93 protein-coding genes, 2 tRNA genes and 4 pseudogenes (2 of these 99 running past the window's edge) are annotated in these 114709 nt (G+C 72.9%); 59 read left to right on the top strand and 40 right to left on the bottom strand.

What is annotated here, in order from left to right:
• Together L6E17_RS17520 and L6E17_RS17515 are read left to right on the top strand one after the other, a co-directional pair.
• Positions 1–347, top strand: partial view of a class E sortase gene (locus L6E17_RS17520; RefSeq protein ID WP_236241677.1) — the 3' portion only. The gene continues 580 nt to the left of window position 1, outside the view; the window shows 347 of its 927 coding nt (coding positions 581–927); the start codon falls outside the window, past its left edge; it ends in the stop codon at positions 345–347.
• Positions 348–394: 47 nt separating this feature from the next.
• Positions 395–1081, top strand: coding sequence for a class E sortase (locus L6E17_RS17515; RefSeq protein WP_236241676.1), 687 nt, complete (start codon positions 395–397; stop codon positions 1079–1081).
• A gap of 404 nt (positions 1082–1485) precedes the next feature.
• Here L6E17_RS17515 and pknB read toward each other — a convergent pair whose 3' ends face one another.
• The 6 genes and pseudogenes from pknB to L6E17_RS17485 all read right to left on the bottom strand — a co-directional run bounded on the left by pknB (position 1486) and on the right by L6E17_RS17485 (position 9663).
• Positions 1486–3543, bottom strand: coding sequence for a Stk1 family PASTA domain-containing Ser/Thr kinase (gene pknB / locus L6E17_RS17510; protein WP_236241675.1), 2058 nt, complete (start codon positions 3541–3543; stop codon positions 1486–1488).
• 166 nt (positions 3544–3709) lie between these two features.
• Positions 3710–5167 carry a penicillin-binding protein 2 gene (locus L6E17_RS17505; protein WP_236241674.1) on the bottom strand — a complete coding sequence of 486 codons (1458 nt, stop codon included), beginning with the start codon at positions 5165–5167 and terminating at the stop codon, positions 3710–3712.
• Entirely contained in the window at positions 5164–6594 is a 1431-nt protein-coding gene (locus L6E17_RS17500) for an FtsW/RodA/SpoVE family cell cycle protein (RefSeq protein ID WP_236241673.1), read from the bottom strand. The genes L6E17_RS17505 and L6E17_RS17500 overlap by 4 nt, the downstream gene beginning before the upstream one ends.
• Positions 6595–6622: 28 nt before the next feature.
• Entirely contained in the window at positions 6623–8152 is a 1530-nt protein-coding gene (locus L6E17_RS17495; RefSeq protein ID WP_236241672.1) for a Stp1/IreP family PP2C-type Ser/Thr phosphatase, read from the bottom strand.
• A 137-nt stretch (positions 8153–8289) separates the two neighbouring features.
• Positions 8290–8781, bottom strand: coding sequence for an FHA domain-containing protein (locus tag L6E17_RS17490; protein ID WP_236241671.1), 492 nt, complete (start codon positions 8779–8781; stop codon positions 8290–8292).
• Between the two features lie 10 nt (positions 8782–8791).
• Positions 8792–9663 (bottom strand): annotated as a pseudogene (locus L6E17_RS17485) (FhaA domain-containing protein).
• Positions 9664–10900: 1237 nt separating this feature from the next.
• Between L6E17_RS17485 and L6E17_RS17480 the strand changes: the two are divergent.
• From L6E17_RS17480 to L6E17_RS17435, 10 genes and pseudogenes are all read left to right on the top strand, one after another.
• Positions 10901–10984 (top strand) — tRNA-Leu (locus L6E17_RS17480).
• A gap of 305 nt (positions 10985–11289) precedes the next feature.
• The gene (locus L6E17_RS17475) at positions 11290–12660 is read left to right on the top strand and encodes a DUF2252 domain-containing protein (protein ID WP_236241670.1); all 1371 of its coding nucleotides are present in this window, start codon (positions 11290–11292) and stop codon (positions 12658–12660) included.
• The gene (locus L6E17_RS17470) at positions 12582–14288 is read left to right on the top strand and encodes a recombinase family protein (RefSeq protein ID WP_236241669.1); all 1707 of its coding nucleotides are present in this window, start codon (positions 12582–12584) and stop codon (positions 14286–14288) included. The genes L6E17_RS17475 and L6E17_RS17470 overlap by 79 nt, the downstream gene beginning before the upstream one ends.
• Before the next feature lie 386 nt (positions 14289–14674).
• A complete protein-coding gene (locus L6E17_RS17465) occupies positions 14675–15382 on the top strand; it encodes a hypothetical protein (RefSeq protein ID WP_236241668.1) in 708 nt (235 codons plus the stop codon).
• Positions 15383–15526: 144 nt separating this feature from the next.
• Positions 15527–16105 (top strand): recombinase family protein, encoded by a 579-nt coding sequence (locus L6E17_RS17460; protein ID WP_236241667.1) that lies wholly within the window; start codon positions 15527–15529, stop codon positions 16103–16105.
• Positions 16106–16580: 475 nt separating this feature from the next.
• A complete protein-coding gene (locus L6E17_RS17455; RefSeq protein WP_236241666.1) occupies positions 16581–17810 on the top strand; it encodes a helix-turn-helix domain-containing protein in 1230 nt (409 codons plus the stop codon).
• A gap of 96 nt (positions 17811–17906) precedes the next feature.
• Entirely contained in the window at positions 17907–18254 is a 348-nt protein-coding gene (locus L6E17_RS17450; protein ID WP_236241665.1) for a hypothetical protein, read from the top strand.
• 428 nt (positions 18255–18682) lie between these two features.
• A pseudogene (locus tag L6E17_RS17445) lies at positions 18683–19012 on the top strand (DUF2252 family protein); the annotation flags it as partial.
• Positions 19013–19045: 33 nt separating this feature from the next.
• Positions 19046–19972 carry a hypothetical protein gene (locus tag L6E17_RS17440; RefSeq protein ID WP_374109072.1) on the top strand — a complete coding sequence of 309 codons (927 nt, stop codon included), beginning with the start codon at positions 19046–19048 and terminating at the stop codon, positions 19970–19972.
• A gap of 159 nt (positions 19973–20131) precedes the next feature.
• Positions 20132–20476, top strand: a complete 345-nt coding sequence (locus tag L6E17_RS17435; protein WP_236241664.1) for a rhodanese-like domain-containing protein — start codon at positions 20132–20134, stop codon at positions 20474–20476.
• Between the two features lie 53 nt (positions 20477–20529).
• Here the strand turns inward: L6E17_RS17435 and L6E17_RS17430 are convergent, their stop codons facing one another.
• Genes L6E17_RS17430 through paaA form a run of 5 tightly spaced genes read right to left on the bottom strand, consistent with a single transcriptional unit; the run spans position 20530 to position 24117 of the window.
• Complete coding sequence (locus tag L6E17_RS17430) at positions 20530–21591, bottom strand: 2Fe-2S iron-sulfur cluster-binding protein (protein ID WP_236241663.1); 1062 nt, start codon at positions 21589–21591, stop codon at positions 20530–20532.
• A complete protein-coding gene (paaD, locus tag L6E17_RS17425; protein ID WP_236241662.1) occupies positions 21592–22086 on the bottom strand; it encodes a 1,2-phenylacetyl-CoA epoxidase subunit PaaD in 495 nt (164 codons plus the stop codon). It lies immediately after the preceding gene.
• Positions 22080–22808: a 1,2-phenylacetyl-CoA epoxidase subunit PaaC gene (paaC, locus tag L6E17_RS17420; RefSeq protein WP_236241661.1), complete on the bottom strand. Its 729-nt coding sequence runs from the start codon at positions 22806–22808 to the stop codon at positions 22080–22082. Before paaC ends, paaD begins: the two co-directional genes overlap by 7 nt.
• Positions 22805–23092, bottom strand: coding sequence for a 1,2-phenylacetyl-CoA epoxidase subunit PaaB (gene paaB, locus L6E17_RS17415; protein ID WP_236241660.1), 288 nt, complete (start codon positions 23090–23092; stop codon positions 22805–22807). The genes paaC and paaB overlap by 4 nt, the downstream gene beginning before the upstream one ends.
• The gene (paaA, locus tag L6E17_RS17410) at positions 23089–24117 is read right to left on the bottom strand and encodes a 1,2-phenylacetyl-CoA epoxidase subunit PaaA (RefSeq protein ID WP_236241659.1); all 1029 of its coding nucleotides are present in this window, start codon (positions 24115–24117) and stop codon (positions 23089–23091) included. The genes paaB and paaA overlap by 4 nt, the downstream gene beginning before the upstream one ends.
• A 111-nt stretch (positions 24118–24228) precedes the next feature.
• Here paaA and L6E17_RS17405 point away from each other — a divergent pair, with 111 nt between their 5' ends.
• From L6E17_RS17405 to L6E17_RS17395, 3 genes are all read left to right on the top strand, one after another.
• A complete protein-coding gene (locus tag L6E17_RS17405) occupies positions 24229–24951 on the top strand; it encodes a DUF5819 family protein (RefSeq protein ID WP_236241658.1) in 723 nt (240 codons plus the stop codon).
• Positions 24952–25366: 415 nt separating this feature from the next.
• Positions 25367–26602 (top strand): HTTM domain-containing protein, encoded by a 1236-nt coding sequence (locus L6E17_RS17400; protein ID WP_374109071.1) that lies wholly within the window; start codon positions 25367–25369, stop codon positions 26600–26602.
• Entirely contained in the window at positions 26599–27306 is a 708-nt protein-coding gene (locus L6E17_RS17395; protein ID WP_236241657.1) for a TrmH family RNA methyltransferase, read from the top strand. Before L6E17_RS17400 ends, L6E17_RS17395 begins: the two co-directional genes overlap by 4 nt.
• Before the next feature lie 131 nt (positions 27307–27437).
• Here L6E17_RS17395 and paaN read toward each other — a convergent pair whose 3' ends face one another.
• Positions 27438–29132 carry a phenylacetic acid degradation protein PaaN gene (gene paaN, locus L6E17_RS17390; protein ID WP_236241656.1) on the bottom strand — a complete coding sequence of 565 codons (1695 nt, stop codon included), beginning with the start codon at positions 29130–29132 and terminating at the stop codon, positions 27438–27440.
• Between the two features lie 123 nt (positions 29133–29255).
• On the opposite strand from paaN, the gene L6E17_RS17385 reads away from it, so the two are divergent.
• Both L6E17_RS17385 and L6E17_RS17380 read left to right on the top strand, forming a co-directional pair.
• A complete protein-coding gene (locus L6E17_RS17385) occupies positions 29256–30797 on the top strand; it encodes a 3-hydroxyacyl-CoA dehydrogenase (protein ID WP_236241655.1) in 1542 nt (513 codons plus the stop codon).
• The gene (locus L6E17_RS17380; protein WP_236241654.1) at positions 30797–31390 is read left to right on the top strand and encodes a TetR/AcrR family transcriptional regulator; all 594 of its coding nucleotides are present in this window, start codon (positions 30797–30799) and stop codon (positions 31388–31390) included. Before L6E17_RS17385 ends, L6E17_RS17380 begins: the two co-directional genes overlap by 1 nt.
• Positions 31391–31772: 382 nt before the next feature.
• On the opposite strand, the gene L6E17_RS17375 is transcribed toward L6E17_RS17380, so the two are convergent.
• A complete protein-coding gene (locus L6E17_RS17375) occupies positions 31773–32303 on the bottom strand; it encodes an Lrp/AsnC family transcriptional regulator (protein WP_374109070.1) in 531 nt (176 codons plus the stop codon).
• Between the two features lie 181 nt (positions 32304–32484).
• On the opposite strand from L6E17_RS17375, the gene pdhA (L6E17_RS17370) reads away from it, so the two are divergent.
• From pdhA (L6E17_RS17370) to L6E17_RS17340, 7 genes are all read left to right on the top strand, one after another.
• Positions 32485–33627, top strand: coding sequence for a pyruvate dehydrogenase (acetyl-transferring) E1 component subunit alpha (pdhA, locus tag L6E17_RS17370; protein ID WP_236241653.1), 1143 nt, complete (start codon positions 32485–32487; stop codon positions 33625–33627).
• Positions 33624–34628, top strand: coding sequence for an alpha-ketoacid dehydrogenase subunit beta (locus tag L6E17_RS17365; RefSeq protein ID WP_236241652.1), 1005 nt, complete (start codon positions 33624–33626; stop codon positions 34626–34628). The genes pdhA (L6E17_RS17370) and L6E17_RS17365 overlap by 4 nt, the downstream gene beginning before the upstream one ends.
• On the top strand, positions 34628–36019 hold the full coding sequence (locus tag L6E17_RS17360) for a dihydrolipoamide acetyltransferase family protein (RefSeq protein ID WP_236241651.1): 1392 nt from the start codon (positions 34628–34630) through the stop codon (positions 36017–36019). The genes L6E17_RS17365 and L6E17_RS17360 overlap by 1 nt, the downstream gene beginning before the upstream one ends.
• A 552-nt stretch (positions 36020–36571) precedes the next feature.
• On the top strand, positions 36572–37426 hold the full coding sequence (locus L6E17_RS17355; RefSeq protein WP_236241650.1) for an NTP transferase domain-containing protein: 855 nt from the start codon (positions 36572–36574) through the stop codon (positions 37424–37426).
• Complete coding sequence (locus L6E17_RS17350; protein ID WP_236241649.1) at positions 37423–38787, top strand: molybdopterin molybdotransferase MoeA; 1365 nt, start codon at positions 37423–37425, stop codon at positions 38785–38787. The genes L6E17_RS17355 and L6E17_RS17350 overlap by 4 nt, the downstream gene beginning before the upstream one ends.
• Positions 38784–39854: a TrkA family potassium uptake protein gene (locus tag L6E17_RS17345; RefSeq protein ID WP_236241648.1), complete on the top strand. Its 1071-nt coding sequence runs from the start codon at positions 38784–38786 to the stop codon at positions 39852–39854. Before L6E17_RS17350 ends, L6E17_RS17345 begins: the two co-directional genes overlap by 4 nt.
• 9 nt (positions 39855–39863) lie before the next feature.
• Positions 39864–40853, top strand: coding sequence for an NAD(P)H-quinone oxidoreductase (locus L6E17_RS17340; protein WP_236241647.1), 990 nt, complete (start codon positions 39864–39866; stop codon positions 40851–40853).
• A gap of 323 nt (positions 40854–41176) precedes the next feature.
• Here the strand turns inward: L6E17_RS17340 and L6E17_RS17335 are convergent, their stop codons facing one another.
• The 6 genes from L6E17_RS17335 to L6E17_RS17310 all read right to left on the bottom strand — a co-directional run bounded on the left by L6E17_RS17335 (position 41177) and on the right by L6E17_RS17310 (position 49873).
• Entirely contained in the window at positions 41177–41719 is a 543-nt protein-coding gene (locus tag L6E17_RS17335; protein ID WP_236241646.1) for a bacterial proteasome activator family protein, read from the bottom strand.
• A 259-nt stretch (positions 41720–41978) separates the two neighbouring features.
• Positions 41979–44846, bottom strand: a complete 2868-nt coding sequence (locus L6E17_RS17330; protein WP_236241645.1) for an ABC transporter permease — start codon at positions 44844–44846, stop codon at positions 41979–41981.
• Positions 44843–45589 carry an ABC transporter ATP-binding protein gene (locus L6E17_RS17325; protein ID WP_236241644.1) on the bottom strand — a complete coding sequence of 249 codons (747 nt, stop codon included), beginning with the start codon at positions 45587–45589 and terminating at the stop codon, positions 44843–44845. Before L6E17_RS17325 ends, L6E17_RS17330 begins: the two co-directional genes overlap by 4 nt.
• An 824-nt stretch (positions 45590–46413) precedes the next feature.
• Positions 46414–47088, bottom strand: a complete 675-nt coding sequence (locus tag L6E17_RS17320) for a PadR family transcriptional regulator (protein WP_236241643.1) — start codon at positions 47086–47088, stop codon at positions 46414–46416.
• A 97-nt stretch (positions 47089–47185) separates the two neighbouring features.
• Positions 47186–47410, bottom strand: a complete 225-nt coding sequence (locus L6E17_RS17315; protein WP_236241642.1) for a hypothetical protein — start codon at positions 47408–47410, stop codon at positions 47186–47188.
• A gap of 780 nt (positions 47411–48190) precedes the next feature.
• On the bottom strand, positions 48191–49873 hold the full coding sequence (locus L6E17_RS17310; RefSeq protein WP_236241641.1) for a protein kinase: 1683 nt from the start codon (positions 49871–49873) through the stop codon (positions 48191–48193).
• A 322-nt stretch (positions 49874–50195) separates the two neighbouring features.
• Between L6E17_RS17310 and L6E17_RS17305 the strand changes: the two genes are divergently transcribed.
• Complete coding sequence (locus tag L6E17_RS17305; protein ID WP_236241640.1) at positions 50196–52007, top strand: protein kinase; 1812 nt, start codon at positions 50196–50198, stop codon at positions 52005–52007.
• Positions 52008–52221: 214 nt separating this feature from the next.
• On the opposite strand, the gene L6E17_RS17300 is transcribed toward L6E17_RS17305, so the two are convergent.
• On the bottom strand, positions 52222–53208 hold the full coding sequence (locus L6E17_RS17300; protein ID WP_236241639.1) for a phosphotransferase: 987 nt from the start codon (positions 53206–53208) through the stop codon (positions 52222–52224).
• A 429-nt stretch (positions 53209–53637) separates the two neighbouring features.
• Here L6E17_RS17300 and pdhA (L6E17_RS17295) point away from each other — a divergent pair.
• From pdhA (L6E17_RS17295) to L6E17_RS17275, 5 genes and pseudogenes are all read left to right on the top strand, one after another.
• Positions 53638–54933: pseudogene (pdhA, locus tag L6E17_RS17295) on the top strand (pyruvate dehydrogenase (acetyl-transferring) E1 component subunit alpha); the annotation flags it as partial.
• Between the two features lie 2 nt (positions 54934–54935).
• On the top strand, positions 54936–55916 hold the full coding sequence (locus L6E17_RS17290) for an alpha-ketoacid dehydrogenase subunit beta (protein WP_236241637.1): 981 nt from the start codon (positions 54936–54938) through the stop codon (positions 55914–55916).
• A gap of 35 nt (positions 55917–55951) precedes the next feature.
• Positions 55952–57367: a dihydrolipoamide acetyltransferase family protein gene (locus L6E17_RS17285; protein WP_236241740.1), complete on the top strand. Its 1416-nt coding sequence runs from the start codon at positions 55952–55954 to the stop codon at positions 57365–57367.
• Positions 57368–57449: 82 nt separating this feature from the next.
• On the top strand, positions 57450–58097 hold the full coding sequence (locus tag L6E17_RS17280; protein ID WP_236241636.1) for a GntR family transcriptional regulator: 648 nt from the start codon (positions 57450–57452) through the stop codon (positions 58095–58097).
• Positions 58094–59398 (top strand): nitrate/nitrite transporter, encoded by a 1305-nt coding sequence (locus L6E17_RS17275; protein ID WP_236241635.1) that lies wholly within the window; start codon positions 58094–58096, stop codon positions 59396–59398. The genes L6E17_RS17280 and L6E17_RS17275 overlap by 4 nt, the downstream gene beginning before the upstream one ends.
• Positions 59399–59575: 177 nt before the next feature.
• Here the strand turns inward: L6E17_RS17275 and L6E17_RS17270 are convergent, their stop codons facing one another.
• On the bottom strand, positions 59576–60400 hold the full coding sequence (locus L6E17_RS17270; RefSeq protein ID WP_236241634.1) for a maleylpyruvate isomerase family mycothiol-dependent enzyme: 825 nt from the start codon (positions 60398–60400) through the stop codon (positions 59576–59578).
• 188 nt (positions 60401–60588) lie between these two features.
• Here L6E17_RS17270 and L6E17_RS17265 point away from each other — a divergent pair, with 188 nt between their 5' ends.
• The gene (locus tag L6E17_RS17265) at positions 60589–61386 is read left to right on the top strand and encodes a carbon-nitrogen family hydrolase (protein ID WP_236241633.1); all 798 of its coding nucleotides are present in this window, start codon (positions 60589–60591) and stop codon (positions 61384–61386) included.
• A gap of 85 nt (positions 61387–61471) precedes the next feature.
• Here L6E17_RS17265 and L6E17_RS17260 read toward each other — a convergent pair whose 3' ends face one another.
• Positions 61472–63556: a pectinesterase family protein gene (locus L6E17_RS17260; RefSeq protein WP_236241632.1), complete on the bottom strand. Its 2085-nt coding sequence runs from the start codon at positions 63554–63556 to the stop codon at positions 61472–61474.
• A gap of 97 nt (positions 63557–63653) precedes the next feature.
• Here L6E17_RS17260 and L6E17_RS17255 point away from each other — a divergent pair, with 97 nt between their 5' ends.
• Together L6E17_RS17255 and L6E17_RS17250 are read left to right on the top strand one after the other, a co-directional pair.
• Positions 63654–65495, top strand: a complete 1842-nt coding sequence (locus tag L6E17_RS17255; protein WP_236241631.1) for an NHL domain-containing thioredoxin family protein — start codon at positions 63654–63656, stop codon at positions 65493–65495.
• Positions 65496–65536: 41 nt separating this feature from the next.
• Positions 65537–65611, top strand: a tRNA-Trp gene (locus L6E17_RS17250).
• Positions 65612–65689: 78 nt separating this feature from the next.
• On the opposite strand, the gene L6E17_RS17245 is transcribed toward L6E17_RS17250, so the two are convergent.
• The 4 genes from L6E17_RS17245 to L6E17_RS17230 form a co-directional block, all read right to left on the bottom strand.
• Positions 65690–66223: an NUDIX hydrolase gene (locus tag L6E17_RS17245; RefSeq protein WP_236241630.1), complete on the bottom strand. Its 534-nt coding sequence runs from the start codon at positions 66221–66223 to the stop codon at positions 65690–65692.
• 127 nt (positions 66224–66350) lie between these two features.
• Positions 66351–66671 carry a MafI family immunity protein gene (locus L6E17_RS17240; protein WP_236241629.1) on the bottom strand — a complete coding sequence of 107 codons (321 nt, stop codon included), beginning with the start codon at positions 66669–66671 and terminating at the stop codon, positions 66351–66353.
• A 51-nt stretch (positions 66672–66722) separates the two neighbouring features.
• Positions 66723–66968 carry a hypothetical protein gene (locus L6E17_RS17235; protein WP_236241628.1) on the bottom strand — a complete coding sequence of 82 codons (246 nt, stop codon included), beginning with the start codon at positions 66966–66968 and terminating at the stop codon, positions 66723–66725.
• A gap of 87 nt (positions 66969–67055) precedes the next feature.
• On the bottom strand, positions 67056–68351 hold the full coding sequence (locus tag L6E17_RS17230; RefSeq protein WP_236241627.1) for a M18 family aminopeptidase: 1296 nt from the start codon (positions 68349–68351) through the stop codon (positions 67056–67058).
• 133 nt (positions 68352–68484) lie between these two features.
• On the opposite strand from L6E17_RS17230, the gene L6E17_RS31015 reads away from it, so the two are divergent.
• A complete protein-coding gene (locus L6E17_RS31015) occupies positions 68485–68994 on the top strand; it encodes a DUF6083 domain-containing protein (RefSeq protein ID WP_308315893.1) in 510 nt (169 codons plus the stop codon).
• Here the strand turns inward: L6E17_RS31015 and L6E17_RS31010 are convergent.
• From L6E17_RS31010 to L6E17_RS17210, 4 genes and pseudogenes are all read right to left on the bottom strand, one after another.
• Complete coding sequence (locus L6E17_RS31010; protein ID WP_308315892.1) at positions 68984–69178, bottom strand: BBE domain-containing protein; 195 nt, start codon at positions 69176–69178, stop codon at positions 68984–68986. The two genes, L6E17_RS31015 and L6E17_RS31010, sit on opposite strands and share 11 nt — an antisense overlap.
• A 708-nt stretch (positions 69179–69886) precedes the next feature.
• A pseudogene (locus L6E17_RS31005) lies at positions 69887–70191 on the bottom strand (FAD-binding oxidoreductase); the annotation flags it as partial.
• Between the two features lie 179 nt (positions 70192–70370).
• Complete coding sequence (locus L6E17_RS17215; RefSeq protein WP_236241626.1) at positions 70371–70925, bottom strand: pyridoxamine 5'-phosphate oxidase family protein; 555 nt, start codon at positions 70923–70925, stop codon at positions 70371–70373.
• Between the two features lie 96 nt (positions 70926–71021).
• Entirely contained in the window at positions 71022–71510 is a 489-nt protein-coding gene (locus tag L6E17_RS17210) for a helix-turn-helix transcriptional regulator (protein ID WP_236241625.1), read from the bottom strand.
• 152 nt (positions 71511–71662) lie between these two features.
• On the opposite strand from L6E17_RS17210, the gene L6E17_RS30585 reads away from it, so the two are divergent.
• A complete protein-coding gene (locus L6E17_RS30585) occupies positions 71663–71791 on the top strand; it encodes a hypothetical protein (protein WP_268985264.1) in 129 nt (42 codons plus the stop codon).
• Between the two features lie 333 nt (positions 71792–72124).
• Here L6E17_RS30585 and L6E17_RS17205 read toward each other — a convergent pair whose 3' ends face one another.
• The 3 genes from L6E17_RS17205 to L6E17_RS17195 form a co-directional block, all read right to left on the bottom strand.
• Positions 72125–72709 (bottom strand): hypothetical protein, encoded by a 585-nt coding sequence (locus L6E17_RS17205; protein WP_236241624.1) that lies wholly within the window; start codon positions 72707–72709, stop codon positions 72125–72127.
• 224 nt (positions 72710–72933) lie between these two features.
• Positions 72934–74763 carry an acyl-CoA dehydrogenase gene (locus L6E17_RS17200; protein ID WP_236241738.1) on the bottom strand — a complete coding sequence of 610 codons (1830 nt, stop codon included), beginning with the start codon at positions 74761–74763 and terminating at the stop codon, positions 72934–72936.
• 208 nt (positions 74764–74971) lie between these two features.
• A complete protein-coding gene (locus L6E17_RS17195) occupies positions 74972–75187 on the bottom strand; it encodes a hypothetical protein (protein ID WP_308315890.1) in 216 nt (71 codons plus the stop codon).
• Between the two features lie 116 nt (positions 75188–75303).
• On the opposite strand from L6E17_RS17195, the gene L6E17_RS17190 reads away from it, so the two are divergent.
• From L6E17_RS17190 to L6E17_RS17170, 5 genes are all read left to right on the top strand, one after another.
• Positions 75304–76185 carry a helix-turn-helix transcriptional regulator gene (locus L6E17_RS17190; RefSeq protein WP_236241623.1) on the top strand — a complete coding sequence of 294 codons (882 nt, stop codon included), beginning with the start codon at positions 75304–75306 and terminating at the stop codon, positions 76183–76185.
• Positions 76142–76426, top strand: coding sequence for a DUF397 domain-containing protein (locus tag L6E17_RS17185; RefSeq protein ID WP_236241622.1), 285 nt, complete (start codon positions 76142–76144; stop codon positions 76424–76426). Before L6E17_RS17190 ends, L6E17_RS17185 begins: the two co-directional genes overlap by 44 nt.
• 49 nt (positions 76427–76475) lie before the next feature.
• Positions 76476–76967 (top strand): N-acetyltransferase, encoded by a 492-nt coding sequence (locus L6E17_RS17180; protein WP_236241621.1) that lies wholly within the window; start codon positions 76476–76478, stop codon positions 76965–76967.
• A gap of 493 nt (positions 76968–77460) precedes the next feature.
• The gene (locus tag L6E17_RS17175; RefSeq protein ID WP_374109069.1) at positions 77461–82437 is read left to right on the top strand and encodes an RICIN domain-containing protein; all 4977 of its coding nucleotides are present in this window, start codon (positions 77461–77463) and stop codon (positions 82435–82437) included.
• Complete coding sequence (locus L6E17_RS17170) at positions 82434–83159, top strand: hypothetical protein (protein ID WP_236241620.1); 726 nt, start codon at positions 82434–82436, stop codon at positions 83157–83159. Before L6E17_RS17175 ends, L6E17_RS17170 begins: the two co-directional genes overlap by 4 nt.
• A 221-nt stretch (positions 83160–83380) precedes the next feature.
• Here L6E17_RS17170 and L6E17_RS17165 read toward each other — a convergent pair whose 3' ends face one another.
• Positions 83381–84211, bottom strand: coding sequence for a DUF2785 domain-containing protein (locus L6E17_RS17165; protein ID WP_236241619.1), 831 nt, complete (start codon positions 84209–84211; stop codon positions 83381–83383).
• 98 nt (positions 84212–84309) lie between these two features.
• On the opposite strand from L6E17_RS17165, the gene L6E17_RS17160 reads away from it, so the two are divergent.
• From L6E17_RS17160 to L6E17_RS17150, 3 genes are all read left to right on the top strand, one after another.
• Positions 84310–84762: an SseB family protein gene (locus L6E17_RS17160; protein WP_071265326.1), complete on the top strand. Its 453-nt coding sequence runs from the start codon at positions 84310–84312 to the stop codon at positions 84760–84762.
• A gap of 506 nt (positions 84763–85268) precedes the next feature.
• Complete coding sequence (locus L6E17_RS17155) at positions 85269–86240, top strand: pirin family protein (protein ID WP_236241618.1); 972 nt, start codon at positions 85269–85271, stop codon at positions 86238–86240.
• A 151-nt stretch (positions 86241–86391) separates the two neighbouring features.
• Positions 86392–87462, top strand: coding sequence for an AI-2E family transporter (locus tag L6E17_RS17150; RefSeq protein ID WP_236241735.1), 1071 nt, complete (start codon positions 86392–86394; stop codon positions 87460–87462).
• Here L6E17_RS17150 and L6E17_RS17145 read toward each other — a convergent pair.
• The gene (locus tag L6E17_RS17145; protein WP_236241617.1) at positions 87408–89546 is read right to left on the bottom strand and encodes a SpoIIE family protein phosphatase; all 2139 of its coding nucleotides are present in this window, start codon (positions 89544–89546) and stop codon (positions 87408–87410) included. The two genes, L6E17_RS17150 and L6E17_RS17145, sit on opposite strands and share 55 nt — an antisense overlap.
• Positions 89547–89695: 149 nt before the next feature.
• Between L6E17_RS17145 and aspS the strand changes: the two genes are divergently transcribed.
• Positions 89696–91468 carry an aspartate--tRNA ligase gene (gene aspS / locus L6E17_RS17140; RefSeq protein ID WP_236241616.1) on the top strand — a complete coding sequence of 591 codons (1773 nt, stop codon included), beginning with the start codon at positions 89696–89698 and terminating at the stop codon, positions 91466–91468.
• 253 nt (positions 91469–91721) lie between these two features.
• Positions 91722–92453: a L,D-transpeptidase family protein gene (locus L6E17_RS17135; RefSeq protein WP_236241615.1), complete on the top strand. Its 732-nt coding sequence runs from the start codon at positions 91722–91724 to the stop codon at positions 92451–92453.
• A gap of 427 nt (positions 92454–92880) precedes the next feature.
• Here the strand turns inward: L6E17_RS17135 and L6E17_RS17130 are convergent, their stop codons facing one another.
• Positions 92881–93867, bottom strand: a complete 987-nt coding sequence (locus tag L6E17_RS17130; protein WP_236241614.1) for a LuxR C-terminal-related transcriptional regulator — start codon at positions 93865–93867, stop codon at positions 92881–92883.
• Positions 93868–94002: 135 nt separating this feature from the next.
• On the opposite strand from L6E17_RS17130, the gene L6E17_RS17125 reads away from it, so the two are divergent.
• Genes L6E17_RS17125 through L6E17_RS17085 form a run of 9 tightly spaced genes read left to right on the top strand, consistent with a single transcriptional unit; the run spans position 94003 to position 103458 of the window.
• Positions 94003–94152 (top strand): hypothetical protein, encoded by a 150-nt coding sequence (locus L6E17_RS17125; protein WP_236241613.1) that lies wholly within the window; start codon positions 94003–94005, stop codon positions 94150–94152.
• Positions 94153–94198: 46 nt separating this feature from the next.
• Positions 94199–95413: a 5-aminolevulinate synthase gene (gene hemA, locus L6E17_RS17120; RefSeq protein ID WP_236241612.1), complete on the top strand. Its 1215-nt coding sequence runs from the start codon at positions 94199–94201 to the stop codon at positions 95411–95413.
• A gap of 36 nt (positions 95414–95449) precedes the next feature.
• Positions 95450–96313 (top strand): TauD/TfdA family dioxygenase, encoded by an 864-nt coding sequence (locus L6E17_RS17115; protein WP_236241611.1) that lies wholly within the window; start codon positions 95450–95452, stop codon positions 96311–96313.
• Positions 96301–97260: a 3-oxoacyl-[acyl-carrier-protein] synthase III C-terminal domain-containing protein gene (locus tag L6E17_RS17110; protein ID WP_236241610.1), complete on the top strand. Its 960-nt coding sequence runs from the start codon at positions 96301–96303 to the stop codon at positions 97258–97260. The genes L6E17_RS17115 and L6E17_RS17110 overlap by 13 nt, the downstream gene beginning before the upstream one ends.
• The gene (locus L6E17_RS17105; RefSeq protein ID WP_236241609.1) at positions 97257–98468 is read left to right on the top strand and encodes an acetyl-CoA carboxylase biotin carboxylase subunit family protein; all 1212 of its coding nucleotides are present in this window, start codon (positions 97257–97259) and stop codon (positions 98466–98468) included. The genes L6E17_RS17110 and L6E17_RS17105 overlap by 4 nt, the downstream gene beginning before the upstream one ends.
• Complete coding sequence (locus L6E17_RS17100; RefSeq protein ID WP_374109068.1) at positions 98465–99481, top strand: zinc-binding dehydrogenase; 1017 nt, start codon at positions 98465–98467, stop codon at positions 99479–99481. The genes L6E17_RS17105 and L6E17_RS17100 overlap by 4 nt, the downstream gene beginning before the upstream one ends.
• A 10-nt stretch (positions 99482–99491) precedes the next feature.
• A complete protein-coding gene (locus L6E17_RS17095; protein WP_236241608.1) occupies positions 99492–100076 on the top strand; it encodes a hypothetical protein in 585 nt (194 codons plus the stop codon).
• Positions 100073–101989, top strand: a complete 1917-nt coding sequence (locus L6E17_RS17090; protein WP_236241607.1) for a phenylacetate--CoA ligase family protein — start codon at positions 100073–100075, stop codon at positions 101987–101989. Before L6E17_RS17095 ends, L6E17_RS17090 begins: the two co-directional genes overlap by 4 nt.
• A complete protein-coding gene (locus L6E17_RS17085) occupies positions 101989–103458 on the top strand; it encodes an MFS transporter (RefSeq protein ID WP_236241606.1) in 1470 nt (489 codons plus the stop codon). The genes L6E17_RS17090 and L6E17_RS17085 overlap by 1 nt, the downstream gene beginning before the upstream one ends.
• A 218-nt stretch (positions 103459–103676) precedes the next feature.
• On the opposite strand, the gene metG is transcribed toward L6E17_RS17085, so the two are convergent.
• Positions 103677–105287, bottom strand: a complete 1611-nt coding sequence (metG, locus tag L6E17_RS17080) for a methionine--tRNA ligase (RefSeq protein WP_236241605.1) — start codon at positions 105285–105287, stop codon at positions 103677–103679.
• A gap of 282 nt (positions 105288–105569) precedes the next feature.
• On the opposite strand from metG, the gene L6E17_RS17075 reads away from it, so the two are divergent.
• The 4 genes from L6E17_RS17075 (at position 105570) to L6E17_RS17060 (ending at position 108170) form a co-directional block, all read left to right on the top strand.
• The gene (locus tag L6E17_RS17075) at positions 105570–106817 is read left to right on the top strand and encodes a helix-turn-helix domain-containing protein (protein WP_236241604.1); all 1248 of its coding nucleotides are present in this window, start codon (positions 105570–105572) and stop codon (positions 106815–106817) included.
• A gap of 147 nt (positions 106818–106964) precedes the next feature.
• Positions 106965–107135: a hypothetical protein gene (locus tag L6E17_RS17070; protein WP_236241603.1), complete on the top strand. Its 171-nt coding sequence runs from the start codon at positions 106965–106967 to the stop codon at positions 107133–107135.
• 201 nt (positions 107136–107336) lie between these two features.
• Positions 107337–107543: a hypothetical protein gene (locus L6E17_RS17065; protein WP_236241602.1), complete on the top strand. Its 207-nt coding sequence runs from the start codon at positions 107337–107339 to the stop codon at positions 107541–107543.
• A gap of 156 nt (positions 107544–107699) precedes the next feature.
• Complete coding sequence (locus L6E17_RS17060; protein WP_236241601.1) at positions 107700–108170, top strand: hypothetical protein; 471 nt, start codon at positions 107700–107702, stop codon at positions 108168–108170.
• A gap of 453 nt (positions 108171–108623) precedes the next feature.
• Here L6E17_RS17060 and L6E17_RS31000 read toward each other — a convergent pair whose 3' ends face one another.
• On the bottom strand, positions 108624–109271 hold the full coding sequence (locus L6E17_RS31000) for a VWA domain-containing protein (RefSeq protein WP_308315889.1): 648 nt from the start codon (positions 109269–109271) through the stop codon (positions 108624–108626).
• Positions 109272–110493: 1222 nt separating this feature from the next.
• Here L6E17_RS31000 and L6E17_RS17050 point away from each other — a divergent pair.
• On the top strand, positions 110494–112557 hold the full coding sequence (locus L6E17_RS17050) for a PhoX family phosphatase (protein ID WP_236241600.1): 2064 nt from the start codon (positions 110494–110496) through the stop codon (positions 112555–112557).
• A gap of 140 nt (positions 112558–112697) precedes the next feature.
• On the opposite strand, the gene L6E17_RS17045 is transcribed toward L6E17_RS17050, so the two are convergent.
• Both L6E17_RS17045 and L6E17_RS17040 read right to left on the bottom strand, forming a co-directional pair.
• Positions 112698–113819: a hypothetical protein gene (locus L6E17_RS17045; RefSeq protein WP_236241599.1), complete on the bottom strand. Its 1122-nt coding sequence runs from the start codon at positions 113817–113819 to the stop codon at positions 112698–112700.
• 192 nt (positions 113820–114011) lie between these two features.
• Positions 114012–114709, bottom strand: partial view of an APC family permease gene (locus L6E17_RS17040; protein WP_236241598.1) — the final stretch only. 796 nt of this gene lie beyond the right edge of the window; only the last 698 of its 1494 coding nucleotides appear in the window; the start codon falls outside the window, past its right edge; the stop codon is at positions 114012–114014.

Below are 114709 nucleotides of genomic sequence, written 5' to 3'. Positions count from 1 at the left end.
TGCCCTCCGACAAGGAGGGCAACTTCGCGGTCGCCGGGCACCGCAACACCCACGGCGAGCCGTTCCGCTACATCAACCAGCTCAAGCCCGGCGACCCCATCGTCGTGGAGACCCGGGACACGTACTACGTCTACGAGATGGCGAGTATCCTGCCGCAGACCCCGCCGTCGAACATCTCGGTGCTGAAGCCGATCCCCGACGGATCCGGCTTCAAGGAGCCCGGCCGGTACATCACTCTGACCACCTGCACGCCGGAGTTCACCAGTACGTACCGCATGATCGTGTGGGGCAAGATGGTCGAGGAACGGCCCCGGGACAAGGGCGAACCGCAGGCCCTCACCGGCTGACGCAGGCGGGCCCGGGCCCGGGCGACATCTCAAGACGGGAAGAAGTAGTGGCAGCACGTGTGCGCGGCCGGATCGCCGCCGCCATCAGTGTCTTCGGCGAACTGCTGATCACCGCAGGCGTGCTGATGGGCCTGTTCGTCGTCTACTCGCTGTGGTGGACCAACGTCCTCGCCGAACGCGAGGCCGGCCGGCAGAGCGACGCGATACGCGAGCGCTGGTCGGCGGCCGACACGGGGCCCGGGGCACTGGACACCAAGGACGGCATCGGCTTCCTGCATGTCCCGGCGATGGACAACGGCGAGGTGCTGGTCAAGAAGGGCACCGGCGAGGACGTCCTCAACCACGGCGTCGCCGGCTACTACACCGACCCGATCAAGTCGGCGCTGCCGCAGGACAAGCAGGGCAACTTCACGCTGGCCGCTCACCGCGACGGGCACGGGGCGAAGTTCCACAACATCGACAAGCTGAAGTTCGGCGACTCGATCGTCTTCGAGACCAAGGACACCTGGTACATCTACAAGGTCTACAAGACGCTCCCGGAAACCTCGAAGTACAACGTCGAGGTGCTGGAGCCGATCCCGAAGCAGTCGGGGAAGACCAAGCCGGGCCGCTACATCACGCTGACGACCTGCACCCCGGTCCTCACCTCCAAGCACCGCTACATCGTGTGGGGCGAGCTGGAGCGCACCGAGAAGGTCGACAAGGACCGCACGAAGCCGGCGGAGCTGCGGTAGCCGCCGCCGCGGAGGGGCTGCCCGGGGCGCTCACCGCAGGAGGCGGGCGCACGGAGCGGGCCTGAGCCCGCACCCCGCCGGACCTCAGCCTGCACCCCGCCGGACCTGAGCCCGTACCCCGCCGGACCTCAGCCTGCACCCCGCCGGGTCTGAGCCGCTCCCCGCCGGGCCGGAGCCGCGCCCTGCGGGGCCGGGGCGGCGTGAGCAGCACCGGACGCGGTGCACGGGGCGGCCCGAAGCCGAGCGGCGGCCCCACCGGCCCGCGTCCCGGCCGGACGGGGCGAGACCCGGCAGCGAGGCGCCTGGCGGCGTGGCGACCCGGCAGCGAGGCGGTCCGGCGGACATATGAGGGGGCCCGGAACCCCTGCGGGTTCCGGGCCCCCTCATGCCTGGGTGCGCATGCCTCACTCCGGCTTGGTCGGGATCACCGCGCCTTGCTCGCCGAAGCCGAACCAGCCGCCCTGGTCGTCGTTCCCGTTGTCACCGTTGTCGTTGTCGCCGCCGCCACCGGGGTTGCCGCCGCCGAAGGCCCGCGTCTTGACGTTGATCGTCGAGTTCGGGTCGGCCGGCTTGCCGGGCTTGGGGTCCTGGTCGACCACGAAGGCCGTCCCGTCGTTCGGGCCGTCGACCGCCAGCTGGAAGCCCTGCGCGGCTGCCTCCTGCTGCGCCTGCGCCAGCGGCTTCCCGGTCAGCGTCGGAGCGGGGACCTTCTGCTGCTGCGGGCCCTTGGAGACCTTCAGCGTGATCGCGGAGCCCTTGGCGGCCTGCTGGCCCTCGCCCGGCGCCTGGTCGATGACCTCGCCCGCCGGCTTGTCCGAGTCGACCTCCTCGCGCAGGACCCGGAACTCCAGGCCCTCCAGCTGCGCCTTCGCCGAGTCGTACTGCTGGCCGATCACGCGCGGCACGTCCACCTTCGCCTGGGTCGCGATGGTGATCGTGACCTCGCTGCCCTTCTCGGCCTCGGTGAGGCCCTCCGGGTCCTGGCGGATGACCGTGCCCTCGGGCTTGTCGGATTCCTCGGTCTCGACCTTGACCTTGAAGCCCTCGTTCTTGAGGTTGCCGGTCGCCAGCTCCTGGCTCTGCTGCAGCACGCTGGGGACCTTGACGAGCGGGGCGCCCTCGGAGAGCCAGACCCTGATCTCGCCGTTCTCCGCGATCTTGGCGGTGCCGTCGGCCTCCGGCTGCTGGCGGCAGATGGCGTCCTTGGGCTGGTCGCAGCGCTCGGTGCCCTCCTGCTTCACCTGGACCGTGGCGTTCACCGCCGACTTCCGGGCGGCCTCCATCGTCTGCCCGACCAGGTTGGGGACGACGACCTCGCGCGGGCCCTCCTCGGTGTCGAAGACCGCGCGGCCGATGAGGACCGCGCCGACGAGCACGAGGATGCCCGCGAGGGCCAGCAGCACCGTGGAGACGTTGGACTTCTTCTGGGGCTGGCGGCGCCGCCCGGCGCCCCGGTCGTCGTAGCCGTAGCCGCCGTCGTCCGGGTTCATGGGCGGCAGCATCGAGGTCTGCGCGGTCGGGTCCGCGGGGTGCATCGCGGTGGTCGGCGCGTCGGGGTGCGGGTAGCCGTAGCCACCGGGAGCGCCCATGGCGCCCATCGCCGCGGTCGCGGCCACCGGCTGGCGGCCCTCCAGGCACGCCTCGATGTCGGCGCGCATCTCGTCGGCCGACTGGTAGCGGTAGTCCGGGTCCTTGACCAGGGCCTTCAACACGATCGCGTCCATCTCGGGCGTGATCTCGGGGTCGAAGACGCTGGGCGGCTGCGGCTCCTCCCTTACGTGCTGGTAGGCGACCGCCACCGGCGAGTCGCCGATGAACGGCGGCCGGACGGTCAGCAGCTCGTACAGCAGGCAGCCGGTGGAGTACAGGTCGGAGCGGGCGTCGACGGTCTCGCCCTTCGCCTGCTCGGGGGAGAGGTACTGCGCGGTGCCGATGACGGCCGCGGTCTGCGTCATGGTCATGCCGGCGTCACCCATGGCACGGGCGATGCCGAAGTCCATGACCTTGACCTGACCGGTGCGGGTCAGCATGACGTTCGCGGGCTTGATGTCGCGGTGGACGATGCCGGCGCGGTGCGAGTACTCCAGCGCCTGGAGGATGCCGACGGTCATCTCCAGAGTGCGCTCGGGCAGCAGCTTGCGCCCGGAGTGCAGCAGCTCGCGGAGGGTGGAGCCGTCGACGTACTCCATCACGATGTACGGGATGGAGACCCCGTCGACGTAGTCCTCACCGGTGTCGTAGACGGCGACGATCGCCGGGTGGTTGAGCGAGGCGGCGGACTGGGCCTCACGGCGGAACCGGGCCTGGAAGGACGGGTCACGGGCCAGGTCCGCCCGCAGCGTCTTCACGGCGACGGTGCGGCCGAGCCTGGTGTCGTGGGCGAGGTAGACCTCGGCCATGCCACCACGGCCGAGCACCGAGCCCAGCTCGTACCGGCCGCCGAGGCGACGCGGCTCTTCCATAACTGTTCCAGCCCTCTCCGTCAGTCCCGACCGCACCCGTCTGTGTGGTCCGGCGGTGTGCTGTTCGGGCAAAGGCTACCGGGCACGGGAAGCTGATCAGGCCGTGACCGGAAGCTGATACGGGACCGGTACACAGGCACCGCGGACATCACACAGGCCACACGCGTCACCCACGGCTGTCGAGGACCGCCTTCATCACATCGCGGGCGATCGGCCCCGCGAGGCCGCCGCCGCTGATGTCGTCGCGGGTGGCGTCGGAGTCCTCGACGATGACGGCGACGGCGACGGGGGAGCCGCTGTCGGTCTTGGCGTACGAGATGAACCAGGCGTAGGGGCGGGCCTTGTTCTTCTCGCCGTGCTGCGCGGTGCCCGTCTTGCCGCCGACCTTGGTGCCGGGGATCCGGGCCTTCGTGCCGGTGCCCTCCTCGACCGTGACCTCCATCATCTTCTGGACGAGCTGCGCGGTCTCCGCGGACATGGGCCGGCTCATCTCCTCGGGCTCGAACCTCTCGATCGGGTCGAGGTTCGGCGCCATGATCGAGTCGACCATGTACGGCTTCATCAGCTTGCCGTCGTTGGCGATGGCGGCGGCGACCATGGCCATCTGGAGGGGCGTGGTCGCGGTGTTGAACTGGCCGATCGCGGACTGGGCGTTACCGCCGCGGTCCATGTTCTTGTCGTAGACCGAGGCGACGGCGCGGATCGGGGTGAAGATCTCCGAATTGAAACCGAACTTCTCGGACATCTCGACCATCTTGTCGCGGCCGACCTCGTCACCGAGCTTCGCGAAGACGGAGTTGCAGGACCACTGCATGGAGTACAGCAGGGTGGCGTTCTCGCAGCCCTGGGCGTGGTTCTTCATGGGCGTCCGGGACAGCGGGATCATGTACGGCTCGGGCGTGTCCGTCGGCGCGTTGATGTCCTTGACGATGCCCGCCTCTATCGCGGCGGCCGCCGTGACCACCTTGAACGTGGAACCGGGAGGGTAGATCTCGCGCAGCGGCCGGTTCTGGAACGGCTTGTCGGGGTCCTTCTGGATCGCGTTCCACGCCTTGCCGTCGGCGTTCGAACGCCCCGCGATGCTGCCCGGATCGTACGAGGGCGTGGAGGCCAGCGCCAGGATCTTGCCCGTCTGCGGGTCGATGGCGGCGACCGCGCCCTTCTTGTCACCGAGGCCCTCGTAAGCGGCCTTCTGCGCGGCGGCGTTGAGCGTCGTGACGACGTTGCCGCCCTTCTTCGTCTCGCCGGTGAACATGCTGAGCGTGCGGTCGAAGAACAGCCGGTCGTCGTTGCCGGTGAGGATCGGGTCGTAGATCTTCTCCAGCTTGTCGGAGCCGAAGACCGAGGAGGCGTAGCCGGTGACGGGCGCCCACAGCGGGCCGTCGACGTAGGTGCGCCGGTACTTGTACATCGAGTCGTCGCTCTCGGCGGAGCCGGTGATCGGCTTGCCGTCGACGATGATGTTGCCGCGCGGGTAGCTGTACCGCTCGATGGCGGTCCGCTGGTTCTTCGGGTGCGAGTTGAGCTCGTCGCTGCGGACGAACTGGAGCCAGTTGTCCCGCAGCAGCAGCGCGAGCACCAGCAGGCCGCAGAAGATGGCGATGTGGCGCAGGGGCTTGTTCACTGTCGGACCACCTGGGTCATCTCGGCGTCGGGGTTCGGGGCGGGGGCCGGGGCCGGGCGGCGGGCGGTGTCGCTGACGCGCAGCAGGATCGCGATGAGCGCCCAGTTCGCGATGACGGAGGAGCCGCCGTACGCGAGGAACGGCATGGTCATACCGGTCAGCGGGATGAGGCCCATCACACCGCCGGCGACCACGAAGACCTGGAGGGCGAAGGCCCCCGACAGCCCGCAGGCGAGGAGCTTGCCGAACGGGTCGCGGGCCGCGAGGGCGGTGCGCAGACCGCGCTCGATGATCAGGCCGTACAGGAGGATGAAGGCCATGGCGCCGGCCAGGCCGAGCTCCTCCCCGACGGTGGCGAAGATGAAGTCGGAGTTGGCGGCGAACCGGATCAGGTCGGAGTTGCCCTGGCCGAGGCCGGTGCCGATGGTGCCGCCCGCGCCGAACGACATGTGCACCTGCGTCATCTGGTCGCAGGCCCAGGCCATGTTGGTGTTCGGGGGCGCCGTCTCCAGGCACTCGAAGGGGTCGAGCCACGCCGCCACGCGGGACTGCACGTGCCCGGCGAACGAGCCGACGGCGACCGCGCCGCCCACGGCCATCAGCAGACCCATCACGATCCAGCTGGTCCGCTCGGTCGCCACGTACAGCATGATGACGAACAGGCCGAAGAACAGCAGCGACGTGCCGAGGTCGTTCTCGAAGACCAGGATGACCAGGCTGAGCGCCCAGATGGTGAGGATCGGGCCGAGGTCGCGGCCGCGGGGCAGGTAGAGGCCCATGAAGCGGCGGCTGGCCAGCGCGAGCGCGTCGCGCTTCACCATCAGGTAGCCGGAGAAGAACACCGCCAGCACGATCTTGGCGAACTCTCCCGGCTGCACCGAGAACCCGGCGATGTTGATCCAGATCTTGGCGCCGAAGCTGTCCGTGCCCAGCCCGGGCACCAGCGGCAGCAGCAGGAGGACGATCGCCACCATCATCGAGATGTACGTGTAGCGCTGGAGTACCCGGTGGTCCTTGAGGAACAGCAGCACCAGCAGGAAGAACGCGACGCCGATCGCCGAGTACATGAGCTGCTTGGGCGCGTCCGGGGTGAACGTCTTGTACATGCTCTGGATCCGCGGCGACTGGTCCAGCCGCCAGATCAGCACCAGGCCCAGGCCGTTCAGCAGGGTCGCCAGCGGCAGCAGCAGAGGGTCCGCGTACCGGGCGAACTTCCGCACCAGCAGGTGCGCGATGCCGGCGAGCAGGCCGAGGCCGACACCGTAGCCGAGCATGCCGGCCGGGACCTCGCCGTCGATGGCGAGGCCGACGTTCAGGTACGCGAAGACCGGGATGGCGACGGCGAACGCCAGCAGCAGCAACTCCGTGTTGCGGCGGCTCGGTGCGTCGATCGCGCCGATGGTGGTCGTGTTGGTGACAACGCTCATGGTGGTGAGAAGGCCCCCCTACGGGTGCTTACTGCTTGCCGCAGTTCGAGGCCGCCCGCTTCTCGTCCTCCGTGAGGGTGGGACCCGGGGCGGGGGTGGGCGTGGTCGCGGCGGCGCCGGGCTTGGCGTCGGCCGTGCCGTCGGGCTGCTCCCCCGCGGCCGGGGACGCGGACGTGGAGGGGGACGGCGACGCGGAGGCGGCGGGCGCGGTGGCGGCCGAGCGCTCGGCGGCCTCGCGGGCCTGCTCGCTCTTGCGGCAGGCGCTCGCCTGGACGCCCAGTTCTCTGATCTTCGCCTCGGCCTTGGCGAGGCTGCCGCCGGCGATGGTCTCCTCGACCTGCTGCTGGTAGTAGGCGGGGAGGTACTTGAGTTCGATGTCGGGGTGGTCCTTCTCCACCTCGGACAGCGAGATCCACGCGAGCTTCTGGCTGATGCCGCGGTAGAGGGCGACGTGCCCGTTGTTCGCGCCGACGTAGTACTGGGTCTGGGTCCAGCGCCAGCCGGCGTACCCGCCCGCACCGAGCAGACCCAGCACGAGCACCATCAGGAAGATCCTTTTGAGCCAGCCGCCTTTGCGGCGTGGCTTGGCGAGGTCCTCGTCGCGGTACGCCCGGTGGTCGCCCTCCGGCGGCATACCGGAGTAGTCGATGTCCTGGCCGCTCCCGGGCGGGCCGAAGCCGCCGGCCGGTGCCTGCGGGGCGGGGCGCCCTAGCCCGGAGGCCCGGCCCGCGGGGGTCTGCATCGCGCCGCCGTCGTTCAGCTGCGGCTGGTTCTCGGCGACCGCGCCGACCACGACCGGTGCGTCGTGGAGCTGCCCGGCCAGGGTGTCGCCGCCGTCCACGTCGAGGACGTCGGCGATGATCACCGTGATGTTGTCGGGGCCGCCGCCGCGCAGGGCCAGCTGGATCAGTTCCTGGACGGTCTCCTGCGGGCCCTGGTAGCTGGCGAGGGTCTCCTCCAGCGTCTGGTGGGAGACGACGCCTGACAGTCCGTCGGAACAGACGAGGTAGCGGTCGCCGGCGCGGACCTCGCGGATGGACAGGTCCGGCTCGACGTGGTCGCCGCTGCCCAGGGCGCGCATGAGGAGGGAGCGCTGGGGATGGGTGGTGGCCTCCTCCTCGGTGATGCGCCCCTCGTCGACGAGCCGCTGCACCCACGTGTGGTCCTGGGTGATCTGCGTGAGGACGCCGTCGCGCAGCAGGTACGCGCGCGAGTCGCCGACGTGCACGAGCCCGAGGCGCTGGCCGGTCCACAGGAGGGCTGTGAGGGTGGTGCCCATGCCCTCCAGCTGCGGGTCCTCCTCGACCATCATCCGGAGCTGGTCGTTGGCCCGCTGCACGGCCGTACCGAGCGAGGTGAGGATGTCCGAGCCGGGGATGTCGTCGTCGAGCGTGACGAGGGTGGAGATCACCTCGGAGGAGGCGACTTCGCCGGCGGCCTGGCCGCCCATGCCGTCGGCGATCGCGAGGAGCCGCGGGCCGGCGTAACCGGAGTCCTCGTTGCCCTCGCGGATCATGCCTTTGTGCGACCCGGCGGCGAAGCGCAGTGACAGACTCATGCGCACCTCACCTGTCGGCTCGGGGTACAGCCGGTCTCGTCGAGCCACACTGCCCACCCTCCGGTCGGGAGCCCTGCCCGGTCCGCGCGGACCGCTGCGGCTCGCTCGCTCCGCTCGCGCCTCTTCATGATGTAGCACTACTTCCGCAGCTCGATGACGGTCTTGCCGATGCGGATCGGCGCTCCCAGCGGAACGGGGGTCGGCGAGGTGAGTCGGCTCCGGTCGAGGTACGTGCCGTTCGTGGACCCGAGGTCCTCGACGATCCACTGGCCGTCACGGTCCGGGTAGATCCTGGCATGGCGGCTGGAGGCGTAGTCGTCGTCCAGCACGATCGTGGAGTCGTGGGCCCGGCCCAGCGTGATCGTCTGGCCCTGGAGGGCGACCGTGGTGCCGGTGAGCGTGCCCTCGGAGACGACCAGCTTCGTGGGGGCGCCACGGCGCTGCCGCTGCTGCGGAGGGGCGCTCTGGCGGCCCGACGCCTGCGGGCGGGCGCTCTCGCGGCGCGCGCCGCGCTGCGTGACCCGCGTGCCGAACAGGTCGCTGCGGATGACCTGGACGGCCACGATGACGAACAGCCACAGTACGGCGAGGAAACCCAACCGCATGACCGTGAGGGTCAGCTCTGACATTGCCCCCGCTTCACCCTTCGGCTTGCCGGAAAATGATGGTGGTGCTGCCCACGATGATCCGCGAGCCGTCGCGGAGCGTAGCGCGGGTGGTCTGCTGCCCGTCCACCACGATGCCGTTGGTGGACCCGAGATCTTGGATCGTCGAGGGCGTTCCGGTCCGGATCTCGCAGTGCCGGCGGGACACGCCGGGGTCGTCGATCCGCACGTCGGCGTCGGTGCTGCGGCCCAGGACCAGCGTCGGGCGGGAGATCTGGTGGCGGGTGCCGTTGATCTCGATCCAGCGGCGCACCTGGCCGGTGCCCGGGGTGTGGCCGGGGCGCCCGGCGGCCGGTGCGGCGAGACGGCTCCGGGACGGGGGCCGCCCGCCCCGGTGCCGGGCGGCGGCGCGGCGGGCATGGGCGGGGCGCCGGCCGGCGGATAGCCGTAGCCGCCGGGACGGCCCTGGCCGGGCGGTGGCGCGGCCGGACCGGCGTGGCCCGGGTCCAGGGGCTGCGCCGACGGGGAGGAACTGGACGCGAGCGTGCGGCTGCGCACCCGGTACAGGCCGGTGTCGAGGTCGTCGGCCTTCTCCAGGTGCACCTTGATGGGGCCCATGAAGGTGTACCGCTGCTGCTTCGCGTAGTCGCGGACCAGGCCGGCGAGCTCGTCGCCGAGCTGCCCGGAGTAGGGGCTCAGGCGCTCGTAGTCCGGTGCGCTGAGCTCCACGATGAAGTCGTTGGGGACGACCGTGCGGTCCCGGTTCCAGATCGTCGCGTTGTTGTCGCACTCGCGCTGGAGGGCTCCGGCGATCTCGACAGGCTGGACCTCGGACTTGAAGACCTTGGCGAAGGTGCCGTTGACCAGGCCTTCGAGACGCTGCTCGAACCGCTTCAGGACTCCCATCGGGCACCTCCTCCGTCGTTGCCGTCCTGGTACTGCTTACTGATCGTATCCACGCGTCGGGAAATCGGCTGGTTCCCCTTCTCTGCCCTGTGGATAAGTGTCACCTCTCACATCTCCCACACGGATCGTAGAGGCGCCCTGTGGACAGTGTCCCGCACCCTGCGCGGAGCGGGGGTGTACGGGACGAGGGCGCCCGGATTCGGCCCCCGCGGCTCGGACACCGGGGCGGGCCTGCGGGGCCCGGTGCCGGCGCGGGTGCCAGGGCGGTCGTCGGCGGTGCTTGCGGGGGGTGGTGGTCGTCGTCGGGGGTGGGGGTGGTGGTCGGTGCGGGTGGGTGGTGGTTGCAGGGGCGGTGGTGGGGAGTGGGTGCCGGGGGCGGTGATGTCGTGGTGGGAGGCGGTGGGCGGTGCCTTCCGGGTCGGTGGAGCACGGTGCTCGGGCGGTGGCGGGGTGGGTGCGTGGGTGCAGCCGTCGCGAAGCCGGGGCATCGCCGGGGCAGGAGTGCCCTCGTGCTGCTTCCGTGCCCTTTCCGTGCCCTTACCGTGCCGCTTCCGGGCTGTTTCGGGTCGGTGAGGAGGAGAGGGGAGGGGACAGGTCGCGGCGGAGGACCGGAGCGGGTCGTGTGCCGGGTGCGGACCGGAGGCTCCGCGGGGCTGCGCGGCGGCGTCGCGTCCGGTGCGTTCCGGCTCGGCCGCGGAGGCGCGGGTGGCCGGCGGTGGCCGGCGGTCGGCTCCGGGGTGCGGTCCGCGGTCTGCGGCACTGAGGACGCGGAGGCGAGTCCCGGCGCGGGGGTCCGGCGCGAGAGGCGGGCCGCCTTCGCCGACCGGGCTCCTTCGCCGGCGGCGGGCTGCCCGGGCCGGGCGCCGGGTGCAGGCATCCGTCGGTGGAGGGCGACGCTCGACGGCCGGGATGCTCGGCGGCCGGGATGCTCGACGGCCGGGATGCTCGGCGGACCGCCGGGCGCCGGAGACGAGCGCTCGCCGGCGCGGCCCCTCGGCCGGCCGCCGGGCACCGAGTTCCTGCTGCCGCACTTCTCCCCGTACCTCTCTGGCCGTGGCCCGCCCCCCGCCGTGGCGTCGGAGCCCGCTGCTCCCGGGCCTCTCCCCTACCTCCTTGTTCGGCTGCCGGGCCGCCGAAACAAAGGGATGTGAACCCGCCCGCCATGACGTGCTAATCTTCAGATGTCGCCAGGCGGTCGCACCGAGAAGGTGGAGGCCGGAGGCGGCAACACCCAAATGCGCGGGTGGCGGAATAGGCAGACGCGCTGGATTCAGGTTCCAGTGCCCGAAAGGGCGTGGGGGTTCAACTCCCCCCTCGCGCACAACGCGGAACGGGCGGCATCAATAGATGCCGCCCGTTCTGCTTTTCCTGTTGTCCTGTCCGATGTCGTCCTGAGCCTCGATGCCCGGCGGCGTCGTCCGCGCCGAGCCGACCGGGGCACCGGCGCCCGTCGGTGCCCGTCGGTGCCCGGCGTCCGGTCGGCCGCGGTCTGGTCCCGCCCACGACCGTCGGCCAGAGGCTCTCCCGGTGGTTATCCACAGGGGGAGACGGGAGCAAGGGCGGCAGGTACCTTCTGGGTTCAACGACGGCGGGCGGGTGTACGGCCCAGTAAGGACCGGGGGGCTCATGGACGACGGGATGCGGGTTGCCGTGCCGGCTCAGCGTGCGGGCGGCGCCCGTACCAGGGGTGGCGCGGCCGATGGCGTACGGATTCCGGTGGTACCGGGATTCGCGCAGCGGCAGTACGGGGCGTACGCGGCGGGCGGCAGCGACGGGCCCAAGGCGCGCGGCAAGGCCCTGCGCGAGCGGGTGCCCCGCCGGTCGCACGACATGCTGGTCGTCGGGGCGGGGCGGCCGGACGCGGTGCGGGCCGTGGAGGAGTCCAACCGCGGCCGGGTGCCGGCGCTCGCGCCGATACGGGCCGGGAGGATGGCGGCGACACCGTTCTCGTTCCTGCGCGGGGCGGCCGGGCTGATGGCTCACGACCTGGCGGAGACCCCGGTGACCGGGGTGGGCGCGCAGATATGCGGTGACGCGCACGCCGCGAACTTCGGGTTGTACGGCGACCAGTGGGGGCGGCTGGTCATCGACCTCAACGACTTCGACGAGACCGTCGTCGGCCCCTGGGAGTGGGACGTCAAGCGGCTCGCCGCGTCCCTGGTGCTGGCGGGGCGGGAGGTCGGCGCGGCGGAGGACGTCTGCCTCGCGGCGGCCTACGACGCGGTGGGCGCCTACCGGCGGACCATGCGCCTGCTGGCCAAACTGCCGGTGCTGGACGCCTGGAACGCCATCGCCGACGAGGAACTGGTCTCCCACACGGACGCGCGGGACCTGCTCGGCACCCTGGAGCGGGTCTCGGAGAAGGCGCGGCGGAACACCAGCGCACGGTTCGCCGCCAAGGCGACGGAGCTCTGCGAGGACGGCGGGCGTCGGTTCGTCGACGCGCCGCCCGTCCTGCGGAGGGTGCCGGATGCGGAGGCGGCTGCGGTCGCGGGCGCGCTGGGGCCGTACCTGGAGACGCTGCCGCCCGACCGGAGGCCGCTCCTGGCGCGGTACGCGATCCACGACGTGGCGTTCCGTGTCGTCGGTACGGGCAGCGTGGGCACCCGGTCGTACGTGGTGCTGCTCCTGGACCACCGGGGCGAGCCGCTGGTGCTCCAGGTGAAAGAGGCGCGGCCGTCGGCGCTGCTGCCGTATCTGCCGGCGGCCGGGTTCGCCCGAGACGTTTCCGCGGAGAGTGCCGGCGGCGACTGCGGGCACGAGGGGCGGCGGGTCGTCCTCGGGCAGAAGCGGATGCAGGTCGTCAGCGACAGCCTGACTTCTGCTACGCGACATAGGTCATGTCCGGTACGCTCACCGCCATGCGGACAGACACACTCAGCAACGCGATTGACGTTGCGTCAGACAGGGTGGGGGCCGTGCGGCGCGCGGTCGTCTACGCCCGGCAGTCAGAGGCCCGGAAGGACAAGAGCGAAGGCAGCACGATCACGCAGGTAGCCGAGTGCACCGCGCTGATCAACAAGGCCGATGACCTCAAGCACACGGCCACGTATGAGGACATCGACCTTTCCGCGTACAGCGGAGTTGAGCGCCCCGACTTTGAGCGAATGCTCGGGGACGCGCGCTCCGGGCTGATTGACGTCATCGTCGTCAACTACATCAGCCGCTTTTCCCGGCAAGAGCCGAAGGATGCTCTTCCGGTCATCCTGGAATTGCAGCGCCTGGGCGTGCAGATCGTCAGCGTGTACGAGGGTCCCATTACGGATGACCTTGTTGGACTGATCACGCTTCTCATGCGTCTCAACGCCGCGCACGAGGAAAGCAAGAACAAGAGCAAGGCGGTAAGCGGCACAAAGAAGACGCTCAAGGCCGCTGGGGGATTCGTCGGCGGAGTGCCGCCCTTCGGCTTCCGCACGGAAGTGCATCGAAACGGAAAGCTCACAATCCGCGTGCTCGTCCACGAGCCGGACGAAGTCTCGATCATTCGGAAGATCGTCGCGCGCATCCTCGAACACAAGGACGTGCCATACGTCCCAGGAAAGTCGCACCCGGGTTCGCTCACCGGAGTGTGCGCGTGGCTCAACGAAACGGGCGTGCCGACCCGGGGCATCGAGTCGCACGCTAAGCGCGGTATTGCTGCCCCTTCGTGGAAGGTGACCACCGTTCGCCGCGTGCTGACAGACCCGCGCCTCATGGGGCACCTGACTGAGCCCGTGTATGAAACCGTTCAGAAGCGAGACGGCTCCGGCACGTGGCAGAGGCGGACTGGCTACCGCAGCGTGCGGGACGAGCACGGAAAGCCCGTGATCTCCCATGAGCCGATCATCGGCGCTGCCGACTTCCACGAGTTGCAGAAGTGCCTTGCCGTCCACAAGGAGGGCAGCAAGCCGAAGGGAACTCTTCTCACGCGTGGTGACTCCCTTCTGTCCGCGCTGGGCATTCTCCGCTGCGAAGGCGGACACACCATGTGCAAGCAAGCCGGAGACTCCCCGCGCATGACGACGTACACATGTCAGCGCAAGAAGGGAACGAAGAGCACGCACGAAGGGACGGTCTCCATTCTCCGTGACCGGCTGGACGACTACGTTGCCCGTTCGGTCATGTCTCGACTCGTGGCACTGGACTACGAAGACCCGGGCGATATGGCGTTGCTCACCGAAGCGACCCGCCGTTTCGCTGCCACTGTGAGCGCCCCGGAAACCGTGGCGGAGAAGTCAGCAATCGTGGCGGAGCGCGCGGACTACAAAGCGGCGCTGGACGAGCTGTACGACGACTATGACGCCGGGGTCTACAAGGGGGCCACGGGACGCGAGCGATTCATTCAGAAGCGCGACCGCCTTGAGGCTTCTCTCAGCGCCGTAGACGAGCGCCTAGCGGCTCTTGAGGCGGAGACTCCGCAAGTCCTCAGCGTGGATATCTGGACAGCTCACGAAGGCGACCCCATCGGCCCCGGATCGTGGTGGCACGGGGCGACCCTTGCCGACAAGCGCGCGTTCCTCAAGCTCTTCGTTGAGCGGGTGGAGGTGCGGAAGGCTTCGGCGTTCGGCACACAGTACGCGCCCGACCCGGTGAACGAGCGAGCCCGTATCCACTGGGCGAAGCCTGGTGGGAGCGCAACCATCTGAGCCCGTCTGAGCGCCGTTCACGGCCCGTTGCTGGGATTCCCCCCGGTGGCGGGCCGTTCGGCTTTCCTGGGGGCGCGTGTGACCCCTGGGAGGTGTGTGTCAGTCGGTGCGCCTATGGTCGGGAGCGCTGGCGTCGAGTGACGAGTGACGGTTGTGAAGCTGAATCTGGATTTACAGCGTGAGAGAAGTTGTTTATATTGCTCTCTCTTCTCACCTAAACAGCGGGTGACCTGTGGTTTCTCGTAGCTTCGGAGTCACCTTGCGACTGGCTTGCGAGTCACCTTGAGTCACCTCTCTTGGTCTGTGGCTGGCATGGCAGCGGGGTGAAGAGTGTTGGAGCGCACCTTTCAAGGGGTTTGTGAACTTTGGGTAAGTACATAGATGACATGGCCGCTCGCTGTGCCCTGGACACCGCAGCGCAGCACGCCGACAGGGCAGGAACCCCCCTGCCGTTCGTGTGGTCGGGGGCGCAGTGGACGACGCCGGGCGGGGAGTGGCGGGACTGGCCGCTGATTCGGCGCGGCATGGGTGAGTGGCTGCGCGCCGTGGTGGCGGGACTGAACGCCGACGAGGGGAGCGCGGAGCGCCGGAGCGTGCTACGCGACCGCATGGGGGTGATCATGGACGCGCTGCCCGATGCGACTACCGCCGAAGAAGAGGACGACCTCTTGGCGTCCATGGCGGCGCTGCGCAAGGAACTGGAGTCCATTCCCGCTCCTGCCAACGTCGACCCCGCCATAGAGCGTGACGTGCGCGCCGTGGCGTCAGAGATTGAGTCCGCTTCCGATGCACGCGCGACTCAACTCCTGTCGCTGGCTTCGCAGTTCGAGGCGTTCCGCGCTCCGCTGAACGACCCCGCCGCGTGGGTCAAGCGTCTGGGGACTGCACCGCACAGCGCGCATGTCCGTACGTCCGCTGTGTGGGATGCGTTCGCGTCGGCAGAACCGGTACTGGCTCGCTCGCTGGGAACGGTGACGGGCAAGCGCGCCTTGTTCGCCGCGATGGACAAGCGCTTCGGTGCGCGCCGGAAGCTGTCGGGGTACGAGGGGTGGAGGGGTGTGGCGCTCCCTTTCGCTGATCATCGCTCTCCGTGACCACTGAAACAGGCGTCCACAAACGATGGTTTTTGAGACGACCCCGCCGACCACTCCAGAGCCCCGAAACCCTGTAGCAAAACCCGTCTCGGAACTTACTCAAACCCCTTGATGTTCTGAGACGAGTTGTGAGACTGTCTCGTCATGGACGCGAACACGGGGCACATGATCGGGTACGCACGGGTGAGCACCGATGATCAGGAAGCGCAGTTGCAGCACGACGCGCTGACTGAGGCAGGTTGCGCCCGGATCTTCACGGACAAGGCGAGCGGGAAGAACACGGACCGCCCGGAGCTTGCCGCCGTTCTCGACTACGCGCGCCCCGGAGACACGGTGTGCGTGTGGAAGTTGGATCGGTTCGCCCGTTCGCTCATCGACCTTGTGACGATGGTGGACGCTCTGCGGGAGCGCGGTATCGGCTTCCGGGTGCTGACGGGGGCGCTGGCCAGCATCGACCCCGCTACGCCCGATGGTCGGCTCATGCTTCAGGTGGTCGGCGCGATGGCGGAGTTCGAGCGGGACTTGATCAAGGATCGTACGCGGGCCGGTCTCGCTGCTGCCCGTGCACAGGGCCGCACTGGCGGACGACCGGCCGTGATGGACGCTGACAAGGTGGCTGCGGCCAAGGCGCGCCGTGCGAAGGGTGAGAGTGTCACGGCCGTTGCCAAGGCTCTCGGGGTGTCCCGCGCGACGCTGTACCGGGCGCTGAGCGACACCGAGTAGTCCGTCAGCGGGCAAGGTGCGGTGGAACGGCGGTTCTTACCTTGTTTCTGTCTTCCTTGAAGGAAGTCACGAGGAAAATAGAAACGGGCTCCGAACCACCGTTTCACCACACCAGGGGCGGGGCGCTGCCTAAGTTCAGCCGCAACCCTCCCTGGCAACCCCGGCCCAAGCACGACGTACGCACCCTAGGTGTGATCCCTTTTTTCGGGTGACGTTCGCTGCTTGACCAGCAGCAACGTGCTGGACGACCCCGGAGAATGACCCCTTGAGGGGGTGGGGAGTACCCCCGAAACGCCCCGATTAGGACCGGAACGTGGTGGCAGCGCTGGCCCGGTACGGGTTTCGGGGTCGGCGCGCTCTCGCAAGGCATCCGGCCTCAGCTGACCGGAACACCTGGTGATCAAACGGGTGCCACCGGTGAAGTGCCGGGCGTACTCTGGCCGTACGGCTTGACTTCGTGCCAGGGAGCGCGCACATGACCGAACTGCCCGCAGAGCTGACGACCGGCGAACGTATCCGCATCCTTCGGGAGCGCCGGGGACTGAGTCGCCCCGTGCTGGCCGGTCTCGTCGGCCGGTCGCCTGATTGGCTCAAGAAGATTGAGAACGGAGACCGTGACCTACGGTCGATTACGCACCTTGTGCGTCTGGCGAACGCGCTGCACGTCCCGGACGTGGCGACGCTGACGGGCGGAGAGCTGAGCATCCCCGCTGACGCCGTGGGCAAGCTGTCGCATGGGTCCGTAGCGGCCATCAGGGCGGCGCTCCACGGCGTCTCGTTCGCTGGCACGCCGACCGTGGGCACGGTGTCCCCCGAAGCGCTGAAAGGCCGCGTAGACGGCGCGTGGCGACTGTGGCACTCAAGCACTCACCAGCGGACCGAAGTGGGCGCGCTGCTACCGGACTTGATCCGTGATGCCCACGCGTGCGTCAAGGCTCACCAGGGCGACGACCGGCGGACCGCTCACGCTGCCACCGGGGACCTGTACCGGCTTGTTCAGCGGCTCTTGGCTCACATCTGTGAGCCTGAGCTTTACTGGCTCGCTCTCGACCGTGGACGCGCGCACAGCGAGGAATCCGACAACCCGGTATCGCTCGCCCTTGCCGCCTGGTCAACGGCCATCGGGCAGCGTGCGGCAGGCTTCGCCGAAGAAGCCGTTCAGACCGACGAAGCGGGTATGGCGCTCCTGCGTAACCAACTGGAGAACGGTCCGGCCGAACTCCTCGGCGTTTACGGGGCGTTGAACCTGCAAGCCGCTATCTCATGTGGCCTTGACGGTCGGTCTGGCGACGCTGAGCGCTACCTCACCGAAGCGGACCGTACGGCCCGCCGACTGCCCGCCGACTACACCCAGACGCAATCGGCGTTCGACGCATCCAACGTCGCCATTCACGGCGTGAGCGTCGGCGTGGGTCTGCTTACCCCCGGTGAGGCGCTGCGGCGTGCGGAGAGCATCGCGCCCGAAGGGATCACGTCGCTTGAGCGCCGCTCTCGTCTGCTGCTCGACATCGCGGCCGGTCATCAGCAGAAGCGCGAGACGGCGGCAGCCGTGCACTACCTCAGCCACGCCCACCGCGTGACCCCGGAAGGCATCCGGTATGTGCCCATGGCGCGGGGGCTCGCTGCCGAACTGGCCAAGACGGCAACCGGCCCGCTCAAGGGTGAAGCGGTCGCGCTCGCTGAGGCGGTCGGCGTGGCCGCGTAGTCCCCCAAAGGGGTAGGGGGACACTTTGTCCCCCTCGCCAACTCCCCTCCCCCCTACGGTTCTTCGACCTGCTGTCGAGACCGAGGGGGCGCACCCGTGTCCAGCGTTGCAAGACTCCTGCCGTGGACGACTGAGGACGGCAAGGCGTGTCTGCTCAGCACGGACGGCGCGGAGGGCGGCTACCTCTCCCGTCTCGCCGACGAGATGGAAGCGGTACAGCTCCGGTTAGGCGCTGAGCTGCTGGGGCACGTCGGCGCGGTGCTCGAAGACCCCAAGGCATCGCCTACGGAGCTGCGGTTTATGGTCGCGCGGCTCTCTGAGTCGCTGCGGGACGCGCTGAGGGTGGCTGAGTCGCGCGGGCTGCGTCTCGGCATGGCGGACGACGTGCCGGAAGAAGACAGCGAGGATGCGGCCCCGACTCTGCCCGCTGAGGCGTTCGGATGAGCCGCACGGTCATGCGGTACGTGAAGCACGTCATCACCCACGTGCCGGAAGGCGGTGTCACGGCTGAACTGTTCTGCACGGCGCACGGGTGCGGTCAGTCATCGGGTCCCCAGGGCGACCCGGACGACGCGCAAGACTGGGCGCTACGGCATACCGGCCGGACTGGTCACGACGTGTTCCGGCGCGAGTACACCGATCATGCCCGCGTGACTCGCTGCGAGTAGACCCCGGCCCGCTGAGCGACGGCGAGCAAGACAGCTCAGCGTGTCGGCCCCGGCCCCGTTCGTGTGCTGCCCCCGTGGCGCATGGGCGGGGCTTCCACGTGCTCCGACCCGGTACCGTGGCGTATAGCCCCGTCCGGCTGTCTGTCCGCAAACACGCTGCCGGGCGGGGTCTTTGTATGCCCAGCTCACAGCGCCTTATGTGCTGTAGTCGAAGGGCTGCTCGGCTGGACGACAGTGGAGGGCCGTCCGTACCAGGTGCGGCAGTTCCGCAACCGCAAGGGCAGTGTCGACCCGTCGGCGCTGGCGGCCGACCAGATCGACGACTACGGGCGGATGACCGGGGCGCTCCTGGCCCGGGCGCACGCCCACAGTGCAGACCCGCGGCTCATAGCGGCGTACTGCGGCAAGAGCGACGAGCTGGACGCCGCCGTGGCGCGGTTCGCCGTGGCCTACGCCGACCGGACGGAGGCGGACCACGCCGACCTGCTGGCCGCCGTGCGCAGCGGGCGGGTCCGCGCCGAGCTGGGGGTGTGACGGGCAGCGGCCGGCCGCCCGTAGTCTGGTCGGGTGACGACCCCGAGCGACGACGTGAACGGCGCCCCCGCCCCGCAGGCACCCGAGGCCGGCGACGGTCCGGAGGCCGCGGAAGTGCCTGAGGCCGGGGAGGCGCCCCAGGCCGTGGAGGCGCCCGAAGCCGCGGAAGCGCCCCAGGCCGTGGAGGCGCCTGAGGCGCGGCTGGCGCGGGCGGTGCGGGCCGCGGAGCAGGCGCTGATCGAGTTCGAGATCGCGGTGGAGACGTTCCGCATCGAGGTGGAGAACTTCTCGCGGCTGCACCACCAGCGGCTCGGGCCCGTGTACGCGCGCCTGGAGGAGCTGGACGCGCTGATCGCGGAGGCGCGGGCCGAGCGCAGCGGCGATCCGGAGGACCTGCGCAGGGCGCAGGAGCTGCGGGCCATGGTGATGCCGATGCCCGGGGTGGACGAGCTGTTCCACCACTGGGTCGACTCCGAGGGGCTGTCCCCGGAAGCGGCGGCCATGCTGAACGAGCAGTCCGTGCAGGCACCCCCGCGGGTGCGGCCCGGTGACGAGGCGCGCCGCCTCTACCGGGAACTCGTCCGCAAGGCGCACCCCGACCTGGTGACGGAGGACGCGGAGCGGGCACGGCGCGACGAGTTCCTGACCCGTGTGAACGCCGCGTACGCCCGCGGCGACGAGGCCCTGCTGCGCGAGCTCGCGGACGAGTGGGACGCGGGACCCGCCCCCGTGGCCGCCGACGTGAGCGAGAGCGAGCAGCTCTATGCCCGCCTGGACTGGCTGGCGCAGCGCAAGGAGCTGCTGGCGGCGCTCGCCCGGGAGCTGGAGGAGGGGGCGATCGGTTCCATGCTGCGGCTGGCCCCCGACGACCCGGACCGGCTGCTCGACGAGGTGGCCGAGCAGCTCCTCGCCCAGGTGTCCGAGCGTGAGGCGGAGCTGGCGGGGCTGCGCGCCTCCTGAGGCCACCGGTCCGCGCCTTCCGGGGCCGCGGCGGCCACCGGGGCCAGGCGCCGCGGGGTACCCGGCTCGGAATGCGATGCTGGCAGGGGGCACCGGCGCAGCGCCGCCAGTGCTCGCACCAGCTCCCCGCCGCGCTGTACACGAGAGAAGGCCTGACCCATGAATTTCGCCCCGCTGCCGACCGTGGACGTCGCGTCCGTGCCGGCCGACGCGCTGCTGCTGGACGTCCGGGAGCAGGACGAGTGGACGGCTGGGCACGTCGAAGGGGCCCTGCACGTGCCGATGAGCGACTTCGTCGCCCGCTTCGGCGAGGTGACCGAGGCCGTGGCGGACGGGCGCCGCGCCTATGTGATGTGCCGCGTCGGCGGCCGCTCCGCGCAGGTCACCCAGTACCTGGTGCAGCAGGGCATCGACGCCGTCAACGTGGAGGGCGGCATGATCGCCTGGGAGGCCGCCGGGCGTCCCATGACGACGCAGCACGGAGCCCCGGCCGTCGTGCTGTGACCTGCCCCGCCGGCCCCTGGTCCAGGGGCCGGCCCGGGTGCCCGGCCGCGCGCTCAGCGGTCGAAGTCGAGTTCCACCTCGGCGGTCAGGGGATGCGACTGGCAGGCCAGCACATAGCCCGCCTCCGTCTCCTCCGCCTCCAGCGCGTAGTTGCGGTCCATGCGGACCTCGCCGGAGACGAGGAACGCACGGCACGTGCCGCAGACCCCGCCCTTGCACGCGTACGGCGCGTCGGAGCGGGCACGCAGCACGGTCTCCAGCAGCGTCTCGCCCTCCTCGACCGGCCAGGTCCCGGAGCGCCCGTCCAGCGTCGCCGTCAGAGCGGCGTGTGAGGCCTCTCCCGGGAGGCGTGTGCGGGCCGCCGCGGCGCCGTCGTCCACATGGAAGATCTCCTGGTGGATGCGGCCCTTCGGCACCCCGAGCCCCTGCAGGGCCCGCTCGGCGTTCTCCACCAGCCCCAGGGGACCGCACAGGAACCAGCCGTCGACGTCCGGGAGCGGCAGCAGCGCCGGAAGCAGCCGCGTCAGGCGCTCCTCGTCGAGGCGCCCCGACGGCAGGCCCGTCTGCTGCTCCTCCCGGGACAGCACCGTGACCAGCTGGAACCGCTCGGGGTAGCGGTCCTTCAGGTCCGCGACCTCGTCCAGGAACATCGTCGACGCGGCGGTGCGGTCACTGCGCACCAGGCAGAAGCGCGCTTCCGGTTCGCGGTCCAGCAGGGTCGCCGCCATGGACAGGACCGGGGTGATGCCGCTGCCGCCGACGACTGCCGCGAAGTGCCCGGGACGCGGCGGCAGCAGGAACCGGCCCATGGGCTCCATGACCTCGACGGTGTCCCCCACCGCGAGCTCCTTGAGGGCGTACGTGGAGAACTCGCCGCCGTCGACCAGCCGGATGCCCACGCGGAGCACCGGATCCGCCCCGGGCGGTACGGCACGGGAGCAGATCGAGTAGGTACGGCGTGTCTCCTCGCCGCCGGCCGACACCCGGCGCAGCGTGACGTGCTGGCCCGGCGTATGGCGGAACGCGTCCCGCAGCTCTGCGGGGACCGCGAAGGTGACGGCCACGGAGTCGTCGGTGAGCCGCTCGACTTCGCTCACCCGGAGCGGATGGAACATCTACAACTCCTTGAAGTGGTCGAAGGGCTCCCGGCAGGACGCGCAGCGGCGCAGTGCCTTGCACGCGGTGGAGGAGAACCTGCTGAGCAGCTCGGTGTCGGTCGAGCCGCAGTGCGGGCAGCGGATGGCGAGCCCCAGGGGGACCGGGCCGCCGGCCGCCTGCCGGCGGGGCGGCGCGATGCCGAACTCGCTGAGCTTGCGCCGGCCCTCGTCGGTGATGTCGTCGGTGGACCAGGCGGGCGAGAGCACCGTCACCACGGAGACGTCCGCTATGCCGTGCTCGTGGAGGACCCGCTCGATGTCCGCGGACATCGCCTCGATGGCCGGGCAGCCGGTGTAGGTGGGGGTCAGAGCGACCTTCACCCGGCCGGGGGCGAGGACCTCCACCCCGTGCAGCACACCCAGCTCCTCCAGGGTCAGCGCCGGCAGCTCGGGGTCCGGCACCGAGCCGGCGAGCCGGCTCAGCTCCTCCTCCAGAGGCGTCATGGTCACCATGCCGCCCCCGGGTGGCTGCGGTGCAGGTGCTGCATCTCGGCGAGCATCCGCCCGAACGGTTCGGTGTGCACGCCCTGGCGGCCTGCGCCCGCGCTCCACGCCGTCAGCCGCGGCCCGTCGGGCACGGTGATCCCGGCGCGCTCCAGTACCGCGGACACCGACGCCAGCCAGTCGGACTCCAGCTCGGCCCAGTCGACGTCGACACCCTCCACCGGTTGGAAGAGCTCGCCGGTGAAGCGCCACAGGGCGTCGCAGGCGGCCTGCATCCGCGTGCGGCTCTCCGCCGTGCCGTCGCCCAGCCGCAGGGTCCACTGCTCGGCGTGGTCCTGGTGGTAGGCGACTTCCTTGACGGCCTTGGCGGCCAGCGCGGCGAGGTCCGCGCTTCCGGTCTCCGGGGCGGCGGCCATCCGGCCGTACAGGAGCCGCTGGTAGGTGGAGAAGTACAGCTGGCGGGCGATGGTGTGGGCGAAGTCGCCGTTGGGCTGCTCGACGAGCTGGACGTTGCGGAAGGCCCGCTCCTCCCGGAGGAAGGCCAGCTCGTCCTCGTCGCCGACCAGCGAGAGCAGTACGCGGGCCTGGCCGAGGAGGTCCAGGGCGATGTTCGCGAGGGCGACGTCCTCCTCCAGTACGGGCGCATGGCCCGCCCACTCCCCGAGCCGCTGGGACAGCACGAGGGCGTCGTCGCCCAGAGCGAGGGCCGCCGACTCGATGGATGCCGTCACAGGTGCTGCACCCCCTCCGGGATCTCGTAGAAGGTCGGGTGCCGGTACGGCTTGTCCGCGGACGGTTCGAAGAAGGGGTCCTTCTCATCGGGGGACGAGGCGGTGATGGCGGCGGACGGCACCACCCAGAGGGACACGCCTTCGTTGCGGCGGGTGTAGAGGTCGCGGGCGTTGCGCAGGGCCATCTCCGCGTCCGGGGCGTGCAGGCTGCCGGCATGGGTGTGGGACAGCCCGCGGCGTGAGCGGACGAACACCTCCCACAGCGGCCAGTCGCTGGTCGTCATGCCGTCGCCTCCCCGTTCCCGCCGGTGCCGGGCTGCCCGGTGCCGGTCACTGCCGTGTCGTTCTGCTCCGTGCCGTGTCGCGGAGCCGCGTGCTTCGCGGCGTAGGCCGCTGCCGCCTCACGGACCCAGGCTCCCTCTTCGTGGGCGCGGCGGCGCTGCGTGATGCGCTGTTCGTTGCAGGGGCCGTTGCCCTTGAGGACCTGCTGGAACTCCGACCAGTCGATCGGGCCGAAGTCGTAGTGGCCGCGCTCCTCGTTCCACCGCAGCTCCGGGTCCGGCAGGGTGAGCCCCAGGGACTCGGCCTGCGGGACGCAGATGTCGACGAAGCGCTGGCGCAGCTCGTCGTTGGAGTGGCGCTTGATCTTCCAGGCCATGGACTGCGCGGAGTGCGCCGACTGGTCGTCCGGAGGGCCGAACATCATCAGCGACGGCCACCACCAGCGGTCCACCGCGTCCTGGGCCATCGCGTGCTGCTCGGGCGTCCCCTGGGAGAGCGCGAGCAGGGCCTCGTACCCCTGGCGCTGGTGGAAGGACTCCTCCTTGCAGATCCGGACCATCGCGCGGGCGTACGGACCGTACGAGCAGCGGCACAGCGGCACCTGGTTGGTGATCGCGGCACCGTCCACGAGCCAGCCGATGGCGCCGACGTCGGCCCAGGTCAGCGTGGGGTAGTTGAAGATCGACGAGTACTTCTGCCGGCCGGAGTGGAGCTTGTCCAGCAGCTCCTCGCGGCTGGTGCCGAGGGTCTCGGCGGCGCTGTACAGGTACAGCCCGTGCCCGGCCTCGTCCTGGACCTTGGCCATCAGGATGGCCTTGCGGCGCAGCGAGGGCGCACGGGTGATCCAGTTCGCCTCCGGCTGCATGCCGATGATCTCGGAGTGGGCGTGCTGGGCGATCTGCCGGACCAGCGTGGCGCGGTAGGCGTCCGGCATCCAGTCCCGCGGTTCGATGCGCTCGTCAGCGGCGATCGCCGCGTCGAACACCGTCTCGTACGCCTGCTGAGAGTCAGCGGTCACTGCCGTCATCGGGCCCCCTACCGACCGATCGTTCGGTTGAATGACTTCAATGGTCGGTCGGCGGCCCGTATGGTGTCAACCCTGTGGATAACTGCAGGGGACGACGCGGATCGGGGCGGGATGGAGTCGAACGGCGAGCGGCGTGAAGGGGCGGGCGGCACCGCCCCGCCCGGCGCGGGCACCGGGACGGCCCCGCTGTCCCTCCCGTACAAGGTCGTGGCGGGGGTCGTGGTCGTGGCGATCGGCCTGCTCGGCTGCGTCCACCTGGGGATGGTCTTCCTGCACGTCGCGCCGGCGAACACGCTGACGAAGAAGCACGGTGAGGCGGTGAACGACTGGGTGCTGCCGGAGTTCGAGCAGAACTGGAAGCTGTTCGCCCCCAACCCGCTCCAGCAGAACATCGCCGTGGAGGTCCGCGCCGAGGTCACCGTCGGCGGCGAGCGGCGGCTGACGCCCTGGACCGACCTGTCCGCGCAGGACGGCGAGGCGATACGCGGCAACCCCTTCCCGAGCCACGTCCACCAGAACGAGCTGCGCCGGGCCTGGGACTTCTTCGCGAACTGGCACAACGACGAGAACCGGGCCACCGGCGTCCGCGGCGAACTGTCCGAGCGCTACATCCGCCGCATCGTGATGCTCCGACTGGAGGACATGGACCTCGGCGGGAAGGTCGAGCGCATACAGGTGCGCTCCGCGACCCGCGCCGTCGCCGCCCCGCCGTGGAGCGGCGAGAAGAACGACACCCGCCCCGTCTACCGCGTCCTCCCCTGGTGGACCGTGACCGCGGCGGACCTGCCGCTCGGTGTCACCGGCGGGCGCGACGGAAAGGCGGCGCCGCGGTGACCGCGAACGAGACCGGCCGCAGCCCCGAGGACGACAGCCGCCAGGCCCCGGGCGCACGCGGCGACCGCGACTTCCGGGACGGCCCCCTCGCGACCGCACCGAGCCGGAGGCGCCCGCACCTGCGTCGACCGCATCCCGGGGCCCTTCGTGGGCGAAGGCCCCCGCACCTGCGTCGACCACGCCCGGGGGCCCTTCACGGGCGGCTGCCCCGGCGCCCAGAGTGATCGCGCCCGGGGCCTCCGGGGCGCCTTCCTGGTCGAAGGACCCGGCTCCGGCGTCCGCAGGGCCGGAGGCTCCCACCGGTGCGCGAGGGCCCGCGGAGGCGTCCGCGCAGGGAGCGGCGCCGTCGGAAGCGTCCACCGGCGCAGCGGCGCAGAGCCCCTTCGACCGGCGGGTCGTCCCGCTGGTCCGGAAGGTGACCGGGACCGTCCTGGGCCCTTACCAGGCTGCCGTCGTCCGCATCGGCTTCGCCGCCACCTGGCTCTTCTTCCTGCTCCGCGAGTATCCGCACCGGCACGAGCTCTACGGCCCCGACGGCCCCTGGGGATGGGACCTCGCCGAGCGGCTGATCGCGGACAACCGCTCCTTCACCGTCCTGCTGTGGACGGATTCGGCGCTGTGGTTCGAGGCCGTGTACGCCCTCGCCGTCGTCGGTGCCGCCCTGCTGCTGGTGGGCTGGCGCACCCGGGCGTCGTCCGTGCTGTTCATGGTGGGCGTCCTGTCGCTGCAGAATCGCTCCGTCTTCATGGGTGACGGCGGGGACAACGTCATCCACATCATGGCGGTCTATCTCACGCTCACGCGCTGCGGGCACGTCTGGTCCCTGGACGCCCGGCGCCGGGCCCGCGCCCCCGGCCGGGAACGCGGCGCGTCGGACGCCGTGGGGCCGGTGCTGTGGTCGCTGCTCGGCATCGGCCTGCTGGCTGCGACGCTCTTCCGGCACGTGAGCGGGGAGGGCTGGTTCCTGGGCTTCCTGTGGCTGCTGTGGGTCGCGCAAGGCGTGTGGTGGCTCGTCAGCCGGTTCGCCCCCGGCCAGCCGCGCACGCTGCTCGACATCATCGGGAACGCGGTGCACAACGCCACCCTCGGCGTGATCATGGCGGAGGTCTGCCTGATCTACGCGACCGCCGGCTGGTACAAGATCCAGGGCTCCCGCTGGCAGGACGGCACCGCGCTCTACTACCCGCTGAAGCTGGACTACTTCTCGCCCTGGCCCGCGCTGTCGGACCTGCTGGCCCACGCCAGCCTCGTGGTCCTGATCATCACCTACGGCACGGTCATCGTGCAGGTGGCGTTCCCCTTCACCCTGCTGAACCGGCGGGTGAAGAACGTCCTCCTGGCGGTGATGATCGCGGAGCACGCGGGTATCGCCGTGCTGCTCGGCCTGCCGTTCTTCTCCCTCGCGATGATCACCGCCGACGCGGTGTTCCTGCCGACCGTGTTCCTGCTGTGGACGGAGGGCCGGGTACTGCGTGCCGGTCGACGGCTCCGGCAGGTCGGGAGCGCCTGGGCGAGGAAAGGCCCCCGGGACTCCGGGGGCGGCGGCGGGACCGGAGCCGACGGCTCCAGGGGTGCGGACGCGTCCGGGGCGCACCTCCCCGGGCAGCGGCCCGGCAGCGGGGACGCGGCGGGCCGTACCCTCGTCGGGTGAGCAGCGACACCCCCACCGACACCGCCCTGCAGGGCTCCGGACCGGCGAACGGCACGGAGCCCCTGCAGTACGACGACGGCTTCGGCGAGCAGGTCGGCGTCGGGCCGCACCCTCGGCCCTGGCCCCGGGGCGAGCAGTACGACCCCGAACTGCTCGCCCACGGGGACCGGCGCAACGTCGTCGACGGCTACCGCTACTGGACGCGTGAGGCGATCGTCGCCGACCTGGACACCCGCCGCCACGACTTCCATGTGGCCGTGGAGAACTGGGGCCACGACTTCAACATCGGCTCCGTCGTGCGGACCGCGAACGCGTTCCTCGCCAAGGAGGTCCACATCGTGGGCCGCCGCCGCTGGAACCGGCGCGGCGCCATGGTGACCGACCGGTACCAGCACGTGCGGCACCACCCCGACACCGAGGCGCTGACGGCGTGGGCCGCGGCGGAGGGCCTGCCGATCATCGGAATCGACAACCTGCCCGGTGCCGTGCCGCTGGAGCGGACCGTGCTGCCCCGGCGCTGCGTGCTGCTGTTCGGGCAGGAGGGCCCGGGCCTCACCGAGGAGGCCAGGAAGCACGCCCGGATGGTGTGCTCCATCGCCCAGTTCGGGTCGACCCGCTCCATCAACGCCGGGGCGGCCGCGGCGATCGCCATGCACTCCTGGGTGCAGCGGTACGCGACGATCACCGGGCCTCCCGCGGGCTGACGGCGGGCCACCCGCGGGCCGCGGCGGTGCTGCGGCCGGGCGGCGGGCCCGAGCGCCGGCCGGAGCGGTGCTCAGGCCGGGCGCCGGGCCTTCGGACCAGGAGGCGGGCCCGAGGACGCCCGGGGCGGGGTTCAGGCCGGGCGGCGGACCTCCACCACCCGGAACCGGTTCGCCACGAACGCGCTGTCGCACAGGGCGGCGTTCGCCGCCGGGTTGCCGCCGGAGCCGTGGAAGTCGGAGAACGCGGCCGTCTGGTTGACGTAGACGCCACCCGTCAGGTTCAGGGACAGCTGCGCCGACTCCTCCAGGCACACCTCCTCGACGGCGCGCTCCACGTCGGCCGAGGTGGTGTAGGCGCCGACCGTCATCGCGCCCTTCTCCCGCACCGTGCGGCGCAGCAGCTCCAGCGCGTCGTCCGTGGAGTCCATGGCCACGGCGAAGGAGACCGGGCCGAAGCACTCCGACATGTAGGCCGCTTCCGCCTCCGGCTTGGAGCCGTCCAGCTTCACCATGAGCGGGGTGCGGACGACGGCGTCGGGGAAGTCCGGGTTGGCGATCTCGCGGGAGGACAGGGCGACCTCGCCGAGCTCCGCGGCTGCTTCGAGCCGGGCCTTGACGTCCGGGTTCACCAGAGCGCCGAGCAGTGCGTTCGCCCGGGCGTCGTCGCCCAGCAGGCCGTCCACCGCGGCCGCCAGGTCGGTGACCACCTCGTCGTACGACTTGTGGCCGGCGTCCGTGGAGATGCCGTCGCGCGGGATGAGCAGGTTCTGCGGGGTGGTGCACATCTGGCCGCTGTACAGGGAGAGCGAGAACGCCAGGTTGGACAGCATCCCCTTGTAGTCGTCGGTCGAGTCGACGACGACGGTGTTGACGCCGGCCTTCTCGGTGTACACCTGGGCCTGCCGGGCGTTCTGCTCCAGCCAGTCGCCGAAGGACGTCGAACCGGTGTAGTCGATGATCCGGATCTCCGGGCGCACGGCGAGGGTCTTCGCGATGCCCTCGCCGGGCCGCTCGACGGCCAGCGCCACGAGGTTCGGGTCGAAACCGGCCTCGGCCAGCACCTCACGGGCGATCCGCACCGTCAGGGCGAGCGGCAGCACCGCGCGCGGGTGCGGCTTGACGAGCACCGCGTTGCCCGTCGCCAGCGAGGCGAACAGGCCGGGGTAGCCGTTCCAGGTGGGGAAGGTGTTGCAGCCGACCAGCAGGGAGACGCCCCGGCCGACCGGGGTGAAGGACTTGCGCAGCTCCAGCGGGTCCCGCTTGCCCTGCGGCTTGGACCACTCGGCCTCGCCGGGCGTGCGCGTCTGCTCCGCGTACGCGTACGCCACCGCCTCCAGGCCGCGGTCCTGGGCGTGCGGCCCGCCGGCCTGCAACGCCATCATGAACGCCTGGCCGCTGGTGTGCATGACCGCGTGTGCGAACTCGTGCGTGCGGGCGCTGATGCGGGCCAGGACCTCCAGGCACACCAGGGCGCGGGTCTCCGCACCGGCGTCCCGCCAGGCCGCCAGACCGGTGCGCATCGCCGGGAGCAGCACGTCCACGTCCACGTGCGGGTACTCGACGCCGAGCGCCGGGCCGTACGGGGACACCTCGCCGCCGGTCCAGCCGTCGGTGCCGGGCTGGTCCAGCTCGAAGCGGGTGTTCAGCGTCGCCTGGTGGGCGGCGTGCCCGTCGGCCGCGTTGAGGGAGCCGTTCTCCCCGTACGCCTTGGGGTGCTCCGGGTGCGGGGACCAGTAGGCGCGCGTCCGGATCGCCTCAAGGGCCTGGTCGAGAGTGGGCCGGTGCCTCTCGGCCAGGTGGTCGGGGGTCAGCTGCGCGGCGGCCATGGCGGACCAACTCCTCGGTGAGCTGGGCAGGGACAGGCGGACAGAGCTAGAGTAACCGAACGATCGGTCGGGACAAGGGGGTCTCTCGGACATGTGGACAACCCATCGGGAAGGATCGCCGGCATGACCGACACCGAGGCCACCACCCGGGCGGCGCACGCCGCCGTCCCCCGCGGCAGCACCGTCGCCGTCGTCGGAACCGGCACCATGGGCCAGGGCATCGCGCAGGTCGCGCTGGTCGCCGGCCACCCCGTACGCCTCTACGACGCCGCACCCGGCCGCGCGGACGCCGCCGCGACCGCCGTGCTCGACCGTCTGGACCGGCTCGTCACCAAGGGCCGCCTCACGCAGGACGAGCGCGACGCGGCCGCCTCCCGGCTCCGGCCCGCCGCCGCGCTCGACGAGCTCGCCGACGCCGCCCTTGTCGTCGAGGCGATCGTCGAGCGGCTCGACGTGAAGCAGGAGCTCTTCGGCGCACTGGAGAAGACCGTCGCCGAGGACTGCCTGCTCGCCACCAACACCTCGTCCCTCTCCGTCACCGCCATCGCCGGAGCGCTCCGCCTCCCGGGCCGCTTCGTCGGCATGCACTTCTTCAACCCGGCGCCGCTGCTCCCGCTCGTCGAGATCGTCAGCGGCTTCGCCACCGACGAGGCCGCCGCCACGCGCGCGTACGACACGGCCGGCGCCTGGGGGAAGACCCCGGTGCGCTGCGCCGACACCCCCGGCTTCATCGTCAACCGGGTCGCCCGGCCGTTCTACGCCGAAGCCCTGCGGGTCCACGAGGAGCGGGGCGCCGACCCGGCCACCATCGACGCCGTCCTGCGGGAGTGCGGCGGCTTCAGGATGGGCGCCTTCGAGCTCACCGACCTGATCGGGCAGGACGTCAACGAAGCGGTCACCCGGTCCGTGTGGGACTCCTTCTTTCACGACCCGAAGTTCACGCCCTCCCTGGCACAGCGCCGGCTCGTGGAGTCCGGCCGCCTGGGCCGCAAGACGGGCCACGGATGGTTCCCGTACGGAGAGGGCGACGAGCGCCCCGAACCGCACACCGCCCCGCCGGCCGACCCACCGCATCACGTCACCGTGCGCGGCGACCTCGGACCGGCCGAACCGCTGGTGGAGCTGATCGAGCGAGCGGGGATCGAGGTCCGCCGGCGCGCCGGCAACGGCTGGATCGACCTGCCGTCCGACGGGCGCCTGTGCCTGGCCGACGGCGAGACGTCCGCGGAGTACGGCGACGACCAGATCATCCACTTCGACCTGGCACTGGACTACGCCGCCGCGCGCCGTGTCGCCCTGGCCACATGCGACGACACCGCCCCGGAGGCGCTGAGCGAGGCCGTCGGGCTCTTCCAGGCCCTCGGCAAGCAGGTCTCCGTCATAGGGGACGTCCCCGGCATGATCGTCGCCCGTACCGTGGCCATGCTCGTGGACATCGCCGTGGATGCCGTGGACCGCGGCGTCGCGACCGCGGAGGACGTCGACACGGCGATGCGGCTCGGCGTGAACTACCCGGTGGGTCCGCTCGCCTGGGGAGAAAAGGTCGGCTACGCGCGCGTGGCCGACCTCCTGAAGGAAATGCACAAGCGCTATCCCACGGGCCGCTACGCACCGGCCCTGGGAACCGTGCGGCGCGGGTACGCCGAGGACGCGAGGGCCGACTGATGAGCACCCCCAGGCGGGACACCTACACCCCCGAGACCCTGCTCTCCGTGGCTGTCCGGGTCTTCAACGAGCGCGGCTACGACGGCACCTCCATGGAGCACCTCTCCAAGGCGGCGGGCATCTCGAAGTCGTCCATCTACCACCATGTGGCGGGCAAGGAGGAACTGCTGCGGCGGGCCGTCAGCCGCGCCCTGGACGGGCTGTTCGCCGTCCTGGAGGAGGCCCCGGCGCTGCAGGGCCGTGCCGTCGAACGGGTGGAGTACGTGACCCGGCGCACCGTCGAGGTGCTGATGGACGAACTGCCCTATGTGACGCTGCTGCTGCGGGTCCGCGGCAACACCCGGACCGAGCGCTGGGCCCTGGAGCGCCGCCGCGAGTTCGACCAGCGCGTCGCGGACCTGATGAAGGCGGCCGCGGCCGACGGCGACCTGCGCGCGGACGTGGACATACGGCTGGCTACCCGGTTGCTCTTCGGCATGGTGAACTCGCTGGTCGAGTGGTACCGGCCCCAGCACGGCGACGGCACCGAGCGGCAGCAGCTCGCCGACGCCGTGGTCCACATGGCCTTCGACGGGCTGCGCACCGCCCACTGAGCAGCGGAAAGCAGGCCGCGGACCGCCCGCCCGACGGCGTCGCGCGGCTGCGCGGCAGCGGGCGGAACGCGGACGCCGGCCCGGTTGCGGAGCGCCCGTCGCCCCCTGAGCGGCAGAAGGGCGGCTTCCACTTCGGGCGCGGTACGCGGACCGCTCGCCGGGCGGCGGAACGCGGGCTGCACCTCAGTGGAGGAACTCGCACCCGGATGAGGAGACGCGCGGCGCCCTGGGCGGCGCCCTGAGCGGCGAGCGGAGGGGCCGCCCGTCAGCGGCGGAGCCCCCGTGCGCCCGATGGCCGTCGGACGGCGTACCGGCGGCCGGGGCAGGAAGGACGCGGGGCCGCCGGGCGGGCACCCGGCGGCCCCGCCCCGTCAGGTGGCGGTCACATCTCGTCCGCCGCGATCCTCCGGTGGAGGTCCGTTTCCTCGAACACCAGCAGCGTCCGCGTGGACAGCACCTCGGGGATGGCCTGGAGCCTGGTCAGCACCAGCTCGCGCAGCGTCCTGTTGTCCGGGGTGTGCACCAGCAGCAGCACGTCGAAGTCGCCGCTGACCAGGGCGATGTGCGCGGCGCCCGGCAGCGCCTGGAGCTTCTCGCGGACCGTGCGCCAGGAGTTCTGCACGATCTTGAGGGTGATGTACGCCGAGGCGCCCTGCCCCGCGCGCTCGTGGTTGACCCGGGCGCCGAAGCCGCGGATCACTCCGTCGTCGATCAGCCGGTTGATCCGCGCGTACGCGTTGGCGCGGGACACGTGCACGCGCTCGGCCACCGACCGGACCGACGCCCGGCCGTCCGTCTGGAGGATCCGCAGGATGTCGCGGTCGATGGCGTCGAGCGGGCGCGGCGCCGGAACCTGGTCCTCGTCGCCCTGCGGCGCCCGGTCCCAGCTCGGGGCCATTTGTTCAGCTGCCATGTCCCCCCACCTCTCTCTTGTGGACGACCTGCCTCTATCCCAGGCTGTGCAGAACCGTTTGTCCACAGGCTGAGGCTGCCTGTGGCCAAATTGGCTCCACGACCGAACAATCGGTAGGTGAGGCGCGCCACATGCGCGCCGCCCCCGGGTCTTATGCCCACTCCCACGAGGAGGTGCTGTCATGACGGTCCAAGAGCTGCCCGGCGCGGCCTCTTACCGGCCCACGCCGCCGCCGGCGTGGAAGCCGCGCACCGACCCCGCGCCGCTGCTCCCGGACCCCGAGCCGCACCGCGTGCTCGGCACGGAGGCCGTGGCAGGGTTCGCGCCCGAGCTGCTGCGCCGACTCCACGCCGAGCTGGTGCGGGGCCGCCGCTACAACGCGCAGGCGACCGCCCTCACCAAGCAGGGCCGACTGGCGGTGTACCCGTCCAGCACCGGCCAGGAAGCCTGCGAGGTGGCCGCGGCGCTGGTACTGGAGGAGCGGGACTGGCTCTTCCCGTCGTACCGCGACACCCTGGCGGCCGTGGCGCGCGGCCTGGACCCCGTGCAGGCCCTCACGCTGCTGCGCGGCGACTGGCACACCGGCTACGACCCGCGCGAGCACCGCGTCGCACCCCTGTGCACGCCCCTCGCCACCCAGCTGCCGCACGCGGTGGGCCTCGCGCACGCGGCCCGTCTCAAGGGCGACGACGTCGTGGCGCTGGCGATGGTCGGCGACGGCGGCACCAGCGAAGGCGACTTCCACGAGGCGCTGAACTTCGCCGCGGTGTGGCAGGCGCCGGTCGTCTTCCTGGTCCAGAACAACGGCTTCGCGATCTCCGTCCCGCTGGCCAAGCAGACCGCGGCGCCGTCACTGGCGCACAAGGCCGTCGGATACGGCATGCCGGGCCGACTGGTCGACGGAAACGACGTGGTCGCCGTGCACCAGGTGCTCTCGGAGGCCGTGGACCGGGCCCGCCGGGGTGGCGGCCCGACGCTCGTCGAGGCCTTGACGTACCGCATCGACGCCCACACCAACGCCGACGACGCCACCCGCTACCGCGGGGACGGCGAGGTGGAGACGTGGCGGCAGCACGACCCCATCCGGCTCCTGGAGCAGGAGCTGACGGAGCGCGGGCTGCTCGACGAGGACGGCATACGGCAGGCCGCCGACGCTGCCGAGGCCATGGCCGCGCGCCTGCGGGAGCGGATGAACGCGGACGCGGAACTCGACCCCATGGACCTGTTCGACCACGTCTTCGCGGAGCAGACCGGGCAGCTGCGCGAGCAGGCCGCCCAGCTGCGCGCCGAGCTGGCCGCCGAAGCAGAAGGTGACGTGCGATGACCACCGTGGCAGCCAAGCCCGCCACCATGGCCCAAGCCCTCCAGCGCGCCATGCGCGACGCGATGGCCGAGGACCCCGCCGTCCATGTGATGGGCGAGGACGTCGGCACGCTCGGCGGCGTCTTCCGCGTCACCGACGGACTCGCCAAGGAGTTCGGCGAGGACCGGTGCACGGACACCCCGCTCGCGGAGGCTGGCATCCTCGGCACCGCCGTCGGCATGGCCATGTACGGGCTGCGGCCGGTCGTCGAGATGCAGTTCGACGCGTTCGCCTACCCGGCCTTCGAGCAGCTCGTGAGCCATGTCGCCCGGATGCGGAACCGGACCCGCGGCGCGATGCCGATGCCTCTCGTCGTCCGCGTCCCGTACGGCGGCGGGATCGGCGGTGTCGAGCACCACAGCGACTCGTCCGAGGTGTACTACATGGCGACTCCGGGGCTCCATGTCGTCACACCCGCCACGGTCGCCGACGCCTACGGCCTGCTGCGCGCCGCCATCGCCTCCGACGACCCGGTGGTCTTCCTGGAGCCGAAGCGCCTCTACTGGTCGAAGTCCGACTGGTCGCCCGACGCCCCGACGCAGGTGGAGCCGATCGGCCGCGCCGTCGTCCGGCGCACCGGCCGCAGCGCCACCCTCATCACCTACGGCCCGTCCGTGCCCGTCTGCCTGGAGGCCGCCGAAGCCGCACAGGCCGAGGGATGGGACCTGGAGGTCGTCGACCTGCGGTCCCTGGTGCCGTTCGACGACGAGACGGTGTGCGCGTCCGTACGGCGTACCGGGCGCGCGGTCGTCGTGCACGAGTCCGGCGGGTTCGCCGGGCCCGGCGCCGAGATCGCCGCCCGGGTCACCGAGCGCTGCTTCCACCACCTGGAGGCTCCCGTGCTGCGGGTGGCGGGCTTCGACATCCCCTACCCGCCGCCGATGCTGGAGCGGCACCACCTGCCGGGTGTCGACCGCATCCTCGACGCGGTCGCCCGACTGCAGTGGGAGGCGGGAAGCTGATGGCGCAGGTGCTGGAGTTCAAGCTGCCCGACCTCGGGGAGGGGCTCACCGAGGCGGAGATCGTCCGGTGGCTCGTCGCCGTCGGCGACGTCGTGGTGGTCGACCAGCCGGTCGTGGAGGTGGAGACCGCCAAGGCCATGGTGGAGGTGCCCTGCCCGTACGGCGGTGTGGTCACCGCCCGGTACGGCGAGGAGGGCGAGGAACTGCCCGTCGGCGCGCCGCTGCTGACCGTCGCGGTCGGCGCCGACGCCCTGCCGGACGGCGCCGCGGCGGCCCGCCCGGCCACCGGGACCACCGCTGTCGACGGTGCCGACGGTGCCGGCAAGGCGGCCCCCGCCGCGGAGGGCTCCGGGAACGTGCTGGTCGGCTACGGCACCTCCGCTCCCGCCGCGCGGCGGCGCCGGGTGCGCGCGGGCGCTTCCCCCATGGCGCCCGCGCCCACCACCGCCCCGGCCCCAGCCCCGGCGGAGCCTGCCGCTCCGCGGGCGGCGGCCGTGGACGGGCCGATACCGGTGATTTCGCCGCTCGTGCGGAAGCTGGCGCGGGAGCGGGGGATCGATCTGCGCACGGTGCGCGGTTCGGGTCCCGACGGGCTGATCCTGCGGGCGGATGTCGAGCGGCTGTCCGCCGCACGGGCGGAGCCGTCCGCCCAGGCCGCCCCGGCGGCTCAGGCGGCTCCGGCTGCTCCTGCGGCGCAGGGCTCCGGCGAGCGGGTGCCGCTGCGCGGTGTGCGCGGTGCCGTGGCCGACAAGCTCAGCCGCAGCCGCCGGGAGATCCCCGACGCCACCTGCTGGGTGGACGCCGACGCGACCGAGCTCATGGCCGCCCGCGCCGCCATGAACGCCGCGGGCGGTACGAAGATCTCCCTGCTGGCGCTGCTCGCCCGCATCTGCACCGCCGCGCTCGCCCGCTACCCGGAGCTCAACTCGCGGGTGGACATGGAAGCGAGGGAGATCGTCCGACTGCCCGAGGTCCACCTCGGTTTCGCTGCCCAGACCGAACGGGGCCTCGTCGTCCCCGTGGTCCGCGACGCGCACACCCGCGACGCGGAGTCCCTGACGGCCGAGTTCGCCCGGCTGACGGAGGAAGCCCGCAAGGGGTCGCTGACCCCGGCGGACCTGACGGGCGGGACGTTCACGCTGAACAACTACGGCGTGTTCGGGGTGGACGGCTCCACGCCGATCATCAACCATCCCGAGGCGGCCATGCTCGGCGTGGGACGCATCGTGCCGAAGCCATGGGTACACCAGGGAGAGCTGGCGGTGCGTCAGGTCGTCCAGCTGTCGCTGACCTTCGACCACCGGGTCTGCGACGGCGGCACGGCGGGCGGCTTCCTGCGGTACGTGGCGGACTGCGTCGAGCAGCCCGCGGTCCTGCTGCGCACCCTGTAGTCAGCAGGGCGGTACGCCGCGTGGCGTACCGCCCGGACACCTCCGGCAGCGGGGGTGCCGCAGCGGGAAGACCAAGGCGGCCGCCGCGCCGCCCGGACCCGAGGCGCTGCCGCGCTGCCCGGACGAGGTGCCGCCGGGCTTCCCGGGACCCGAGGTGCTGCCGGGCTTCCCGGGGCCCGAGGTGCTGCCGGGCTTCCCGGGGCCCGAGGTGCTGCCGGGCTTCCCGGGGCCCGAGACGTCGCCGGGCGCCCCGGGCCCGAGCCGTCCTCGGGCCTCCCGGGCCCAGCCGTCTCGGGGCTCCTCGGGGCCTGAGCCCTCGCCGGGCGCGCCCCGGGCCCCGAGCCGCCCTCGGACTCCCCGGGGTGCGAGCGGCCCCCGTGCTCCGCGGCCCCGAGCCGTGGCTGGGCTTCCCGGGTCTGGAGCCGTCCCCGGCCCTCACGAGTTCGCCATCAGGCGCCTTCAAAGGTCGCCGTGTCCCGGACGGGAGGGCCGAGGGGGGCAGGGCGGAGGGGGGCCGGTCGGTCGGGTGGAGAGGGTGACCATACTGGGCGCGTGACCCGATTTGATGCCGTGGTACTGGCAGGCGGCGCGGCCCGGCGGCTCGGCGGGGCGGACAAGCCCGCGCTGAGCGTGGGCGGGCGCGCGCTCCTCGACCGGGTGCTCGACGCCTGCGCGGACGCCGGGCGGGCCATCGTGGTCGGTGGTCGCCGGGCCACCGCGCGGCCCGTCGTCTGGGCCCGGGAGGAGCCTCCCGGAGGCGGTCCGCTCGCCGCGCTCGACGCCGGTGTACGGCACGTCGGGGCGGACGCGGTCGTGGTCCTGGGCGGCGATCTGCCGTTCCTCGACACCGCCACCGTGCGGGGCCTGGTCGACGCGCTCGACGCGGGCCCCGCCGAGGCCGCGCTCGCCGTGGACGCGGACGGCCGCGACCAGCCGCTCGTCGCCGCGTACCGCACGGAACCGCTGCGCCGCGAGATCGCCCTCCTCGCCACCGAGCACGGCCGCCTCTCCGGGTTGCCCCTGCGGCTGCTGACGCAGGAACTCGACCTCATCCGCGTGTCCGGCCGCCCGCTCGCGTCCTTCGACTGCGACACCTGGGAGGACCTTGCCGCGGCCCGGGCCCGCATCAGGGAGCATGGAACCGTGCTGGACGAATGGATCACCGCAGTCAAGGCCGAGCTGGGTATCGAGCTGGACGTCGACACCGGCGTCCTCCTGGACCTGGCGCGTGACGCCGCCCACGGAGTCGCCCGCCCCGCCGCACCTCTCACCACCTTCCTCGTCGGCTACGCCGCCGCCAGGGCGCAGGACGGCGGTCCCGACGCCGTGGCAGAGGCGGCGCGGAAGGCCGCCGCGCTCGCGGCCCGCTGGGCGCAGGAGACCCCGGACGGGACCGAGGCCGGATGACCGAGCCGGACGTCGACGGCGTCGAGGACGCCCTCGCCCTGGTGGGGCGGCCCTCTCGGGAACCCGCGCACCGCGGCGGCTCCCGCAGCCCGGCCACGGACCCCCCACATGCCTCCTCACACGCCTCGGGGCACGGTGAGACCCCCTGGGCGCGCGCCCGGGACATCGCTGCCCGCGCAGGACGCGGCACGTCTGCGGGCACCGTGCGTACGCCGCTCAGCACGGCGCTCGGCCGGGTGCTGGCCGAGCCGCTGACCGCGCTCACCGACCTGCCGTCGTTCGACACCTCGGCCATGGACGGCTGGGCGGTCGCCGGGCCGGGCCCCTGGGAGGTCCTCACCGCCGACTCCCTGCTGGCAGGACGCGGTGAGGCGCCGGTCCTGCCCGACGGCGCCGCCGTACGCATCGCCACCGGCGCCCGCGTCCCGCCCGACACCACCGCGGTCCTGCGGAGCGAGCACTCACGCACCGATGCCGACGGCCGCCATGTGCACGCGCTCAGGGAGCTGGTGCCCGGCCAGGACATCCGCCCCCGCGGCCAGGAGTGCCGGGCGGGCGAGCCGCTGCTGCCCGCGGCGACCGTCGTCACCCCGGCGGTGCTGGGACTCGCGGCCGCGGCCGGATACGACGCGGTGACCACCCTGGACCGGCCCCGCGTGGAGATCCTGGTCCTCGGAGACGAACTGCTCGCCTCCGGCGTCCCGCACGAGGGGCTCATCCGCGACGCGCTCGGGCCGATGCTGGCTCCGTGGCTCCAGACCCTCGGTGTCGACGTCCTGGGTACCCGCCGCCTCGGCGACGACGCAGAGGCGCTGTACGAGGCGGTGGACGGGTCCGCCGCCGAGCTGGTGATCACGACGGGGGGGACCGCCTCAGGGCCCGTGGACCACGTCCATCCCGTCCTGCGCTGGGCAGGCGCCGAGCTGCTCGTCGACGGGGTGCGGGTTCGGCCCGGCCACCCGATGCTGCTGGCCCGCCTTGCCGAGGGCCGCCACCTGGTGGGGCTGCCCGGCAACCCCTTGGCCGCCGTGTCCGGGCTGCTCACGCTTGCCGAGCCGCTGCTGCGCGAGGCCACCGGCCATCGCCCCCCGCCTCCGGCGCACGTTCCCGTGCGCGACGCGGTACAGGGGCATCCGCGAGACACGCGCCTCGTCCCGGTGGTGCACCGGTCGGGGCAGGCGGTGCCGCTGCACTACAACGGCCCGGCCATGCTGAGGGGCCTCGCCGCCGCCGACGGGCTGGCCGTCGTCCCGCGGGGCGGTGCCAGACCCGGTGATGCCCTGGAGATCCTCGGACTGCCCTGGAGAAGCCCGATATCGGCCGTCGTCTCGGCGCCGTCCCCCACCGGAGGTTTCACGTGAAACATCCGGAGCCGCGCTCGGCCGGGCATCGGCTGCTGACCGGTCAGCTCAAGCTGCCGCGGCGGATCGTGCAGCACCCCCTGCGCCAGGTCGCCAAGCGACTGGCGCTGGCGGCAGCGGTCCTGCTGTTCACCAGCCTGATCGTCTCCCTGGACCGCGAGGGCTACAAGGACGGCGCCGACGGGCAGGTCAGCGTTCTCGACGCCTTCTACTACGCGACCGTGACCCTCTCGACCACCGGTTACGGCGACATCGTGCCCGTCTCGGATGCCGCGAGGCTCATCAACGTCCTGATCGTGACGCCGTTGCGGGTGGTCTTCCTGATCATCCTGGTCGGCACCACTCTCGAAGTGCTCGCAGAACGCACCCGCCAGGAATGGCAGGAGAAACGCTGGAGGAGCGCCTTGCGCGATCACACCGTCGTCGTCGGCTTCGGTACGAAGGGCCGCTCCGCGCTGGAGACGCTCAGCGCCACCGGGTTGAAGAAGGAGCAGGTCGTCGTCATCGACCCGAACAGCGCGGTGATCGACCTCGCGAACGCCGACGGGTTCACCGGTGTCCTCGGTGACGCCACGCGCAGCGACGTCCTGCTGCGGGCCCAGGTGCAGAGGGCCGGACAGATCATCGTCGCCACGCAGCGCGACGACACAGCGGTCCTCGTCACGCTCACGGCCCGACAGCTCAACCGCGGGGCGAAGATCGTGGCCGCGGTGCGGGAGGAGGAGAACGCCGCGCTGCTGCGCCAGTCCGGTGCCGACGCGGTCATCACCAGCGCGAGTGCGGCCGGGCGGCTGCTCGGCATGTCGGTCCTGAGCCCGAGCACGGGCACGGTGATCGAGGGGCTGATCCAGCGTGGCACCGGACTCGACATCGTCGAGCGGCCGGTGACCAAGGCGGAGGCCGGGCGCGGCGTCCGCGAGACCGAGGACCTCGTGGTGAGCGTGCTGCGCGGGCACCGCCTCATCGGGTACGACGACCCTGAGGCCAGTCCGCTCCAGCTCACCGACCGAGTGATCACCATCGTGCGTGCCGTCAACGGATCCAACGCGTCGGCGCCTTCCGAGTAGCCTCGCGCCATGCATGCGATCACGATTCCGGAACCTGGTGGCCCTGAAGCGCTCGTCTGGGCCGAGGTGCCCGATCCCGTGCCCGGCGAGGGCGAGGTCCTCGTCGACGTGGCGGCCACCGCCGTCAACCGCGCCGACCTGCTCCAGCGCCAGGGCTTCTACCCGCCACCGCCCGGGGCGCCCGTGTACCCGGGACTGGAGTGCTCGGGGCGGGTGGCGGCCGTCGGCCCCGGAGTCACCGGCTGGGCTGTCGGCGACGAGGTGTGCGCCCTGCTGGCGGGCGGCGGGTACGCCGAGAAGGTGGCCGTCCCTGCCGGACAGCTGCTGCCGGTGCCCAAGGGCGTGGACGTCGTCACGGCGGCGGCGCTGCCGGAGGTCGCCGCGACAGTGTGGTCCAACGTTTTCATGGTGGCCCATCTGCGGCCCGGTGAGACGCTGTTGGTGCACGGCGGGGCGAGCGGCATCGGGACCATGGCCATCCAGCTCGGCAAGGCCGTCGGGGCGCGCGTCGCGGTGACCGCCGGAAGCCCCGACAAGTTGGCGCGGTGCGCCGAACTCGGTGCGGACGTCCTCATCGACTACCGGGAGCAGGACTTCGTGCAGGAGGTGCGCAAGGCGACCGACGGTGCGGGGGCGGATGTCATCCTCGACATCATCGGCGCCAAGTACCTGGAGCGGAACGTCGAGGCTCTGGCCGTCAACGGCCGACTGGCCGTCATCGGTCTCCAGGGAGGACGGAAGGCCGAGTTGAACCTCGGGGCGCTTCTCGCCAAGCGGGCGGCCGTCACGGCGACCTCGTTGCGCAGCCGTCCCCTTGAGGAGAAGGCGGCCATCATCGCCGCCGTACGGGAGCACGTCTGGCCGCTGGTGGCCGCGGGCGGGGTCCGGCCCGTGGTGGACCGGGTCCTTCCCATGACGGCGGCGGCGGAGGCCCACAGGGTGCTGGAGGACAGCACGCACGTCGGCAAGGTCCTGCTGACCAGCCCCTCTGCGAGCTGACGGGGAACGTGACGGCCCGGCACCCCTCTCGAGGGGGTGCCGGGCCGTTCTGTCGGCAGGGCGGGTCCGCGGCCGTTGCGGCGCCGAATGGACCTGAGCAGATGGGCGCTCGGATCCGGTGCGCGACCGGATCAAGTGCGGGACCGGATCAGGTACGCGCTCGGATCACGAACGGGCTGGGATCGGCACGGGCTTGAGACCGTGCCGGGCACCGTACGCGCCGGGGCCACCGTACGTGCCGGGCACCGTACACACCGCAGCCGCCGTACGTGCCGGGGCACGGCGCGCGCCGGACCAGCGCCCGAGCCGGGCTGCCGCCCAGGTCAGAGGTACGGGCCGCCCGAGCGGGTGGCGTTGTGGCCCGGCTGGTCGTCGTCGCTGCCGCCCGCGCCTGCCGGGAGGGCCCTGCGCATCTGCTCCAGCTGGGCGCGCGCCGCCATCTGCTGGGCGAACAGCGCGGTCTGGATGCCGTGGAAGAGGCCCTCCAGCCAGCCGACCAGCTGCGCCTGCGCGATACGGAGCTCCGCATCCGACGGCACTCCGTCGTCGGTGAACGGCAGGGAGAGGCGCTCCAGTTCCTCGACGAGCTCCGGCGCCAGGCCCTCCTCCAGCTCCTTCACCGAGCTGTGGTGGATCTCCTTGAGCCGGACGCGGCTGGCCTCGTCGAGAGGTGCCGCCCTCACCTCCTCCAGCAGTTGCTTGATCATGCTGCCGATCCGCATGACCTTCGCAGGCTGCTCGACCATGTCCGTGACCGGGACCTCGCGCACCTCGTCGTCATGCTCACCGGCGAGCGCCATACCGTCCTGTCCGACGATGAGGACGTGCGGGCTGTCCTGCGACCGTTCATTCCTCGGCATCTCCATGCCGCCATTCTCTCGTACAGATACGTCACCCCACGGTGTGCCCCTGCACGACGGTGATCCACCCTCGCGCAGGGGCACAACGCGGTCACGCGGCCGCCTGCTCGCGCGTGCCGGATGCGGTCACGCCCCGCTTCCCGCTCAGCGGCTCCGGGTCCGGCTCAGCGGCTCGGGCTCCGGCTGCGGCTGCGGCTGCGGTTCCGGAGCTCGCTCGGGCCGCGCCTCCGGCGCTGGTCCGCCGCAGGCGCTGAGGCCGTCCCGCTCACGCCTCCGCGCGGCGGGCCACCGCTCCCCGTGACCGGGTGAGCAGTGCGGCCAGCAGCGCCGCGCCGAGCGGTACGGCGACGAGCAGGGCACCCAGCGTGGCCCAGGGGACGACGATCGGCACGGTCGGCACGGGTGCGGAGCCCAGCCATCCGGCGTTGAGCCCCTCCTCGTACCAGGCCATCGCCTCGCGCCGTTCGGTGAGCCGCAGCCCGATGGCGGGCAGCACCCCGGCGGCCGAGCCGAGCAGCACGCCCATGGCGGCCACCACCCCGCACTGGAACCCGCTGAGGGTGCGGCGCACGCGGTCCGGCGCCCCGACGGCGGCCAGGGTCCGCAGGTCCGCCTCGGCGTCGGCCTGCGCGAGGCCCGTCGCGATGCCGGCCGCGCCCAGGGTGACCAGACCGGCGAAGACGGTCAGCGCCAGCAGCACGATGCCGTACTCGCTGACATAGCCCTCTTCGACATGCAGGTCGACGGAGATGCCGGAGTTGGCCACGGCGGCGTCGAGCTTCTGCTTCTGCTCCGAGCTGGGCGGCTGGTGCGTCGTGTAGTACGAGCCCAGGGGCACTGTCGTCAGACCGGCCGCCTTGGCGGTGGCCGGGCTCATCACCGCGTTGACGCCGTAGGAGGCGACGTCGTCCGGCAGCTGGTGGGCCGGGAGCGCCCGCACCTCGCCCTCGAACTCCTTGCCCTGCTCCGCGGCGCGGTCGGCCTCCTCCGTGTCGGTAATGATCCGCAGCGAGACCTTGCCGTCCTCACCGACCTGCGCCTTCCAGAAGGAGACGACCTCACCTGCGGCCAGGGCCTTCGCGGCGTCCGGGTCGTCGACGCCGAGCACCGCCAGCAGCTTTTCGTCGCCGACGAGGAGGCCGGTGTCCGTGGGGACGAATCCGAAGCCCCGCGACGCGCAGCGCCAGTCGCGGGCGAACCCGCGGAGCTCCTCCCGCGAGTAGGACGCCTCGGCGTCCGGGGTGCTCCACAGCGGGCACTCGTTCGCCTTGGGGATGACCACTTCCAGCCGGCCGCAGCCCGGCTCGCCGCCCCACGGGTCGCAGGTCGCCTTGCCGACGGTGACGCGGGACACGTCGGCGCGGATGTCGACCGGCAGGTTCTTCTGCACGGCGTCACGGATCGTCGGGAGGTCCCGGCCACCGTCCTCGGTCACCATCGCGGCGACGGCGCCGTGCGGCAGCCGCGCCTCGTACTCGGCGAGGCCCTGTGCGTCGCGGCTGCTCGCGTAGGTGGCGACGGCGACGGTTCCCGCGACGGCCGCGAGGACCGCGGCCACGGCGGGCGCCGTGCGGCCGCGGTTGCGGACGGCGTCGCGCAGGGCCAGCCGCGGCGACAGCGGCAGCCAGCGGCCGGCGCGGCCGAACAGCCCCACCAGCATCGGGGTCATGGCGACCACGCCCAGCTCAGCGAGCGCGCTGCCGCCGGCCACGATGACGAAGCGGTCGCTGAACACCGACCCGTACAGCGCCACGGCGGCACCGACCAGGGTGGCGACCAGCCCGATGACGGGCAGCACGCGGTTGCTCCCGCGGACGCCGCGGCGTCCCGTGAGCGAGGCCAGCACCGTCTCGCGGGACGCGGTGATCGCCGGGACGATGGCGGCCAGCAGGCCGGTGAGCACGGCGAGCAGCGCGATGCCGAGCAGCTCCAGCGGCCTGACGTCGAAGGCCCCGAAGCGCTGTCCGATGGTCTCCTCCAGCCATGGCTGGAGGAGGAAGGTGAGCACCACGCCCAGGACCGTCCCGACCACGGCCGCGGCGACACCGATCACCAGTCCGCCTGCCAGGACGATGGAGCGGATGTGGCGGCGGTCGCCGCCGTTGGCGCCCACCAGGCCGAGCTGGCGGCGCGAGCGGCGCGCCCCGACGGCGAACGCGGGACCGGCCAGAAGGCAGATCTCCAACATGGCGAGGCCCACGACGGTCGCGGCGGCCATCAGGGCGAGGCGCTCCGCGCCGGGGGAGTTGCCGTACGAGTCCCAGCCCTCCTTCTGGAACAGCGGCACGTCGGCCCGGTCGGGCGGGTCGATCAGCACCGTGCGGGACACGACCCGGACGCCCTTGCCGTTGGCCGCCTGGACCATGTTCCACGTGAAACCTTCACGCGAAGCGCTGTCGCCGCCGAGGCCGATCAGATAGCTGACGGCAGCGTCCGACGCGGAGCGGCTGTCCGCTTCGAGGGCCTTGGCGAGCGGGGCGAGCAAGGCGCCGGGAAGCGCGTTGACCTGCACGGAGGTGAGCTCGTCGGGGAGCTCGTACACACCCACGACCTCGTACTCCCGGTCGAGGCCCCGGGCGGTCAGCCGCGAGCCGAGCTCCAGCCCGCTGTCCTTCAGGAACCTGCCGGTGACCGCGACCTCGGTGTCCCGCTCGGGGAAGCGCCCCTCCAGCAGCGGCATCATGCCCCGGGCGAGGGGGTCGGCGGCCTTGATCTCCCGGACGTCGACGCCGAGCAGGCCGTGGGCGGTGCTCACCTTGGCGTAGCCGCTGGTGTCGGTCAGCACCCGCGCACCCGCCGGGAAGGCCTTGCCGACGTCCGTCGACCCCTCCGGATACGGCTGCCCGGGCTTGGGATCCTGGACCGGCGCGGACACTTCACCGTCCGGGCTCTGCAGGATGGCCGCACCGCCCGTCCGGGCGTCGGTGAAGCGGGCGTCCGCGGCACCGAGGAGGCGGGTGGCCTTCTCCTGCGGGGACAGCTCCGCGCTGCGCAGTGTCAGATCGGCGGCGCTCACGCCCAGGATCGGCATCGCGATCATGGCGAGGACGAGGAAGCTGCGCCCCTTGAAGCGCCAGGCGTCGCGGCGGGCGATCCGGACCGCGGCACGCCAGGAGTGGAACCAGTTCGTCACTGCGGGCCGCCCGCCTGACCGGCCGGACCCCGGTCGCCCTGGGAGCCGGAGGGTGCCGTGAGCAGGGATTCCGCATCGCTGCGTACGGTCTGGTCGACGACCGAGCCGTCCCGCAGGAAGACCACGCGGTCGGCCCAGGCGGCGAACCGCGGTTCGTGGGTGACGAGGACCGCGGCGGCGCCCGCGTCGCACCGGGTGCGCAGCAGCGCGAGCACGGACTCGCCGGTCTCGGAGTCGAGGGCGCCGGTCGGTTCGTCGGCGAGGACGAGCCGCCGCTCGCCGACGAGGGCGCGGGCGATGGCGACCCGCTGCTGCTGGCCGCCGGACATCTCGTCGGGGAAGCGGTCGGCGAGGTGGCCGAGGCTCATCTCCTCCAGGGCCGCGAGCGCCTCGGTGCGGGCCTTGCGGGCGGACGTCCCGTCCAGTTCGCGGGGGAGGGCGACGTTCTCGGCGGCGGTGAGCGCCGGTATGAGGTTGTAGTCCTGGAAGACGTAGCCGATGCTCCGGCGGCGCATCGCGGCGATCGTGCTCCGGTCGGCGGAGCTGATGTCGGTGCCCTCGACGATCACCTGGCCCGAGGAGGGAGTGTCCAGCCCGCCCGCGAGGGTGAGCAGCGTGGACTTCCCGGAGCCCGAGGGGCCCATGACGGCGACCAGTTCGCCGGGGAAGACATCGAGGTCGATGCCGCGCAGGGCATGGACCTCCGTGGCGCCGCTGCCGTGGACGCGGGTCAGCTTGCTCAACCGCAGGACGGGCTGGTGGGGCGGCTGTGACGTGAGTGGCGTGGATGGTGACAAGGAAGGATCCCCCTTGGCGTACCGCGACGGGTGCCGGGTACGGGCGGTGTCGGTCGGTGAGTGATGGCAGGGCCCGCGGGCGGGGTGCGGGCCGGTGGTGGTCGTGGTGGGTCGTGGGTCCGGGTGGGGCGGTGGGTTGGTGCGTCCGGGGGCGGTGGGGCGGTGAGTCCTTGGGTCCGGGGGCGGTGAGGGCCGCGGGGCCGCGGGGCGGTGGGTCGGCGGGCCGATGCCTGTATCCGGCCCGGCAGCCTGCATCCGGCCCGGCAGCCTGCATCCGGCCCGGCAGCCTGGGCTGGCCCCGGCCGCCTGGGCCGGCCCGGGGCGTGGAGCCTTGCGCGCTGTCTTGAGGCGGCCTGCGCCTGCCGCGAGCCGCGCTTCACGCAGCCCGCAGCCGCCGGCGCGCCACCGGGGCACTCCAGGCCCGCCGCAAGGCCGCCTGCGCGAACCGGGCGCGTCAGGCCCGCCCCCGAAGGCCCCCTGCGTCCGCCGCGAGGCCCCTGGGCCGCCCCCACGGCCCCTGGGCCCGCCGCGAAGCAGCTCCGTCGCCGCGAGGCCGGGGTCGCCTGCCGGGCGGGCGGGAGGCGCCTTCCGACGCCCCACGGCCCCTGGGCCCGCCGCGAGGCAGCTCCGTCGCCGCGAAGCCGGGTCGCGTGCCGAGAGGCGCCTTCCGACGCCCCGAGGACCCTCCGCCGGCCGCGAAGGGCTCCCAGGACCGGCCGCGTCCTGCTGTGAGGGCTCACAGGGCAGGCCCGGTCCGACCCCGAGGAGCCCTATGTCCGTCCTGAGGACGCGCGCGCCTGCCGGGTGGCGGACGGCGCCTGCGCCGCAGGGGGCGGTACCGGTCCCGGTGCGGCCGCCGACGCGGGTGGTTCCGCCCCCGCGTCGGCCACCGCCGCCGCCAGCCGGATCAGGCGGGCCTCGCAGTGGTCGAGCCAGCGCGCCTCGGCCTCGGTCTGGAAGATCAGCTGCTCCAGCACCAGCAGCCACGCGACGTCGTCGCGGTCCCGGGCGGAGACGGCGCCGCCGCCTTCCAGCGCACCGAGTGCGCGGGCCTTGAGGCGGGTGTAGTCCTGCATGGCCTTCACGGTGTGGTGCCGCTGGGCCTGGATGACCGCGCGGAGGTCGACGCCCGGGGCGCCGACCGCCATGGCCAGCTTGATGGCGAGCTCGTCGCGCGCGGGGCTGGTCCGGTCCACGGGCCGCTCGTACCAGGTGCGCAGCTCTTCCCGCCCCGGGTCGGTGATGACGTACAGGGCGTGCCCCGCGGCGTCCTCGCCTTCCTGGGCGACGAGGCCGTCGCGTTCCAGCCGGTTCAGGGTGGTGTAGACCTGGCCGACGTTGAGCGGCCAGGTGGAGCCGGTGCGGGCCTCGAACTCCGTACGGAGTTGGGAGCCGTAGCGCGGGCCGCGTTCGAGGAGGGCCAGGAGCCCGTGGCGGATCGACATACTCAGTATGTATACCGGGTATGCCGTCGCAGACAACCGACTGCGGATGGACCACGGGCGTCCCCCTCAAGGAGGACCCGGGCGCCGCGCCCGCCACTCAGCCGCGGCGCAGGCGCAGCCCGAGGAAGCCGATTCCGGCGCCCATGAGGGTCAGCCCGAGCCCCATGGTCAGGACGGGGACCCGCCGGTCGACGGTGCTCCCGGTGGCCAGCGGTCCCTCGTACCGGGGCTGCGGGGAGGTGGTGTGCCAGGGCAGGACGACTCCGGGGGACCCCGCCTTCGGGACGGAATCCCACGCCTGCCCGCCGCGGTGGGTGTGCACGGCAGTCGCGGTCGCCGTGCTGCCGCGCGGGGAGTCCGAGGCCGACGGCGAGCCGGAGGGGGAGGCGGAGTCGGACGCGAACGGGCTCGGAAAGGACGGGAAGGGGAACGGCCGGCGTCCGGGGCGCGGCCGTCCCACGCCCTCCGGGCGCCCCGCCATCGACGGCAGCAGGGAGGGGCCGGGCCGCGCGTCCGGCGCGGGGGAGGCGGGCGGCGACGCCTCGGGCGAGGCCCCGGACGCGGAGGGGCCGGGCGATGCGCTCTCCGGGGCGGACTGCCCGGGGTCGGGCGGTCCTCCGGCGCCGCTCGGGCCAGGGCCGGGGCCGGTCGCGAGCGGGGTGCTGGGCGCCGTCGTCGGCCGGTTCCGTTCGGCGTGGGCCTCCGCGGAGGAGGCAGTGGTGGACACCGAGGCGGCGGAGGCGGCGGGCATCCCGGACAGCCACCCGGCGAACACGGCGGCGGCCAGGCCCGCCGCTGCCGCCCCCGCCCTTGCCCCCGGTGCGCGCCGCCCGCGGGCGGTCCCGGCGCCACGCGCGCGTGCACCGTCCGCCGAGGGGGAGACGCGCGGACCGTCCGCCGAGGGGAAGGCGCGCGGACCGTCCGGAGGCGGGACGCGTGCCCCCTCCGGAGAAGAGACGACGCGTGCACCGTCCCGAGACGGGATGAGCGGTGGAGTCACCAGGGACCCCCTCCCGTGACGAGGCGCCGTGTCGTTGCGCTCAGCGTCACACAGCGCTCGCACTCCGGCATCTCGCCGTCCCCGCGGTCGTGCCGTCCGGGGTTACTGGGCGGCGTAGCCGGTGGACACGGTGAGGGTGAACTCGACGTCCGACGGGTCGACCTCTTCGCGCTGCTTGGGGTACTGGTCCATGACGGCGCCCTCGCCGTACACGGACTCGTCCTGCGGGATCTGCCGGGTGATCTTCCAGCCGGCTGCCTGGATGCACTCCTTCACCGAGGTGATGTGCTTGTACCGGAAGTCGGGCAGCTCGATCTTGGAGGGATCGCCGCTGGCCTCCTTGGGGTCCGTGCACTCCTTGGCGTCGATCGTCTTGCCGAGGTCCGGGCCCTTGTGCTCCCGCTCCTCTGCTCCTGCCCCGCCCGCGGACTGCGACGGGGCTGCCCCGGCGGCTCCGGCGCCGCCGCCGGAGTCGTCGTCCTTGAGGTTGAGGGCGGTGATCACGCCGCCGACGGCGATCAGGGCGACCACGATTGCGCCCACGATGACCGGCAGGTTCCGCCTGCCGCCCGAGCCGCCGCTGCCGCCGCTGCCACCGCCGGTGTAGGCGGTCGGGGACGGGGCCGGCGTCGGGTACGGGGCGGGGGCGGACTGGTGCGGGTAGCCGTAGGCCGCCGGGGCGGGCGTCGGCGCCGGGGTCGGCGGTCCGTACGGGCCGGGGGCCGGGGTGACGTGCTGCGGCGGCTGGTACGGGGTCTGGACGGACCCGTGCGGGCCCGGCGCGGGGGTGCCGGAGTAGTCGACCGGCGGGAAGACGGCCGAGCCCACGCCGGCCCCGCTGTGCGTCGGCGCGCCCTGCACGATGACCGGCGCCCCGGTCTGCCCCGCCGACAGCACCCGCAGGCACTCGTCCCGCATGGCGGCCGCGTCGGGGAAGCGCTCGTTCGGGTTCTTCTTCAGGGCCCGCGCGACCAGCGCGTCCATGGCGGGGGTCACCGACCGGTTGATGGTCGACGGGACCGGCGGCTCCTCCTGCACGTGCGCGTAGGCGATGGCCAGCGGGGAGTCCGCGTCGAACGGCAGGCGCCCGGTCAGCAGCTGGAACAGCATGATGCCGACCGAGTAGAGGTCCGAGCGGGCGTCCACGCCCCGGCCGAGTGCCTGCTCGGGGGAGAGGTACTGCGGCGTGCCGACGACCATGCCGGTCTGCGTCATCGACGTGACGCCCGACTGCATGGCCCGCGCGATGCCGAAGTCCATGACCTTGACGACACCGCGCTTCGTGACCATCACGTTGCCCGGCTTGATGTCGCGGTGCACGAGGCCCATCTCGTGGCTGGTCTCCAGCGCGGCCAGCACGTCGACCGTCACCTTCAGGGCCTTGTCGGCGGGCATCGCGCCGTGCGCCTGCACGTCCGCGGCGAGCACGGAGCCGAGGGGCCGGCCCTCCACGTACTCCATGACGATGTACGGCATGACGCCGCCGTCGCCCTGCGCGGGGTCGGCGAAGGTGACGGTGTCCTCGCCGGTGTCGAAGACCGACACGATGTTCGTGTGCTGGAGCTTCGCCACTGCCTGCGCCTCGCGCCGGAAGCGCTCGCGGAACGACTGCTCGCGGCCCAGCTCGGTGTGCAGCGTCTTGATGGCGACCTGGCGGTCGAGCGCGCTGTCGTACGCGAGGTACACCGACGCCATGCCGCCCTCGCCCAGCAGGTCCCGCAGCTGGTACCGGCCGTTCGCGACCGAACCGCCCGCGTAGCGGCCCCGGGCGCCGTCCTGGCTCATCTGTGCTTCCCCCTACGCGCGCATGGCCGCGGTGATCCTGATGTACGCGGCCAAGTCTGCCCCAGGCCACCGACACGTCAAGCCGCCCGCCCGTTCCGTGACCGTACGCGCAAGAACCTTCTCGTAAGTGTTATGGGGCCGGGATCACACGGCGCTCGATTTGCACAGGTGTACGACTCGGCGGTGGAATGGCCGGTCCGTCCCGGACCGGGGCGACGCGCGGAGGCTGTAGCGTGACGTGGCGAAGTACCCCTTGAGAGACGGCGGCACACCGCCCGCGGGCACAGCGCGCGGACAGCGGACGGAAATGACGGCGAGGACCATGGCACCCGGATCCGAAGCAGGTGGCGGCGGAGTGTCGGATGACGGAGCGTCGGCGCGCCCGGCCGGCCATGCGGCAGGCGGCGACGCCGCCGAGTTCGGCGTCGGCGGTCTCGTCGGGGACGGCCGCTACCGGCTGACCCACCGTCTGGGCCGCGGCGGCATGGCGGAGGTCTTCGCCGCCGAGGACGTACGGCTCGGCCGCACGGTCGCCGTGAAGCTGCTGCGCCCCGACCTCGCCGAGGACCCCGTGTCCAAGGCCCGCTTCACGCGCGAGGCGCAGTCCGTCGCGGGCCTCAACCACCATGCGATCGTCGCCGTGTACGACTCCGGCGAGGACGTCGTGGGCGACCGGTCCGTCCCCTACATCGTCATGGAGCTGGTCGAGGGCCGCACCATCCGCGACCTGCTGTTGAGCGCCGAGGCGCCGCCGCCCGAGCAGGCGCTCATCATCGTGTCCGGTGTGCTGGAGGCACTCGCCTACTCCCACCAGCACGGCATCGTGCACCGCGACATCAAGCCCGCGAACGTGATCATCACCAGGAGCGGCGCCGTCAAGGTGATGGACTTCGGCATCGCCCGCGCCCTGCACGGGGCGTCGACGACGATGACGCAGACCGGCATGGTCATGGGCACGCCGCAGTACCTCTCCCCCGAGCAGGCGCTCGGCAAGGCCGTCGACCACCGCTCCGACCTGTACGCCACGGGCTGCCTGCTGTACGAACTGCTGGCGCAGCGGCCGCCGTTCGTCGGCGAGACGCCCCTGTCCGTGGTGTACCAGCACGTCCAGGACACGCCGGTGCCGCCCTCGGAGGTGTCCGCCGGGGCGCCGCCGGAGCTCGACGGGCTCGCCATGCGGGCGCTCGCCAAGGACCCCGACGACCGGTTCCAGAGCGCCGAGGAGATGCGCGGCCTGATCCAGTACGGGCTGCGCATGCTCCAGGAGCAGGGCGGCCACACCGGTGTCTGGAACACCGGCCCGGTCGGGACGTACGACGGCGGGCACACCCCCGGCGGCGGCATGGCGGCCACGTCCGTCATGGGCGCTCCCGTCGCCCCCGGCACGGGCATGGGGCCGCAGCACGGCATGGGGCAGGGCGGCGTGCCCGCCCCGCACCACGGTCAGGGCGGGCACCCGCAGTACGGGGACACCTCGCAGGGCCCGATCCTGCCCCCCGCCAACCCCGACGACGGGGCGTACACCGGCGGCTACGACTACGACGGGCGGCGCCGCGGGGGCCGCGGCAAGGTGCTGCTCTTCGTGGCGTTCGCGCTGGTCGCGATCATGGCCGGTGTCGTGTACGCGCTGAACGCGGCCGAGACGTCGGGCGATACGCCCTTGAAGCCGGCCGTCAGCCCGTCGCCGTCCTCGTCGTCCGGCAAGCCCAGCCCCTCCCCGTCGCCCTCGCAGAGCGAGGAGGGGGAGCAGGACACGGACACCTCGACGGGCGGCGGCACCGGCTGGGAGCCGCAGCCGCAGCGCCCGGAGTACCCGACGTACAGCCGGCAGCCGAGCCCGTCGCCGAGCACCTCGGGCGACACCGGCACGGCGGACGGCGGCACCGACGACGGCGGCACGACGGACGGCACGACCGACGGCGGCACCGACGACGGCGGCACCACCGACGGCACGACGGACGGCAGCAACAGCGAGGGCGGCACCAACGAGGGCGGCGGCGACGACGGCGCCACCGGCTCGACCGACGGCGGTGGCACCACCGACGGCGGTGCCACCGCGACCTCCGGCGGCCAGCAGGGCGGGACGACCGCGGGCGGCGGCAGCACCAGCACGGGGACCACCACCGGAAACTGAGCACCCGTCAGAAGCCTCAAGGGCCTCAAGTGCCCCAAGGGCCCCAAGGGCCTTGGGGGTCTCAATGGCCGCAACCGCCTCAAGCGCCTGAAGGACCCCACGAGCCTCAATAGCCCCAGGGGCCTGAAAGGCCCCAAGAGCCCCAAGAGCCCCAAGAGCCCCCAGAGCCCCCAGAGCCCCAAAAGCTCAGGGGCTCAGTCGGCGGCCCGCGGGCTCACCCGGCGAAGGCGTCGCGTACCGCCTCGTACTCCCTGGTCCACCACACCGTCAGGGCCGACGCCGCGGGGAACTGCGGGTCGGCCCTGCTGTCGTGCAGTTCGTAGCGCCAGCGCAGTATCCAGAAGTCGTTGAGCCGTTCCCACCACACTCGGTGGACGGCCGCGGCCAGCTCCGCCGCGCCCGCCCCGGCGGTCCGCCGGTACGCGCGCGCGTAGGCCCGCACCTTCGGCAGGTCCAGCCGGCCGGTCGGCTGGACGTAGAAGATCAGCGCGGCCCGCACCGCCTCCTCGGCGCGGGGCTGCACCCCGAGCCGGTCCCAGTCCACGATCGCGGCCGGCTCGGCGCCCCGGTACAGCAGGTTCAGCGGGTGGAAGTCGCCGTGCACCCAGCCGCCCGTCCCGGGGCGGCCGCGCCCGGGCGCCGGTGGGCGTGCTCGGCGAGCAGCCGCCGCCGCTCCAGCAGCCGCCGCTCGGCCAGCTTCGTCGAAGGGCTCCCGCGGGCACCGGGCCCTGACCAGGGCCAGCAGCTCGTCGATCGCCCGGTAGGTGTCCTCGGGGTCGGCGCTGCCGTGCGGCTCCGCCGGTGCGCCCCCCATGACCCGCTCCAGGCAGGTGTGGACGAAGCCGAGCAGGGCGCCGAGGCGGCGCGACCCGCCCCGGGTGAGCTGGGCGCCGTACCGGTGGCGGCCCTCCACCCACGGGTGGAGGGCGTAGCAGTGGCCGCCGACCACCGCGACCGTGCGGCCGTCGGCGGCCGGGAGGGGCGGGGCGACGGGGACGCCGAGGGCGTGCAGCCGCTCGGTGGCGCGGTGCTGGCGGGTGATCGTCGCCCGGTCGGAGGTGGGGGCGTCGACGTGCTGCTTGAGGAAGAAGGTGCCGCGGGTGGTGGTGAGGCGGAAGCCGCGGTTCAGCAGCCCTTGGGCGAGCGGCTCGCAGGACAGGGCCTCGGCGCGGGGCACGTACCGGCGCACCAGCGCGTTCACAGGAGGGACGGGCGAAGCGGCGCCGAGCGGGGAGGGGCGGCGGGCGGCGGGGGGTAAGGCGAGGAGAGGAGCAGGAGGCGCAGATGCGACAGATGAGCGCGGCACCCGACAGATGTTAGATCACCATGAGATCACTCCGCTGCGCCGTTCACCAGGCGGACAGCGCCCTCCGGCGGTACGGTCCGGCAGACGAACTCTTCCCGTGGCCGGGGTCCACGGGATACCGTGCCGCTGTTCCGGCGGCCTGCAGGGCTCTGACCAGTGATTGTCCCCCGCTTTCCCGATTTACTTGGAAATCCAAGCAAAATCGCAGGTCAAGTGGGGTTTCGCAGGAATGCGACCCACTGGGTAACGTGCCTATGACAGGGTGCTCGCCGGGGCACCTGTCACGCCTGCCACCGGCCGAGGGCACCCACCCCGTGCACGCGTACGGAGTCAGGCGGAGAGCCGCTCCCCCCAGCTCACAGCAGCCAGGGGGGACCCCAGTCGCCCGGCGGACCCCGGGGACCGGACAGACGGAGGAGCACGCACGTGACCGTGGAAGGCACTGCCGCGCGCAAGCCGCGCCGCAGCAGCGGGGCCAGTACCGGCAGCACCGGCGTCAAGCGGAGCGCTTCGCGCGCGAACGCGAAGAAGCCGCAGGGCAAGAACTCCGAGCCCCCCCTCATCCAGCTGCTGACGCCGGAAGGCGAGCGCGTCCAGCACCCGGACTACGACGTCGACCTGAGCCCGGACGAGCTGCGCGACCTGTACCGCGACATGGTGATGACCCGCCGTTTCGACGGTGAGGCCACCGCGCTGCAGCGCCAGGGCGAGCTGGGCCTGTGGGCCTCGCTGCTGGGCCAGGAGGCCGCGCAGATCGGCTCCGGCCGGGCGCTGCGCGACGACGACTACGTCTTCCCGACGTACCGCGAGCACGGCGTCGCCTGGTGCCGCGGCGTCGACCCGGCGAACCTGCTCGGCATGTTCCGGGGCGTGAACAACGGCGGCTGGGACCCGAACAGCAACAATTTCCACCTGTACACGATCGTCATCGGCTCGCAGACGCTGCACGCGACCGGGTACGCGATGGGCGTGGCCAAGGACGGCGCGGACTCCGCGGTGATCGCGTACTTCGGCGACGGCGCCTCCAGCCAGGGAGACGTGGCGGAGTCGTTCACCTTCTCGGCCGTCTACAACGCGCCGGTGGTGTTCTTCTGCCAGAACAACCAGTGGGCGATCAGCGAGCCCACGGAGAAGCAGACCCGCGTCCCGCTCTACCAGCGCGCCCAGGGCTACGGCTTCCCCGGCGTGCGGGTGGACGGCAACGACGTGCTGGCCTGCCTGGCCGTGACCCGCTGGGCCCTGGAGCGGGCCCGCAACGGCGAGGGCCCGACCCTGGTGGAGGCCTTCACCTACCGGATGGGTGCCCACACCACGTCCGACGACCCGACCCGCTACCGCACCGACGACGAGCGGGCGGCCTGGGAGGCCAAGGACCCGATCCTGCGGCTGCGCCGCTACCTGGAGGCGCAGGGCCACGCGGACGCGGCCTGGTTCGACGAGGTCGAGGCGGAGAGCGAGACGCTGGGCAAGCGCGTCCGCGAGGCGGTGCGCGCCATGCCCGACCCCGACCATATGGCGATGTTCGAGCATGTGTACGCCGACGGGCACGCGCTCGTCGACGAGGAGCGCGCGCAGTTCGCCGCGTACCAGGCGTCGTTCGCGGATGGCGAGGTCAAGTGATCATGGCGGTGCAGAAGCTTCCCCTGGCGAAGGCGCTCAACGAGTCGCTGCGCAAGGCCCTGGAGACGGACCCCAAGGTCCTGGTCATGGGCGAGGACGTCGGCAAGCTCGGCGGCGTCTTCCGCGTCACCGACGGCCTGCAGAAGGACTTCGGCGAGGAGCGGGTCATCGACACCCCGCTGGCCGAGTCAGGCATCGTCGGCACCGCGATCGGCCTGGCCCTGCGCGGCTACCGGCCGGTCGTGGAGATCCAGTTCGACGGGTTCGTCTTCCCGGCGTACGACCAGATCGTCACGCAGCTCGCCAAGATGCACGCCCGCTCCCTGGGCACGGTCAAGCTGCCGATCGTCATCCGCATCCCCTACGGCGGCGGCATCGGCGCGGTGGAGCACCACAGCGAGTCCCCGGAAGCGCTGTTCGCGCACGTCGCGGGCCTGAAGGTGGTCTCCCCCTCGAACTCCTCCGACGCCTACTGGATGCTCCAGCAGGCCATCCAGTCCGACGACCCGGTGGTCTTCTTCGAGCCGAAGCGGCGCTACTGGGACAAGGGCGAGGTCGACCCGGAGGCCATCCCCGGCGAGCTGCACAAGGCCCGCACCGCCCGCGAGGGCACCGACCTCACCCTGGCGGCGTACGGGCCGATGGTGAAGGTGTGCCTGGAGGCCGCGCAGGTGGCCGCCGAGGAGGGCAGGTCCGTCGAGGTCCTGGACCTGCGCTCGGTCTCCCCCGTCGACTTCGACGCCATCCAGGCGTCCGTGGAGAAGACGGGCCGGCTCGTGGTGGTCCACGAGGCACCGGTGTTCTTCGGGTCGGGCGCGGAGATCGCCGCCCGGATCACCGAGCGGTGCTTCTACCACCTGGAGGCCCCGGTGCTGCGGGTGGGCGGGTACCACGCCCCGTACCCGCCGGCCCGGCTGGAGGAGGAGTACCTGCCGGGTCTCGACCGGGTGCTCGACGCCGTCGACCGCGCGCTGGCGTACTGAGGAAAGGCGAGAACACCGTGATCCGCGAGTTCAAGATGCCGGACGTCGGTGAGGGACTCACCGAGGCCGAGATCCTCAAGTGGTACGTCCAGCCCGGCGACACCGTCACCGACGGCCAGGTCGTGTGCGAGGTGGAGACCGCGAAGGCGGCGGTCGAGCTGCCCATCCCGTTCGACGGGACGGTGCACGAGCTGCGCTTCCCCGAGGGCACCACCGTCGACGTCGGCGAGGTCATCATCTCCGTCGACCTGACCGGCGGGGCCGCCGGCGCCGCCGCGCCCGAGACTCCCGCCGCCGAGGCCCCCGCCCCGGCCGCCCCGGCGCCCGAGGCCCCCGCCGAGGAGCCCGAGCCGCAGGGCCGCCAGCCCGTCCTGGTCGGCTACGGCGTGGCCGCGTCGTCCACCAAGCGTCGCCCGCGCAAGCAGGCCGCGCCCACCGGGGCGGCGCCCGCCGCGGTGGCCGCCGTGCAGGGCGAGCTCAACGGCCGCGCCCCGGCCCCGGCAGCCCCCGCGCCGCAGGGGCGTCCGCTGGCCAAGCCGCCGGTCCGCAAGATGGCCAAGGACCTCGGCGTCGACCTGGCCACGGTCACCCCGACCGGCCCCGACGGCGTCATCACCCGCGACGACGTCCGCAACGCCGCGGCACCCGTGCAGGCCCCGCCCGCGCACGCCCCCGCGGCCGTCCCGGCGCAGGCCCCCGCACCGGCGCCCGCCCAGGAACCCGAGCCGGCCGGGGCGGCCGACGCGGGCGCCCGGGAGACCCGCGTCCCGATCAAGGGCGTGCGCAAGGCGACCGCGCAGGCCATGGTGGGGTCCGCGTTCACCGCGCCGCACGTCACCGAGTTCGTCACGGTCGACGTCACCCGCACCATGAAGCTCGTCGAGGAGCTGAAGGGCGACAAGGACATGGCGGGGCTGCGGGTCAACCCGCTGCTGCTCGTCGCCAAGGCCCTGCTCGTGGCGATCCGGCGCAACCCGGACGTCAACGCCTCCTGGGACGAGGCGAACCAGGAGATCGTGCGCAAGCACTACGTGAACCTGGGCATCGCCGCCGCCACCCCGCGCGGCCTCATCGTCCCGAACATCAAGGACGCCCACGCCAAGACCCTCCCGGAGCTGGCCGAGGCGCTCGGCGAGCTGGTGGCCACCGCCCGCGAGGGCAAGACCACCCCGGCCGCCATGCAGGGCGGCACGGTGACCATCACCAACGTCGGCGTCTTCGGCGTCGACACCGGCACGCCCATCCTGAACCCCGGCGAGTCCGCGATCCTCGCGGTCGGCGCGATCAAGCTCCAGCCGTGGGTCCACAAGGGCAAGGTCAAGCCCCGCCAGGTCACCACCCTGGCCCTCTCCTTCGACCACCGCCTGGTCGACGGGGAGCTCGGCTCCAAGGTCCTGGCCGACGTGGCCGCGGTCCTGGAGAACCCCAAGCGCCTCATCACCTGGGCGTAACGGGCCGCACGACCGGCGAGTGCCCCGTCCGCATCGCGGACGGGGCACTGCCTTGCACCCGTCTTGTATCTATGCTGTGCACATGCCACCCGCCCCGTCCCCGCCCGCCGCAGAGCGCGTCTACACCCACGTCAAGGAAGCCGTCCTCGACCGCCGGTACGAAGGCGGCACCCTCCTCACCGAAGGCGAACTCGCGCAGGCCGTCGGGGTGTCCCGCACCCCCGTACGGGAGGCCCTGCTGAAGCTGGAGACGGAGGGGCTGCTGAAGCTCTACCCCAAGAAGGGCGCCCTCGTCCTCGCCGTCTCCGCCCAGGAGATCGCCGACGTCGTCGAGACCCGCCTGCTGGTGGAGGAGTTCGCCGTCCGCAGGTGCGTGCCCGCGCCCGCGCCGCTCCTGGAGCGGCTGGCGGGCCTGCTGGAGGAGCAGCGGCGGCACGCGCGCGAAGGCGACCTGCGGGCCGTCGCCGTGACGGACCGGTGCTTCCACGCCGAGATCGTCCGGCAGGCCGGCAACCAGATCCTGTGCAAGCTGTACGACCAGCTGCGCGACCGCCAGCTGCGGATGGGCGTCGCCGTGATGGAGGCCCACCCCGACCGCATCGCCAAGAACATCGCGGAGCACGCCGAGATCCTGGAGGCGCTGCGCGCCGGCGACGCCGAGGCCGCCGCGCGCTGCGTGCACGGCCACGTCAGCCGGGTCAAGGTGCTGGTCCGGGGTGAGGACCGGTGACCCAGGACGGCCCCGCCGCTCCACCCGCCGATCCCCCCGGGGGCCGCCGCGCCGTCCTCGTGTGGGGCGTCGCCGTCTCCGTCTACTTCGTCGCGGTCGTCTTCCGCACCTCCCTCGGGGTGGCGGGGCTCGACGCCGCCGACCGCTTCCAGGTCAACGCGTCGGCGCTGTCCGCCTTCTCCATCGTGCAGCTGCTCGTCTACGCCGGCATGCAGATACCCGTCGGCCTCATGGTGGACCGGCTGGGCACCCGCAAGGTCCTGACCCTCGGCGCCGTCCTCTTCACCGCCGGCCAGCTCGGCTTCGCCCTCTCCCCCTCGTACGGCATGGCCCTCGCCGCCCGCGTCCTGCTCGGCTGCGGCGACGCGATGACCTTCATCTCCGTGCTGCGGCTCGGCGGCCGCTGGTTCCCGGCGCGGCGCGGACCGATGATCGCCCAGGTGGCGGCCCTCTTCGGGGTACTGGGCAACCTCGTCTCCACGATGCTGCTGGCGCGGCTGCTCGACGACGTCGGCTGGACCGCGGCCTTCGCCGGCAGCGCCTGCGCGGGCCTGGTCGTCCTCGTCCTCGCGCGGCTCTTCCTGCGGGACCATCCCAAAGGGCACGCCCCGCCGCCGGCGCCGGGCGCGGGCACACCGTCCGTGCGGTGCCAGATCGCCGCCTCCTGGCGGGAGCCCGGCACCCGGCTCGGCCTGTGGGTGCACTTCACCACCCAGTTCCCCGCGATGGTGTTCCTGCTGCTGTGGGGCATGCCGTTCCTGGTGGAGGCGCAGGGCCTCAGCCGCGGCCGGGCCGGCGAACTCCTCACCGTGGTCGTGCTGTCGAACATGGTGGTGGGCCTCGCCTTCGGCCAGATCATCGCCCGCCACCACAACGCCCGCGCACCCCTGGCCCTCGGCACCATCGCGGCGACGGCCGCCCTGTGGGCGGCCGCGATCGGCTACCCGGGCGACCGCACACCCCCGTGGCTGCTGGTCACGCTGTGCGTCGTCCTCGGCGCCTGCGGGCCCGCCTCCCTGATCGGCTTCGACTTCGCCCGCCCCGCCAACCCGCCGGAGCGCCAGGGCACCGCGTCCGGCATCGTCAACATCGGCGGGTTCGCGGCGTCCATGGCGATCCTGCTGGCCGTCGGCGTGCTGCTGGACGCGACCGGCGGGGACTACCGGGTGGCGTTCTCGTCGGTGTTCGTCCTCCAGGCGCTCGGCCTGGTGCAGATCCTGCGGCTGCGGGGCCGCACGGCCCGGCGGGAGCGGGAGCGCCTGGTCGCGAGCCGGGTGGAGACGGTCCACGTCCCGGCGTGACGGCACATCACAGGAAGCGGCATGACGGCACATCACAGAACGCGGCGTGACGGCACGTCACGGGGCGGCGGCTGTCGCGGGCGGCGGCCGTCACCGGACCGCGGTCGCCAGCGGCCTGCGGCCGTCAGCGGGCCCCGGCGCCGGGTGCCGCCGCGCCGGACCACCCGGGGGAAGGCGTCACGGGGTCACCGCGAAGTGGGCGAGGATCGCCGCGGCGAGCTCCTCGTCGCCCTCCACCTTGATCCGGTCGGCGACCGCCGCCGGGCGGACCCGGCCGCACGCCAGGCGCACGTACGTCTCCCAGTCCGTCGCGAACGTCACCGCGGGGCCCAGGGACGGCGCACCGTCGACCGTGCCGCGGCCCTCGCCGTCGACCCGTACGGTCCGCAGGAACTCCACGGGGCCGCTCACGTCGAAGACGACCGCGGAGTTGCGGGGCGCGGCCGCGTCCTTGGCGACGACCCGCGGCAGCACCTCCAGCAGGCAGTCCCGCGTGACGAGGGCACCGGGCGAGTCGAGGTTCCCGGGCCTGCCCAGCGCGGCCCGCAGGTCCTGCTCGTGCACCCACACGTCGAAGGCCCGCATCCGGTAGGCCACTTCGAGGGTCTGCTCGGCCCCCAGCGGGGCGCGCACCAGAGTGTCGGGGGACCGGTTCTCGTTGCGGAGCATGCGGGCCCGGCGGATGAGCACGTACTCGAACTCCGAGGTCATCTCCGGCGCGGTGTGATGGCGCCGCACGTCGACCTGCATCTCCATGTACCGGTCGAAGTCGCTACGTACGTGGTACAGGTCCCGCGGCAGGGAGTGAATCGGCCGCGGGTCGCCCAGCATTTCGCACTCCATGCCGATGACATGCGAGACGATGTCACGGACCGACCAGCCGGGGCACGGTGTGGCGCGATTCCACTCCCCCTCCACGAGCGGTTGCACCAGCTCGGCTATCGCTTCGATGGAGTGGGTCCAGGCGTCGGCGTAAGTCTGGAGGCTGGGATGGACGGTCACGGGACCCCTCGTGCGGCTTGCGGCGTGCGGCTCGGAACGCGGACTGGGCGCTGTGGCGCCTGGCGGGGGGCGGCCCGGGGGCTGGCCCCCGGGAGAGAACAGTACGCTCCCTTCAGGCACCTCGGCAGTGCTTTCGTGTGACGATCGTAGGCCCGTATTGACGGCTTCAACGCCAGGACGGTGGTAGTGTGCGCGCCTCGCTTCTCCAGATCGCGGTCAAACCGGACGAGTCGGTGGCGGCACGCCGCGCCCGCGCCGCGGACCTCGTGCGCGAGCAGCGCGGCGCGGACCTGGTGGTGCTGCCGGAGCTGTGGCCGGTGGGCGCGTTCGCGTACGAGTCGTTCGCCGCGGAGGCCGAGCCGCTCCGGGGCCCCACGTACGAGGCGATGGCGCAGGCCGCGCGGGACGCGGGCCTGTGGCTGCACGCCGGGTCGATCGTGGAGCGCGCCCCCGGCGGCGCCCTGTACAACACGTCCCTGGTCTTCGGCCCCGACGGCGGGCTGGCCGGCTCGTACCGGAAGATCCACCGCTTCGGGTTCGACCAGGGCGAGGCCGTGCTGATGGCGGCGGGCCAGGACATGGTGACGGTGCCTCACCCGCTGCTGCCGTTCGGTGTGGCGACCTGCTACGACCTGCGCTTCCCCGAGCTGTTCCGCGGCCTGGTCGACGCCGGCGCGCGGGCCTTCGTCGTCTCCGCCGGATGGCCGGAGCGGCGCCGGGCGCACTGGACGCTGCTCGCGCGGGCGCGCGCCGTCGAGAACCAGGCGTACGTGCTGGCGTGCGGGACGGCCGGGACGCACGCGGGCGTGGAGCAGGCCGGGCACAGCATCGTGGTCGACCCCTGGGGCGAGGTCCTCGCCGAGGCGGGTCCCGGCGAGGAGACCCTGACGGCCGAGCTCGACCCGGGGAAGGTGGCGGCGACCCGCGAGCAGTTCCCTGCCCTCAAGGACCGGGTACTGGGCACGCCACCGCCCACCCGCGCGTAAGCGCCCGCCGCCGCACGGGACCGGGCCGCGGCCCGGTCCACGCGCGCGGAGGAAGGCCGCGGCCTTCCGGTGCAGGCGGCGGGGGTCAGGAACCGGGCTTCCAGCCCGCGAGCCAGTCGGCCACCTCCTGGTCCGCGGCCTGCGCGTCCGTCAGGTGAGGCCGGTCGGCGCTCGCGGGCCCCGCGCCGGGGCCGGTGTTCCGGTACTCCGCGAAGCGGCCGTCCTTCCACGAGAACCCGCTCATGTCCGTCCACGGCTTCGCCTTGACCGCGGCGCTCAGCCGGGTGTCCCGGACGGTGGTCTGCGGGTCCAGGGACGCGTCGCCGCCCGCGTGCCAGGGCCGCCCCAGGTGGAAGCTGCCGTCGGCGACGTCGCCGTTGACAACGGACCGGCTGATCAGCAGGCCCTTGCGGCCGGCCGCGGTGCTGGGGGCGGTGACGTAGCCGCCGGACGTGCCGTCCCAGCGCTTCTTCAGGGTGATCACCGACTTGTCGATCACGGCGGTGGCGCGGCCGAAGATGAAGTCGACGTTCCCGATGACGTACGAGTTCGTCATGTACACCCGGCCGATCCGGTCCTTGGACGCGGTGTCCAGCAGCAGCGTGTCCTGGTCGCCGCTGACGATGACGCCGTCGAGCAGCACCCGGTCGGCGGCGGTGCGCAGGGCGACGGCCTGGTGGCCGCGCAGGTGCTGGTTGCGGGCCTCGTCGAAGTCGTTCGACACGGTGAGGTTGCGGGCCTGGAAGCCGTCCGCCTCGAGGGCGACGGTGGCGCTGCCGCTCGTGCCGTACGTACCGGAGCCGTCCGGCTTCGGCGTGCCCGCGGCGTTCCCGTACACGATGACGGTGTCCTTGCGGCCGGCGCCGGTGCCCTCGATGGTGACGTGCGGCTTGTTCGCCGGCACCTTCACCGTCTCCCGGTACGTGCCGGGCGCGACGCGGATGACGACCCGGGACGTGTTGCCCGCCGGGACGGCGTCCACGGCGGCCTGCACGGTGGCGTACTGCCCGCTGCCGTCCTTCGCGACGGTGAGCGTGGTGGCGGCGGCCGGGGCGCTCGCCGCCGTCCCGATGGCGGAGCGCGGCCCGGCGCCGCTCCTGACCAGCGCGGGGACGTCGGCGGCCGGGTCGAGTGTGTACGGGTAGAAGGCCCGGGGGTCGAAGGCGGTGCCGCCGGACTCGTTGCGGCCCGTGGTGCCGGAGAAGACGTTGCCGCGCTGCACGAGGGAGGCGGTGGCGTCCTTGATGACGGGGTTCCGCATGCCCTGGAAGTAGCTGTTCTCCAGCACCATCCGGGTGCGCCCGCGCGCGTAGTTGCCGTACGACGAGGTGACGGCGGTGCCCGGCTCGTCCTGGAGGTAGTTGTTGTAGAGGTGCGCGTGGGCGGCGTTGTCGGTGGAGGGGTTGCGCTGCTCCGTCTCGCGGATCCAGTTGTGGTGGATCGTGATGTCGGTGGTGACGTTCGGGGTCCAGCCGATGCCGAACGCCTTGTTGTTGTGGCTCATCCGGTTCCAGGACACCGTCACGTACGTGGAGTCCTTGCGGACGTCGATCAGGCCGTCGGCCATGTGCCGCAGGTCGTTGTGGTCGATCCACACGTGGTGGGCGCCGTCCATCTGGACCGCGTCGAAGTCGTGCTCCTTGTCGTTCCAGACGCCCTCGTAGGAGTCCCGGATGGTCAGGTTCCTGATGATCACGTTGTGGACGCCGGGCCCGAGGAAGAACCCGCCGCCGACGATGTGGCCGCTGGTGCCGGAGCCGACGATGGTCTTGTCGGACGCGAGCCGGATCTCCTTGCCGCGCGGGTTCATGGTGATCGTGCCCGCGACGACGATCACGTACGGCCCCTGGGCCGTGGCGTACTTCTCCAGGTCGGCGAGGGTCCGCACGGTGACGATCGCCCCGCCCCGCCCGCCGTAGGTGCCCCGCTGCCCGAGGGCGTGCACCGACGCGAATCCGTCGGCCGCCTCCTGCGCCCACGCCGGGACGGCGGCCGCCGTCCGGTGCTCCTGCGCCGGGGCGGCCGCCGCCCGGTCCTGCGCGTCCTCGCCGAACACCCCGAAGGCCGAGCCGTACGCCAGGGCCCCGGCGGCGGCCAGCGCCGGCGGGAGGCCCGCGGTGAGGGCCGTCCTGCGCCGGCGGTGCCGCGCTCTTCCGCGTGTCTCGCTCACGTGTCGATTCCGTTCCGTGGAGGGGTGGATGGTCCACGGAACGGTCGCCGCCGACGGCGGGAAGGTTGCCGCCGGAGCCGGATGGCAAGCTTGAACCATGAACGATGCCGCCCCGGCGCCCACCCCCGCGCCCGCCCACCGCCGTGCCCGCGTCCGCGCCCCCGAGCTGATCGGCAAGGGCGGCTGGCTGAACACCGGAGGCAAGGCCCTCACGCTCGCCGACTTCCGGGGCCGCGTACTGATCCTCGATTTCTGGACCTTCTGCTGCATCAACTGCCTGCACGTCCTCGACGAGCTGCGGGAGCTGGAGGAGAAGCACCGGGACACGGTGGTGATCGTCGGCGTCCACTCGCCGAAGTTCGTGCACGAGGCCGACCACCAGGCCGTCGTCGACGCGGTCGAGCGGTACGGCGTCGAGCACCCCGTGCTGGACGACCCGGAGCTCACCACGTGGAAGCAGTACGCCGTGCGGGCCTGGCCGACGCTCGTCGTCATCGACCCGGAGGGGTACGTCGTCGCCCAGCACGCGGGCGAGGGCCACGCCCACGCGCTGGCCGAGCTGGTCGCGGAGCTGGAGGCCGAGCACGAGGCCAAGGGCACCCTGCGGCGCGGCGACGGCCCGTACGTGCCGCCGGAGCCCGTGGCGACGCACCTGCGCTTCCCCGGCAAGGCGCTGGTGCTGGACTCGGGGAACTTCCTGGTCTCCGACACGACCCGGCACCAGCTGGTGGAGCTCGGGCCGGACGGCGAGACGGTCGTGCGGCGGATCGGCTGCGGCGAGCGCGGCCTCGCCGACGGGCCCGCGGCCGAGGCGCGGTTCAGCGAGCCGCAGGGGCTGTGCGCCCTGCCCGACGGCCAGGTGGTGGTCGCGGACACCGTCAACCACGCGCTGCGGGTCTGGGACCCGGCCACCGGGGACACCTCCACGGTCGCGGGCACCGGCGCCCAGTGGATGCAGGGCTCTCCGACCGGGGGGCACGCGCGCGAGGTGGCCCTCTCGTCGCCGTGGGACGTGGCGTGGTGGCAGGGGAAGGTGTGGATCGCCATGGCGGGCGTCCACCAGCTGTGGACGTACGACCCGGAGGCCGGCACCGTGGAGGCCGCCGCGGGCACCACGAACGAGGGCCTGGTCGACGGACCGGCCGCGGAGGCGTGGTTCGCGCAGCCGTCCGGTCTCGCCGCGACCCCGGACCGCCTGTGGGTCGCGGACTCCGAGACGAGCGCGCTGCGCTGGATCGAACCGGACGGCACCGTCCGCACCGCGGTCGGCACCGGGCTGTTCGACTTCGGGCACCGCGACGGCGCCGCCGACCAGGCGCTGCTCCAGCACCCGCTGGGCGTCACCGCCCTGCCGGACGGCTCGGTCGCGGTGTGCGACACGTACAACCACGCGCTGCGCCGCTTCGATCCGGCGAGCGGCGAGGTCACGACCGTCGCCACGGACCTGCGGGAGCCCAGCGACGCGGTGCTGGCCGGTGAGGACCTCGTGGTCGTGGAGTCGGCCCGGCACCGCCTGACGCGGCTGCGGCTGCCCGAGGAGGCCCTCACTGTGGAGGCGGTCGCGCACCGCACCCAGCGGGAGGCCACGGCGGTCGCGCCCGGCACGCTGTCCCTGGAGGTCGTCTTCCGCGCCCCGGCCGGGCAGAAGCTGGACGAGCGGTACGGCCCCTCCACCCGGCTGCTGGTGTCCTCGACGCCCCCGGAGCTGCTCGCCGCGGGCGCGGGCGCGGGCACGGACCTGTCGCGTGAGCTGATGCTGAACCCGGAGGTCGCCGAGGGCGTGCTGCACGTCTCGGCGATGGCGGCGTCCTGCGACGACGACCCGGACAACGAGTACCCGGCCTGCCACGTCCACCAGCAGGACTGGGGCGTGCCGGTGAAGGTCGAGGCCGGCGGCGCGGCGCGCCTCCCCCTGATCCTGGCGGGACTTGACGCGTAGCGGGCTGCCGGAGGGCCGTCGGTACGATGCCGGGCAAGGGCGGGGCCGTAGCGCAGAGGTGGTCGCGCGCGGTCTCCAACACCGCGAGGACGCCGGTTCGATCCCGGCCGGCCCCGCCCGCCTTGGCGCCGGGGCGGCGCCGGTCGGGGGCGCCCGGGTCTTTCGCCGGCTCAGGGAAATGCTGCCCCGTCAGATCAGCGGATCGCCTCGTCCATGAGGAGGTAGAGCAACCCGACGAGGGAGCCGCTGCTGACGATCTCGCGTCGGTCGATCATGGCCCGCACGTCGGTCAGCGGGATCCACTCGATCCGGTCCGACTCGTTCTTCTCGGTCGGCGGTCCTTCGCACGTCGCGCCGTCGGCCCGGAAGACGTGGTGCTGGGAGTCGGTGATGCCGTTGGCAGGCTCGGCGTAGAGCAGCGGCTTGACCGGGCCGGGACGCCAGCCCGTCTCCTCCAGGACCTCACGGGCCGCGGCTTCGGCCGGTGTCTCGCCCTCCTCGACCAGGCCCATGGGCAGCTCCCATGCCCACGCGTCCGTGATGAAGCGGTGCCGCCACATCATCAGAACCTCCCGCCGCTCGTTGACCACGGCGGCCACGGCCAGGTGCCGCAGCCTGACGACGTGGTGCTCCCAGCGGTTCCCGTCCGGCGTCTCGACATCGGTGAGCCACAGGTTCACCCAGCTGTTCTCGTAGATCGGACGTTCCCCGTGGATCTTCCACTGCATCGCTGCGGCCCCTCTCGATCGGCCTCCAGCATCGCAGAGCGGCGGCTGACAGGAGCCGGGTTCGCCCCCTCTTCACGTCAGGCTGACGAATACCGGGAGCCGTTCCCTCGGTAGGGGCCCCTTGCCCTCATTCCGGCTCGGAGGCGGCCGCGAGGCGGCGGAGGCAGCGGTGGCAGCCGTGAGATGCGGCCTTGTGCAGCGCATCGCTGTAGAGCCGCATCTCACGGGCCGCTCGGTCCATGTGCTGCCAGAAGGCGAGTGGCAGATCGAGATCCACTGCGAGATCGACCAGGCCGTCGAAGGCGAGTCCCAGCTCGTTGTACTCCAGGAACTCGGCGGGCGTCGAGAGGTCGGCGCCCGGCAGGCTCGCCAGATGGGTTCGCGCCGCCGCCAGGTGGCTGTGGGTCCGGTTCCAACCGGTCCGCAGGGCGTCCGGGTCAACGGTCATGAGGTCAGTGTCGCCTGTGGGCACCGCCGGCCGGGTGGCCTGGGGCGGTCGTCAGACGAGCGGGTCGCGGTTGCCGTCGCGGGCCTCGTGGGCCGGGTCTGTGACGGTGGCCGCCATCGGCTGTACCAGGGCCCTGCGGCGCCGGGCGATGCTGGTGTAGGCGGCGACGCCGATGAGGCCCACCGCCATCATGATGAGTCCGGCCACGTCCACGTTGAAGCCGCTGACCTCCCAGTCGGTCGCGAAGGTGAGGATCGCTCCGCCCGCGATGAGCAGCAGGCATCCGCCCAGGCCCATGGTGTGCCTCCCTGATGTCCGTGTCCACGGAAGTCCGAGAACGTACGGGTACCCGGGATGGCCTCGCCAACGCCTGGGCGGGCCGGGCTACTTGAGGAACGCGACGAGGGCGTTCGCGAGCAGGTACGGGTCGTCGGCGCCGCACAGTTCGCGGGCGCTGTGCATGGACAGGCAGGCGACGCCGATGTCGACGGTGCGGATGCCGTGGCGGGCGGCGGTGATGGGGCCGATGGTGGTGCCGCACGGCAGGTCGTTGTTGGAGACGAACGACTGCCACGGCACGCCCGCCGCCTCGCAGGCCGCCGCGAACACCGCCTGGCCGCCGCCGTCGGTGGCGTACCGCTGGTTGACGTTCACCTTGAGGATGGGGCCGCCGTTGGGGCGCGGGTGGTGCGTGGGGTCGTGGCGCTCGGAGTAGTTGGGGTGGACGGCGTGGCCGACGTCGGAGGACAGGCACACCGTCCCGGCGAAGGCGCGGGCGCGGTCCTCGTAGCTGCCGCCGCGGGCGAACACGGACCGCTCCAGCACGCCGCCGAGCAGCGGGCCCTGCGCGCCGGTGTCGGACTCGGAGCCGTTCTCCTCGTGGTCGAAGGCGGCCATGACGGGGATGTACGCGGGTTCGGTGGGCGCGGTGGCGACGGCGGCGAGCGCGGCGGTGCAGGCGTGCACGGACAGCAGGTTGTCGAGGCGGGGCGCGGCGAGCAGTTCCCGGTCGCGGCCGAGGTAGGCGGGCGGTTCGACGGAGTGCACCATGAGGTCCCAGCCGACGACGGAGGCGGTGTCGATGCCTTCCTCCTCGGCGAGGAACCGCATGAGGTCGCCTTCGCGGACGTCGTCGCCGAGGCCCCAGATCGGCTGCATGTGGCGCTGCCGGTTCAGCTTCAGGCCCTCGTTGACCTGCCGGTCCAGGTGGATGGCGAGCTGCGGCACGCGCAGCAGCGGACGGTCGACGTTGACGAGGCGCGAGGTGCCGTCGCGGAGGGTGAGGCGTCCGGCGAGGCCGAGGTCGCGGTCGAGCCAGGAGTTCAGCAGCGGGCCGCCGTAGATCTCGACGGCGACCTGGCGCCAGCCGTGCCCGCCGCTGTCGGGGCGCGGCTTGACCCGCAGGTTGGGGGAGTCGGTGTGCGCGCCGACGATGCGGAAGGGGGTGTGGGCCTTGGCGCCCTCGGGGACGTACCAGGCGATGATCGCGCCGCCCCGCAGCACGTACTTGCCGCCGGTCGTCCCGTCCCACTCGGCGGTCTCCTCGACCTGCCGGAAGCCGGCCTTCTCCAGCCGTCCGGCCGCGGTCGCGACGGCGTGGTACGGGGACGGGGAGGCCGCCAGGAAGGTCATGAGGTCGTCGGTGTGGCCGCGGTCGAAGCGGGCGGGTGAACTGCTCATGCCCACACCATACGGGCGGGTCCCCGCGGGGTCGCAGGGGTTCGGGAAGCGGCGTTGTCAGTGGTGGCTGTCAGTATCGGTGGCGACGACCCACCGTTGATCGACGCGAGTCCGGAGGTGCACGGTGACGACGATGACGAGGGCGGCGGCGGCCGCGGCGGCCGCCCCTGCGCCCGCGCTCTCCTGCGCGGTGTGCGAGGCCCCGGGCGCGGAGTGGAGCGCGCTGTTCGGGATGGCGATGTGCGCGCTGTGCGCGAGGACCGGTGCGGGGGCGCCGGACGACCGGGACCCGGTGCGGCTGGGGGACCTGCTGCCGGTGACGGCGGCGGCGCTGCGGGCGTCGTCCGCGACGCGTTCCGGCGGGGCGGCCCCGGCGCGGGTGAGGACCCGGGTGCCCGCGCCCCGCTCGGGCTCCCTGATGATCTGCCGGCACTGCGGCGGCCGGGCGCGCTGGCACCGTACGACGGGCGACCGGTGGGTGGCGATGGAGCCGGGCGTGCGTCCGGCGGCCGGGGTGCCCAGCGGCAAGCGCTGGTACATCGCGGGGGACGGCACGGCGGTGAACCTGCGGCGCGCCGCGCCGTCGGACACCTGCCGGGTGAGCCACTTCGACGTGTGCCCGGGGCGGCGGTTCACGGGGTGATGTTGTGGTTGATCCGGAAGAGGTTGCCGGGGTCGTAGCGGCGCTTGGTCTCCACCAGGCGCTCATGGTTCTGGCGGTAGTTGGCGCGTACGCGGCCCTGGTCGTCGTCGCTGAGGAAGTTGACGTAGCCGGCCTCGTCGGTGTGCGGGCGCAGCGCCGCGTCGTAGGCGCGGCACCAGGCCATGTTCCGCTCGATGTCGGCCGGGTCGGCGAAGCTGGGTCCGAAGGCCGTCGAGAAGGACGCGTCGCGACAGGCGAAGGCGGTGTCGGCGGGCCCGGTGCGGTGGCAGGCCCCGTCGACGGGGAAGACGATCGTGTCGCTCTGCAGCGACGGCAGGGACGCCCCGAAGGACATGTGGACGTCGATGGCGCCGTCGGACAGGTCGCGGCTGAAGTTCCCCTTCCAGTAGTGGTACAGCCCGGGCGGCAGGTCCGCGTCGAACAGGGTGTTGACCACGGGATAGGGCATGCGGGTCACGTACTGGCCGAGGACCGGGCCGAGGGCGGTGAGGCGGTCGCGGATGGTGCCGTCCTGCTCCTCCGGACCGCTCCAGCAGGTGATGACCGCGCACACGGGCCTGCCGTGCCACCGCTCGGGGAGGAAGGGGACCGGCGGGCCCAGCAGCACCGCGAAGAGGGTGTTGAACTCCTCCGGGCTGTCGGCGACGAGTTCGCGCCAGCGGCGGGCCACGTCCCCGTCGAGGGGATAGAAGGCGGGCCCGCCGAGGACCGTGGTGACCGGGTGGAGCCGGTAGAGGAAGGAGACCACCGCGCCGAAGTTGCCGCCTCCGCCGCGCAGGGCCCAGAACAGGTCCGGCTCGTGGTCGGCGTCGCAGCGGACGAGGGCGCCGTCGGCGGTGACGACATCGGCGCCGAGGAGGTTGTCGCAGGTCAGGCCGTAGCGGCGGGACAGGTGGCCCATGCCGCCGCCGAGGGTCAGTCCGCCGATGCCGGTGGACGACACGACGCCGCCGGGGGTGGCGAGGCCGAAGGCGTGGGTGGCGTGGTTGACGTCCGCCCAGGTGCAGCCGCCTTCGGCGCGGGCGGTACGCCGCTCGGCGTCGACGCGGATGCCCCGCATCCGGCGAGGTCGAGGACGAGGCCGCCGTCGCAGGTGCCGTACCCGGCGGCGGAGTGCGAGCCGCCGCGCACGGCCAGCGGCAGACCGGTGTCGCGGGCGAAGGCCACGGCCGCCATGGCGTCGGCGGCGTCGGCGGCGCGGACCACGGCGGCGGGCCGCTTGTCGTGCAGGGCGTTGTAGACGCGGCGGGCCTGGTCGTAGCGGGGGTCGGACGGGTCGATGACGTCGCCGTGCACGGTGCCGCGCAGGGGCTCCGGATCGGGGGCGTCGGGGGTGGTCGATGCGGTGAGGGTGGTCATGACGGGAAGAGCCTTTCGGGTGCGGCGCGCGGAATGCCGGCGCGTGCCGGGGCGGGCGGGACGGTGGAGCGGACGTCCCAGGAGCGCCACCGGGCCGGCGTGAGCGCGATGGTCACGTCCTCGGTGCGCTCCGGGAACCTCCCGAGGACGGCGAGTGCCTCGGCGCCCCGGGCCCGCAGGTGCGGCCGGGCGCTGACGTCGCGGGCGGCGCGGCCGGTGAGGATCTCGGCGCTGCCGCCGGCGGACACCCGCGCGAGGGTTTGCCGGTCGTCGACGGTGACGGTGACGCGCTCGGGCCGTGCGGCGGCGTTGCGGTCCTTGCGGCTGCCGGGGCAGGTGGCGATAGGGAAGCGGCCGTCCTCGGAGAGGTGGTCGGCGGGCACGACGTGAGGGCGCCCGTCAGGGTCCTGGGTGGCGACGGTCGCGAAGACGGGCGGCTGGAGGTAGTCCCGCGGGGGCGCGGTCAGCTCCCGGCGGGGGGACCGGTAGGCGCTCTGCCGGGCGGAGCGGACGGCGGCGGGAGGCTGCGGGGTGGCGGAGGTGGTGGTCATGCCTCCGTTGTAGGTCGGGTACGCCTCCCGGCACATCGCGGGAACGGCCCATCGCGGGACCGGCCGGCCGGATGGGCGGAACAGCCCATCGGGCCGTCACGCCAGGCCGTGGGCGCAGGCGAAGGCGGTGGCGGCGGCGCGGGAGGTCACCTGGAGCTTGGCGAAGATGTTGTTGAGGTGGCGGGCGACGGTGTGCTCGCTGATGGTGAGGGCGGCGGCGATCTCCCGGTTGGTGCGCCCGGCGGCGACGAGCCGCAGCACTTCCGCCTCACGGGGCGAGAGCCCGCCGGGCAGGTCCCGCCGGTCCGGGCGGCGCCGCCCGGCGTCGAGCAGTGCGGCGGCTCGCCGGGCGTCGGGTACGGCCCCCAGTGCCTCGAAGGCGGCCCGCGCGGCCCGCAGCTCCAGGGCCACGCCCTCGTCGTCGCCCGCGTCCCGCGCGGCGGCGGCCAGCATCATGCGGACCTGGGCCGCCTCGTACGGCACGCGCAGCTCCAGCCACGCGGCCAGCGCCCGCCGCAGCAGGACCCGCGCGTGCCGGGCCCGCTCCGCACGGGTGCCGTCGCCCTCCTGGTCGGCCAGGGCCACGGCGGCCCGGGCGGTGGTGGCGAGGGCGTCGAGGAACGGGGTCGGGGGTCCGTGCGGGACAGCCGGGACAAGTCCTCCGCGGCCGTCCGGGCGGCCTGCACCGCCCGCAGGGACAGCTCGACCTCGACCTGGGCGGCGAGGAGACGCGCGCGGTGGCGGAGGCCGCCGTCGAAGGCGGCATCTGCCAGGGCGAGGCGCAGCGCCGCGGCAGCCGCGTCGGCGCGGCCCTGGGCCAGGCGCAGCAGGGCGAGGCCGGGCTGCGGGGGCGGCCCAGCGCGTGAGCCCGCGCGTACGCGGCCTCGGCCGCGGCGAGGTCGCCGCGCCGCCGGTGGATCTCCCCGCGACGTACTGCGCCTCACCCGCCACCGCGGTGTCCCCGGCGGCCACCTCGGCGCAGACCCGCTCGGCCTCCGCCTCGGCCCCCGCCCAGTCGCCGCGCAGGTCCAGGACCTCCACCCGGTGTACCCGGCACAGGCCGCGGAAGGGGTTGTCAGCGGAGTGCGCGGCGCACCAGCGCATCGCGGCGTCCGTCCACTCGGCGGCCCGCGGCAGGTCGGCGCCCGCCATGCAGCGGGTGAGGGCCAGGCAGTAGATCCAGCCGGTGAACAGGGGGCTCAGCTCCCCCGCGGTGACCGCGCACATCGCGTCGTCCAGCAGGGCCATCCCCTCGGCGGTCCGCCCGTGGGCCAGCAGGAGCCGGCGTGCACCTGGTGGCTCATCGCCAGCAGGTCGCGGCTGCCGCAGGCGCGGGCGATGCGGGTCATGCGCCGGGCGGCGGCCACGGCCGTGTCCGGGTCGCCGCGTTCCGTCGCCTCCTCGGCCTCGGACCAGGCCAGGTACGCCTGCTCCAGGCAGTCGGGCCGACCGGCCAGGTGTTCCCGCGCCCGGTGCAGCCAGCCGGAGGCGGTGGCGGTGCGGCCGGTGTCGCGGTAGTCGTAGAAGAGCATCCACGCGGCGCGCGCGGCGGCCTGGTGCTCCCCGGCGGCGGCGTACGCGGTGTAGGCCCGCAGCCGGGCCTCGATCGACTCCGGCAGGCGCAGCGTCCACCAGGCCGCGTCGGCCAGCAGGGTCAGGCCGTCGCCCCCCAGCACGTCCGCCGGGAGGGCACTGAGCTGGGCGTACGCCTCGCTCCACGCCTCACGGGCGGCGGCGTCCCTGGCCTGGGTGACACGGGTCTCGGTGCCCTTGATGGTCGCCATGGGCGGTCCCTCCAGTCCTCAGGATAGGAGGACCGGCCGGTGGCTGGTGAGCCCCCGCGGGGCTGCCGGGCCGCCGTGATGACTCCCGGGGCCGCCCCCGGGGACGGGAACGGCCCGCTTCCCCGGATCGGACCATCCGGGGAAGCGGGCCGTCATACCCTCCGCCGAGCTGCCTGCCCTCCGGCCGGTGAGCCGCTCAGCCGGTCGGCGGGCCGGTCAGCCGGTCAGAACGCGGACTCGTCCAGCTCCATCAGGGAGTTGTCGACGCCTTCCGCGATGAGGCGCTCGGTGGCGACGCCCGGCAGGACGTTGGCCGCGAAGAACTTCGCCGCCGCGATCTTGCCCTGGTAGAAGGCGACGTCCTTGGCGGGAGCGCCCGCGGCCAGCTTCTCGGCGGCGACGGCGGCACCGCGCAGCAGCAGGTAGCCGACGACGACGTCACCGGACGCCATGAGCAGGCGGGTGGTGTTGAGGCCCACCTTGTAGATGTTCTTGACGTCCTCGCCGGTGGCGGTGAGGTGCGTCAGCATCGTGCCGACGATGCCCTCCAGGTCCACGGCCGCCTTGGCGAGCGCGTCCCGGGCGGCGGCCAGCTCGTCGCCGCCGGCGCCGAGGGCGAGGAACTTCTTGATCTCCTCGGCCAGCGTGTTCAGCGAGGCGCCCTGGTCGCGGACGATCTTCCGGAAGAAGAAGTCCTGGCCCTGGATCGCGGTGGTGCCCTCGTAGAGGGTGTCGATCTTGGCGTCGCGGATGTACTGCTCGATCGGGTACTCCTGGAGGTACCCGGAGCCGCCGAAGGTCTGGAGGGACTGGGCGAGCTGCTCGTACGACTTCTCGGAGCCGTAGCCCTTGACGATGGGGAGCAGCAGGTCGTTCAGGCCGTGCAGCGCCTTGGCGTCCTCGCCCGCGGCCTCCTTCTCCTGGATCGCGTCCTGGACGGCGGCCGTGTACAGCACCAGGGCGCGCATGCCCTCCGCGTACGCCTTCTGCGTCATGAGGGAGCGGCGCACGTCCGGGTGGTGCGTGATGGTGACCTTCGGCGCGGTCTTGTCCATGAAGTTCGCCAGGTCGGTGCCCTGGACGCGCTCCTTGGCGTACTCCAGCGCGTTGAGGTAGCCCGTCGACAGGGTGGCGATGGCCTTCGTGCCGACCATCATGCGGGCGAACTCGATGATGCGGAACATCTGGCGGATGCCGTCGTGCTTGTCGCCGATCAGCCAGCCCTTGGCGGGGTGCTTGTCGCCGAAGGTCATCTCGCACGTGTTGGACGCCTTGAGGCCCATCTTGTGCTCGACGTTCGTGGCGTAGACGCCGTTGCGGGCGCCCAGCTCGCCGGTCTCCCAGTCGAACTCGTACTTCGGCACGAGGAAGAGCGACAGGCCCTTGGTGCCGGGACCGGCACCCTCGGGGCGGGCGAGGACGTAGTGGAGGATGTTCTCCTCCATGTCGTGCTCACCGGACGTGATGAAGCGCTTCACGCCCTCGATGTGCCAGGAGCCGTCCTCCTGCTGGATCGCCTTGGTGCGGCCCGCGCCGACGTCCGAACCGGCGTCCGGCTCGGTCAGCACCATGGTGGAGCCCCAGCGCTTCTCGACGGCGATCTCGGCGACCTTCTTCTGCGCCTCGTTGCCCTCCTCGAAGAGGATGCCCGCGAAGGCGGGGCCGGAGGAGTACATCCACACGGCCGGGTTCGAGCCGAGGATCAGCTCCGCGTACGCCCAGATGAGCGAGCGCGGCGAGGTGGTGCCGCCGATCTCCTCGGGCAGGCCCAGACGCCAGTACTCGGAGTCCATGAAGGCCTTGTAGGACTTCTTGAAGGAGGCGGGGACCGGTGCGGTGTTGGTCTCCGGGTCGAAGACCGGCGGGTTGCGGTCCGCGTCGGCGAAGGACTCGGCGAACTCGTTCTCGGCGAGACGGCACAGCTCGTCGAGGACGCTCTTGGCCGTGTCGACGTCCATCTCCTCGAACGGACCGGTGCCGTACACCTTGTCGCGGCCGAGGACCTCGAAGAGGTTGAACTCGATGTCGCGGAGATTCGACTTGTAGTGCCCCATGGCGAACGGCTCCGTAAGGGATCGGGAGGCAGGTTCCTCGTGCATCTACCAGCTGGTAGCTACGATGATGCTACCCGTCGGTAATAAGGGCAACCCCTGGCGCCGGATCTGTGACCTGTCTCAAACCGGACGAGCCGGGCGCGGCGGCTGCCGGGGCCCTGGGCGTGCGGCCGGGCGGGGTGGCGCCGCCCCGCCCGAGGCCCCCCGGCTATCGCGCGGCGGCCGGGCCCCGCCCCGGGCTCACCTGGAGGACCTCCAGCAGAGCGCGGGCCGTCGCGAGGTTGCAGTTCCCGAGCATGATCAGCGGCGGCGTCCCGAAGTCCCGGCCGAGGCTCGGCAGCGTGATCCCGTGCGACCCGAGCACGATCTTGAGCCGGTCGACGCAGTCCCGCGCCTCCTTGTCGAGCTCCAGCGGCATGTGCATGAGCGATGTCACCTTTCTGTGCGCGGTGTGACGAACTGGTCACACAGTGGCGCGGAACCCGCGTAGCGTGGAAGGTGTTTGGGCGCCACGGCGCGAGGTGTGGAAGGCGGTCACCTGTGGGGCAGGGGAAGCGCAAGGACATCGACGGGTCGCAGAGCGTCCCGTGCTTCTACGGCAAGGAGTTGAGGTTCCAGCGGGAGAAGGCGGGCCTTTCCATGGCCCAGCTCGTGGAAGGCAGCTTCTACGGGACCTCCTACCTCAGCGAGATCGAACGCGGACAGCGGCGCATGCCGGTCGACCTGGCCCGGCACGTGGACCAGACGCTCGGGACGGACGGGTACTTCGAGCGGTGCTGTGAGGATGTGCGGCGGGCGAAGCAGGGTGCGCACGCGTCGTACTTCGCGCCGATCGCGGAGGCGGAGACGCGGGCGCAAGCCATCGACGTGTGGGCCAACGCCCTCATCCCGGGCCTGCTCCAAACGGAGGCGTACGGTCGGGCCGCCGACCGTGCCAGCGACCCGTTTGCGCGATCTGATGAGGCGGAAGCGAAGCTACAGGCGCGACTTTCGCGAGCCGCGCTCTTCGACGGGCCGGAACGGCCGGAGTACTGGGCGGTCCTGCACGAGTCGTTGATCTGTGAGCCGCTTCTGCCGCCGACAGAGATGGCTGAACAACTCGACCACATCGTGGCACTTGCCGAGCAGTGGCGCGTCGCGCCACAGGTGCTGCCGTGGAACTCAGGTACGCGATCGCTGTTGTTGTTGCCTTTCATGCTGTTGGAGTTCAACGACGAACCGGCCCTCGTGTATACAGAAGGGCCCTATCACGGGCAGATCGTGGACGATCCGGCCCTCGTGAAGCGCTACCGCAAGGCATACGATCGGCTCAGGGCCGCCGCGTTGTCACCTGAGGCGTCCCTCGCCCTGATCAAGCAAGCGGCTGAGGACTACCGACATGGCAAGCGACCAGTACTGGTTGAGCGGAGCCCACTGGCGTAGGAGCAACTACAGCACCAATGGCGGCGAGTGCCTCGAAGTCGCTGAAGGCTTTAAGGGCGCCGCGCACTGGCGTAAGAGCAGTCACAGTAATGGGTCCGGCGGCAACTGCCTCGAAGTCGCCGATCACCTCGCCGGCGTCGTCCCCGTGCGGGACTCGAAGGTGCCGGACGGGCCCGTGGTCACCGTGTCCGCGCGGGCCTGGGCTCCGTTCGTCGCGGCGGTCAGGGCGGGGCGGCGGTAGCCGCGAAAGGGCTCGACCGAACGACCGTACGGTCCGTACCCTGCCCCGCATGATCGAATACGGAATCGCGGACCGCGCCGGGCGGAGCATCACCCTGCACGGGATCGACGACGACAACTGGCGGGACGTCGCGGACGTGGCGCCGCTGGACGAGCAGCGGCGGTTCGCCCCGGCGCTGGCCGCGCGCTACCTGCTGCTGTCGATGCGCGGCCAGGTGTGGACCTCGCTTGCGGTGTGCGCCGACAAGGCCGTCGTGGGGCACGTGATGTGGGCGCGGGACGACGATGACGGCTCGTACTGGATCGGCGGGCTGCTGATCGACGGGTCCGAGCAGGGCAAGGGCACCGGCCGGGCCGCCGTGCGGACCCTCATGGCGTGGCTGGCCGAACGGGAGGACTGCGCGGAGATCCGGCTGTCGTACGAGACGGACAACACCGCCGCCGACCGGCTGTACTCCTCGCTCGGCTTCCGGCGGACGGACGCCACCGAGGGCGACGAGGTGGTCGCCGCGCTGCCCGCGCGGGAGGCGCTCCCCGCCTGAGCCCGGCCCCGCCCGGGGAGTGCCCCCGTGCCGCGGCGCCCGCCGCGCCCCGCGGGGCGCCGCGGGCCTCCACGCCGGCACCGTACGGCGCCGCCCTGCCCCCGCCGCGCACCGCGGGGCGCCGCCCGGCCAGGGGCCCCTTCCGCCCCGGGCCGACGGGAGGAGCCGTGGCGGTCGCGCGCGGGCGTGTCCGCACCGTGATCGGGCGGCCCTTGATCCTCACCGGCGGCCTGTGCCTATGGTGATCGCTGTGTGCGCGCGGGGAGTTGACCCCTCCCCGGGGAGCGTGCACGTCCGTAGGCGGCCGGGGGGACAGCGCCGCCAGGGGGAGGGGGAGACCGCCGTGCCGCGGTACCGGCACGCCCGGGGCGCCTCCGCGGCCTGACGTGGACCCGCACAGCAGCGGCACGCCCGGCGGCACCGCGTCCGCGTCCTTCCGTCCTGCTCCGCTGGTGCCCCCGCCTGCCCTTCACCGCTATGAAGGGACCCCCCCTTGAGCCCCAGACCAGGGCCGTTCATCCGCAGACCACGCAGAACCACCCCCGCGTCCCCGTCCTCACCGTCCTCACCGTTCGCGTCGCTCGTCGCCGCCGTGGCCGCCGCCGCGGTCCTCGGCGGGCTCGCCGTGCAGCCCGGCCTGCCGGACCGGGTCGCCTCGCCCCGCATGGCGCCGGTCAACGACCACGAGAACTGGTTCGAGGACACCCCCGCCGAGCAGCTGCGCCAGGACCAGTGCCTGATGGCCGACGTGCTGCGGCTGGGCGGCCCCGCGATGACCGCCATCGCCCAGGACGGCCTCAACCGGCCGCAGGACAAGCTGCGCGCCCTCGCGGACCGGCAGTACTGGGAGAAGACGCCGCTGGCCGCCGCGTACGACAAGGACCGGCAGAGCGCGTCCAAGGAGCTCGACGCCCTCAACGCCCTGTGGGACAAGTGGAAGAAGCCGCTGGACGGGCTGGAGACCCCCGGCGGCTTCACCGTCACCGGCTTCCACTGGCCGCCGGGCTCGCCGGGCGACGGGAAGGAGGACTTCTACGGCCAGACGGGGCTGACCCAGTGGGTCGCCGACCGCTTCTGGAAGGACGAGGGCGACTTCTACGAGGACCCCACCCCCAGGGCCGACGAGAAGACGGTCAAGGCGGTCAAGGACCTCGGCACCCCCCTGTACGGGAAGGACCCGGACCCCGAGCTTCCCGAGTGGAACCGGCAGTACTACGAGCACCGGGCCTTCGACCACCTGGCGAACTGGCCCCTGGAGCCGACCGGGGCGGACAACGCGCGGCTCTTCCTCGCCGCCGGAGGATTCCCCCGCAGCGCGCCCGGCCCCGAGTCGGCCGAGCACCGGATCGCGGTCGAGGACCTGAAGACCCGGTTCGCGTCGTGCGCGTGGCGCGACCCCCTCGACCCGAACGCCGTCCTGCGGACGCTCACCGACACCGCCGCCGCCGAATGGCAGCAGGAGGTCGCCTCCCAGGCGGTGCAGCGCAACCAGATCCTCGACGCCAACGAGAACGCCACCAAGGCCCTCGCCACCGGCGCCAGGACGCTCGGCGAGATGCTGGGGCACTCCTGGGTCGCCGACCGGCTGGCCCGGTGGCAGGACTACTGGTCCGCGGGCGGCGTCGGCTGGATCGGCGACAGCCCCGTCACCATCGAGGTGCCCGGAGCGAAGGGCAAGTGCCTCGACGTCCAGAGCGGCGGCAAGGCCAACGGCACCGCCGTGCAGGTCTACACCTGCAACGGCTCGGCGGCGCAGCAGTGGCTCATCGAGGGCGGCGGCCGCGAGATGCACCTGCGGAACGTCAACTCGTACAAGTGCCTCGACGTGTCGGGCGGCAAGGCCGGCAACGGCACGAAGATCCAGATCTGGTCCTGCAACAACTCCCCCGCCCAGAGCTGGGACTTCGGGGTCCGCGGCACCACGGCGCTGAAGAACGCCGGCACGGGCAAGTGCCTGGACCTGCACAAGTTCACCAACGGGCACGACGCCTGGCAGTGGGGCTGCAACGGCACCGCGGCGCAGCAGTACCGGATCAAGCCGTCCGGGCACAAGGGCACCGACAGCCTCAGCTACCCCGACAAGGCGCAGTTCGACAAGGCGAAGCGGGGCGTGGCCGCCGCGCAGGCCGCCGCCAAGCGGGAGCTGGGCGTGCTGAAGGCCCAGGCCGCCGCCGCGAAGCGGGCCGTCACCGCGTCCGGCACCGCCGAGCAGGCCGCGTACGCCCTCGCGGACGCGAGCGGCGCCCCGCGCGGCCGCGGCCTGCTGGTGGGACAGCAGAAGGCGCAGGTCACCAAGGGCGCGGCAGCCGCCCTTGAGGCGATGGTGAAGGCCGGGGAGACCGCCGAGGCCGCCACCCGCGCCTCCGCGGGCGACAGCGCGACCATCATGCAGCGCGCCCTGGCGCAGGCCGCCCAGTCGAAGGCCGAGTTCCGGAAGGAGGCCGCGGCCACCGCGGAGCTCCAGGCGAAGGCCGCGGCCGACGCGGCGAAGCTCCACCGGGACAACGCGAAGAAGGACAAGGAGACCGCCGAGGCCAAGCTCGCCGAGACGCTGCGGGCGGAGGCCGACGCCAAGGCCGCCGCCTCCGACGCGCACGCGAAGCGGCTGTCCGCGGAGGCCGAAGAGAAGACCGCGAAGAAGGAGAAGGAGACCGCCGACGCCAAGAAGGCCGAGGCGGCGCAGCACCGCAGGACCGCCGAGGCGGAGGCGGCGAAGGCGAAGGAGGCCCAGTCCGCGGCCGAGTCCGCGGAAGCCACCGCCGTCGACAAGCAGAACGCCGCGGAGAAGGCCCGCGACAAGGCCCGCGAGCTGCGGGACGACGCGTGGGACGCCGAGCAGAAGGCGGACGCGGCCCGCGCCAAGGCCGACGCGAAGGAGGCGTACGCCCAGGCCCGCGAGTCGAGCGGCGACGCCCAGGAGGCCCGGGACGCCGCGGACGCGGCCGACCGGCACGCCACCGCAGCCGAGGCCGCCGCGGGACGCGCCCGCTCCGCGGCCGACAGCGCCACGAAGGCCGCCGCCGAGGCGGACGCCGCGGCCACCCGCGCCGAAGCGGCCGCCAAGCGGGCCCGCTCCGACGCGGACGCCGCCCACGCGGCGAAGCTCCGGGCGGACGCCGCGGTGAAGACCGCGACCAGCGCCGCCGCCGACGCCATCGCGGCCGCGCAGCACGCCGCGGGCGAGGCGAAGGCCGCGGTCAAGCTGGCCGACGAGGCGGAGGCGAAGGCGAAGACCGCCAGGACCCACGCCGACACGGCCCGCAAGGAGACGGCCGAGGCGTACGCCGCGGCGGCCAAGGCCGCCGGATACGCCCACGTCACCGCGCAGGCCGCGGTGGACGCGGGCCACTCCGCCGCGCAGGTCGCCAAGCCCGCCAACGACGCCGTCCAGCTCGGTTCCCCGTACGTCACCACCGACTCCGCCGCGGGCCTGGTCGTGCTGACGGGGCAGGCGTCCAAGTCGATCGCCGAGCAGCAGAAGGCCGTCGCCGACGCGCACGCCAAGAACGCGCAGGAGGAGGCCGCGGCGGCGCAGGCGCTCGCCGAGGCCGCCCAGGGCGACACGAAGGCCGCCTACCAGCACGCGGCGAACGCCGCCGGGCACGCGGCGCGGGCCCGTACGTACGCGAAGGAGGCCCTCGGCTACTCCGCCGCGGCCGCGACCGCCGCGTCCAAGGCCGCCCAGTCGCAGGCCAGGGCCGTGGAGTACGGCCGCCAGGCAGCCGAGGACGCGGCGGCCGCCGACCAGGCGGCCGGACGCGCCGAGGGCCACGCCAAGGACGCCCGCGCCTCCGCCGACCAGGCGGCGCTGGACGCGCAGGCCGCGCGCTCCGCGGCGGCCGCGGCCGAGCAGGCGGCGAAGGACGCCCGCGCCGCGGCGACCCGCGCGGACGAGGCCGCCACCGCGGCCGAGCAGGCCGCGAAGGACGCCCACAAGTACGCCGAGGAGGCGCAGAAGGCCGCCGAGGCGGCCGAGCGGAAGAAGGCCAACGAGCAGATCGCGACCGGTGCGGGCACCGGGATCGGCGGCACGTTCTACGACGTCGACGAGGACACCCTCAAGATCACCGACACGAAGCAGCTCAACGACTGCGTCATCGAGATCGGCTTCGATGGCTGCACCGTCACCTTCCGCGTCACGTTCGACGTCGAGGTCGACTTCTTCCTCTGCACGAACCCGGACGTTCCGGCATCGGCGTCCGGCTGCCCGTCGGCGCACACGCTGCTGCTCGGCACGGAGCCGTTCAAGGGACTGACCAAGGAGGTCACCCAGTACTTCAGCAAGCTGGACCTCATCCAGCAGACCGTCGTCTACCGGGTGCTGAAGGCCGTCCTGGTCCAGGACTTCGTCGACTGCTGGCACGGCAGCGCGAGCGGCTGCGCCTGGGCGGCGAGCAACTTCATCCCCGGCAAGGCGTTCGGCAAGGTCGCCGAGGCGATCAACGCGCTCGACGCGGCGCTGCGCACCGGCATCGGGGTCACCGACGCGTTCAAGGCCCTGAAGGCCCTGGACGGCGTGGACCCGGCCACCCTCGCCCGCATCGAGGGCACGGTCAACGCCTACGAGGACGTGGTCACCGCCTGCCGGGTCAACAGCTTCCCGGCCGCCACCCGGGTCCTGATGGCGGACGGCTCGCGCAAGGCGATCGAGGACGTCCGCGTCGGTGACGTGCTGCTCGCCGGGGACCCGGAGACCGGGCGGTCCGCCGCACAGCCGGTGACCGACACCTTCCGGCACCCCACCGAGCGGCTGGTCGACATCACCCTGGCCGACGGGGCCCTCACCAGCACCGCGGGCCACCGGTTCTGGGTGGACGGCAGGGGCTGGACCCTGGTGTCCGACCTGCGCACCGGGGACCGGCTGCGGACCCCCGACGGGACGCTGCACGCCGTGACGGGGCTGCGCACCCGGACCGGCCTGGAGCCGCGCCAGGTGTACGACCTGACGGTCGACGAGCTGCACACCTTCTACGTCAGCACCGAAGGCGCCCGGCCGCGGGACGTCCTCGTCCACAACTGCACCGACATCATCGGCGACGAGGGCATCAGCGGCGCCCACACGCTGGGTGAGCACGTCAACAAGAGCGATCGCCAGATGGCGGCGAAGGCGGAGGCGTCGAGGGGCGGCATCGCCACCCGGTGGGACTCCAAGGAGATCGCCGCGCGCGCCGTCGACGACGCCATGCGGCAGTGGATCGCGCAGCCCGGCAAGGCCGACGAGCTGAGCGCCTGGATCCTGAAGCGGGCCAACCAGGTCGGCAAGGGCAAGGGCTTCGACCCGAAGACCGACCTGAAGACCATCCGCTGGGAGCTCCGGGGCGAGAACGGCCTGGGCAAGCAGTGGGTGAAGAACGGCGCCCAGGGCGTGGACGCCGGGAACGTGGTGGTGATCCAGCTCAAGTACGTCCCGAAGAAGGAGCACGCGTCCAAGTACGTTGTCTACACCGCCTATCTGGAAGGGAAGCGGTGACGGGCGAAGACCAGGAAGCCGACGGCGGCCGCGGCGCGTACGGCGAGGACCTGTACGTGACGGACGTCGGCCTGACCTGGGTGACCTCCAAGTGGGACATCCCGGACGCCCTCTCCCCGGAGGACGCGCAGCGGTACCTGCCCGACGGCGGGCCCGCCGCGTGGTGGCTCACGCTGCCGCAGGCCGCGGTGGAGGAGTTCGACCGCACCAAGGCGCGGCGGCTCGGCCAGGACGTCCGCGTCCTGGTGGAGTCACCGCTGCCCGACGCGGTGCTCCGCACGGTGTGGCTCGGCGCCACGCACGGCGGCTTCGACCCGCGGGCCCACGGCTTCGACGCCCGGGGCTGGCTGCGGGCGCTGGAGGCCGCGTGGCTCGACCGGGTCCGCCGGGACGACCCCGCGTTCCCGCCTCCGCCGCCGGAGCCGGTGGCGGACGCGGAGGCACGGCAGGCCGTCCTGCGGGCGATCGGCCCCGTCGCGGACGCCCTGGACCGCGCGGCGGCGCACCCGCCGTACGGGTCCGCGGTGACCGGACTGGTGCCCGCGCTGGAGCAGGTCGTCACCGGGGCCTGCGCCGACCTGGGGTTCCGGCTGTTCCTGCGCGCCGTGAAGGCGTACTTCGTCGAGGTCGACACGGTGAGCCGGGACGCCTTCACGGCGCTCGGCGAGCGGTTCGCGTATCCGCGGTTCCTGGTGGGTGACAACCTCAACCACCGGGTCTGACCACCGCAACCCCGCAGGGCGGAGGGACACGGGTTTCCGTGTCCCTCCGCCCTGTCGCATCCGGGCCCGCGAGGACGCCCCCTGCGCCGGGACGCCGACCTCCCGTCCGCCGCCGGGCGCGCCGCCACCGCTGCCGGGCGCGCCGCCCCGGCCGATGAGCGGGCGCCGCCGGGCGGGCACCCGCCCGTCAGCCGCGCGGGCACCCCTGCGGGTCCCTGGGGCTAGTACGCCTGGAAGGCGGGTTCCAGCACCTCCGCCACCCGGCGCTTGACGGCCGCGGGGTGGCGGAGCGGCACGCGGGGGCCGCCGCGGTGGAGCCGTACGCCGAGGTCGGCCAGGAGGTACAGCATGCGCAGGGTGCGCATCGCGTTGGAGGTGTGCGCGGCGGTGGTGGGCACGCCGGGCGGGCGGCCCGCGGCGAAGTGGGCCTCCAGGGGGTCGAGCCAGCCGGTGGCCTCCGCCTCGGTGAGGTCGGGGCGGGTCAGGCAGCGGGCCACGGCCTGGGCCAGCCGGTCGTCCTCCTGCTGGGCGAAGAGCTGGTCGGTGGGGGCCAGGAGGCGGGCGGCCGCGACGGCGGGCATGTCGGCGGGCGGCACCTGCGGGTGCAGCCCGAACGTGCCGAGGAGGTCCGCCCCGTGCGCGACGGCGTGCAGCCAGCCCAGTGCGGGGTCGTGGCCGCGCAGGTCCTCCTCCGCCGGGTACCAGCGGCGGAAGGCGGCCGTCCAGGCGGGATCGAGGTCGCCGCGGCGGACGATCATGTCGAGGACCAGCGGTGCGAACGTCCTGGCCTGGATCTCGGGGTCCTCGAAGCGGCCCGCCATCACCGTGCCGAGACGGGCCCGCAGCGGCCCGTCGACCACGTCCCGCTCGATCCAGGTGCGCAGCACCACGTACGGGTAGCCGTCGCGGACCGCGGGGTCCGGGTCGCGCAGGGCCGCGGCGAGTTCGTCGACCAGTGCGGGCAGGTCCGCTCCGGCCGGTACGGCGCAGCCGGCTTCGTACACCCGCTGCCAGCGGGCCGGGTCGACCCGGGGGTCGTCGATCGTCGTCATACGGGGAGCTTCCGGGCCGACGGCGCGGCGGGCAACGGCCTTTCGGGATTCCCGGGCGCGGTCACGGGGGCGGTGACGCACTCAGTACGCTTGCGTACATGTACGGCTACGAGCAGAACCCGGGTGCACAGCAGTACGCCCCGCCGCACCAGCAGGGGTACGGTCAGCAGCCGCCGCTGTATCCGGAGCCGTCGCCGCCGTCGCTCGCGGACGCGGTGCGGGCCTTCACGACCGGGTCGCTGTCGTCGGAGGACTTCCAGCAGATCTTCGCCACGTCCAAGGTGTACTGCCCGCGCGGCGACAACCCGGGCTTCCTGGCGCTGCACAACACGCAGCAGCCGGTCATCCCGATGTTCTCCACGCTGAAGCAGCTCAGGCGGTACGCGGGCAAGGAGTCCAAGTACTTCGTGATCACCGGGGCCGAGGTGCTCGACCTGCTGCCCACCGGCTACGGCTTCGTGCTGGACATGGAGGGCGAGCACCGGATCGTCGTGGACGCGAAGGCCGTGGAGGAGATGGTCGACTTCGCGATGCGGCGGATGTACGGCTAGGCGCTGTTTCGAGCAGGGCGGGCGGCCGCTGATGCGGTGAGCTCGCCCGCGGTCCTGGTGCGCTGCCCGTGACGGCGGCTGCGGGGCCGATGGGCCTCCTGTGCGCGATGCCCACACTTCGGGGGTGCGGCGTGCCCGTGTGCCGTCCGGCCTGCCGGGGGCCCCTGCCGCGTACGTGAGGGTGGCGCGGGCGCCGAGGCGGCTCGCGGGCATCCGCTGTCCGTGCCGCCTGCGGGTGTCTGCTGGGCGTGGGGCAGTGGGGCGTGGGGGCCTGCTGGAGTGCGGCCCTGCGGTCGTGCGGGAGTGCGGGCCTGCGGTCGTGCGGGCCTGTGGCCGTACGCCCTGCGGCCCTGCGCAGGCGGCTCGCGGGAGCGGCGGTGGACGCGTGTGGCCCGGGGGCGGTGCGGGGAGGCGGGAATGGCGGCGGCCGGCGTGGTGTTCCCCTAGGCGGGAAGTTCAGGTTTCAACTAACCTGGACCCGAGTCGTACCGGCCCTGGAGGTCCGCATGCCTGCCGTAACCGTCGAGAACCCGCTCACCCTGCCGCGCGTGGCCGCGCCCCTCGACGCACCGGCCCGCAAGGTGCTGGCCGTCACCACGGCACCCGCCGGCTTCGAAGGCGAGGGCTTCCCCGTGCGGCGCGCCTTCGCCGGCATCCACTACCGCCACCTCGACCCGTTCATCATGATGGACCAGATGGGCGAGGTGGAGTACCAGCCCGGCGAGCCGAAGGGCACGCCCTGGCACCCGCACCGCGGCTTCGAGACCGTCACCTACATCATCGACGGCGTCTTCGACCACCAGGACTCCAACGGCGGCGGCGGCACCATCACCAACGGCGACACGCAGTGGATGACGGCGGGCGCGGGCCTGCTGCACATCGAGGCCCCGCCGGAGCACCTCGTGGTGTCGGGCGGCCTCTTCCACGGCCTCCAGCTGTGGGTGAACCTCCCGGCCACGGACAAGATGATGGCGCCCCGCTACCAGGACATCCGCGGCGGCCAGGTCCAGCTGCTCACGTCCGCCGACGGAGGCGCCCTGCTGCGCGTCATCGCGGGCGAGCTGGGCGGCCACCAGGGCCCCGGCATCACGCACACGCCGATCACGATGGTCCACGCCACGCTGGCGCCGGGTGCGGAGGTCACGCTGCCGTGGCGCGAGGACTTCAACGGCCTCGCGTACGTCCTCGCGGGCCGCGGCGCGGTCGGCGCCGAGCGGCGCCCCATCCGGTCCGGTCAGACCGCCGTCTTCGGCGCCGGGGGCTCGCTGACCGTCCGCGCGGACGCGCAGCAGGACGCGCACACGCCGGACCTGGAGGTCGTCCTGCTCGGCGGGGAGCCCATCCGGGAGCCCATGGCGCACTACGGGCCGTTCGTGATGAACACCCGCGAGGAGCTGGTGCAGGCGTTCGAGGACTTCCAGGCGGGCCGGCTGGGCACCGTCCCCGCCGTGCACGGCATGACGGAGGGCGGGCTGTAGGCCCCGCGAGAGAACCGACCGGTCCGGCGGCCGCGACCGCCGGGGCAGCGGCCCGCACCCCTCCGCGGGGCGGGCAGGCTGACGGCACGTCATCCCGGCGGGCCCCCGGCGGGCGAACGCCCGCGCGGTGTGGTGGAGTGGTGGGGTGCTTCTGTCACCGCTGCCCGAACCCGTGCGGCGACTCGCCGCCTGGTGCGTCGTCGTGCTGCTCGTGACGGCCGTGGCCTACATCGTCATCTGGCTGTGCGTCACCTTCCAGACGGCCCTGACCGCCATCCTCCTCGCCGTGCTCGGCGCCGCGCTGCTGCGGCCCGTCCACCGGCGGCTCGTCGACTGGCACGTCCAGCGGTCCCTCGCCGCCGGACTGACCTGCGTCGCCGTGGTCGCCGTCTTCGGCGGCGCCGGGTACATCGTCGTCACCGCGCTGATCGACACCGGCGACCAGATCGTCGAGTCCCTGCGCCAGGCCGTGCGCGACCTGGCCCGGCTGGTCGGGGCGCCCGGCACGACCCTGGACGACCTGATCACCCGCGGCTGGGACCTGCTGCGGAGATTCGGCGGCGGCGCCGCCTCCGGCGTGGTCAGCGGCATCAGCCTCCTCAGCCAGGTGCTGACGATCGCCCTGCTCGCGCTGCTGCTGCTGTTCTTCTTCCTGCGGGACTCCGGACGCGTCCTCGACGTCCTGCGCGACATCGCGCCCGGCGACAGCGCCGGAACCCTGGAAGCCGTCGCCCGGCGCGCCTTCGAAGCGGTCGAGGGCTTCATGCGCGGCACGACGATCGTCGCCCTCATCGACGGCGTCTTCATCACCATCGGACTGCTCGTCCTCCAGGTGCCGGGGGCCTTCGGGCTCGGCGCGCTGGTGTTCGTGGGCGCCTACATCCCGTACCTGGGCGCGTTCCTCTCCGGGGCCGTCGCCGTCCTCGTCGCCCTCGCCGACCGGGGCCTCGCCATCGCGCTGTGGACCCTGGGCGTGGTGCTCGCCGTGCAGACGCTGGAGGGCAACGTCCTCCAGCCGGTCATCCAGAGCCGCACCGTGCGGATCCATCCCGCCGTCGTCCTGGTCGCCCTCACCGCGGGCGCGTCCGTCGCCGGCATCCTCGGCATGCTCCTCGCCGTGCCGTTCACCGCCGCCGCCGTCGGCATCGCCGGCGAGCTGCGCAGCCGCTACGGAAGATCCGGCACCCCGGCCGGCAGCCCGCCCGCGGCGCCCGACTCGTAGAGCTCGAACCAGATCGACTTGCCCTCGCCGCGGGGGTCCACGCCCCAGGCGTGCGCCAGCATCTCCATCAGGACCAGACCGCGGCCCGAGGACGCCATCTCGCCGGGGCGGCGCCGGTGCGGCAGCTCGTCGCTGCCGTCCGCGACCTCCACGCGCAGCCGCCGCTCCCCGTGCAGCCCCGTCGCCTCCGCCACCAGCAGCGCGTCCCCGTCGGTGTGCACCAGGACGTTGGTGACCATCTCCGACACCATCAGGACGGCCGCGTCCACCTGGTCCTCGTCCGCCCAGTCGTGCAGCAGTTCCCGCAGCTGGTGCCGGGCGGCCGCGATCCGCTCCGGCTCCGCCTGCGCCACGCTCAGCACCGTGCGGCGCGGCGCCGACACGCGGGACGCGGGCGCGGCCGTGCGGGACAGCAGCAGCACCGCGATGTCGTCCTCGCGGCGGTCCGCGAACGGGCCCGTGGTGTGGTGCGAGGCCGGACCGTGCACCGCGTGCACCAGCGCGTCGGCCAGTATGTCGAGCGACTCCGAGGCCGGCTCGTACTCCTCCAGCAGCTTGCGGACCCGCAGCCAGCCCGTGTCCATGTCGTGCCCGCCGGTCTCCAGCAGGCCGTCCGTGCAGATCATCAGGGTCTCGCCGGCCTCCAGCACCAGCCGGGTCGTCGGATAGTCCGTGTCCGGGACGATGCCGAGCGGCAGCCCGCCGTCGGTGTGCCGGAGCAGGACCGTGCCGTCCGCCATGCGCAGCGCCGGGTCGGGGTGGCCGGCCCGCGCGATGTCGACCGTGCCGGTCGCCGGGTCCACCTCCAGGTACAGGCAGGTCGCGAAGCGCGGCCCGCCGTCCTCGCGGTCCCCGCCGGGGCCGCCGTCGCCGTTCGCGCCCTCCGTGATCCCGCACAGGAACCGCGACGCCCGCGACAGCACCGCGTCCGGGCGGTGCCCCTCCGCCGCGTACGCCCTGAGCGCGATCCGCAGCTGGCCCATCAGGCCCGCCGCGCGCACGTCGTGCCCCTGCACGTCGCCGATGACGAACGCGACCCGGCCGCCGGGCAGCTGGATCATGTCGTACCAGTCGCCGCCCACCTGGAGCCCGCCGCCCGTCGGCACGTACCGCGCGGCCACCTCGACACCGGGGATCGCGGGCCCCAGCACCGGCATCATGGCCCGCTGCAGGCCCAGCGACAGCTCCCGCTCCGACTCCGCGACCCCGGCCCTGGCCAGCGCCTGCGCCAGCATGCGCGCCACGGTCGTCAGCACCGACCGCTCGTCCGGTGTGAAGCTCACCCGGTACGTGAAGGCCGCCATCCACGCGCCCATCGTGCGGCCCGCCACGATCAGCGGCAGGAACGCCCACGACTCCCTGCCGAAGCGCTGCGCCAGCGGCCACGTCGCCGGGTACCGCTCCCGGTAGTCGTCCGGGGTCGGCAGGTAGATCGCCCGGCCCGTGCGCACGACCTCCGCCGCCGGGTAGTCCGTGTCCAGCGGCATCTCCGCGAAGGGGCCCTCGTCGCCGGCGTTGTGCCCGTGGTGCCCGATGATCGTCAGACGGTCGCCGGACACCCCGAAGACCGCCAGCCCGTCCGGGGAGAATCCGGGCATCGACAGCGACGCCGCCACCCGCAGCACCTCGGCCGTCGACCTGGCCTCCGCCAGCGCCCGGCCCGCGTCCAGCAGGAACGCCTCACGCGAGCGCCGCCAGTCGCCCATCACCGGGGCCCGGCCCGCCGTGCCGGGCTGCGGCTCCGCGGTCTCCTGGAGGGTGCCCACGAGCCGGAAGCCGTCCGCGTCCAGCAGCGGCTTGCAGCGGGTCCGCACCGTCCGCACCACCCGCCCGCCCTCGTCCATGACCCGCAGGCGGGACTCCGCGAGGGTGCCCTCGGTGAGGGCCAGGTTCACCAGCCCGTCGATCTCGTTCCAGTCGACGGGGTGGAAGCGGGAGCGGACCGCGCCCTCCGTGAGCTCCACCGGCTGCGCGGGCAGCCCCAGGAGGCGGGCGGCCTCCGCGTCGAGCGTGACGGTGCCGGTCGCGTTGTCCCAACGCCACAGGCCGGTCAGGACCGCGGCCAGGACGTCCTCGGTGCGCATTGCCCCACTTTAAGAAGATGGACCGATGAATCGCCACTGTGCGGGCGCTGTGAGCTGCGGCTCAGTCATCCAGGGCCGCCGTCTCGGGACGGACGGTAACCTTGACGGGTCGAGCCATACCCACCACCCAGAAGACTGGATGAACGACGATGCATCGGTACAGGTCCCACACCTGCGGCGAGCTCCGCGCCTCTGACGTCGGCACCGACGTCCGGCTGAGCGGCTGGCTGCACAATCGGCGCGACCTGGGCGGCATCCTCTTCATCGATCTGCGCGACCACTACGGCATCACGCAGCTCGTCGCCCGTCCCGGCACCGCCGCGTACGAGGCGCTCGACAAGCAGACCAAGGAATCCGTCGTACGGATCGACGGCAAGGTCGTCTCGCGCGGCACCGAGAACGTCAACCCGGACCTGCCCACCGGCGAGGTCGAGGTCGAGGTCTCCGAGGTCGAGGTGCTCGGCGCCTCCGGCCCGCTGCCGTTCACGATCAACACGGACGACGGCGTCAACGAGGAGCGGCGCCTTGAGTACCGCTTCCTGGACCTGCGCCGCGAGCGCATGCACCGCAACATCATGCTGCGCACCGCGGTGATCGCCGCGATCCGGCAGAAGATGACCGCGCTCGGCTTCAACGAGATGGCGACGCCGATCCTCACCGCGACCTCCCCCGAGGGCGCCCGCGACTTCGTCGTCCCGTCCCGCCTCAACCCGGGCCGCTTCTATGCGCTGCCGCAGGCGCCGCAGCAGTTCAAGCAGCTGCTGATGGTCTCCGGCTTCGACCGCTACTTCCAGATCGCGCCCTGCTTCCGCGACGAGGACGCCCGCGCCGACCGCTCGCCCGGCGAGTTCTACCAGCTCGACGTCGAGATGAGCTTCGTGACGCAGGAGGACGTCTTCCAGCCGATCGAGAAGCTCATGACCGAGCTGTTCGAGGAGTTCGGCAACGGCCGCCACGTCACCTCGCCGTTCCCGCGGATCCCGTTCCGCGAGGCGATGCTGAAGTACGGCTCCGACAAGCCGGACCTGCGGGCCAAGCTGGAGCTCGTCGACATCACCGACGTGTTCGCCGACTCCGAGTTCAAGGCGTTCGCCGGCAAGCACGTGCGCGCCCTGCCGGTGCCGGACGTCGCCGGGCAGCCCCGCAAGTTCTTCGACTCCCTGGGCGAGTTCGCCGTCGAGCACGGCGCGAAGGGCCTCGCCTGGATCCGCGTCGGCGGCGACATGGCCTTCACCGGTCCCATCGCCAAGTTCCTCACCGAGGAGGACGTCAAGACGCTCGTCGACCGCCTCGGCCTGAAGCCGGGCCACGCGGTCTTCTTCGGCGCCGGCGACGTCGACGAGGTCGCGAAGATCATGGGCGCGGTCCGCGTCGAGGCGGCCAAGCGGGCCGGCCACTTCGAGGAGGACGTCTTCCGCTTCTGCTGGATCGTCGACTTCCCGATGTACGAGAAGGACGAGGAGACCGGCAAGATCGACTTCTCGCACAACCCCTTCTCCATGCCGCAGGGCGGCATGAAGGACCTGGAGGAGAAGGACCCGCTCGACATCCTCGCCTGGCAGTACGACATCGTCTGCAACGGCGTCGAGCTGTCCTCCGGCGCCATCCGGAACCACGAGCCCGACATCATGATCAAGGCGTTCGAGATCGCGGGCTACGACCGCGACACCGTCGAGCGCGAGTTCGCGGGCATGCTCCGCGCGTTCCGCTTCGGCGCCCCGCCGCACGGCGGCATCGCCCCCGGTGTCGACCGCATCGTCATGCTCCTCGCCGACGAGCCGAACATCCGCGAGACCATCGCGTTCCCGCTGAACGGCAACGCGCAGGACCTGATGATGGGCGCCCCCACGGAGCTGGAGGAGGCGCGGCTGCGGGAGCTGAACATCGCGCTGCGCAAGCCGGTGGCCGACAAGGGCAAGTGAGCCGCGCGGCACGCCGCACACCCTGGGCGCGGGCCCCGGACCGGAGGAATCCGGCCCGGGGCCCGCGTGTTTCTGTCGACTGGGCCGCCACCCGCAACCCCGCACGGGCGCAGAGGCGTTGACAAGGGGTGAAGCCCCGGCACCGGCACCTCCGGCTCCTGCGAAAGGCCCGACCCATGCCCGTGTTCCGCCGCCCGCGCCGCCGCCTCCCCGTGGTGGCCGCGGTGCTGTTCCCGCTCCTGCCGGTGACCGCGTGCGCCGACGGCGGCCCACCGGACGGGGAGCGGCGCCGCCCGCCGGCCGCCGGGGCGAAGGGCCCCGGCGACCACGGGACCCCGCCGCCGCCCGCCGGGCGGGCCGCGGCGGCGTGCCCGCGCTGCCGCCGCCCGCCCCGGCGGACATCCCCGGGCTCGGCCCGCGCACCCGCGCCGCCCTCGACCCGGCCACGAGGCAGGCGGTCGTCGTCCGCGGGAAGGACCGGGACTCCAGCGACTCCGCCGTCACCCTCTACGAGCGCCCCCCGGGGGCCGGCTGGAAGGCGGTGGCAGGCCCGTGGCCCGCGCACAACGCGGTCAGGGGCTGGACCGACCACCACGTGCAGGACGACCTGCGCTCGCCCGTCGGCGTGTACGGCCTGACGGACGCCGGCGGCCTGCTCCCCGACCCGGGCACGAGGCTCCCGTACGACCGGGGCCCGGCCTTCACGGCCACCGGCACCGGCGCCCTCGGGGAACCGCTGGCGGGCTCCTTCGACTACGTCGTCGCCATCAACTACAACCGCAAGCCGGGCACGTCCCCCCTGGACTGGACCCGCCCCCTGGGCGTGGAGCGCGGCGGCGGGATCTGGCTCCACGTCGACCACGACGGGCCCACGCAGGGGTGTGTATCCCTGGAGAAGCCGCAGATGAAGGAGGTGCTGACGTGGCTCGACCCGTCGGCGCGGCCGGTGGTGGTGATGGGGGACGTGCTGAGCCTGGCACGGTGAGGGCGGACCGCGTGCCGCGAGCCGCGCGGGGGTGGGTCGGGTAGGGGCGGGTCGCGTGGGCGCGGTGTCGGGGGCGCGCTGCGCCCGGCGCGGTGGGGTGCTGGGCCCGGCGGTGCGCCGGGGCCTGCCGGGGCGGGGTGCGGGGGCGGCGGTGCGCCGGGGCCTGCCGGGCCGGGTGCGGGGGCCGGCGGTGCGCCGGGGCCTGCCGGGCCGGGTGAGGGGGCCGGATCCCCGGCGCGGGGGCCGCGGTCTGGCGCGGCCGGGCGCGTGCCGTGGGTTCGGTGCGGCGGGTCCCGTGCCGGCGGGCGCCGCGGGGCTGGAAGGGCGGCGGTCACCGCGGAGGCGGCCCGCTGGTGCGCGGCCCGGTGGTGCGCGGTCCGGTGGTGCGCGGCCCGGGGGGCTGCGGTGGAGGCGGCCCGCGGTGCGGTCAGACCGCTTCGGCCGCCGGCTCGTCCTCGTCCAGCAGCCCGGCCTTCGCGATCAGGTAGGCGAGCTGGGCGCGGCTGCGGCTGCCGAGCATCTCGGACGCCTTGCGGATGTGGGTGGCGACGGTCCGGGTGCTCATGCCGAGGCGCCCGGCGATCGTCTCGTCCGTGTAGCCGTTGACCATGAGCTGGAGGACCGCGCGGCGGGTCTCGTTGGCGAGGAGCGGCGGGCGGTGCGCGCTGGGGGCGTAGTCGAGGGGGACGGCGCGCTCCCAGGCGTGGTCGAAGATCCCGACGAGGTAGCGGATGAGGCCCGGGTGCTCGATGGCCAGCGCGAACTGGCGGCGCTCCTCGGCGGGGTCCGGGACGAAGGCGATCCTGCGGTCGCAGACGATGAGCCGGTCGAACACCTCGTCCAGGGTGCGCACCTCGGCGCCCGCGGCGGAGACCTGCTCCACGTACGACAGCGTGGGGCCGTGGGTGCGGACGGTGTGCTGGTAGATGGTGCGCTGGCGGACGCCGCGGCGGAGCGCGGCCACGTCGGAGGGGAGCGCGTCCTCCAGCAGTTCCTGAGCCCGGCCGCCGCCCGGCTGGGCCGTCAGCAGCTCCTCCTGGCAGGAGTTCACCACGCTTTCCAGCGTGGCGTTGATGGCGGCAGCGCCCCGGATGACCCGGACGCCGGAGTCGCTTCCGACAGAGCGGTAGACCTCCTCCACCTGGTGCACCGCGGACCTGGCCTGGGCCAGGACCCGCTGCGTGGACTCGATGCTCTGCTCCATGGGCACGAGCAGGGAGTTCGCCGCGAGCCCGGGCGGGATGGGGACGAGCCGGCCGTCGCCGCCGCGGTGGACGAAGCCCAGAGCGATCAGGCATTCCGGGCATTCCTCTGGCTGGAAGTGGCCCTTCAGTACCTCCGCGTAGAAGGTCAATCCCTCGTCGCACACCGGCGGAAGTCCGGTTTGCTCTTGTTCGCCACTTCTCGTGCACATTTGTCTAACCTTCAGGTTCTGGCGCTTGCATGATCATGCTGCTGGATTTCCCTGTTCTGCGCGACCGCCAGGGCGCATGATTCTGGTCACGGGCCGGAAGTGGTGGCCCGACAGGATATTGGGGGGAATTTTTTCATGCTGAAGGCAAAGATCCTTCGTTCCGTATTCGGCGTACTCGGTGCGGCGGTCCTGGCCGTTCTGGCGGCGGACGTGCAGGCGGGTACCGAAGACCGGCCGGAGCGCGCCGCGGTCGCCGCCCCGGCGGACGACTCGCGGTGGGGCTGACCTTCCCCGTCGCGCCACTGCACCGAATACCAGTGACAGGAGACCCATGTCCGCCAAACAGCTTTCCGTGCGCCCGCCGGCCCCGTTCGAGGGCTTGGCCGACAAGCTGACGGACCTCAAGACCTCAGGCCTCTACCGGGAGTTCACCCCCTGCTCGTACCTCGCGGAGGAACCGGGGTACGCGCTGCACCAGGGGCGGCGCATCCAGGTGTGGTGCACCAACGACTACCTCGGTATGAGCCAGAACCCGCAGGTCATGGAGGCGCAGATCGCCTCCACGCGGCGGCACGGCACCGGCAACGGCGGCTCCCGCAACATCGCGGGCACCAGTGAGGCCCACGTCGAACTGGAAGCCCGGCTCGCGGCCTGGCACCGCCGCCCGCGGGCGCTGGTCTTCACCAGTGGATACGTGGCGAACTTCGAGACGCTCACCACCCTCCTCGCGGCCGAACCCGACACGGTGGTGTTCTCCGATTCACTGAACCACCGCTCGCTGATCGAGGGGATCCGCTCCGTCGGGAATCGCCGCCACATCTTCCCGCACAGCGATGTGGAGGCCCTGGAGGAACTGCTCGCCCAGTACCCCGTCGAGCGGCCCAAGCTGATTGTCTTCGAATCCGTCTACTCGATGGACGGGGACATCGCACCGATCAGCCGGATATGCGATCTGGCGGATCGGTACAACGCCATGACGTATCTCGACGAGACGCATGCAATCGGCGTCAACGGCCCCACAGGTGCCGGTATATGCGAGGAGATCGGCGAGTACCGGCCCACCTTTGTGCAAGGTGTCTTCGGAAAGGCCGTCGGCACCACCGGCGGCTACGTCGCGGGCCCCGACACGGCCCTCGACTACGTGCGCTCGTACGCGCCCGGCTTCATCTTCACCACCACCATCCCGCGGTCCAGCCTCGACGCCACCCGGCGCAGCCTCGACGTCATCCAGGGCGAGCAGGGCGCCGAGATGCGGCTGCGGCTCACGGCGAACGCCGCCCGCATGCGGACCGCGCTGCACCGCGCCGGGATCGACTTCATCGACGCGGAGAGCCACCTGGTGCCCGTGCTGGTGCCCGGCGGCGAGCGCGTCAAGGCCGTCTCGCGGCGGCTGCTGGACGAGTTCGACATCTACGTCCAGCCCATCAACTACCCGTCCGTCGCCAAGGGCGGCGAGCGGTTCCGCGTGACGGTCGCGCCCTTCCGCACCCAGGAGCAGATCGACGGTTTCGTCCGCGCCCTGCGGACCTGCCTCGACGCCGCCTGACGACCGCCCGTACCCACCCCTGCCAAGGACCCACGCATGCAGATCAAGGACATCACCCCCTTCATCGGCTCCGAGATGACCGGAGTGACCTACGAGGACCTCCAGGACCCGGAGGTGTTCCGGCAGCTCCTCGACGGCGTCCACCGGCGTGAGCTCGTGGTCGTCCGCGGGCTGGACCTCACCCCGGAGCAGCAGATCGCGCTCGCCTCCCGGATCGGCCGGCCCGTGCCGTTCCTGATGGCCAAGTACCGCCACCCCGACCACCCGGAGATCATGATCTCCTCGAACGCCATGCGGGCGAACCGCCCCGTCGGCGTCGCCCGGGTCGGCAACTTCTGGCACCAGGACTCCTCGTACGTGAAGGACCCGGCGCCGTACACGATGCTGCACGGCGTCGACGTGCCCGGCACCAGCGGCCACACCCTCTACGCCAGCGCCGTCGACGTCTACGACCGGCTGCCGCAGCGGTGGAAGGACCGGATCGCCGGGCGCACCGCCCTGCACACCGTCGGCAAGCGCCAGCGCATCGCGCAGGAGCACGTCGGGCTGTCCATCGCGGAGTTCAGGGCCCTCGTCGAGCAGCAGTACCCGCCGACCGAGCACCCCCTGGTCAAGCAGGACCCGCACACCGGCCGCCCGTACCTGTACGGCGCACCCGAGTACATGCAGTCCGTGGTCGGCTTCGACGCCAACGAGAACGAGGAGTTCTTCGCGGTCATCGACGGGCTCATCCAGGACCCGGACCACGTCTACACCCACCGCTGGACCAGGAACGACCTGCTGGTGTGGAAGACCGCGACGACCTACCACGCCGCCACCGCGGTCGAGCCCGGCGTGGACCGCACCGTGCACCGCGTGAGCATCGAGGAGCGCGGACAGGACGCGCAGTGGGCGGCATAGCCGACTTCGCCGTCCGCTTCCCCTCCGCGAGGGCCGACCTGCGCGCCATGCACCGCGCCTCCGGTGTGGCCCTCGCGGACCTGGCCGCGATCACCCACTGCGACGGCTTCCCCGTCCTCGCCGACGGCGAGGCGGTGTGGGAGCTGGCCCGGGAAGCGGCCCGGGACGTGCTCGCCAGGACCGGCACGGCGGCCTCCCGCATCCGGCAGGTCGTCTACGCCGGGTCCGGCGAGTGGGACCGGCCGTTCTGGTCGCCGGCCGCGAAGATCGCCCACGAACTGGGCGTCGACCGGGCCCACTGCTTCGAGGTGGCGAACTTCTGCAACGCCGGGATGACGGCGCTGCGCCTGCTGACCGTGCCGGGCGCGCTCGGGCCCGGCGACCACGCGCTGGTCCTGGTCGGGGACCGGCTGAGCCGGATGGTGGACTACGGGGACCCGGATGCCAAAGCTCTGTTCAACCTCGGTGATGCGGCTGCGGCGATACTGCTGGTGGGCGGTGCGGGCCGTTTCCGCGTCCTCCACTCCGCGATGCGCACCGACGGCAGCTGGTCCGACTACTACGCGGGGGAGCACGCGGACGGCCGGGTGGTCATCCGGCGCGCCGCGCACCGCGGCGGCCTCGCCGACGCGTACGTACGGCACTTCACCGCGCTGGTCGACGAGACGCTCGACGTCCTGGGCAGGGAGCGCGAGGACATCGCGTACTTCCTGATCAACCACGGCGACCGCACCATGCACCTGCGGCTGCTGGACAGCCTGGGCATCCCGGCCGGACGCAGCGTCTTCAACTACCACCGCCTCGCCCACATGGGCGGGACCGACACCCTCATCGCGCTCGGGGACCTCGAACGCGCAGGCCGGCTGCGCCGCGGCGACCTGATCATGCTCGCCACCAGCGCCATGGGCTTCAGCTGGGGCATCACGACCTTGGAGTATCAGGGATGAAGATCCTCGTCATGCACCAGGTGCCGTACCGGAAGATCGACTACCACCGTGCGATCGACCACGAACGGCACGACGTGACGTACATCGGCCACCCCCACCGGATGGCCGACCTGCCCGACGGGCTGCGCTGCACCCGCCTCACCCTGGACGCGGACGAGGACCTGGTCGCCGGGGTGTGCGCCCGCACCTCACCCGCCGACGGGTACGAGAAGGTGCTCGCCCTGTCCGAGTTCGGCATCGCCGAAGCCTGCTCCGTGCGCCGGCACCTCGGCATCGACGGGCCGTCCCCCGAGCAGGTCGAGCTGGTGCGGGACAAGGTGCGGATGAAGGAGGCCCTCGCCGGTTCGGGGCTGCGCCACCCGCGGTTCGTCCGCGAACCGTCCCGGTGCAGGCCGCTGCCGTGGACCGGCCGCACGGTGCTCAAGCCGCGCCAGGGCGCCTCCAGCGAGGACGTCACGGTCCACGAGACGGCGCGGGACGCCCTCAGCGCGTACTGGAGGCTGCCCGACCCGGCGGCGTTCCAGCTGGAGGAGCACATCGACGGCGACATCCTGCACGCGGACGGCCTCGTCCAGGACGGCCGGCTGGTGGACCTCTCCGTCAGCCGGTACGTCAACAAGCCCGTCGAGTACGCCGCGGGCACACCGCTCGGGTCCCACCAGGAGCCGCACACCCCGGAGCAGCGGGCCTTCGCCCAGCAGGTCGTCACGGCCCTCGGCATCGAAGAGGGCTCCCTGCACCTGGAGTTCTTCGAGACCGCCGAAGGCGAACGGGTCTTCCTGGAGGTCGCCAACCGGGTCGGCGGCGCCGCGGTCGTCCCCCTGCACGAGCGGCACACCGGCGTGCACCTGCCGTCCCACGAGATCGCCGTCCGCCTCGGCCTCGACCGGCCCGCGACGGGCCGCCCCAGCGGCCGCTACCACGGCTGGCTGGCCTTCCCCGGCCACCACCTGCCCGGCGGCACCCCGGCCGCCGTCACTGTCCCGGAGGCGCTGCGCACCCACCCCTGCGCCGACCGCGTGCACACCCTGGCCCCCGGCCAGGCGTCCCCCGCGCACATCACCTACCAGGAGTGGGAGGTCCCGGTGTTCATCGAGGCGTCCCACAGCGACGCGGCGCAGCTGCGGCGGTTCCTGGAGGAGTGCGCCCGCACCGTGGCGGTCGACGCAGGCCCGCAGCCGGCGGCGGAGCGGCAGGTGGCCGCGTGAGCACGCCCACCGCACGCTCCGCGCGGGCCGTGCAGCAGGTCCGCCGCCCTCAGGGCATGCCCGTGCCGGGCGACTTCGCCGAGGTGGAGCTCGCCCTGCCGCCGCTCACCCCGGGCACCGCCCTGGTGGAGAACCTGTGGCTGTCCGTGGACCCGTACATGCGGGAGTGCATGGACGGCGACTGGGACCTGCACGCCCCGCTCGAAGGCCGCTCCGTCGGGCGGGTCACGGAGTCCCGCAGCGCCGAACTGCCGGTCGGCTCCCTCGTCTTCCACCGGGACGGCTGGCGCACCCGCACCGTCCTGACACCGGCCGAGGCCAGACTGCTGCCCGCGTACGAGGGGATCGCCCCCGAGTCGTTCCTCGGGCTGCTCGGCGGCACCGGGCTGACCGCCTACGTGGCGCTCACCCGGATCGCCCGGCTGCGGGCGGGCGACACCGTGTTCGTGTCGGCGGCGGCGGGCGGTGTCGGCACCGCCGCGGGGCAGCTCGCCCGGCTGCTGGGCGCCGGGCGGGTCATCGGCAGCGCCGGGTCCCCGGCCAAGGCGCGCTTGCTCACCGAGGAGTTCGGGTTCGACGCCGCCCTCGACCGCAGCGCCGCCACCCCGCTCGCGCAGCAGCTCCGGCAGGCCGCGCCGGACGGGATCGACGTCTACGTCGACAACGTCGGCGGCGACCACCTGGAGGCGGCGATCGCGTCGATGCGGGAGTTCGGCAGGATCGCCTGGTGCGGCGCGATCGCGCAGTACAACTCGGCCTGCCCGCCCGCCGCCCCGCGCAACCTCTTCGACCTCGTGGAGAAGAGCATCCGCCTGGAGGGCTTCCTCGTCGCCCGCCACGGGGACGCGCAGCAGGAGCTTGAGGACTTCCTCGTGCCGCACCTGAGGGCGGGGCGCGCCGTGGACCGGCTCAGCGTGACCGAGGGCTTCGACCACGCCGTCGACGCGTTCCTCGGCATGCTGCGCGGCGCCAACACCGGCAAGGCCGTCGTGCGGCTCGACCCGCACGGCTAGCGGTGCGGCGATGGCTCCCCTCAGCACGGGACTGCACATCAGCACGGTGAGCGCCGGCGGCTCCCACCGGGTCTGCGCGATCTGGCGGGTGCACGGCCGTCCCGCCCCCGCACCGGACCGGTCCTGCGCCCACCCGGCGGCGCTCCTGCTGCCCCGCCGGGGCGCCGAACAGGACTGGGCGGTCGAGACCGTGCTGGCGGCGCTGCGCGAGCGCGGCGCACCCGACGGGCCGGCGTGCGCGGCGCTCACCACGGACGCCGACGGCATCGCGCTGGTGCGGCTGCGCGGCGGGCTGTGCGACGCGGACCTGCTGGAGCTGGGGCGCGCCGCCCTCGGCGCGGGCCAGCGGGAGTGGGCCGCGCTGGCCGACAGCGATCCGGCCGCCTTCCGCGCCGCGGCGGACGCCCCGTACGCGCTGCGCCGGCAGGCCGCCGTCGTCCGCGGCCCGCAGCCCGGCGGGGGACCCGTCCACGTCGTGCACCGGCGGGCGGAGGAGGTCCTGCGCGCGTACACGGCCGACCTGCTCAGCGGCGCCCCCCGCCCCCGGCCGCCCGAACCACCCTTCTCCGAGGATTCCGAGGACACACACCCATGAGGCACTACCCCACCGACCTGCTGCTGGCCGTCGAACACGTCGAGCGGTCCCTCACCGCGGGCTCGCTCCCCGATCTGGCCGATGCCCTGCGCCGGGCGGGGGTCGCCGAGCCGCCGCGGCGCTTCGACGGCGAGCAGCTCATGCTGGGCCTTGACCGGCTCCTCGACGGCGTCAGCCAGTACCCGTGGCAGCCGCTGACCGACAGCAACGACGTCGTGGAGACCGGGCCCGCGGGCACCGTCGTGCTCGACGACCGCGAAGGCGACGCTCCCGACCGGGGCGCGGGCACCGCGGCCGCCGCCGGTGCTGCCTCGGGTGCTGCCTCGGGTGCCGCCTCGGGTGCCGCCTCGGGTGCCGCCGAGGCGGTGCTGCGGGGGCTGCTGCTCGCCTGGGCGCTGGGCAACGAGGTCGTCGTGCGCACGGCACGGCCCGGCCTGTGGACCGCCGTCATGGACGCCCTGCGCGCCGCGGACACCCCGCTGCCCGCGGGCCGCGTCGCGGCGCCGGGCACCCCCGTCGCCGGTGTCGCCGTGGACGTCCCCGCCCTGCCGGAGGGCGCCTCGCCGGCCCTGGACTGCCAGGCACCCTGGGTGCACCGGCTGCTGACCCGCCGCCACCTGCCCGGTGTCACCCTGGCCCAGGCCCGCGGCGCGGACGCCGAGCGCGACGCGCGGATGGCGGCGCGGCTGCGGTTCCTCACCGCCCGCGCCCGGCGCCACCCGTACTACGCGGACCTGCCCGAGGCGGCCGACGTGCGCGGGCTCGCCGCCCTGCCCGTCCTGGAGAAGGCCGACCTGGAGGCCCACTCCCCGCCCGCCGGACGGGGGCTGCGCAGCGGCGGCCCCGGCACGGGCGAGGTGCTGCGGTCCGGCGCGACCAGCGGTGACCCGCGCTACATCGTGTACTCCCGGGCCGACTGGGACAACATGGTCCGCGAGGCGATCCCCGTGCTGTACGGGATGGGCTTGGAGCCCGGCGACCGGGTGATCAACACGCTGTTCGGCGGCGGCATGTACGGCGGGCTCACGACGACGTTCAGCGAACTGGCGCGCATGCCCGTGGAGGCGTACTCGACCGGCCAGTTCGCGACCGTGGACGACGTGCTGATGCTGACCGGGCGGTTCGGCGCCAACGTGGTCCTCGGCATGCCGGCGCTGATCCTGCCGCTGCTGAGGGACGCCAAGCAGCGCTGCCCCGAGCTGCGCGTCGAGAAGGTCCTCTACGGCGGCACCCCGATGACGCGGACCGACCGCGACTGGCTGCGCACCGCACTCGGCGCGCGGGTGGTGTCCAGCGTCCTCGCCGCGAACGACGGCGCCCAGCTCGGCTACCAGTGCGCCTCCCTGGACGGGACGCTGCACCACCTCAACGACGACTACACCCTCCTGGAGGTCGTCGACGAGTACGGCACCCCGCTGCCGGACGGCGCCGTCGGCGAGGTGCTGGTGACCACGCTGCAGAAGTTCGAGGGGCCGCTGGTGCGCTACCGGATCGGCGACACGGGGCGGATCTTCCACCATGCCTGCCGGTGCGGCGTGTCGGGCCGGGTGCTGGAGTACCTGGGCCGCTCCGACGGGCTGATCCGCTTCAAGGGCGAGACGGTGCTGTACGGCGACGTCCTGGCCGTGCTGGAGGGCCTGCGGGTCTCCCAGCTCCAGATCGAGGTGTTCAGCGAGGGGGGCAAGGAGATCCTCGTCGTCCGCACCGAGTCGCCGGTGCCGCCGGACGCCGCCGAGGTGCGGGAGCTGCTGGTGGCGGAGTTTCCCGTCCTGGGCGCCCTCCAGGACTTCGACGCCGCGCTGGACCTCTACGAACTGCGGGTCGAGTGCCATCCCGAAGGCCGCCTGTCGCGCAACGCGGTCAGCGGCAAGGTGAAGACGGTCGTCGACCGGCGGCTGGAGGTGTCCTGCTGATGCTCCGCCGCGACCCGGTGGCCCGCACCATGCTGGGGGCGATCTCGCTGTCCAGTGTCGGCATCGGCATCCACACCCTCGCCATGGGCCAGCTGCTCTACGACCGCACGGGAAGCCCCGGGGCGTTCGCCCTCATCCTCACCCTCCAGGGGCTGGCCGCGTTCTGCGTGCTGCCGCTGTGCGGGCCGCTGGTGGACGCGGTCAGCTCCAAGTGGGTGTACGCCCTGTGCGGCCTCGGCCGCGCCGCCACCGTGCTGCTGATCGTCGGGCTGGCGACGCTGCCCGGCACCGGCGCCGTCCCCGCGATGGTGGCGGTTGCCGTCCTCCTCGCGGTCTTCGACAACGTGGAGCGGTCGGCGCTGTTCAAACTCACCGCCCACCACGTGGCCGAGGCCCACATCGCCCGGTTCAACGGCATGATCGGTGTCGCGTTCCAGGCGGGGGCGCTCACCGGGATGGCGCTGCTGGGGCTGATCCTGACCTGGGGCACGGCCGAGCACGCCCTGCTGGTCGACGTCGTCATGTCGCTGGCCTGCGCCGGCGCGGTCGCCCGGCTCCGGCTCACCGCGAACGAGCACAACCCGCCGCTGTCGGCCCGCATGCTGGGCACGGCGGTGGCGGGCACGGTCGGCGAGTGGCGCCGCATGCTGGGCCGGTACCGGCGGTACCGGGCGGTGTTCGTGATGATCCTGCTGTGCGCCGGGGACTTCGTCTTCGCGCACGCGCTGAGCACCCTGGTGGTGCCGCTGGTCGACAGCCGGTACGGCGGCCAGGGCGGGTACATCGCCGCGCTGGAGGCCACCTTCGCCGTCGGCATGATCAGCGCCTCGTTCTTCACCCGCCGGCTCGTCGCCCAGCGGCTGCTGCCGCTGTGGCTGCTGGGGCAGGCCGCGGCCGCGATGCTGCTGGCGGCGTCCGACGCGGCGGCCGTGCACTTCCTGGCCTTCTTCCTCGCGGGGTTCGCCAACCTGAACAGCCTGACGTGGCTGCTGACCACGCTCCAGCAGCGGGCGTCGGACGGCGACAAGGCCAAGATGGCCTCCCTGCGGCTGCTGGCGATCGGGCTGGGCACGGCGGCGCTGATGCCGGTGATCGGCAGGTTCGCGACGGTGTCGCCGGGCGTCGGCTTCTGGAGCGTGACCGCCGTCATGGTGGTCTTCGCCGCCGGCGGGGCGTGGGTGGCCCGCACGTACCGGGCGGAACCGGAACCGCATGCTTCGGCGGCGCCGGAAGCGTCCGCCGCCGGACCGGAGGCGGCCGGGGCACGGGAGGTGCCGGGTGCCGGACCGGAGGCGGCCGGGGCACGGGAGGTGCCGGGTGCCGGACCGGAGGCGGCCGAGGTGCCGGAAGCGCCCCCGGTACCGGAGGCGGCCGGGGTGCCGGGCGTGCTCCCGGTACCGGATACCTCTCGCGCGGCCCCGGCCCCGGCCTCCCCGGTGACGGCCGCACCGGATCACCGCGGCGGCTGACCGTACGGACGAGCGCATCGGGACTCCGAGGAGCCGGGCCCCCGCACGGGCCCCCGACGGGCCCCCGACGGGTCCCGGTGCGGGTCCCGGCACGAGCCCCGTACGGGTCCCGGTACCAGAAGACCCCTCCGGCGCAGCGCTGCGCGCCGGAGGGGTCTTTCGGGCTGCCGGTGAGCGGGGCCGGGCCCCCGGCCGTGGACCGGGGGCCAGGTCTGCCCCTACTGGTCCTTCTTCGGCTCCTCCAGGCGCGGGAACAGTACCGCGCCCTTCGTGACCGTCGCGCCGGCCGGGAGCCGGCCCCAGTCGGCGGTCTCCTGGACCTTCTGGTCCGCGAGGGCGCCCAGCGACGCCTCCGCGCCCAGGGAGTCCCACAGCTTCTGCGAGGTGTCCGGCATGACCGGGTTCAGCAGGACCGCCACCGCGCGGAGGGACTCCGCCGCCGTGTAGAGGATGGTCGCCAGGCGGGCGCGCCCCTCGGGGGACCCGTCCTTGGCGACCTTCCACGGCTCCTGCTCCGTGATGTAGCCGTTGACCTGCTTCACGAAGTCGAAGACGGCGAGGATGCCGCCCTGGAAGTCCAGCTCCTCGCCGATCCGCCGGTCCGCCTCGGCGACCGCCGTGGCCAGGCCGTCCTTGACCGCCTGCTCGGCCTCGCCGTCGGCCGCGGCCTCCGGCAGGGCGCCGTCGAAGTACTTGCCGACCATCGCCGCCACGCGCGAGGCGAGGTTGCCGTAGTCGTTGGCCAGCTCGGAGGTGTAGCGGGCGGTGAAGTCCTCCCACGAGAAGGAGCCGTCCTGGCCGAACGCGATGGCCCGCAGGAAGTACCAGCGGTAGGCGTCCACGCCGAAGTGCGAGGTCAGGTCCTGCGGCTTGATGCCGGTCAGGTTCGACTTCGACATCTTCTCGCCGCCGACCATCAGCCAGCCGTTCGCCGCGACCCTGCCGGGCACCGGCAGGCCCTGCGCCATCAGCATGGCGGGCCAGATCACCGCGTGGAAGCGGAGGATGTCCTTACCGATGAGGTGCACGTCCGCGGGGAACGTCGCGTCGAACTTCGCCTGGTCGGAGCCGTAGCCGACGGCCGTCGCGTAGTTCAGCAGGGCGTCCACCCACACGTAGATGACGTGCTGGTCGTCCCACGGGATCGGGATGCCCCAGTCGAAGGTGGAGCGGGAGATCGAGAGGTCCTCCAGGCCCTGCTTCACGAAGTTCACGACCTCGTTGCGGGCCGACTCCGGCTGGATGAAGCCCGGGTTCGCCTCGTAGAACTCCAGCAGCTTCGGGCCGTACGCGGAGAGCTTGAAGAAGTAGTTCTCCTCCTTGAGGATCTCCACCGGCTTCTTGTGGACCGGGCAGAGCTTCGTGCCCTGCTCGTCCTCGATCAGGTCACCGGGGAGCTTGTACTCCTCGCAGCCCACGCAGTACGGGCCCTCGTACCCGCCCTTGTAGATCTCGCCCTTGTCGTACAGGTCCTGCACGAACTCCTGCACCCGGTCCGTGTGCCGCTTCTGGGTGGTGCGGATGAAGTCGTCGTTTGCGATCTCCAGGTGCTCCCAGAGGGGCTTCCACGCCTCCTCCACGAGCTTGTCGCACCACTCCTGCGGGGTGACACCGTTCGCGTCGGCCGTGCGCATGATCTTCTGACCGTGCTCGTCCGTGCCGGTGAGGTACCACACCTTCTCGCCGCGCTGACGGTGCCAGCGCGTGAGCACGTCGCCTGCGACGGTCGTATAGGCGTGGCCCAGGTGAGGAGCGTCGTTGACGTAGTAAATGGGGGTCGTGACGTAGTACGTCGTCTTCCCCTGCTTCTCGGATCCAGTGGCCGCCATGGGCGAAATCCTATCCGGCGGGCGGGGGCGGCCTCCGCCGCGTTTCGGGGGGTGAGAACGGGCGGGGGACGCGGGGCGGGCGGGTTCGCGGCCGTCGGGGGCGCCGGACCACTCCTGCGCGGGACCGCTGCCGCGGACGGCAGGGCGGGACGGGAAACGGCCGCCGCGAGTGGCGTCGGGGCGGGGCTCCCCGTACACCGGGGGAGGAGCGGGTGCCTTTCCCATCTTCCGTTGCGGGCAGGGGAGTACCGTTTTGAGTGTCCAGGTCAGAACGGAGTCCGTATGCCCGGCCGCACTGAGACATCGCCGTCCCTCCCCGGAGGTCGACTCCGGGACGTCCGACTGAGCAAAGGCCTGACGCAGGAAGGGCTGGCCGAGCGTGCTGGGCTCAGCCTCGGTGTCGTGAAGAAGATCGAGCGTGGCGGATCCGCACGACTGGAGACCTACCACGCCCTCGCGCGAGCGCTCGGTGTGCGGACGTCCGCGCTCTTCGATCCCTCCGGTCCCCACGCCACGCGGCGCGACGACCGCGACAAACTCGATCTGATGCCGCTCCGCCAGGCCATCGCCCCACCGATGACCGTGACCGGGCGGCTCGTGTCCGGCGACACCGTCGAACCGGAGCCGGACCTGCACGGCCTGCGGCGTACCGCCACTGCTCTCGCCTCGTCGTACTACAGCGACGACTACGCGGCGCTGGCCGGGCTGCTGCCCGCCCTGGTGCGCTCCGCCCGCACCGCGGTCGACCACTTCGACGGCGGCCCCCAGCACACGGAGGCACTGCGGATCAGGGCCGACGTCCTGCAGATGGCCGGTCGGTACCTCACGCAGGTGAGGGCCTACGATCTCGCCCACATCGCCCTGCGCGACGCGGTGACGGACGCCGTGGCCGCGGCCGACCGTACGGCGGCGGCGTCAGCGGTCTACCTGCAGGGCTGGACGCTGATCCGGCAGGGGCGCCTGGACGAGACCGAGCAGCTCGCCATCGCCACCGCCGACGACATCGAGCCGCGTATCTCCCGTGCGACCCGCGTGGAGCTGGGGGTCTGGGGACGGCTACTGGTCCGCGGGTCGTCCGCGGCCGCTCGGAACAACCGCCCGGACGAGGCACGGGAGATGCTGCGTCTGGCGCGTACCGCGGGCGCGGCCCTCGGCGGCGGCACGGCCGCGCACCCATACGGCTGGGGCAAGTTCAACTGGTCCACCGTCGCACTCCAGGCGGTCGAGAACCACGCCGTGGGCCGCAGGCCCGACCGCGTGCTCGGCCTGTCGACCCGGCTCGCTGCCGCGCCCGTCACCATGACATCCAACACCCTGCAGCGGCACAGGCTCGATGTGGCCCAGGCCCACGCGATGCTGGGACAGGGAAAGCAGGCCACCGACGTGCTGGCGCAGATCCACGACGAGGCCCCCGAGTGGCTCCGGCACCAGCAGATGGCGGAGAGCGTCTTCCAGGAGGCGCTGCGGTCGTCCGGGCGGAGCCTCACGCGGCAGCAGCGTGAGCTGGCCGGCTTCTTCGGCGTCGCGTAGGGGGCACGTTCCGTGACCCTTGGATCCGCGGCGCCCACCAAAGACTACGGAACGTGTCTGTGACACAACTAGGCGGAGTCATAGCTTCAGCGGCATGGACGTCACCCTCATCACCGGGCGTGGCGCGAGACCCAAGCTGGAGTTGGCATGTCGATGACGATCAAGGTGTATGCCGTCCGCCGCGACGGCACCACCCGCGTGATCCGCGAGAAGCGCGTGATCCCCGTGGACGAGGAGCCGCTGCCGCCCGTCGGCACCGCGTTCCCGCCGTGTGCCTGCCCGGTGTGCCGGCGCGTGCGGGAGGTGGGGGCCCGATGAGCGTCCCGCCGCCCGTGGGTCCGCCCCGACGTGGCTCGCCGCGCCCGCGCTCGCCGGGCCGCCGCAGCTCACCGAGCGGCAGCGCCGCGGCCGACAGTGCGCGGACTGCGCCGTCGAGCTGACTGCCGCCACCGCCCGGCCGCTGCCGCGGCGCTTTCCGCTGCGGGTCTGCGTGCGCTGCCACACCGCGAGGAGCAGCCGGTGACCGCGGCCGCGGGGGCGCTTCCCGCGTACGGGGCGCTCACCGCACTCCAGCGGTACGGCCTGGACTGCGCGTTCTGCGGCGCGCCGCTCGCGCCGGGAGCCGCGGTGTCGCTGGGGTGGCTGCGCCACCGGCCCGCGCCCGGCGTGCGGGTCGTGTGGGCGCCCCGCGCCTGCCGCGGCTGCGTCGAGGAGGGCGCGCCGTGACCGTACGCAGCGTCATCCGCGAGGCGGAGTGGGTCATCGGCGCCGACCGCGGCGAGGACGCCCCCGTGCAACGGATCGTGTGTGGTCTGCTCGCCCCTTGCGCTCGTGGGACGCTTCATAGACTGGCCGGGCTGCGACGAGAGGAAATGATCACAAATGCGCCCCCAGAGGTTCCACCAGTTCGCCTGCGAAGCACTCGCCAAAGCTCCCGAGGTCCAGGCTGTGGAGCCGTGGGACCGAGGTGACCACACCCTCGGGATGCGCATCGTCTTCACCAACGGGTCCCAGGTGTGGCTCGGCACGACCGGCGCGCTCCCTCCCGGCGTGAAGTCGGAGGACGAAGATGTCCCTGTCCTCGGCGAACCGCCTGCCCACGTCCCCTACCCCGATGTGTTCGACGGTGGCGCCGTCACACCCCAGCGCGCACAGGCGTACCTGGCCGCCGCACTGAACAACGCGGGGTGTGAGGAGATTGCGGAGGTGTACCCATACGCCGAGACCGCCCAGAACCCCGGCTTCGGCGTCGTCTTCCACAGCGGTGCCAAGGGCTTCTGCCTGTTCCACCACGCGGCGCGCTCGGGTCAAGGCATCAGTGGTACGCCTTTCAGCCTGCCTGTCGCCTTCTGAACCTCCCCGGGGGCCGCTTCGCCCGCCAGGGAGCGCACCACGCACCACAGATCAGCACCACACCCACCGGGAGGACTGATATGTGCACGTCATGTAACCCCAGCAGGAGGCTCGACCCTGCTCGCACCGCGGGCAACTGCCCTTCGTGCGGTGCGATCGTCGGCTCGGCGTCCGGCCAGCCCACCACCATCCACCAGGGGCCCGACGGCTCCACGTGCCCCGGCTCCGGGCAGCCCGCCCAGTAGGCGAGCACACCTGCGGCCGCCCTGGCCGGCTGAGTCACCCGTTGGCCGGGGCCCGACCGCACACGACAGAGCCGGCGACATGGAGTGGTACTCACTGAGCACTACTCCGGTACGTGTGGGTACCGCCCCGCCCCGGGCAACCCCCTGCACGCGACGTGACAACGGGGCCGGGCCGTGCGTACCACGGCCCGGCCCCGCTCGTCGTGTGTCAGGCGGAGGCGTCCGCGGTGCCGGGCCAGGAGGCGAGGACCTCCCGGTAGAAGCGGGCCGGCGGGACCTCGCGCGGGGCCGGGCCGGCGTGGAAGAAACCGGCGTTGTCGGCGCTGAGCCTGCGGAGGTAGTCGAACGCCTTGTGGTCCTCCTCGCCGAAGGCGACGAACTGCCAGAACACCGGACGGCCGGTGGCCTCGGCGTCCGCGAGCGCCTGGGTGGCGGCCGTCCTGGACTCGGGTGCGCCGTCGGTCTGGAACAGGACGAGCGCGGGGCGGTCCGGGCCGGCCTTCTCGTGGTGCGCGAGCACCTCGGCGATGGCCTGGTCGTAGTAGGTGCGGCCCATGCGGCCGAGACCGTCGTGGAGTTCCTCGATCCGCCCGGCGATGTCGTCGAGGCTGACCTCGCCCGTGCCGTCGACCTCGGTGGAGAAGAAGACGACGGGCACGGTCGCGGCCTCGTCCAGGTGCGCGGCGAGCGCGAGGGCCCGCTCGGCGAGGTGCTGGGCGCTGCCGTCCTTGTAGTACGGCCGCATGGAGGCCGAGCGGTCGAGGACCAGGTACACGGTGGCCCGCGCCCCGGTGAGGCCGCGCTTGCGCAGGGCGGCGCCGGCCGCCTTGTACGCCTCGGTGACGTGGTCCCGCACCGGTCCCTCCGCCACCCGCGACCTGACGCGCGCGGCACTGACGGCGGGCTTGCCTGCGGCGGCGGCCTGGGCGGACGCGGGCCGGGCGGACGCGGGCTGCGGGGCCGGCTCGGGCTCCGGCTCGGCGGCGGGGGCGCCGGCTGCGCGGCCTCCTGCTGCGGGGCCGGCTCCTGCGCGGCGGGCTCCTCGGGAAGCGCCTGAGCCGAGGGCTCCTGCGCGGCGGGCTCCGCCCCCTGGTCCTCCGCCGCGGTGGCCCCGGCTGCTTCTGCGGTCGCGTCCGCTGCGGTGGCCGCCTCGGCGGCTGCCTCCGGCTCGGTCGCCGCAGTCGCTTCGGCCGCCGCGGCCTCCTGCCGGGCGGTGGGCTCGGCTGCCGGAGGCGCGGTCTCCTGGGCGGCGCCCTCGGCGTCCTCGGCCACCTCACGCGTCTCGGCGGCCTCAGGTGCTTCCCGTACCTCGGACGCCTCGGCGACCTTGGACGCCTCGCGCGCCTCGGACGCCTCTGCCGCGTCACGGGCCTCGGCTGCCCCGGGTGCCTCCGTCGGTGCGGCGGTGACAGCCGCCTCCGCCGCGGCCTCCCGGTCGGCGGGCTCGGTCTTGGGCTCCGGGGCCGGGCCTTCCGCCTCGCGGGCCGGGGGCACGGTCGTACGGCGGGGCCTCGGCTGGTCGAAGGACGCCGCGACGAGATCGGCCGCGGTCGGCCCGGGGGCCGGTTCGCCCGGCGACGGCACGGACGCCGACTCCGTGTGCTCGGCCGGGGACGGGCCCGACGGCACCGGCACCGTGGCCGCCGGTTCGGCCGAGCGGTCCGACCGGTCCGCCGTGGTGTCCGTGCGTTCCGCCTGGGGCGGGACGGAGGGGGTGGCGGCCGAGTCGTCACGCTCCACGCGGTCGCGTCCGAACACCTTGCGCAGCAAGCTCCGAATGCCCATGGGCCATGGCCTTTCGCATATCTGGGTGCCGTATATGTCCGCACTGCTGGGAATTTACGAGAAATCTTCCCCGGCCAGACGGGACACGTAAGGTTAGCCGCCCCGAGCGGAAGTGGAATGGGTCCGTCTTCCATGTCAAGACCGCCTTTCCGCGGGCCCGACTCCGCGCTGGACGCACGGGGTTCATATGACGTTCATTCAGCGGCCCTCGATCCGCACGGCGGCGCGCCTAACGTCCGGCCGGAAGGTATTCCGACACGATGTCGGCGCGGGGCGCGCCGAAGGAGGACCACGTGCGCAAGCTGCTGCCGCTGTTCACCACCCCCTCGCACGCGGGCGGTCGTTCCGCCCTCACCTGCCGCTACCGCTGCGGTGACGCGTGCTTCCAGGACGTGCCGAACACCAGCGACAACGAATACGCCGGCGACGTCATAGCCGGCGCCCTCTCCCGCCGCTCCATGATGCGTGCGGCCGCCGCCGTCACCGTGACGGCCGCGGCGGGCGCCGCCGTCGTCGCCCCCGCGTCGGAGGCGCACGCCGCCCCGGCCGAGGGCTGGGGCCCGGGCGGCTGGAAGCCCGGCCGGGCCGACGGCGCGCGGGGCCTGCGCTTCACGCCCGTCGCGCCCAACACCGCCGACCGGGTCACCGTCGCCGCCGGCTACACGCAGAACGTGGTCATCCGCTGGGGCGACCCCGTCCTGCGCGGCGCGCCCGCGTTCGACGCGGAGAAGCAGACCGCCAAGGCGCAGGCCATGCAGTTCGGTTACAACAACGACTTCCTGTCGCTGCTGCCGCTGCGCCGCGAGTACGGCCGCCAGGTCCTCGTCGCGAACCACGAGTACAGCGACGAGACGCTCATGTTCCGCGGCTACGACCCGGAGAACCCGACCCGCGAGCAGGTCGAGATCGCCTGGGCCGCCCACGGCATGTCCGTCGTCGTCGTGCAGGAGGAGCGCCGCAGCGGCAAGCTGACGCCCGTCACCCGGCACTGGCTGAACCGCCGCCTCACCGCCACCAGCGTCTTCGAGCTCACCGGCCCGGCCGCCGGCGGCGACCTGCTGAAGACGTCCGCCGACCCGACCGGCCGGAAGGTGCTCGGCACCCTCAACAACTGCGCCGGCGGCACCACCCCGTGGGGCACGGTCCTGTCCGGCGAGGAGAACTTCAACCAGTACTTCGCCAACGGCTCGTCCGCCACCGACAAGCGCTACGGCATCCGCTCCGGCGCCACCGGGCGCAAGTGGGAGCGGTTCGACAAGCGGTTCGACGCGGCACAGGAGCCGAACGAGCCGCACCGCTTCGGCTGGGTCGTCGAGCTCGACCCGTACGACCCGCACTCCACTCCCCGCAAGCGCACCGCGCTCGGCCGCTTCAAGCACGAGGCCGCGCAGCCCCGCCTCACCGCCGACGGCCGCCCCGTCGTCTACATGGGCGACGACGAGCGGTTCGACTACCTGTACAAGTTCGTTTCCAGCAAGCGGATGAAGAAGGGCGACTCGCGGGCCGCCCGCGCGCACAACCTGACCCTCCTCGACGAGGGCACCCTCTACGTCGCCAAGCTCACCGGCGACTCCCCGGCCGCCGAGATCGACGGCTCGGGCAAGCTCCCGAACGACGGCGAGTTCGACGGCTCCGGCGTGTGGATCCCGCTCGCCACCGGTGACGTCTCGCACGTGCCGGGCATGACCGCCGAGGAGGTCTACGTCTTCACGCGCCTGGCCGGTGACAAGGTCGGCGCCACGAAGATGGACCGCCCCGAGGACGTCGAGCCCTCGCCCCGCTCCGGCCGCGTGTACGTCGCGCTCACCAACAACTCCCGCCGCGGCACGGACGGCAACCCGGGCGCCGACGAGGCCAACCCCCGCAACCGGAACAAGCACGGCCACGTGCTGGAGCTGGCCGAGCACTGGGACGACCCGTCGTCCGACGGCTTCGCCTGGCGGCTGTTCCTCGTCGCCGGCGACCCGGAGGACCCGGCGACGTACTTCGCGGGCTACCCGAAGGACAAGGTGTCGCCGATCTCCTGCCCCGACAACGTCGCCTTCGACCCGCACGGCAACCTGTGGATCTCCACCGACGGCAACGCGCTGGGATCCCACGACGGACTGTTCGGCGTGGCCACGCACGGCGAGCGGCGCGGTGAGCTGAAGCAGTTCCTCACCGTGCCCGTCGGCGCCGAGACCTGCGGCCCGGTCATCCAGGACCGCCGCGTCCTGGTCGCCGTGCAGCACCCGGGCGAGGTCGACGGCGCCAGCGTCGAGAACCCGAAGTCGGTGTGGCCCGACGGCCCGGGCCGGATCGTCCGCCCGTCCGTCGTCGCCGTGTACCGCAAGGACGGGCGGAACATCGGCGTCTGAGCCGCCCCGGGCGGCGCGGACGGCCGGTGCCTCCCCGTACACCCGTACACCCGTACACACCGCATGTCCTGCATGTCGCAGGCGTCCCGGGCCGCGCGCAGCGCCCGGGGCGCCGCCGCTCCCCAGCGGCGCCCCTGGTCTCACGAGGTGGCGCGGGCCTGTGCGCGCCACCTCGTGAACTGCTCCGCGGGGTCGCCCGTGTACGACCAGGGGACGCGGGACGCCCGCGTCCCCAGCAGGCCGAACACCTCGTCCGCCACGTCCGGCAGGTCCGCGTGGCAGGCGGCGTGGGCCAGGTAGTTGAGGGGCTCCACCTCCTCCGGGCGGACCGGCCCCGGCGGCCTGCCGCCCAGCCAGCGGTCCGCGGTGCGCCGCACCTCCGTCACCGCGAGCTCGTGCTTCCAGTGCTGGTCGAAGCCGCGCACGGACCCCGGACCGCGGCCCGTGCCCAGCACCCCGTCCCGTACGTACCGGTACTCCTCCACCCGCGCGACCTGCACCAGCACCGGCAGCGGCGACCCGGGCGGCGCCGCGCCCGCCGCGTCCCGCGCGAAGTCGTACATCGAGCCGTGCGTGCCGTGCCACCGCGCCGACCAGTAGCGCAGCATCTGCACGTGCCCCTCGGTGTTGTGCGGGTCGCGCCGCCGCAGCTCGTCCCACCAGCGGCGCAGCTCCGCCCGCCCCACCCCGCCGTCGTACAGCCGGGCCACCGTCAGCAGCGACACCCACGGCATCGGGTCGGCGGGCCGGGCGTCCGCCGCCGTCAGGCACGCCAGGACCGTGGAGTCCAGCCGCTGCCGGTCCGGCGCGGCGCCCCGCCCCGCCGAGATGGCCGCGTCGAAGGCCCGGACGACCTCGGTCGCGGCCCTCAGCACCGCCGCGTCGGGATTCTCCGGCTCGGCCGCCCGCCACGCCTCCACGATCGAGCAGCCCGCCGCGGCGTGCGCGAGCAGCCGCACGCGGTGGGTGCGCAGCGGCCAGTGGGCGCCGGTCGCGGCCAGCAGGTCCCGCAGGCCCTGCCAGCGGCCGATAACGATGTCGTGCCGCACGTCCGTGAGGGCGCTGTCCCCGCAGTCCCGGTCGAAGTCGGGGACGAAGCGCTCGTCCCGCCGCCCCTGGCGGCTGTGCCGCCCCGGCTTGCGGGACCGGCCGACGAGCCGCCCCGGCAGGCCGGGAAGGCCGCCGCGGCCGCCGTCCCCGGCGCCTTCCGGGCCGCCGTCGCCGCCCGTCCCGCCGTGCCCGGCGCGATGGCGTGCCGCCATTGCCTCTCCCCCGTCGCGTGGTCGCTCGCGTGGTCACAGGCGGCGCGTGGTCGCGCCCGGTGCCCGCCCGGTGGACGGTCGCCGGCCGCCGCCGGGCCCGGGGCCGGCCGGCGGTCCGGGGGCGGTGGGCCGTCCCGGGGCGCCGGCGGCGCCGTCAGGTGCCGTGCACCGGCCCGGGGACCGGACACGCGGTCAGAAGTCGGTCGCCAGCGGCGCGGTGTCGTCCTGCCCGTGCCGCCGCTGCCGCGGTGCGCCGTGCTCCCACGGCCGCCCTTCCGTCTCCGCCAGTGCCCGCACCGCGTCCAGCTTCGCCGGACGGTAGTACGAACTGCCCCGCCGCCAGTACCACGTCATCGGAACGAGACCTGCGGCCAGCCCGCCCAGCCCGATCGCGACCGACGCGGCCGGCAGCTCCGCCAGCGACGCGAAGAAGACCCACAGCATGAAACCCGCGCCGGCCAGCGGCCACACCCCGCCCAGCAGGAACTCCCGCACCGACGACAGCAGCACGCGCCGGTACGCCACGACGGCGGCCACCCCGGCCAGGCCGTAGTAGAAGGCGATCTGCAGGCCGATCGCGCGGACCGCGCTCTCCAGGATGTCCCGCACCGACCCCAGCGCGTTCGCCGCCACGAACAGCGCCAGCGCCACCGCCCCGACCGTGCAGACGGCCATCCACGGGGTGTTCCACCTCCGGTGCACGGCCCCGAGCGCGGCCGGCACCGTCCGGTCCCGGCCCATCGCGAACAGCGACCGCGTCACCTGGAGCAGGGTCGTCTGCAGCGTCGCCACCGTCGACAGCACCACCGCCACGACCAGCAGCCGCCCGCCGCCGCCCGGCCAGACGGCGTCGCCCAGCAGCACCAGCGTGCCCATCCCGCCCGAGGCCG

Origin of the sequence: Streptomyces sp. CC228A (assembly GCF_021390935.1) — a bacterium.
Classification (GTDB): domain Bacteria; phylum Actinomycetota; class Actinomycetes; order Streptomycetales; family Streptomycetaceae; genus Streptomyces.
The sequence above is the reverse complement of the archived record's forward strand: the minus strand, read 5'-3'. Positions and strand labels throughout refer to the sequence as shown.

What these genes read in the sequence shown, in the direction of transcription:
- L6E17_RS17200 (WP_236241738.1), bottom strand. Translation starts at nt 74,763, where the DNA reads ATGGGGCACTACAAGTCGAATCTCCGCGACATCGAGTTCAACCTCTTC.
- L6E17_RS17155 (WP_236241618.1), top strand. Translation starts at nt 85,269, where the DNA reads ATGCCTGCCGTAACCGTCGAGAACCCGCTCACCCTGCCGCGCGTGGCC.
- L6E17_RS17180 (WP_236241621.1), top strand. Translation starts at nt 76,476, where the DNA reads ATGATCGAATACGGAATCGCGGACCGCGCCGGGCGGAGCATCACCCTG.
- L6E17_RS17435 (WP_236241664.1), top strand. Translation starts at nt 20,132, where the DNA reads ATGAATTTCGCCCCGCTGCCGACCGTGGACGTCGCGTCCGTGCCGGCC.
- pdhA (WP_236241653.1), top strand. Translation starts at nt 32,485, where the DNA reads ATGACGGTCCAAGAGCTGCCCGGCGCGGCCTCTTACCGGCCCACGCCG.
- paaA (WP_236241659.1), bottom strand. Translation starts at nt 24,117, where the DNA reads ATGACGGCAGTGACCGCTGACTCTCAGCAGGCGTACGAGACGGTGTTC.
- L6E17_RS17245 (WP_236241630.1), bottom strand. Translation starts at nt 66,223, where the DNA reads ATGCAGTGGAAGATCCACGGGGAACGTCCGATCTACGAGAACAGCTGG.
- L6E17_RS17145 (WP_236241617.1), bottom strand. Translation starts at nt 89,546, where the DNA reads ATGCGCACCGAGGACGTCCTGGCCGCGGTCCTGACCGGCCTGTGGCGT.
- L6E17_RS17380 (WP_236241654.1), top strand. Translation starts at nt 30,797, where the DNA reads ATGAGCACCCCCAGGCGGGACACCTACACCCCCGAGACCCTGCTCTCC.
- L6E17_RS17230 (WP_236241627.1), bottom strand. Translation starts at nt 68,351, where the DNA reads ATGAGCAGTTCACCCGCCCGCTTCGACCGCGGCCACACCGACGACCTC.
- L6E17_RS17375 (WP_374109070.1), bottom strand. Translation starts at nt 32,303, where the DNA reads ATGGCAGCTGAACAAATGGCCCCGAGCTGGGACCGGGCGCCGCAGGGC.
- L6E17_RS17335 (WP_236241646.1), bottom strand. Translation starts at nt 41,719, where the DNA reads ATGGAGATGCCGAGGAATGAACGGTCGCAGGACAGCCCGCACGTCCTC.
- L6E17_RS17115 (WP_236241611.1), top strand. Translation starts at nt 95,450, where the DNA reads ATGCAGATCAAGGACATCACCCCCTTCATCGGCTCCGAGATGACCGGA.
- pknB (WP_236241675.1), bottom strand. Translation starts at nt 3,543, where the DNA reads ATGGAAGAGCCGCGTCGCCTCGGCGGCCGGTACGAGCTGGGCTCGGTG.
- L6E17_RS17310 (WP_236241641.1), bottom strand. Translation starts at nt 49,873, where the DNA reads ATGAGCCAGGACGGCGCCCGGGGCCGCTACGCGGGCGGTTCGGTCGCG.
- L6E17_RS17090 (WP_236241607.1), top strand. Translation starts at nt 100,073, where the DNA reads ATGAGGCACTACCCCACCGACCTGCTGCTGGCCGTCGAACACGTCGAG.
- L6E17_RS17195 (WP_308315890.1), bottom strand. Translation starts at nt 75,187, where the DNA reads ATGCACATGCCGCTGGAGCTCGACAAGGAGGCGCGGGACTGCGTCGAC.
- paaD (WP_236241662.1), bottom strand. Translation starts at nt 22,086, where the DNA reads ATGGTGACCATGACGCCTCTGGAGGAGGAGCTGAGCCGGCTCGCCGGC.
- L6E17_RS17130 (WP_236241614.1), bottom strand. Translation starts at nt 93,867, where the DNA reads ATGTGCACGAGAAGTGGCGAACAAGAGCAAACCGGACTTCCGCCGGTG.
- L6E17_RS17075 (WP_236241604.1), top strand. Translation starts at nt 105,570, where the DNA reads ATGCCCGGCCGCACTGAGACATCGCCGTCCCTCCCCGGAGGTCGACTC.
- L6E17_RS17085 (WP_236241606.1), top strand. Translation starts at nt 101,989, where the DNA reads ATGCTCCGCCGCGACCCGGTGGCCCGCACCATGCTGGGGGCGATCTCG.
- L6E17_RS17125 (WP_236241613.1), top strand. Translation starts at nt 94,003, where the DNA reads ATGCTGAAGGCAAAGATCCTTCGTTCCGTATTCGGCGTACTCGGTGCG.
- L6E17_RS17495 (WP_236241672.1), bottom strand. Translation starts at nt 8,152, where the DNA reads ATGAGTCTGTCACTGCGCTTCGCCGCCGGGTCGCACAAAGGCATGATC.
- L6E17_RS17070 (WP_236241603.1), top strand. Translation starts at nt 106,965, where the DNA reads ATGTCGATGACGATCAAGGTGTATGCCGTCCGCCGCGACGGCACCACC.
- metG (WP_236241605.1), bottom strand. Translation starts at nt 105,287, where the DNA reads ATGGCGGCCACTGGATCCGAGAAGCAGGGGAAGACGACGTACTACGTC.
- L6E17_RS17500 (WP_236241673.1), bottom strand. Translation starts at nt 6,594, where the DNA reads ATGAGCGTTGTCACCAACACGACCACCATCGGCGCGATCGACGCACCG.
- L6E17_RS17405 (WP_236241658.1), top strand. Translation starts at nt 24,229, where the DNA reads ATGGAGTCGAACGGCGAGCGGCGTGAAGGGGCGGGCGGCACCGCCCCG.
- L6E17_RS17045 (WP_236241599.1), bottom strand. Translation starts at nt 113,819, where the DNA reads ATGGCGGCACGCCATCGCGCCGGGCACGGCGGGACGGGCGGCGACGGC.
- L6E17_RS17290 (WP_236241637.1), top strand. Translation starts at nt 54,936, where the DNA reads ATGGCGGTGCAGAAGCTTCCCCTGGCGAAGGCGCTCAACGAGTCGCTG.
- L6E17_RS17185 (WP_236241622.1), top strand. Translation starts at nt 76,142, where the DNA reads ATGGCAAGCGACCAGTACTGGTTGAGCGGAGCCCACTGGCGTAGGAGC.
- L6E17_RS17105 (WP_236241609.1), top strand. Translation starts at nt 97,257, where the DNA reads ATGAAGATCCTCGTCATGCACCAGGTGCCGTACCGGAAGATCGACTAC.
- L6E17_RS17305 (WP_236241640.1), top strand. Translation starts at nt 50,196, where the DNA reads ATGGCACCCGGATCCGAAGCAGGTGGCGGCGGAGTGTCGGATGACGGA.
- L6E17_RS17350 (WP_236241649.1), top strand. Translation starts at nt 37,423, where the DNA reads ATGACCGAGCCGGACGTCGACGGCGTCGAGGACGCCCTCGCCCTGGTG.
- L6E17_RS17340 (WP_236241647.1), top strand. Translation starts at nt 39,864, where the DNA reads ATGCATGCGATCACGATTCCGGAACCTGGTGGCCCTGAAGCGCTCGTC.
- L6E17_RS17460 (WP_236241667.1), top strand. Translation starts at nt 15,527, where the DNA reads ATGGACGCGAACACGGGGCACATGATCGGGTACGCACGGGTGAGCACC.
- L6E17_RS31010 (WP_308315892.1), bottom strand. Translation starts at nt 69,178, where the DNA reads ATGGCCTGGTGCCGCGCCTACGACGCGGCGCTGCGCCCGCACACCGAC.
- L6E17_RS17215 (WP_236241626.1), bottom strand. Translation starts at nt 70,925, where the DNA reads ATGACCACCACCTCCGCCACCCCGCAGCCTCCCGCCGCCGTCCGCTCC.
- L6E17_RS17235 (WP_236241628.1), bottom strand. Translation starts at nt 66,968, where the DNA reads ATGGGCCTGGGCGGATGCCTGCTGCTCATCGCGGGCGGAGCGATCCTC.
- L6E17_RS17060 (WP_236241601.1), top strand. Translation starts at nt 107,700, where the DNA reads ATGCGCCCCCAGAGGTTCCACCAGTTCGCCTGCGAAGCACTCGCCAAA.
- L6E17_RS17255 (WP_236241631.1), top strand. Translation starts at nt 63,654, where the DNA reads ATGAACGATGCCGCCCCGGCGCCCACCCCCGCGCCCGCCCACCGCCGT.
- L6E17_RS17165 (WP_236241619.1), bottom strand. Translation starts at nt 84,211, where the DNA reads ATGACGACGATCGACGACCCCCGGGTCGACCCGGCCCGCTGGCAGCGG.
- aspS (WP_236241616.1), top strand. Translation starts at nt 89,696, where the DNA reads ATGCATCGGTACAGGTCCCACACCTGCGGCGAGCTCCGCGCCTCTGAC.
- L6E17_RS17430 (WP_236241663.1), bottom strand. Translation starts at nt 21,591, where the DNA reads ATGTTCCATCCGCTCCGGGTGAGCGAAGTCGAGCGGCTCACCGACGAC.
- L6E17_RS17365 (WP_236241652.1), top strand. Translation starts at nt 33,624, where the DNA reads ATGACCACCGTGGCAGCCAAGCCCGCCACCATGGCCCAAGCCCTCCAG.
- paaB (WP_236241660.1), bottom strand. Translation starts at nt 23,092, where the DNA reads ATGACGACCAGCGACTGGCCGCTGTGGGAGGTGTTCGTCCGCTCACGC.
- L6E17_RS17360 (WP_236241651.1), top strand. Translation starts at nt 34,628, where the DNA reads ATGGCGCAGGTGCTGGAGTTCAAGCTGCCCGACCTCGGGGAGGGGCTC.
- L6E17_RS17320 (WP_236241643.1), bottom strand. Translation starts at nt 47,088, where the DNA reads ATGTCGATCCGCCACGGGCTCCTGGCCCTCCTCGAACGCGGCCCGCGC.
- L6E17_RS31015 (WP_308315893.1), top strand. Translation starts at nt 68,485, where the DNA reads ATGACGAGGGCGGCGGCGGCCGCGGCGGCCGCCCCTGCGCCCGCGCTC.
- L6E17_RS17490 (WP_236241671.1), bottom strand. Translation starts at nt 8,781, where the DNA reads ATGTCAGAGCTGACCCTCACGGTCATGCGGTTGGGTTTCCTCGCCGTA.
- L6E17_RS17465 (WP_236241668.1), top strand. Translation starts at nt 14,675, where the DNA reads ATGGCCGCTCGCTGTGCCCTGGACACCGCAGCGCAGCACGCCGACAGG.
- L6E17_RS17385 (WP_236241655.1), top strand. Translation starts at nt 29,256, where the DNA reads ATGACCGACACCGAGGCCACCACCCGGGCGGCGCACGCCGCCGTCCCC.
- L6E17_RS17160 (WP_071265326.1), top strand. Translation starts at nt 84,310, where the DNA reads ATGTACGGCTACGAGCAGAACCCGGGTGCACAGCAGTACGCCCCGCCG.
- L6E17_RS17280 (WP_236241636.1), top strand. Translation starts at nt 57,450, where the DNA reads ATGCCACCCGCCCCGTCCCCGCCCGCCGCAGAGCGCGTCTACACCCAC.
- L6E17_RS17240 (WP_236241629.1), bottom strand. Translation starts at nt 66,671, where the DNA reads ATGACCGTTGACCCGGACGCCCTGCGGACCGGTTGGAACCGGACCCAC.
- L6E17_RS17455 (WP_236241666.1), top strand. Translation starts at nt 16,581, where the DNA reads ATGACCGAACTGCCCGCAGAGCTGACGACCGGCGAACGTATCCGCATC.
- L6E17_RS17095 (WP_236241608.1), top strand. Translation starts at nt 99,492, where the DNA reads ATGGCTCCCCTCAGCACGGGACTGCACATCAGCACGGTGAGCGCCGGC.
- paaN (WP_236241656.1), bottom strand. Translation starts at nt 29,132, where the DNA reads ATGGCCGCCGCGCAGCTGACCCCCGACCACCTGGCCGAGAGGCACCGG.
- hemA (WP_236241612.1), top strand. Translation starts at nt 94,199, where the DNA reads ATGTCCGCCAAACAGCTTTCCGTGCGCCCGCCGGCCCCGTTCGAGGGC.
- L6E17_RS17285 (WP_236241740.1), top strand. Translation starts at nt 55,952, where the DNA reads ATGCCGGACGTCGGTGAGGGACTCACCGAGGCCGAGATCCTCAAGTGG.
- L6E17_RS17475 (WP_236241670.1), top strand. Translation starts at nt 11,290, where the DNA reads ATGGACGACGGGATGCGGGTTGCCGTGCCGGCTCAGCGTGCGGGCGGC.
- L6E17_RS17205 (WP_236241624.1), bottom strand. Translation starts at nt 72,709, where the DNA reads ATGGCGACCATCAAGGGCACCGAGACCCGTGTCACCCAGGCCAGGGAC.